The organism is Aquihabitans sp. McL0605 (genome assembly GCF_049993875.1).
Taxonomy (GTDB): Bacteria; Actinomycetota; Acidimicrobiia; order Acidimicrobiales; family Iamiaceae; genus Aquihabitans.
This window is the reverse complement of sequence record NZ_CP188252.1, coordinates 1137552-1252894: the sequence shown is the minus strand read 5'-3', so window position 1 is coordinate 1252894 and position 115343 is coordinate 1137552. Positions and strand designations below refer to the sequence as shown.

Annotated in this window: 82 protein-coding genes (1 of these 82 only partly in view); 46 read left to right on the top strand and 36 right to left on the bottom strand. The window is 72.1% G+C overall.

What is annotated here, in order from left to right; genetic code table 11:
• From ACPPVX_RS05640 to ACPPVX_RS05600, 9 genes are all read left to right on the top strand, one after another.
• On the top strand, window positions 1–204 hold the final stretch of the coding sequence (locus tag ACPPVX_RS05640) for a class I adenylate-forming enzyme family protein (protein WP_426573921.1). Its footprint begins 1401 nt before the window's first position; only the last 204 of its 1605 coding nucleotides appear in the window; its start codon lies off the left edge, out of view; its stop codon occupies window positions 202–204.
• Window positions 205–345: 141 nt separating this feature from the next.
• Window positions 346–1524 carry an amidohydrolase family protein gene (locus ACPPVX_RS05635; RefSeq protein WP_426573920.1) on the top strand — a complete coding sequence of 393 codons (1179 nt, stop codon included), beginning with the start codon at window positions 346–348 and terminating at the stop codon, window positions 1522–1524.
• Between the two features lie 366 nt (window positions 1525–1890).
• A complete protein-coding gene (locus ACPPVX_RS05630; protein WP_426573919.1) occupies window positions 1891–2985 on the top strand; it encodes an ABC transporter substrate-binding protein in 1095 nt (364 codons plus the stop codon).
• A 126-nt stretch (window positions 2986–3111) separates the two neighbouring features.
• The gene (locus ACPPVX_RS05625) at window positions 3112–3891 is read left to right on the top strand and encodes an SDR family NAD(P)-dependent oxidoreductase (RefSeq protein WP_426573918.1); all 780 of its coding nucleotides are present in this window, start codon (window positions 3112–3114) and stop codon (window positions 3889–3891) included.
• A 24-nt stretch (window positions 3892–3915) separates the two neighbouring features.
• Entirely contained in the window at window positions 3916–4686 is a 771-nt protein-coding gene (locus tag ACPPVX_RS05620) for an SDR family NAD(P)-dependent oxidoreductase (RefSeq protein WP_426573917.1), read from the top strand.
• A gap of 50 nt (window positions 4687–4736) precedes the next feature.
• The gene (locus ACPPVX_RS05615; protein WP_426573916.1) at window positions 4737–6368 is read left to right on the top strand and encodes a sulfatase-like hydrolase/transferase; all 1632 of its coding nucleotides are present in this window, start codon (window positions 4737–4739) and stop codon (window positions 6366–6368) included.
• A 112-nt stretch (window positions 6369–6480) separates the two neighbouring features.
• Window positions 6481–7587, top strand: a complete 1107-nt coding sequence (locus ACPPVX_RS05610; protein WP_426573915.1) for a hypothetical protein — start codon at window positions 6481–6483, stop codon at window positions 7585–7587.
• Window positions 7588–7640: 53 nt separating this feature from the next.
• A complete protein-coding gene (locus ACPPVX_RS05605) occupies window positions 7641–8237 on the top strand; it encodes a TetR/AcrR family transcriptional regulator (protein ID WP_426573914.1) in 597 nt (198 codons plus the stop codon).
• A gap of 52 nt (window positions 8238–8289) precedes the next feature.
• On the top strand, window positions 8290–8937 hold the full coding sequence (locus ACPPVX_RS05600) for an exopolysaccharide biosynthesis protein (protein WP_426573913.1): 648 nt from the start codon (window positions 8290–8292) through the stop codon (window positions 8935–8937).
• Window positions 8938–9345: 408 nt separating this feature from the next.
• Here the strand turns inward: ACPPVX_RS05600 and ACPPVX_RS05595 are convergent, their stop codons facing one another.
• Together ACPPVX_RS05595 and ACPPVX_RS05590 are read right to left on the bottom strand one after the other, a co-directional pair.
• Complete coding sequence (locus ACPPVX_RS05595; RefSeq protein WP_426573912.1) at window positions 9346–10224, bottom strand: SCO6745 family protein; 879 nt, start codon at window positions 10222–10224, stop codon at window positions 9346–9348.
• Window positions 10225–10274: 50 nt separating this feature from the next.
• Entirely contained in the window at window positions 10275–10766 is a 492-nt protein-coding gene (locus tag ACPPVX_RS05590) for a hypothetical protein (protein ID WP_426573911.1), read from the bottom strand.
• Window positions 10767–11063: 297 nt separating this feature from the next.
• Between ACPPVX_RS05590 and ACPPVX_RS05585 the strand changes: the two genes are divergently transcribed.
• From ACPPVX_RS05585 to ACPPVX_RS05575, 3 genes are all read left to right on the top strand, one after another.
• On the top strand, window positions 11064–11990 hold the full coding sequence (locus ACPPVX_RS05585; RefSeq protein ID WP_426574993.1) for an HAD family hydrolase: 927 nt from the start codon (window positions 11064–11066) through the stop codon (window positions 11988–11990).
• Window positions 11991–12066: 76 nt separating this feature from the next.
• The gene (locus tag ACPPVX_RS05580) at window positions 12067–13608 is read left to right on the top strand and encodes an arylsulfatase (protein ID WP_426573910.1); all 1542 of its coding nucleotides are present in this window, start codon (window positions 12067–12069) and stop codon (window positions 13606–13608) included.
• A gap of 55 nt (window positions 13609–13663) precedes the next feature.
• Complete coding sequence (locus ACPPVX_RS05575; RefSeq protein ID WP_426574992.1) at window positions 13664–14545, top strand: formylglycine-generating enzyme family protein; 882 nt, start codon at window positions 13664–13666, stop codon at window positions 14543–14545.
• Between the two features lie 43 nt (window positions 14546–14588).
• Here ACPPVX_RS05575 and ACPPVX_RS05570 read toward each other — a convergent pair whose 3' ends face one another.
• From ACPPVX_RS05570 to ACPPVX_RS05560, 3 genes are all read right to left on the bottom strand, one after another.
• Window positions 14589–15869, bottom strand: coding sequence for an MFS transporter (locus ACPPVX_RS05570; RefSeq protein WP_426573909.1), 1281 nt, complete (start codon window positions 15867–15869; stop codon window positions 14589–14591).
• Window positions 15870–15970: 101 nt separating this feature from the next.
• Window positions 15971–17257 carry a cytochrome P450 gene (locus tag ACPPVX_RS05565; protein ID WP_426573908.1) on the bottom strand — a complete coding sequence of 429 codons (1287 nt, stop codon included), beginning with the start codon at window positions 17255–17257 and terminating at the stop codon, window positions 15971–15973.
• A gap of 302 nt (window positions 17258–17559) precedes the next feature.
• Window positions 17560–18828: a hypothetical protein gene (locus ACPPVX_RS05560; protein ID WP_426573907.1), complete on the bottom strand. Its 1269-nt coding sequence runs from the start codon at window positions 18826–18828 to the stop codon at window positions 17560–17562.
• A gap of 333 nt (window positions 18829–19161) precedes the next feature.
• Between ACPPVX_RS05560 and ACPPVX_RS05555 the strand changes: the two genes are divergently transcribed.
• Complete coding sequence (locus tag ACPPVX_RS05555; protein WP_426573906.1) at window positions 19162–24987, top strand: RHS repeat-associated core domain-containing protein; 5826 nt, start codon at window positions 19162–19164, stop codon at window positions 24985–24987.
• A gap of 804 nt (window positions 24988–25791) precedes the next feature.
• Window positions 25792–26856, top strand: coding sequence for an RHS repeat-associated core domain-containing protein (locus ACPPVX_RS05550; RefSeq protein ID WP_426573905.1), 1065 nt, complete (start codon window positions 25792–25794; stop codon window positions 26854–26856).
• Window positions 26857–27108: 252 nt separating this feature from the next.
• Here ACPPVX_RS05550 and ACPPVX_RS05545 read toward each other — a convergent pair whose 3' ends face one another.
• Window positions 27109–29292 carry a DUF4214 domain-containing protein gene (locus tag ACPPVX_RS05545; protein ID WP_426573904.1) on the bottom strand — a complete coding sequence of 728 codons (2184 nt, stop codon included), beginning with the start codon at window positions 29290–29292 and terminating at the stop codon, window positions 27109–27111.
• A gap of 273 nt (window positions 29293–29565) precedes the next feature.
• Here ACPPVX_RS05545 and ACPPVX_RS05540 point away from each other — a divergent pair, with 273 nt between their 5' ends.
• A complete protein-coding gene (locus ACPPVX_RS05540; protein ID WP_426573903.1) occupies window positions 29566–30351 on the top strand; it encodes a hypothetical protein in 786 nt (261 codons plus the stop codon).
• A 65-nt stretch (window positions 30352–30416) separates the two neighbouring features.
• On the opposite strand, the gene ACPPVX_RS05535 is transcribed toward ACPPVX_RS05540, so the two are convergent.
• Genes ACPPVX_RS05535 through ACPPVX_RS05470 form a run of 14 tightly spaced genes read right to left on the bottom strand, consistent with a single transcriptional unit; the run spans window position 30417 to window position 50102 of the window.
• Window positions 30417–31937 (bottom strand): phosphotransferase, encoded by a 1521-nt coding sequence (locus tag ACPPVX_RS05535; RefSeq protein ID WP_426573902.1) that lies wholly within the window; start codon window positions 31935–31937, stop codon window positions 30417–30419.
• Window positions 31934–34669, bottom strand: a complete 2736-nt coding sequence (locus ACPPVX_RS05530; protein ID WP_426573901.1) for a PKD domain-containing protein — start codon at window positions 34667–34669, stop codon at window positions 31934–31936. The genes ACPPVX_RS05535 and ACPPVX_RS05530 overlap by 4 nt, the downstream gene beginning before the upstream one ends.
• Window positions 34635–36263: an O-antigen ligase family protein gene (locus ACPPVX_RS05525; protein WP_426573900.1), complete on the bottom strand. Its 1629-nt coding sequence runs from the start codon at window positions 36261–36263 to the stop codon at window positions 34635–34637. The genes ACPPVX_RS05530 and ACPPVX_RS05525 overlap by 35 nt, the downstream gene beginning before the upstream one ends.
• A complete protein-coding gene (locus tag ACPPVX_RS05520) occupies window positions 36260–37525 on the bottom strand; it encodes a glycosyltransferase (protein WP_426573899.1) in 1266 nt (421 codons plus the stop codon). Before ACPPVX_RS05520 ends, ACPPVX_RS05525 begins: the two co-directional genes overlap by 4 nt.
• The gene (locus ACPPVX_RS05515) at window positions 37525–38847 is read right to left on the bottom strand and encodes a glycosyltransferase (RefSeq protein WP_426573898.1); all 1323 of its coding nucleotides are present in this window, start codon (window positions 38845–38847) and stop codon (window positions 37525–37527) included. Before ACPPVX_RS05515 ends, ACPPVX_RS05520 begins: the two co-directional genes overlap by 1 nt.
• A gap of 26 nt (window positions 38848–38873) precedes the next feature.
• Window positions 38874–40325: a YveK family protein gene (locus ACPPVX_RS05510; RefSeq protein WP_426573897.1), complete on the bottom strand. Its 1452-nt coding sequence runs from the start codon at window positions 40323–40325 to the stop codon at window positions 38874–38876.
• The gene (locus ACPPVX_RS05505) at window positions 40316–41392 is read right to left on the bottom strand and encodes a polysaccharide deacetylase family protein (protein WP_426573896.1); all 1077 of its coding nucleotides are present in this window, start codon (window positions 41390–41392) and stop codon (window positions 40316–40318) included. Before ACPPVX_RS05505 ends, ACPPVX_RS05510 begins: the two co-directional genes overlap by 10 nt.
• A complete protein-coding gene (locus ACPPVX_RS05500) occupies window positions 41385–42599 on the bottom strand; it encodes an ATP-grasp domain-containing protein (protein ID WP_426573895.1) in 1215 nt (404 codons plus the stop codon). Before ACPPVX_RS05500 ends, ACPPVX_RS05505 begins: the two co-directional genes overlap by 8 nt.
• On the bottom strand, window positions 42596–43291 hold the full coding sequence (locus ACPPVX_RS05495) for a hypothetical protein (protein WP_426573894.1): 696 nt from the start codon (window positions 43289–43291) through the stop codon (window positions 42596–42598). Before ACPPVX_RS05495 ends, ACPPVX_RS05500 begins: the two co-directional genes overlap by 4 nt.
• Complete coding sequence (locus tag ACPPVX_RS05490) at window positions 43285–44508, bottom strand: glycosyltransferase (RefSeq protein WP_426573893.1); 1224 nt, start codon at window positions 44506–44508, stop codon at window positions 43285–43287. The genes ACPPVX_RS05495 and ACPPVX_RS05490 overlap by 7 nt, the downstream gene beginning before the upstream one ends.
• A complete protein-coding gene (locus ACPPVX_RS05485; protein ID WP_426573892.1) occupies window positions 44505–46001 on the bottom strand; it encodes a phosphotransferase in 1497 nt (498 codons plus the stop codon). Before ACPPVX_RS05485 ends, ACPPVX_RS05490 begins: the two co-directional genes overlap by 4 nt.
• Window positions 45998–47155 carry a hypothetical protein gene (locus tag ACPPVX_RS05480; RefSeq protein ID WP_426573891.1) on the bottom strand — a complete coding sequence of 386 codons (1158 nt, stop codon included), beginning with the start codon at window positions 47153–47155 and terminating at the stop codon, window positions 45998–46000. Before ACPPVX_RS05480 ends, ACPPVX_RS05485 begins: the two co-directional genes overlap by 4 nt.
• Window positions 47152–48750, bottom strand: a complete 1599-nt coding sequence (locus tag ACPPVX_RS05475) for a flippase (protein ID WP_426573890.1) — start codon at window positions 48748–48750, stop codon at window positions 47152–47154. The genes ACPPVX_RS05480 and ACPPVX_RS05475 overlap by 4 nt, the downstream gene beginning before the upstream one ends.
• Complete coding sequence (locus tag ACPPVX_RS05470) at window positions 48747–50102, bottom strand: hypothetical protein (protein ID WP_426573889.1); 1356 nt, start codon at window positions 50100–50102, stop codon at window positions 48747–48749. The genes ACPPVX_RS05475 and ACPPVX_RS05470 overlap by 4 nt, the downstream gene beginning before the upstream one ends.
• Before the next feature lie 134 nt (window positions 50103–50236).
• Between ACPPVX_RS05470 and ACPPVX_RS05465 the strand changes: the two genes are divergently transcribed.
• The 6 genes from ACPPVX_RS05465 (at window position 50237) to ACPPVX_RS05440 (ending at window position 56503) form a co-directional block, all read left to right on the top strand.
• Complete coding sequence (locus ACPPVX_RS05465) at window positions 50237–51337, top strand: alginate lyase family protein (RefSeq protein ID WP_426573888.1); 1101 nt, start codon at window positions 50237–50239, stop codon at window positions 51335–51337.
• Window positions 51338–51482: 145 nt separating this feature from the next.
• Complete coding sequence (locus ACPPVX_RS05460) at window positions 51483–52436, top strand: NAD-dependent epimerase/dehydratase family protein (protein WP_426573887.1); 954 nt, start codon at window positions 51483–51485, stop codon at window positions 52434–52436.
• Window positions 52433–53179, top strand: a complete 747-nt coding sequence (locus tag ACPPVX_RS05455; RefSeq protein ID WP_426573886.1) for a hypothetical protein — start codon at window positions 52433–52435, stop codon at window positions 53177–53179. The genes ACPPVX_RS05460 and ACPPVX_RS05455 overlap by 4 nt, the downstream gene beginning before the upstream one ends.
• A gap of 3 nt (window positions 53180–53182) precedes the next feature.
• Window positions 53183–53785, top strand: a complete 603-nt coding sequence (locus ACPPVX_RS05450) for a sugar transferase (protein ID WP_426573885.1) — start codon at window positions 53183–53185, stop codon at window positions 53783–53785.
• The gene (locus tag ACPPVX_RS05445; protein ID WP_426573884.1) at window positions 53782–55728 is read left to right on the top strand and encodes a hypothetical protein; all 1947 of its coding nucleotides are present in this window, start codon (window positions 53782–53784) and stop codon (window positions 55726–55728) included. Before ACPPVX_RS05450 ends, ACPPVX_RS05445 begins: the two co-directional genes overlap by 4 nt.
• 154 nt (window positions 55729–55882) lie before the next feature.
• A complete protein-coding gene (locus ACPPVX_RS05440; RefSeq protein WP_426573883.1) occupies window positions 55883–56503 on the top strand; it encodes a sensor histidine kinase in 621 nt (206 codons plus the stop codon).
• Here the strand turns inward: ACPPVX_RS05440 and ACPPVX_RS05435 are convergent.
• Complete coding sequence (locus tag ACPPVX_RS05435; protein WP_426573882.1) at window positions 56469–57161, bottom strand: LuxR C-terminal-related transcriptional regulator; 693 nt, start codon at window positions 57159–57161, stop codon at window positions 56469–56471. The genes ACPPVX_RS05440 and ACPPVX_RS05435 overlap by 35 nt on opposite strands.
• A gap of 205 nt (window positions 57162–57366) precedes the next feature.
• Between ACPPVX_RS05435 and ACPPVX_RS05430 the strand changes: the two genes are divergently transcribed.
• Together ACPPVX_RS05430 and ACPPVX_RS05425 are read left to right on the top strand one after the other, a co-directional pair.
• The gene (locus tag ACPPVX_RS05430) at window positions 57367–57969 is read left to right on the top strand and encodes a LuxR C-terminal-related transcriptional regulator (protein WP_426573881.1); all 603 of its coding nucleotides are present in this window, start codon (window positions 57367–57369) and stop codon (window positions 57967–57969) included.
• Window positions 57970–58033: 64 nt separating this feature from the next.
• Entirely contained in the window at window positions 58034–58294 is a 261-nt protein-coding gene (locus ACPPVX_RS05425; RefSeq protein WP_426573880.1) for a hypothetical protein, read from the top strand.
• Between the two features lie 37 nt (window positions 58295–58331).
• Here ACPPVX_RS05425 and ACPPVX_RS05420 read toward each other — a convergent pair whose 3' ends face one another.
• The 3 genes from ACPPVX_RS05420 to ACPPVX_RS05410 form a co-directional block, all read right to left on the bottom strand.
• Window positions 58332–59294, bottom strand: a complete 963-nt coding sequence (locus ACPPVX_RS05420) for a hypothetical protein (RefSeq protein WP_426573879.1) — start codon at window positions 59292–59294, stop codon at window positions 58332–58334.
• 384 nt (window positions 59295–59678) lie between these two features.
• Complete coding sequence (locus ACPPVX_RS05415; RefSeq protein ID WP_426573878.1) at window positions 59679–60848, bottom strand: ScyD/ScyE family protein; 1170 nt, start codon at window positions 60846–60848, stop codon at window positions 59679–59681.
• Window positions 60849–60963: 115 nt separating this feature from the next.
• Window positions 60964–61599, bottom strand: coding sequence for a response regulator transcription factor (locus tag ACPPVX_RS05410; RefSeq protein ID WP_426573877.1), 636 nt, complete (start codon window positions 61597–61599; stop codon window positions 60964–60966).
• Window positions 61600–61887: 288 nt separating this feature from the next.
• Here ACPPVX_RS05410 and ACPPVX_RS05405 point away from each other — a divergent pair, with 288 nt between their 5' ends.
• Together ACPPVX_RS05405 and ACPPVX_RS05400 are read left to right on the top strand one after the other, a co-directional pair.
• Window positions 61888–62658 carry an ANTAR domain-containing protein gene (locus ACPPVX_RS05405; protein WP_426573876.1) on the top strand — a complete coding sequence of 257 codons (771 nt, stop codon included), beginning with the start codon at window positions 61888–61890 and terminating at the stop codon, window positions 62656–62658.
• 111 nt (window positions 62659–62769) lie between these two features.
• Window positions 62770–63645 (top strand): sigma-70 family RNA polymerase sigma factor, encoded by an 876-nt coding sequence (locus ACPPVX_RS05400; protein ID WP_426573875.1) that lies wholly within the window; start codon window positions 62770–62772, stop codon window positions 63643–63645.
• A gap of 103 nt (window positions 63646–63748) precedes the next feature.
• On the opposite strand, the gene ACPPVX_RS05395 is transcribed toward ACPPVX_RS05400, so the two are convergent.
• Both ACPPVX_RS05395 and ACPPVX_RS05390 read right to left on the bottom strand, forming a co-directional pair.
• The gene (locus ACPPVX_RS05395) at window positions 63749–64129 is read right to left on the bottom strand and encodes a hypothetical protein (RefSeq protein ID WP_426573874.1); all 381 of its coding nucleotides are present in this window, start codon (window positions 64127–64129) and stop codon (window positions 63749–63751) included.
• Window positions 64130–64301: 172 nt separating this feature from the next.
• Complete coding sequence (locus ACPPVX_RS05390) at window positions 64302–65732, bottom strand: diguanylate cyclase domain-containing protein (RefSeq protein ID WP_426573873.1); 1431 nt, start codon at window positions 65730–65732, stop codon at window positions 64302–64304.
• Between the two features lie 293 nt (window positions 65733–66025).
• Between ACPPVX_RS05390 and ahpC the strand changes: the two genes are divergently transcribed.
• The 8 genes from ahpC (at window position 66026) to ACPPVX_RS05350 (ending at window position 73386) form a co-directional block, all read left to right on the top strand.
• A complete protein-coding gene (ahpC, locus tag ACPPVX_RS05385) occupies window positions 66026–66589 on the top strand; it encodes an alkyl hydroperoxide reductase subunit C (protein WP_426573872.1) in 564 nt (187 codons plus the stop codon).
• Between the two features lie 133 nt (window positions 66590–66722).
• Window positions 66723–68327, top strand: a complete 1605-nt coding sequence (gene ahpF / locus ACPPVX_RS05380; RefSeq protein ID WP_426573871.1) for an alkyl hydroperoxide reductase subunit F — start codon at window positions 66723–66725, stop codon at window positions 68325–68327.
• 85 nt (window positions 68328–68412) lie between these two features.
• Window positions 68413–69324 (top strand): LysR substrate-binding domain-containing protein, encoded by a 912-nt coding sequence (locus tag ACPPVX_RS05375; protein WP_426573870.1) that lies wholly within the window; start codon window positions 68413–68415, stop codon window positions 69322–69324.
• Window positions 69325–69448: 124 nt separating this feature from the next.
• Complete coding sequence (locus ACPPVX_RS05370; RefSeq protein ID WP_426573869.1) at window positions 69449–70327, top strand: transporter substrate-binding domain-containing protein; 879 nt, start codon at window positions 69449–69451, stop codon at window positions 70325–70327.
• A 6-nt stretch (window positions 70328–70333) separates the two neighbouring features.
• On the top strand, window positions 70334–71230 hold the full coding sequence (locus ACPPVX_RS05365) for an amino acid ABC transporter permease (RefSeq protein WP_426573868.1): 897 nt from the start codon (window positions 70334–70336) through the stop codon (window positions 71228–71230).
• Window positions 71227–71985 carry an amino acid ABC transporter ATP-binding protein gene (locus ACPPVX_RS05360; RefSeq protein ID WP_426573867.1) on the top strand — a complete coding sequence of 253 codons (759 nt, stop codon included), beginning with the start codon at window positions 71227–71229 and terminating at the stop codon, window positions 71983–71985. Before ACPPVX_RS05365 ends, ACPPVX_RS05360 begins: the two co-directional genes overlap by 4 nt.
• A 20-nt stretch (window positions 71986–72005) precedes the next feature.
• A complete protein-coding gene (locus ACPPVX_RS05355) occupies window positions 72006–72638 on the top strand; it encodes a GNAT family N-acetyltransferase (RefSeq protein WP_426573866.1) in 633 nt (210 codons plus the stop codon).
• Window positions 72639–72654: 16 nt separating this feature from the next.
• Window positions 72655–73386: a hypothetical protein gene (locus ACPPVX_RS05350; protein ID WP_426573865.1), complete on the top strand. Its 732-nt coding sequence runs from the start codon at window positions 72655–72657 to the stop codon at window positions 73384–73386.
• Between the two features lie 13 nt (window positions 73387–73399).
• Here ACPPVX_RS05350 and ACPPVX_RS05345 read toward each other — a convergent pair whose 3' ends face one another.
• Both ACPPVX_RS05345 and ACPPVX_RS05340 read right to left on the bottom strand, forming a co-directional pair.
• Window positions 73400–74158 (bottom strand): GNAT family N-acetyltransferase, encoded by a 759-nt coding sequence (locus tag ACPPVX_RS05345; protein ID WP_426573864.1) that lies wholly within the window; start codon window positions 74156–74158, stop codon window positions 73400–73402.
• Window positions 74155–77337 (bottom strand): ATP-binding protein, encoded by a 3183-nt coding sequence (locus tag ACPPVX_RS05340; RefSeq protein ID WP_426574991.1) that lies wholly within the window; start codon window positions 77335–77337, stop codon window positions 74155–74157. The genes ACPPVX_RS05345 and ACPPVX_RS05340 overlap by 4 nt, the downstream gene beginning before the upstream one ends.
• A gap of 106 nt (window positions 77338–77443) precedes the next feature.
• On the opposite strand from ACPPVX_RS05340, the gene ACPPVX_RS05335 reads away from it, so the two are divergent.
• Entirely contained in the window at window positions 77444–77731 is a 288-nt protein-coding gene (locus ACPPVX_RS05335; RefSeq protein ID WP_426573863.1) for a hypothetical protein, read from the top strand.
• A gap of 100 nt (window positions 77732–77831) precedes the next feature.
• Here ACPPVX_RS05335 and ACPPVX_RS05330 read toward each other — a convergent pair whose 3' ends face one another.
• Entirely contained in the window at window positions 77832–79898 is a 2067-nt protein-coding gene (locus ACPPVX_RS05330; RefSeq protein WP_426573862.1) for an SPFH domain-containing protein, read from the bottom strand.
• 104 nt (window positions 79899–80002) lie between these two features.
• On the opposite strand from ACPPVX_RS05330, the gene ACPPVX_RS05325 reads away from it, so the two are divergent.
• Window positions 80003–80491: a hypothetical protein gene (locus ACPPVX_RS05325; protein WP_426573861.1), complete on the top strand. Its 489-nt coding sequence runs from the start codon at window positions 80003–80005 to the stop codon at window positions 80489–80491.
• A gap of 23 nt (window positions 80492–80514) precedes the next feature.
• Here the strand turns inward: ACPPVX_RS05325 and ACPPVX_RS05320 are convergent, their stop codons facing one another.
• Entirely contained in the window at window positions 80515–81045 is a 531-nt protein-coding gene (locus ACPPVX_RS05320; RefSeq protein ID WP_426573860.1) for a DUF1697 domain-containing protein, read from the bottom strand.
• A gap of 161 nt (window positions 81046–81206) precedes the next feature.
• Here ACPPVX_RS05320 and ACPPVX_RS05315 point away from each other — a divergent pair, with 161 nt between their 5' ends.
• The gene (locus tag ACPPVX_RS05315; protein WP_426573859.1) at window positions 81207–82655 is read left to right on the top strand and encodes a multicopper oxidase domain-containing protein; all 1449 of its coding nucleotides are present in this window, start codon (window positions 81207–81209) and stop codon (window positions 82653–82655) included.
• A gap of 78 nt (window positions 82656–82733) precedes the next feature.
• A complete protein-coding gene (locus tag ACPPVX_RS05310) occupies window positions 82734–83573 on the top strand; it encodes a phosphatase PAP2 family protein (RefSeq protein ID WP_426573858.1) in 840 nt (279 codons plus the stop codon).
• Here ACPPVX_RS05310 and ACPPVX_RS05305 read toward each other — a convergent pair.
• From ACPPVX_RS05305 to ACPPVX_RS05285, 5 genes are all read right to left on the bottom strand, one after another.
• The gene (locus ACPPVX_RS05305; RefSeq protein ID WP_426573857.1) at window positions 83503–83784 is read right to left on the bottom strand and encodes a hypothetical protein; all 282 of its coding nucleotides are present in this window, start codon (window positions 83782–83784) and stop codon (window positions 83503–83505) included. The genes ACPPVX_RS05310 and ACPPVX_RS05305 overlap by 71 nt on opposite strands.
• A 20-nt stretch (window positions 83785–83804) precedes the next feature.
• Window positions 83805–95738, bottom strand: coding sequence for an Ig-like domain repeat protein (locus ACPPVX_RS05300; protein WP_426573856.1), 11934 nt, complete (start codon window positions 95736–95738; stop codon window positions 83805–83807).
• Window positions 95739–95838: 100 nt separating this feature from the next.
• The gene (locus tag ACPPVX_RS05295) at window positions 95839–99399 is read right to left on the bottom strand and encodes a BTAD domain-containing putative transcriptional regulator (protein WP_426573855.1); all 3561 of its coding nucleotides are present in this window, start codon (window positions 99397–99399) and stop codon (window positions 95839–95841) included.
• A 4-nt stretch (window positions 99400–99403) separates the two neighbouring features.
• The gene (locus ACPPVX_RS05290; RefSeq protein WP_426573854.1) at window positions 99404–102961 is read right to left on the bottom strand and encodes a BTAD domain-containing putative transcriptional regulator; all 3558 of its coding nucleotides are present in this window, start codon (window positions 102959–102961) and stop codon (window positions 99404–99406) included.
• A gap of 153 nt (window positions 102962–103114) precedes the next feature.
• Entirely contained in the window at window positions 103115–104188 is a 1074-nt protein-coding gene (locus ACPPVX_RS05285) for a pirin family protein (RefSeq protein ID WP_426573853.1), read from the bottom strand.
• 205 nt (window positions 104189–104393) lie between these two features.
• Here ACPPVX_RS05285 and ACPPVX_RS05280 point away from each other — a divergent pair, with 205 nt between their 5' ends.
• From ACPPVX_RS05280 to ACPPVX_RS05240, 9 genes are all read left to right on the top strand, one after another.
• The gene (locus ACPPVX_RS05280) at window positions 104394–105071 is read left to right on the top strand and encodes a GntR family transcriptional regulator (protein ID WP_426573852.1); all 678 of its coding nucleotides are present in this window, start codon (window positions 104394–104396) and stop codon (window positions 105069–105071) included.
• Entirely contained in the window at window positions 105068–106678 is a 1611-nt protein-coding gene (locus ACPPVX_RS05275; RefSeq protein WP_426573851.1) for an ABC transporter ATP-binding protein, read from the top strand. Before ACPPVX_RS05280 ends, ACPPVX_RS05275 begins: the two co-directional genes overlap by 4 nt.
• Window positions 106675–107790 (top strand): ABC transporter permease, encoded by a 1116-nt coding sequence (locus ACPPVX_RS05270; protein ID WP_426573850.1) that lies wholly within the window; start codon window positions 106675–106677, stop codon window positions 107788–107790. Before ACPPVX_RS05275 ends, ACPPVX_RS05270 begins: the two co-directional genes overlap by 4 nt.
• Window positions 107790–108689: an ABC transporter permease gene (locus tag ACPPVX_RS05265; protein WP_426573849.1), complete on the top strand. Its 900-nt coding sequence runs from the start codon at window positions 107790–107792 to the stop codon at window positions 108687–108689. Before ACPPVX_RS05270 ends, ACPPVX_RS05265 begins: the two co-directional genes overlap by 1 nt.
• A 76-nt stretch (window positions 108690–108765) precedes the next feature.
• The gene (locus ACPPVX_RS05260; protein WP_426573848.1) at window positions 108766–109896 is read left to right on the top strand and encodes a BMP family ABC transporter substrate-binding protein; all 1131 of its coding nucleotides are present in this window, start codon (window positions 108766–108768) and stop codon (window positions 109894–109896) included.
• Between the two features lie 54 nt (window positions 109897–109950).
• Window positions 109951–110661 carry an alpha/beta fold hydrolase gene (locus ACPPVX_RS05255; RefSeq protein ID WP_426573847.1) on the top strand — a complete coding sequence of 237 codons (711 nt, stop codon included), beginning with the start codon at window positions 109951–109953 and terminating at the stop codon, window positions 110659–110661.
• Window positions 110658–111227, top strand: coding sequence for a cysteine hydrolase family protein (locus tag ACPPVX_RS05250; RefSeq protein WP_426573846.1), 570 nt, complete (start codon window positions 110658–110660; stop codon window positions 111225–111227). The genes ACPPVX_RS05255 and ACPPVX_RS05250 overlap by 4 nt, the downstream gene beginning before the upstream one ends.
• A 2-nt stretch (window positions 111228–111229) precedes the next feature.
• On the top strand, window positions 111230–111937 hold the full coding sequence (locus tag ACPPVX_RS05245) for a cysteine hydrolase family protein (protein WP_426573845.1): 708 nt from the start codon (window positions 111230–111232) through the stop codon (window positions 111935–111937).
• Entirely contained in the window at window positions 111927–113606 is a 1680-nt protein-coding gene (locus ACPPVX_RS05240) for an amidase family protein (protein ID WP_426573844.1), read from the top strand. Before ACPPVX_RS05245 ends, ACPPVX_RS05240 begins: the two co-directional genes overlap by 11 nt.
• A 286-nt stretch (window positions 113607–113892) precedes the next feature.
• On the opposite strand, the gene ACPPVX_RS05235 is transcribed toward ACPPVX_RS05240, so the two are convergent.
• Window positions 113893–114924 (bottom strand): IS110 family transposase, encoded by a 1032-nt coding sequence (locus ACPPVX_RS05235; RefSeq protein WP_426573843.1) that lies wholly within the window; start codon window positions 114922–114924, stop codon window positions 113893–113895.
• Window positions 114925–115343 lie beyond the last annotated feature (419 nt).

Here is a 115343-nt window from a genome sequence, read left to right as displayed (position 1 = left end):
GGCCAGCTGGTGGCGGCCGTGGTGCGCGTCCCGCGAACCCGGGAGGCCCCAGCGGAGGACGAGCTGCACACCGCCCTGCGCACGCGCCTGTCCGCCTACAAGGTCCCCAAGCGCTACCTCTTCCTCGCCGACGAGCAGGTGCCGATGCTGTCGAGCGGCAAGCTCGATTCCCGGGCGCTGAGGCAGCTCCTCGCTGACGGCTGACCGGGCCCGCAGGAGCGGTCGACCGGGGCCGGGGAGACCGTCGGCAAGGAGCGCCGGGGCTGGTCGTGCGCGGTGGAAAGCGTTACTCTCCAAATGTTGAAAGCGCCGCTACCGGCGCCACCCTGCAGGGGAAGAACCGCCATGGTCGTCACCACCCAGCCCATCGACGCCGACAACCACTACTACGAGGCGCTCGACGCGTTCACCCGGCACCTCGATCCGAAGTTCCGCGAGCGGGGCGTGCGACCGGTGCAGGAGGGCAAGCGGGTCGCCCTGCTGATGGGCGGCAAGGTCAACCGGTTCATCCCGAACCCCACGTTCGACCCGATCATCGTGCCCGGCTGCCTCGATCCGCTGTTCCGCGGCCAGATCCCCGAGGGCGTCGACCCCCGCACGCTCATGCAGGTCGAGCCCCTGCGCGCCGAGTACCAGGACCGTGACGAGCGCGTCCGGGTCATGGACGAGCAGGGCCTCGGCGCCGCCCTGCTGTTCCCGACCCTGGGGTGCGGCGTCGAGGAGGCGCTGCGCAACGACATCCCCGCCACCATGGCGAGCCTCTCCGCGTTCAACCGCTGGCTGGAGGACGACTGGGGCTTCGACTACCAGGGCCGGCTCGTGGCCGCGCCGATGATCTCGCTGGCCGATCCCGACGCCGCGGTGGCCGAGGTCGAGTCGCTGCTCGAGCGCGGCGTCCGCATCGTCCACATGCGCCCGGCACCGGTGCCCGGCCCGAACGGCACCGGTCGCTCGCTCGGCGACAAGCGCCACGACCCCGTCTGGGCCCGCCTCGCCGAGGCCGGCGTCCCGGTGGCGTTCCACCTGGGTGACAGCGGCTACGACGCCAGCTTCTCGGTGAAGTGGGGGGCCAGCGGCGAGTTCGGGTTCGGCAAGTCCGACCCCCTCGGCCACGTGATGACCTCCGACCGGGCCATCCAGGACACGGTGGCCTCGCTCGTGGTGCACCGCGTCTTCACCCGCCATCCCCGTCTGCGCGTCGCCAGCGTCGAGAACGGCTCCGACTGGATCCAGGTCCTGGCCAAGCACCTGCGCAAGCAGGCCAACCAGACGCCGTGGGTGTTCGACGAGGATCCGCTCGAGACCCTCCGCCGCCACGTCTGGGTCACGCCGTACCTGGAGGAGGACCTCTCCGCGCTGGCCGCGCTGATCGGCACCGATCGGATCCTGTTCGGCTCCGACTGGCCGCACGGCGAGGGGGTCGCGCAACCGCTCGACTTCGCCAAGGAGCTCGGCGCGTTCGACGAGCAGGCGACCCAGCGCATCATGCGCGACAACTGCCTCGAGCTCCTCGGCCTCGTCTGAGCGGAAGCCGTGGGGCGGGTGATCGGGCTCTAGGTTTTCCTAGAAACCTCTAGAGGTTTCGGGTAAGGTGGCCGATGCCGCCCGTCAGGGCGTGCGGCAGCTCACGCCGGGCGAGGCAGCCCGTCACGACCCAGGGGAACCCACTTGCGGCACGCACGGAACACTCAGCGGGGAACCCGTCCTCCGGGCTCGGCCCGGAAGCTCGCGGCGGGCTCCCTCGCGCTCGGGTTGCTCTTCTCGGCAGCAGCCTGTGGCTCCAGCGACACGGGCTCCTCCGGATCCGACGGTGGAGGCGGGGCCAAGAGCGAGAACACCCGCAGCGACGCCGTCGTCCTGGGGGCCAAGGACGTCGCGAAGGGAGACCCGGTGAATGTCGGGTTCGTCAGCGACGGCGCCGGCCCCGCAGCCGACAACACGTACCAGGTGGCCGCGGCCGAAGCCACGGTGAAGTACATCAACACCTACAAGGGCGGCATCGCCGGCCGGCCGATCGCGCTGGAGGAGTGCGAGACCGCGTTCGATCCGGGCAAGGCCACCGATTGCGCCAACGAGCTGGTCCAGAAGGACGTCGTGGCGGTCATGATGCCCGAGTCGTCGGCGGCGCTCTCGGTGTACAACGTGCTCAAGGAGAACAAGATCCCGATCTTCGCCTACGGCGTGGGTGACTCGGCGCTCCTGACCGACAGCACCGTGATGTCGGCGCTGGTCGATCCGCTGAGCGGCTTGGCCGACGCCCCGATCGCCGTCGCCAAGGCGAACGACCTGAAGAAGGTGACGGTGGTCATCGTCGACGTCCCGGCCGCGACCGCGTTCTACTCGAGCCTCGCCCCCGCCACCTTCAAGGAGGCAGGGGTCGAGCTGAAGGTCGTGCCGATCCCGCTGGACCAGGCCGACGTCACGCCGCAGATGACGGCGATCGCCACCGGCGACCCCACCGAGGTCCACATCGTGGGGCAGGACACCTTCTGCATCTCCACCATGCAGGGCTTGGCCTCGGCCGGCTTCAACGGGCCGATCTCGACGCTCTCCAGCTGCGTCACCGACGCCACCAAGACGGCGTTGGGCGCCAAGCTCGAGGGCGTGTACATCAGCTCCGCCACGGCCAACGGCGACATCGCCGAGAAGGGCATCGAGCTCTGGAACGCCGTCGCCGACCAGAACAAGATCCCCACTGGGGATGTGAACAAGAGCCTGCCCACCTACATCACGGTCCTGTCGTTCCGAGATGCGCTCGAGGGCATGACCGGTGAGGTGACCCCCGAGACCGTCCGGGCCGAGGTCGTGGCCATGCCGTCCACCCGGCTGCCCGGCGGTGCCGGCCTGGACTACCGCTGCAACGGCAAGGCCCGACCGGTCCTGCCGGCCGTCTGCGGCAACGGCAACCTCACCTCGAAGCTCGACGAGAACGGCGATCCCACCCTGCCCTGGACGATCGTGGGCAACGCCCCGATCCCTGGCTGATCCCCCGCACCGGACCGGACCTGGCGGGCTCACCGCCAGGTCCGGTCCCGTCCACCGGGCCTCGCAGCGCCCGGCCGATTGCCCTACGTTCCGGGGCAGCCGGTCCACCACAAGGGGAGAAGCGCGATGACGATCGATCTCGAGCTCGACGGCAAGCGGGCCCTCGTCACGGGCGCCGGCCAAGGCGTGGGCGAAGGGATCGCCCACCTGCTGGCGGCGGCAGGCGTCCACGTGCTGGTGAACGACCTGGTCGCCGAGCGGGCCGAGGCGGTGGCCGCGGCGATCGTGGCGGGAGGCGGGAGGGCCCAGGCCGCTCCGTTCGACGTGACCGACCACGACGGCGTCCACGCGGTCGTGGCCGCCGCCGGGCCGGTCGACATCCTGGTCAACAACGCCGGCAACGCCGGAGGCGAGGGCTGGCCCGGCTCGCCCCCGTTCCTCGAGACCGGGCCGGCCGACTGGGCCCGCTTCATCGACGTCAACCTCGTCGGCGTCATGAGCTGCGTCCACGCCGCCCTGCCCGGGATGATCGACGCCGGCTGGGGGCGCATCGTCACGATCGTGTCCGATGCCGGCCGCACGGGCGACGCCAACATGGCCGCCTACGGCGCCGCCAAGGCGGGGGCCGCCGGCTTCAGCCGGGGCATCGCCCACGAGGTGGCCCGCCACGGCATCACCGTGAACAACGTGGCCCTGGGCACCATGCGCACCCCGCTCAGCGAGGCGTTCTGGGCCGACCCGGACCGGTCCGCCCAGCACAAGGCGATGCTCGGCACCTACCTCGTCCGCCGCCCCGGCGAGCCCAACGACGCCGCCTGGGCCGTGATCTCGCTCGTCACCCCGCTCGCCTCCTGGGTCACCGGCCAGACCATCCCCGTCAACGGCGGCTACTCCTTCGCCCTCTGACCCCGGACGTGGCAGGGTTCGGCGATGACCGCTGCTACGCCGCTGAGCTCGTTCGACATCGACGGGAGGGTGGCGATCGTGACCGGCGGGAGCCGGGGGATCGGTCGGGCGATCGCCACGGGCTTCGCGTCGCTCGGGGCCCACGTGGTGGTGGCCAGCCGCAAGGCCGACGCGTGCGACGACGCCGTCGCCGAGATCACTGAGGCCGGCGGCTCGGCGCTGGCGGTGCCCACGCACGTCGGCGACGTCGACCAGATCGAGGCGCTGGTGGCGGCCACCGTCGAGCGCTTCGGCGGCGTCGACATCGTGGTCAACAACGCGGCCAACCCGCTGGCCCTGCCGATCGGGTCGATCACCCCGGAGGCGCTGGCCAAGTCGTACGAGGCCAACCTCCGCGGGCCGCTGTTCCTGGTGCAGTCGGCGCTGCCCCACCTGCGCGCCAGCGACCACGCGTCGGTGGTCAACATCATCACTGCCGGGGTGTTCACCACCGGCGCCTACGTCTCGATGTACGTGGCGGCCAAGTCGGCCCTGCTGTCCATGACCCGCTCGATGGCCGCCGAGCTGGTGGCCGACGGCATCCGGGTCAACGCCATCGCGCCGGGCACGGTGCGCACCGCGATGGTGGAGTCGGCGTCGGAGGCGTTCCAGGAGTTCGCGGTGGGCTCGCAGCTGATCAAGCGCATGGCCGAGCCCGACGAGATGGTGCCGGGCGCGCTGTTCCTGGCCAGCGACGCGTCGTCGTTCATGACCGGGCAGGCCCTGGTGATCGACGGTGGCATGACCGTCCACTGAGGCGCCGCCCCAGACCCACGGAGGGCGACGAAACCCCCTACGGTCCCCGCATGTCCGCACCCAACGTCCTGCTGATCATGACCGACGAGGAGCGGTACCCGCCGCCGTACGAGTCGGCTGCCGTGGGCGAGTTCCGGCGCTCCCAGCTCACGGCGCGGGAACGGATCCGCCAGGGCGGGGTGGAGCTCCACCGCCACTACGCGGGGTCGACGGCGTGCGTGCCGAGCCGCGCCACGCTGCACACCGGCCAGTACCCGTCGCTGCACGGCGTGTCGCAGACCTCGGGCATCGCCAAGCAGAGCTGGGACGCCGGCATGCGGTGGCTCGATCCCGATGGCGTGCCGACCCTGGGCGACTGGTTCCGCGCCGGCGGCTACCAGACCCACTACCGGGGGAAGTGGCACGTGAGCCACGCTGACCTCATGATCCCCGGCACGCACGAGGGGCTGATGGCGTCGGACGGCGACGGCCGGGCCGTGCCCGAGATCGTCGAGGCGTACCGCAAGGCCGACCGGCTCGGCCCGTTCGGCTACTCCGGGTGGATCGGCCGCGAGCCGCACGGCGCCGCCAAGGCCGACAGCGGGACCGTCCGCGACGGCGTGTTCTCCGAGCAGGTGGTCGACCTGTTCGGCGACCTGGCCCGGGCCACGGCCGACGGCCCGTGGCTGGCGGTGGCCTCGTTCGTGAACCCGCACGACATCGCGTTCGCCGGCGGCCTCTACGAGCTGCTGCTCGGCGCCGACGGGTTCGACGCCACGGTGCCCGAGATCGACGAGCCGCCGTCGCAGGCCGACTCGTTCGCCGGCCGGCCCGCCTGCCAGGAGCTGTTCACGAAGGTGTGGCCGCAGATGGTGGCGGCGGCCCCGACCGACGGGGCCTACCGCCGCCTCTACTACTACCTGCACAAGCTGGTGGATCAGGCGATCGGCCGCATCCTCGATGCCCTCGAAGCCTCCGGCCTGGCCGACGACACCATCGTGGTGTTCACCTCCGACCACGGCGACCTGCTCGGTGCCCACGGTGGGATGGTCCAGAAGTGGTGCAACGCGTACGACGAGGCCATCCGCGTGCCGATGCTGGTCAAGGGCCCGGGCATCGAGCCGTCGGCCTCCGGCATCGCCACGCCCACCAGCCACGTCGACCTCATCCCCACGCTGCTGGGCCTGGCGGGGATCGATGTCCAGCGGGCGGCCGCGGGCGTGGCCGAGCACCACACCGAGGTCCACGACCTGCCCGGCCGCGACCTGAGCGCGGTGCTCACCGGCTCGGCCTCGGAGGCGTCGGTGGCGGCGCCCGTGTACTTCCTCACCGAGGACGACATGACCCGGGGCGCCACCCAGACCAACCTCCTCACCGGGGCCTCGTTCGATGCTGTCCCCCAGCCGTCGAACATCGAGGCCGTGATCACCGCGCTGCCCACCGGCCCGGGCGGCGCCGACGAGCTCTGGAAGCTGAACCACTACTACGAGCGCCTCGACGAGTGGAACGCCGATCACGGCATCGCTGCCAACCCGTTCGCAGCACCGGCGGCCGAGCCCGTGGTGGAGGTGCACAACCTGACCACCGATCCCGAGGAGCGCACCAACCACGCCGACGACGCCGCCATCGTGAGCCGGCTCACCGTCGTCCTCGACGCCCAGCGGGATCAGAAGCGCCTGCTGCCGAGGCTCCGCAACCCGTAGACGCCGACTAGCCGATCGGCTACTTTGGGGACCGCGATCGTCAGGGGCACGTCGAGGGGGCGGGTCCGTCGGTCGATCCAGCACGCGTCCTCGAACCAGACGGAGTTGCGCCATGTCCGACCAGTCCCTCGACCGGGACCTCCAGGACTTCCTCGAGATCCGCCAGCCCGGCGCCGACTACGAGGAGCTCAAGCGGGACGACTTCGCCATCCAGCTCGGCGTCGACCTCGAGAACTACAAGAAGTTCCCGCGGGTCGATGACGCGGTCACCTATCCCAAGGTCCGCTACGACACCCGCGCCGACATCGACGTCGAGCACAGCCAGGACCTCTCCGACTACAGCGGTCCGTTCCAGCAGGACCTGCGCTTCTCCGACTTCTCGCGCGAGGCGCTGGTGCGGATGCTGGGCATGAGCCACGAGTACTACGTGCTGCTCGTCGAGGCCTGGGCCGGGGAGATCGCCGCCCGCCAGGGCGAGGAGAAGATGCAGGAGATCCAGACCGCGGTCTGGACCAACGGCGTCGGTCCCCACCTCGACCGCATCACCCAGGAGTGGGGTGCGCTGCCCGACGTCGACGTGATGCCCGAACTGGGCTCGGGCGTGGTGACCTTCAGCCTGTTCGCCCCCGATGCCCGCTACGAGGAGCTCGACAAGGAGCAGCTGGTCAACCTGGCGCTCGGCAGCCACGAGCTCCTCCTCCTGGTCATCGAGTGCTGGGCCGCCGAGATCGTGGTGCGCGACGGGCTCGACGAGATGTTCGACATCCAGTGGGTGTTCTGGAGCGAGAAGGTGCTCCCCGAGGTGCGCAACCTCAAGGGCCGCTGGATGAACATCACCACCAACGACGTGGCCGCGTTCATGAAGGACATCCAGATCGATGCCACCTCGTTCCCCGGCAAGGCGTTCGACCTGATCTTCGAGATGCCCGAAGAAGACGTCGGCATCATGACGTTCAACAAGTGCTGCGCCCCCGATCAGTGGGAGGCGCTGGGCCGGCCCGACATCCTGGAGAAGAACTGCCACTCCACCTGCCCGGCCTCGCTGATCGAGACGGCCAAGATGTACAACCCGAACATGAAGGTCGACATCTTGGCCATCCCCCCGCGGGTGTCCGACGGCGATGTGTGCTGCAAGTGGAAGCTGAGCATGCGAGACGAGTCGGACCCCGAGTTCGTGCCCATCGAGCTCGGGCCCACCCACCGGTCCGCGGCCTCGTAGCCGCCTCGCGACCGGTGGCGGGCGGCGCCGGCCGCCCCCGGTACCGTGCAGCCATGCCGCCGTCCGACCTGCCGCCCGCGCGGCTGGGGTCGGTGACGCGGTCCGCCGCGCAGTCCCGGATCATCACTGCCGCGCTCGAGCTCTTCGCCGAGCAGGGGGTGAGCGGCACGTCGCTGCAGATGATCGCCGACCGGATCGGGGTCACGAAGGCGGCGGTGTACCACCAGTTCCACACCAAGGACGAGATCGTCATCGCGACGGCCGAGCAGGAGCTGGCGCGCCTCGAGGCGGTGCTCGACGTCGCCGAGGCGGCCGAGGCCGCCGGCTCCCGCGACCAGGCCCTCGAGGTCCTGCTCGATGCGGTCATCGACCTGGCCGTCGAGCGCCGCCACATGGTCAGCGTGCTCCAGAGCGACCCGGTCATGGTGCGGTTCCTGGCCGAGCACGAGCCGTTCCAGGAGGTGATGGCGCGGATGTACCGCGTGGTCATCGGGGCCGACGCCGACGTCGAGGCGCGCGTCCCGGCGGCGATGCTGGCCGCCGCCATCGGGGGTGCGGTGGTGCACCCGCTGGTCATCGACCTCGATGACGACACCCTGCGCCGCGAGCTGCTCCGCCTCACCCGGCGGCTGTTCGGCCTGCCCGATTGATCCCCCGGACGGGGGAGCGGTCCGGCTCCGCGCTCCGTACGATGGCGGACCCATGAGGTGGGCATCCGAAGGCGAACCAGAGGTCCCGGCGGTCCCGGTGGATCGGCCGGCGCCGTTCAGCGTCCTCCTCCAGGAGTGGATCGACAGCGACCACGACAAGACCGTGGGCGACCTGGGCGACGTGTTCGCCGGCAAGAGCTTCGCCGTGACGATCCTCATGCTCATGCTCTTCCCGGCGCTCCCGCTCCCCACCGCGGGGCTCTCGCACGTGCTGGAGGCGGTCACCGTCGTGGTCGCCGCGCAGATGGTGCTGGGCCGCAGCGTCCTGTGGCTGCCGGATCGGTGGCGCACCCGGGAGCTGGGACCGTCGCTCGAGGACAAGGCGGTGCCGTGGGTGGCGCGCAAGATCAGTTGGGCCGAGCGCCACAGCCACCCGCGCGGCGTCCACATCTTCCGGGACCGGCTGCCCCGCCGCTTCCTCGGGCTGCTGATCGCGGCGCTGGCCACCGCGGCCGCCGTGTCGCCGCCGTTCTCGGGCCTCGACACCATCCCCTCGATGGGGGCGGTCATCATCGCCCTGTCCATGATCCTCGAGGACATCGTGATCCTCGCGGTGGGCATCGTGGTCGGCGCGCTCGGCGTGGCGATCAGCGTCGCCATCGGCGCCGCCGCCGTGCGCTTCCTCTCCGGCCTGTTCTGACCGGCGGTGGCCCGCTCGCCGAGCGGGCGGGCGGGGGCGACGGACCCGCACCCCGGTGCCGAACGCGGGGACGGCGTCGACCTCGTCCGGCGTGGTCAGGTAACCTGACATTAGTGTCATTTACGGCCCTCGACCGGTACGCTGCCGACCGTGGGAGATGCGACCTTCGCGGAAGTGGGGATGGTGGTGATCGCACTGGTTGCGGCGTTGGCGTGGGGGCGCTCCGCGAGGAGCGCCCGCCAGCGGGCGAGCAGGGCGATGGCGGCCCAGGAGATGACGCCGGAGCGCCCACCGCAGTAGGGGGCCAGGCGCGGAGCCCGGGCCGCGGCCCGAGGTGTTCACCGCCATGGAGCTGGCTACGTTCGAGACGTTCCTGCTTCCAGGCCGGGAGGCGCGCCTCGCGACGGTTCAGGCGCCGGGGCGGAGGCGGGAGGCCGGCTGGTAGTTGGGGCCCGCCGTGACGTCGACCCGGGCCAGCAGCTGCTCGCACGGCGGCTCGAACGCCTCGGCGAACCAGCGCGACCGCTCGTCGCCCAGCAGCTCCCAGGGCAGGGTGGTGAGGCGATCGGTGTCGTCCTCGATCTGCTGGCGCAGCGCCACCCCATCGGGGAGCACGGTGCGGTCGGCGGCCAGGCGCTTGCGCTGGAGCGCGGCCCAGCCCGCTTCGAGCTCCTCGGGTGCGGTGCCGCGGGAGGTGGCGAGCCAGTCGGGCTCGTAGCCGAGCCATGCGTTGTGGAGGATCGAGGCCTCGGCCTGCCCGAGCCCGGCGGCCACGGTGATCGCCCAGTGCGTGTCGCCGCGCCACTCGCGGATGCAGTTGACGGCGTGCCAGCCCGACAGGAGCGGATCGTCGGGACGGGGGAGCGCGAGGTGGGCGCCGTAGAGCACCCGGCCCATGGCCGGCAGCTGGTCGACGACCGGCCAGAGCACCGTTCCCAGCTCGCTGAGGGGCTCGACGATCGACGGTGCGTGCTCGCGCAGTCCGGCCGCGATCGCCTCGTCGCGGGCGGCGCGGAACGCTTCGAACCGCTGGGCGTCGCCGACGAGGTCGAACGTGGCCCGGATGCCGAGCGCGCTGATGGATCCGAACGCGGCGATGACCGCGTCGGGCCCGGCCCCGGCCAGCGGGGCGCCGCGCGAGGCGATGTAGCCGAGCGGTTCGGCGAAGGCCTCCGGCAGCCCGAGCGCCACGTAGCGCTCGACCGCGCCCGGGTCCCAGAAGACCCACCCGATGGTGGTCTGCACCGATCGGGCGTTGCGGCGGGTGGTGGCGATCCAGTCGGTCACGGCGGCGAGTCTCGCACCCGCCGCCGCAGGCGATCGGCCCGAGCAGCGGCTCAGACGGTGACCGGGGCGAGCAGCAGGTCGCGCATGTCGTCGCTGAAGGTGGCGTAGTCGCGGGCGCCGTTGCTGATGTCGTAGTCGCGGGTCTCGCCGTCGGCGAACGCCACGTGGATCAGCTGGGCGTACTTGCCCTTGGCCTCGGCGGTCACGCGGATCTCGGAGCGGTTCCACACGTCGGGCGGACCGGTCACGGCGAAGGCCTCGCCGCGCTTGGGGAACTCGAACAGGTGGACGCGGTGCGCGGTGACGGCGACCAGGTCGTTGCGGGCGGCGTCGACGCGGGCGCTCACCTGCTGCTTGCGGAACAGCCGACCGGCGATCGGCGAGAGGGTCCGGAGGGCGCCGGCCGCGGCGTAGTCCTTGGTGAGCCCGGCGGCGTACCCCGCGGAGGCGAGGAAGCCGACGGCCAGGATGGGCTCGTCGATGTGCGGCTGCAGCTGGGCCAGGTAGGTCTGGCGCTGCTCGGCGGCGCTGGGGATCTTCATGGGTGCTCCTCGGTGTGGGGCGCCGACGGAGCGTCGGCGCTGAGGATCAGTAGACGCCGATCCGGTGCTCCGCACATGAGCAGCGGCTACTCATCCTCGGGGCCGATCACGGCCGTCGGATGAACAGGGATGGAAGGTTCCGCAGGTCCGGACACATTTCCCGCCCGGTCGTGGTAGACCCGAAGCTGATCATCTTCGGCACCTCCAGCTGCCCGTGAGGGGCAGGCCTGGCGCCCGTGCCGGGGTGAGCACCACCCCACCCCGAGCGAGGACGGTCCGAACGTGGTCGCGGAAGAGATGCTGGCCTCGTGGTCCGAGTCCCCGTCCCGGGCGGCCATCGTGGCGTTCGTGCAGGCGGTCACCGATCCCGACGGCGAGCGCTACGTGCCCGAGCCCGAGCGGGTGGCCGTGTTCGACAACGACGGCACGCTCTGGACCGAGAAGCCCATCCCGATCCAGCTCGACTTCACCCTGTTCCGCATGGCCGAGCTGGCCGCGGCCGACCCGAGCCTGGCTGAGGTGCAGCCCTACAAGGCCGCCGCGGAGAAGGACTACCACTGGCTCGGCGCCGCGATGGTCAAGCACTACCACGGCGACGACGCCGACATGGGGCTGCTGATGGCGGCCGTCGAGAACGCCTTCGAGGGGCTCACGGTCGAGGCGTTCGCCGCCGAGGTGTCGTCCTGGCTGGAGACCGCCCGCCACCCCACGCTCGACCGGCCGTACCTGTCGTGCGGGTTCGTGCCCATGATCGAGCTGCTGCGCTACTTCGAGGCCAACGGCTTCACCAACTACATCGCCTCGGGCGGCGACCGAGACTTCATGCGGCCCTTCGCCGAGGGGCTCTACGGCATCCCGCCCGAACGGATCATCGGCAGCGCGCTCGGGCTCACGTTCGATGAGGGCTCCGACGTCACCGGCCTGATGTACAAGTCGAAGATGGAGGTCTTCGACGACGGCCCCGAGAAGCCGGTCCGCATCTGGGGGCGCCTCGGCCGCCGCCCGGTGATCGCGGTCGGCAACTCCAACGGCGATGTCCAGATGCTCCGCTTCGCCCGCACCGACGATCGCCCCGGCCTGCGCCTCCTCGTGCTCCACGACGACGCCGACCGCGAGTTCGACTACACGCAGGGCGCCGAGGACGCGCTCGCCCGCGCCGCCGACCACGACTGGACCGTCGTGTCGGTGGCCGACGACTGGACCACGGTCTTCCCCGCCCTCTGAGGCGTGCCGAGACCCCACCGACCCACCCACCCCACCGGCGGTCCCTGCGACCGTCCGAGCAAGGAGCACCGAGCAGATGGCAGATGACCAGAAGAAGCCCAACATCGTCGTGATCTGGGGCGACGACATCGGCATCACCAACCTGAGCTGCTACAGCGACGGGCTGATGGGGTACCGCACGCCCAACATCGACCGCCTCGCCGACGAGGGGATGCGCTTCACCGACTCGTACGGCGAGCAGAGCTGCACCGCCGGCCGGGCCGCGTTCATCACCGGCCAGAGCGTGTACCGGACCGGGATGAGCAAGGTCGGGTTCGCCGGCCAGAGCATCGGCCTCGACCCGGCCGACCCGTCCATCGCGGCGCTGCTCAAGGGCCAGGGCTATGCCACCGGGCAGTTCGGCAAGAACCACCTCGGGGATCTCAACAAGTTCCTGCCCACCAACAACGGCTTCGACGAGTTCTTCGGCAACCTGTACCACCTGAACGCCGAGGAGGAGCCGGAGCTGCCCGACTTCCCCAGCATCGACCACCCGAAGCTCCGCAGCCTGATCATGCCGCGGGGCGTGCTCCGCACGTTTGCGACCGACGAGGACGCCGGCGAGGTCGACGAGCGCTACGGCCCGCACCTCAAGCAGACCATCGAGGACACCGGCCCGCTCACGAAGAAGCGGATGGAGACGATCGACGACGAGATCGCGGATGGCGCCATCGACTACATGCAGCGCAAGGTCGCCGAGGACGTGCCGTTCTTCCTGTGGATCAACTTCACCCACATGCACCTGCGCACCCACACCAAGCCCGAGAGCGTCGGCCAGGCCGGCGAGTGGCAGTCGCCGTACCACGACACCATGATCGACCACGACAAGAACGTGGGGCAGGTGCTCGACGCGCTCGACGAGCTCGGCATCACCGAGGACACGATCGTCGTCTACAGCACCGACAACGGTCCCCACGCCAACTCCTGGCCCGACGGCGCCACCACCCCGTTCCGCAGCGAGAAGGACACCAACTGGGAGGGCGCCTTCCGCGTCCCCGAGATCGTCCGCTGGCCCGGGCACATCGCCGCCGGGGTCGTGTCCAACGAGATCATCCAGCACCACGACTGGCTCCCCACCTTCCTGGCCGCCGCCGGCAACGACGACATCGTCGAGGAGCTCAAGACGGGCCACACCGTCGGTGACCGCACGTACAAGGTCCACATCGACGGCTACAACCTGCTGCCCTACCTCACCGGCGAGGTGGAGCAGAGCCCGCGCCAGTTCTTCTTCTACTTCTCCGACGACTGCGACGTGCTCGGGCTGCGGTTCAACAACTGGAAGATCGTGTTCATGGAGCAGCGGGCCGTCGGCACGTTGGGCATCTGGGCCGAGCCGTTCACCGCGCTCCGCCTGCCCAAGCTGTTCAACCTGCGCACCGATCCGTACGAACGGGCCGACCAGACGTCGAACACGTACTGGGACTGGTTCCTGGACCACGACTTCTTCGCGCTCTACGGCTCGATCATCGGCACGATGTTCCTCGAAACGTTCAAGGAGTTCCCGCCTCGGCAGGAGTCGGCGTCGTTCACCATCGACCACGCGGTCCAGAAGCTGCACGAAGTCCTTGCCGGCCGGTAGCGGCTCGCCGACGGCCGACCACCCTGAGGTGGAGATCCCCGAGGGCACGTTCCTCATGGGGTCCGACCGCCACTACGCCGAGGAGGCGCCGGCCCACCAGGTGCGGGTCGACGGCTTCTGGATCGACCGGGACCCGGTCACGAACGCGGCGTTCGCCGCGTTCGTGGCCGGGACCGGCTACCTCACGGTGGCCGAGCGGCCGCTCGACCCGGCCGACTACCCGGGCGCGCCCGCCGAGAACCTGGTCCCCGGTTCGCTGGTGTTCGTGGGCACGCCTGGGCCGGTCGACCTCCGCCATCTGTCGCAGTGGTGGGCGTGGGCGCCGGGTGCGTCGTGGCACCACCCCGAGGGGCCGGGCTCGGGCACCGACGGCCGGGCCGATCACCCCGTCGTCCACGTCGCCCACGAGGATGCCGTGGCGTACGCCACCTGGGCCGGCCGGGCGCTGCCCACCGAGGCCGAGTGGGAGCGGGCGGCACGCGGCGGCATCGAGGGCGCCGAGTTCGCGTGGGGCGACGACGCCCGACCCGGCGGGCGCCTCATGTGCAACACCTGGAACGGCGACTTCCCGTGGCGCAACGACCTCGCCGACGGGTACGCCCGCACCTCGCCGCCGGGCGCGTTCCCGTCCAACGGCTACGGGCTCCACGACATGACCGGCAACGTCTGGGAGTGGACCGACGACTGGTACACGTCCGAGCACCCGGCCGACGCCGACAAGCCCTGCTGCATCCCGACCAATCCCGCCGGCGGGTCGATCGAGGGCAGCTTGGATCCGCAGCAGCCGCAGTTCGCCATCCCCCGCAAGGTCATCAAGGGCGGCTCGCACCTGTGCGCCGACAGCTACTGCCTGCGCTACCGGCCGGCCGCCCGCCGCCCGCAGATGATCGACACCGGTACCAGCCACCTCGGCTTCCGCACCGTCCGCCGCCCGTAGCTCAGGTGCCGAAGTCAGCGCCCGTAGATCATGTGCCCGTGGGTCAGCGGCCGAGCTCGTCGTTCATCTCGTCGGTGAGCTCGAGGTCGAGCGCATCGGGGTCGCCGTGCTCGTGGAGGCGCCAGCCGGTGAACCGGGGCATGAGGCGGCCGATGGCGACTGCGCCCACCACGCAGGCCATCCCGCCCGAGACCACCGCGAACTGGGGTGAGGTGAGGCCGGCGACGGCACCGGACTCGAAGTCGCCGAGGCGGGGGCCGCCGGTGACCACGGCGATGTGGACCGACGACAGCCGGCCCCGCAGCCGGTCCGGGACGCTCAGCTGCATGATCGTGTTGCGGAACACGGCCGACACCACGTCGGCGGCGCCGGCGGCGGCGAGCAGCACCAGGCTGAGCGCCAGCACCTTGCTGAGGCCGAACGCGGCGATCGATGCACCCCACACGATGACGGCGATGACGGTGGCCCGGCCCTGCCGGTCGATGCGCGTGACCCAGCCCGAGGTGACGGCCCCGACGATGGCGCCGGCGCCGGGTGCGGCGTAGAGCAGGCCCACCGCGAACGCGCCGCCGAACGCGGTGCCGATCGCCGGGAACAGGGCCCGGGGCATGCCGAAGATCATGGCGTTGAGGTCGATGACGAACGAGCCCTGGAGGGCTTGGCGGCCCTTCAGGAACCGGAGCCCCTCGACGATCGAGCCGAGGCTCGCCTTGGTGCCGCCACCCTGGGGGAGCATCGGCTTCATGGCGACCAGCGCGGCGATGGCGATGCCGAAGCTGGCGAAGTCGATCCAGTAGGTGGAGGCCAGGCTCACCTTGGCGATGAGCAGCCCGCCGATGGCCGGGCCCACCACGGTGCCCACCTGCATGAGGAGCTGGTTGAGGGCGGCGGCGGCGGGAAGGTGCTCGGCCCCGACCAGCTTGGGGATCGCGGCGGAGCGGGTGGGGACGTCGAGCCCGGAGAACGCCTGCTGGAGCATGACCAGCCCGAAGATCAGCCAGACCTTGGGTGCCGACGACATGGCGTTGAGGGCCAGCCCGAGGCTGGTGGCGCCGATGAGGAACTGGGCCAGGAGCAGGAGCCGCCGCCGGTCGTACTGGTCGGCCAGGGCGCCGCCCACGAGGGATCCGACGATGAGGGGGACCACGACTGCCAGGCCGAGCAGGCCGACCATGAACGACGAGCCGGTGATCTTGTACACCTGGTACGGCGCCGTCACCGCCGTCATCTGGGTGCCGATGAACGAGACCACCTGCCCGCCGTAGAGCAGTCGGAACTCCCGCGACGCCTTGAGCGGCGTGATGTCGACGAGCAGCTTGGGCACCTGGAGAGGGTACGGACCCGGCGCCGAGTTCGGAAGGTCCTCCGCTCCTCAGAGGAGCGGGGCCGGCGGGGCCGGCGGCGGGCGGGCCCGCGGCAGACCGGTCAGCTCACCCCGACGCGGGCGGTGGGGGTGAAGCGCACGGGCAGGTGCTTGATGCCCCCGACGAGCGGCACGCCGAGGGCGTCGAGCAGGACGGGCTCGCCGGTCAGCTCGATGTCGGGCAGGCGGGTGAGGAGCTGGCGGAAGGCGACCGACAGCTCGCGGCGGGCCAGGTGGGCGCCGAGGCAGAAGTGGGGGCCGGGCCCGCCGAAGCCGACGTGCGGGTTCGGGTCTCGCCGGACGTCGAAGCGGTCGGGGTCGTCGAACACCAGCGGGTCGCGGTTGGCGGCACCGTAGAAGAGGATGAGCTTGTCGTCCTCCTTGAAGTCGTGGCCCGAGAGCGTGAGGTCTCGGGTGACGGTGCGGCGCATGAACGTGACGGGGGAGGCGACCCGCACGATCTCGTCGACCGCGGTGGCGGTGACGCCGTCGAGGTCGCCCTGCCAGATCGCCCGCTGGTCGGGGTTCTGCGAGAGCAGGTGCATCCCGTGGCTGAGCGCCGTGCGGGTGGTGTCGTTGCCGGCGACCGCCAGGAGGATGAAGAACGGCCCGATCTCCTCGGGGGTGAGCATGTCCTCGCCGAGGTCGTTGTGGACCAGGGCGGACGTGAGGTCGTCGGTGGGGTTCTTGCGGCGGAACTCGGCCAGCTCGTTCATGAGCCCGATGAGCTCCATGCCGGCACCGAAGAAGGCACCGATCAGCTCGTTCGGGTCGACGGTCTCGCCCGGGAGGCCCATCATCTCGGCGTCACCGCCGCCGAGGATCACGTTGGTGGCGCGCAGCACCGTGTCGAACTCGCTGCGGGGGATGCCCATCATGTCGCAGATGACCAGCAGCGGGAACGGCTGCGAGAGGGCCTGGACGAGGTCGACCTCGCCCTGCTCGCACATGTCGTCGATGACCTCGGTGCAGATCGTCTCGACCGAGTCGAGCACGCCCTGGAGCTTCCGAGGGGTGAACGAGCGGGCGACGATGCCGCGCTGGCGGGCGTGGCGGGGGTCGTCCATGGCGATGAACGAGCCGAAGAACTCGAGCGCCTCGGGCGGCATGTCCGAGATGTTGGTGCTGCCCTTGCCCGAGCAGTAGTCGAGCGGGTGGCGGCTGATCTCGACCAGCTCGGCGTAGGCGGTGACGGCGAAGAACTCGTCGACCTCGTCGGTCAGGAGGTTGGGGATCTCCGACCGGGTGAACGGCCCTTGGGCCCGCAGCGCGGCGAAGTCGTCCATGCGGTCCTGCAGCGGTCGCCGCCAGAACTCGGCGTCGGCGATGGTGAGGCCTTCGGTGCTCATCTGGGTTCCCCTCGTGGTGCCCCGCCCGGCCGCACGCCGAACGTCAGCTGGCACCGTACCGCCGTCGCCGCCCCCAAGTTGACCGATCGGTCAACTTCGCCCCTCGGGGACCGTGAGATCGGGCCGGCCGTGAGGCTGATGGGCGAATCGGCGCGCCCCGACGCGCGGGCGCGCCGACTCGCCCGCGGTGGTGCGGGCGAGTCGGCGGATCGCGTGGGTGGGGCGCTGCCGAGCGGTCGGTTGGTTGGATCCGCTCATGTCGGAGTTGGTTCGGGTCTCCGTCCCAGGGGGCCTGTCGATGCTCAGGCGGTGTGGTGGTAGCGGGGTGGGGGGATGGGGGTGTGGTTGGTTCTTCGGAACTCGAGGCCGGTGGGGCCTCGGGTGATGGGCCAGCCGTGGTGGGCGAGGCGGTGGTGGTGTTGGCAGAGCAGGACGAGGTTGTCGATGTTGGTTTCGCCGCCGTGGCGCCACCAGGTGAGGTGGTGGGCTTGGCAGCGGTGGTGGTTGGCGTGGCAGCCGGGGTGTTCGCAGGTGCCGCCGGAGCGGGCGAGCAGGGCGGTGAGCATCGCGGCGGTGATGAGGCGGCGGGTGCGGCCGACGTGGAGGGGTTCGCCGTCGTCGTCGGTGACGACGAACGCGATGTTGGCTCGTTCGAGGAGCTCGCGGAGGGTGTGGCGGCCGATGGAGCCGCCGCCGAGGATGCGGGCGGCCCAGCGGTCTCGTTCGGTGCCGGTGAGGTTGGCGTGGTCGAGCAGGGCGGCGAGGGTGGCGGTGATGACGACGAGGGGTCGGGGCTGGCCGCGCCGGCTGCTGGTGGAGCCGTCGGTGATGAGGTCGAGGAGGGCGGCGGCGACGAGTTGGGGGTGGGTGCGGTCGTCGCCGGTGAGTTGGCCGGTGCGCCGCCAGGTGTCGATGCGGGCGTCGAGGGCTTCGACGAGGGTGGCGAGCGATTCGGGGGTGAGGTCCATCGCCACGAGGCCGCGGCCTTGGAACCCGACGACGATGGTCATGGTGTCGTCGTCGGTCTGGGGGCCGGGATCGCGGTCGGGGTCGTTGCGGCCGAGCTCGGCGAGGGCTCCGTAGCGCCACTCGATGAGGCGGGCCGCCAACCGGTCCGCGGTGAGACCGGTGGCTTCGGTGACGAGGAGGGCTTCGTCGCGGTCGAACACCTCGGCCACCTCGGCCCGGCGGGCCCGGGTCAGCTGGTGCAGGTGCGACAGGGGCAGCGACCCCGCTGCGGCGGCGGCGGACACGTGGGGCATCGACGCCGCCAACAGGCCGGTGCGGCGCAGCGCCCCCGCCGTGGTGCGGCCCGCACCCGTGTGGTTGACCAGCCAGGTGACCGGGGTGGACGACCCGTCGCCGGTCCAGTCGCCTGACGCCTCCCACCCCGGCACCGCCGCCACCGCGGCCCCATCGGCCATCGCGCACAGCTCCGCACGCGCTTCCAGCAGCACCGACAGCTCGACGCCCGCAGCCCCGCGCACGTCGATCCCCAGCACCGCGTCGACCAGGGCGTGCGCCCGCACCAGGCGGGCAGCAGCAGCATCGGCCTCGGGTCCATCGAACATGTGTTCCATGCTACGCCGAGGGTCTGACACCCAAGCCCGTCAACCACCACCAATATCGGACATCCTCAAACATTTTCGATGTCCGATTTGGTGCCGCTCGGGTCGGAGCTGGCTCCCCACAACGGGTGCCGCCGGCGATGTCCGATTTGACCGCGGTGGGTGGTCGGATCGGTCATTGACAGTGATGGGCGTGGGGTTGATGATGCCCGAGCTGTCGCTACTGATGAGTAGCTGATTTGGGCGGACGGCACCTTCTTCAACCTGGGGGTTCCGACGGTGGATGGTCAGATGCTTCGCGCCCGTGCACGTGCGGGCGGATCGTGGCGGCGCGCGGTGTCGGCGCTGCTGGGGTCGTGCGTGCTGTCGGCGGGCCTGGCGCTGGTGGTGGGTGCGGGCCCGGTGGCTGCTGACGCGTCGGCCGACTACCAGGCGGCGGTGGCGGCGGATTCGCCGACCGGGTACTGGCGGTTCAACGATGTGGTGGCGGCGACGCCCGCTGGGTGCGCGGCGGATCCGCAGTACTGCTCGCAGTACTCGGCGGCGACGACGGGCTTGAGCGAGTCCGGGGATGCGCGCTGGTACGGACCGCCGTTCGCCACGGAGCCGCATGGGATCGCGGAGAGCCAGGCCGTGCACCTGAGCGGTGGACCGGAGTCGTGGGTGGATGTGGGCACCGAGGGGGAGTTGGGGTCCTACCCGGCCGCGTCCACCGAGCTCTACTTCCGGCCGACGGCGTGGCAGAGCGGCTCGGAGGTCCTGCTGGCGACGAAGTGGGGCTTCACGCTGGCGTTGGACCACGGGGCGCTGATCCTGAGCGACCGGCCCGACAACGGGCCGGCCTCGCGGATCCACGTCGACACGAGCGGTCTCGGGACGGTGAGCCTGGGCGATTGGCACCACCTCGTCGTCCTGTGGGACGCCGTGCACCACACGCTCGGGATCGTGGTGGACAAGCGGCTGTGGTTCGCGTTGCCGACCGGCGCGCACTGGGCTCCAGATCCGTCGAGCTGGGACGGGTGGACCGGGCTGGGGGTGGGTTCGTGGCCGGGCGGGAACTGGGGAAGCCACGACCTCGGTTTCATCGGTGATGTCGACGAGCTGGCGGTCTACCCGGGTCTGCTGTCGCAGCAGCAGATCGGGAGCCACATGGGTGCGGCAGGGCTGACCGTGCCGTCCGACGATCCGGCGATCACGCGGTACCCGAGCGCCGCGGAGCGGTACGGGTCGAACCCGGCGCTGCGCAACGAGCTGTGCGTGACGTGCCTGCGCGGCGATCCGGTCGACACGTTCACGGGCAACTTCCACGAGGACCTCCCGGGGCTGTCGCTGCCGAGCCGCGCGGGAGGGCTGGGAGTGGGGCTGGCGTACAACTCGCTGGCGGTGGACAGCTCGGCGGGCAAGGCGGGGTTCGGGTTCTCCACGTCGGCGATGGCATCGCTGCGCACGAACGACGCGGACGGTTCGAAGGACGTGGTGCAGGAGACGGGTGCGCTCGTGCCGTTCGCGAAGGACGGGTCGGGGTGGAAGGCGCCGGGGAGGTTCTCGGCCACCCTGGTGCACGAGACCGACGGCACCTGGACCTTCACGCGCAACCACACCGAGACGCTCACGTTCCGTTCGACCGGCGAGATCTCGCAGATCCGGGACCGGTTCGGCGACATCACCCGGTACCGCTATCCGGCGGGGTCGAGCCTGCCGGATCAGATCACGGATCAGCCGACCGACGCGCTGGCGGCGAGCACCGGCCACTTCCTGGCCCTCACCTGGACGAGCGGGCGGCTCACGAAGGTCACCGGCCCGACCATCAACGGCACCGAGGTATCGATGGTCCTCACCTACGACAGCGCCGGCGAGCTGACCGACTACCGGGATCCGTCAGGGGGCCACTGGGTGTTCGGCTACGACGGGTCTCACCGGGTGACATCGGTGCGCAAGCCCCGCCAGGCCACCAAGGCCGTGACCCTCGTGTACGACGCGGTGGGTCGGGTCGAGTCGCAGACGAACGAGCTGGGGGCCGAGACCACGTTCGCCTACGACCAGCCGGCGGTCGACTCGACCACCACCACGGTCAAGGGCGGTGGCACGGCACCCGACCGGGTGAGCGTCGACCGCTACGTGGACGGCCGACGGGTGGAGTCGATCGAGGGCTACGGGACCGCGGCGCAGTCCTCGACCCGGTTCTCCTACGACCCGGTCACCAACGCGCTCACTTCGGTGGTCCGCTCCGACGGCAACTCCGCCACCTCCGATGACCGGGTGTGGACCTATGGCGAAGACGCGGTCGGGAACAACACCTCGGAGACCGATCCCACCGGTCGCGTCACGCGCTGGGCGTACAACTCGTCCGATCAGGTGACGTCGGTCGCGACCGGGGAGACCGCCGCGCCGCTGTCGCCGTCGACCACCGCCGTGGTGACCACGAGCTACTCCTACAACGCGTCGAACGGCCGGCTCGACTCGGTGACCGCCGCTGTCGGGACCAGCGATGCGGCGACGACCGCCTACACCTACGGCGACTCGGCGCACCTGGGTGATGTGACCACGGTGACCGACGCCCGGTTGAAGGCGTGGCCAGAGGTGCACGACCCGGTGACGGGTCTGGTGGTGTCATCGAGCGACCCGCTCACCCACACCGCCACCACCACCTACAACGCGCTGGGGTGGCCGACGGTGTCGACGTCGCCGCGGGGCAACGCGACGGCCGCCGCGCACGACTTCGAGATCACCTACGAGTACGACTTGGCGGCTCGCACGACCACGGTGACGGGCCCGGCCGGCGATGTGACGGTGACGGTGCTCGACGCGGACGGCAACACCGCGTCGGTCAAGACCGGCACCGGGACCGGTGACACGACGAGCTACGACTACACCGACACGGATCAGCTCTCCGTGGTGCACCTCCCCGGCGGGGCGACCAAGAGCTACCTGTACTGGCCCGGTGGAGAGCAGAAGCGCTTCACCAACGAGAACGGCGACCACTGGGACTACACCTACGACCCGGCGGGCCACCTGCTCACGTCGGCGGATCCCAAGGACCGCACCGAGACCTACGGGTACGACGCCTACGGCAACCTCACCACCGTCACCCAGGCCGCCGCGGGGGCGACGTGCACGGCCGCCACCAAGGTCGGCTGCGTCACCTACGCCTACGACGCGGCGGGCCGGCCGACGGGCATCGACTACTCCGACACCGCGACACCAGATGTGACCGGCATCGGCTACGACGCGCTCGGCCGCCGCACCGCGGCGACGCGCGCGGCCACGGCCACCTCGACGGCGGCGACCGAGTCGTGGGGGTGGAACGCTGCGTCGGAGCTGACCTCGCACGTCGACGTCAACGGCCAGACCACCAGCTACCGCTGGGACCCGACCGGCAACCTCGATCGGATCCGGTACCCAGACCAGACCGTCGACGTCGTGCGCGGCTTCGACGACGCCGGGCGGCTCACGACGGTGAAGGACTGGGCGGGCCGGGTCTCGGGCTTCGACTACGACGAGGACTCGAACTGGACCACGTCCACCTTCCCCATGCCATCCGGCACCGCCAACACCGACGTGTACGGGTACGACGCGGCCGGTCGGATGACCTCCGCAACGTGGCGTCAAGGCCCGAGCACCGGCACGGTGCTCGGCTCGGAGACCTACACGAGGCCCACGTCGAAGAAGGGCATGGTCGACACCACCACGACGACGGGCACCGCCACCACGTCAGGAGCCAACCCGACCACGAACACCTACGACGGTCGGGACCGGCTGACCGCCGCCGGGTCCGAGAGCTTCGCGATCGATCCGGCGGGCAACCTCACCAAGGGCCCCAGCGGTCAGCTCCAGGTGGTCGATCCGGCGCAGCAGCTGTGCTGGACATCGCCGATCGCTACGACCGGGACGTGTGCCTCCCCGCCGTCGGATGCGACCACCTACTCCTACGACGAGCGCGGCAACCGCACCTCCCAGCAGCCCGTCGGTGGCGTCGGGTCGAAGTTCACCTACGACCAGGCCAACCGGCTCACCTCCGCAGACGTGCCGTCGGTCCAGGGCGGTGAGGGTCAGCTGGCCACGTTCTCGGCGGCGCGCCTCCTCGACACCCGCAGCAGCAGCACGATCGGGGCGTGTGACCCTTCGCCGTGTGCCCGCCTGGCGTCGGGGGTGTCGAAGACCGTGACGCTCGCGGGCCAGCCTCCGCTGCCGGCCTCGAACGTGGCGGCCGTGTGGGCGACGGTGACGGTGATCAGCCCGTCGGCGAGCGGCTACCTGAGGGTCAACGCCAACGGGACCGCAGCGTCGACGACCCTGAACTACGCGGCGTCGACGAACGCCAACATCACCGCGATCATCCCCTTGACCGATGGGAAGCTCACGCTGGTGGCGTCGACGGCCACCGATGTGGTGCTCGATGTGACCGGCTACTTCAAGACGGCGGGCTCGACGGCGGACACCTACCGGAGCTCGACGCCGTCGCGGCTGGTCGACACGCGCAACGGAACCGGAACCTGTGACGGGAACCCGTGCAGCACTCGCGCTGCGGGGCAGACCACCTCGGTCACCGCGGCGGGACAGGCGGGGCTGCCGGCGTCGGGTCTGCATGCGGCGGTGATCTCGCTCACCGTCATTGCGCCGGCATCGCCGGGGCAGGTCAAGGTCGACAACGGGTGGGGCGGTGGCGGCGCCGCGACCATCAACTACGTCGCGGGGCGGACGGTGAACGAGACGGTGGTCGTTCCGGTCGACAGCGGGGGTCGCTTCACCCTCTGGACGGGGACGGTGCTGGATGTCGTCATTGATGTGTCGGGCTACTTCACGGTGCCGTCGGTGTCGTCGCCGGGGATGGCGTTCCATGCGACCAGCGGCGCGAGTCGTCTGGTCACGGTGGCTTCGGGCGGATCTTCGGGTCCGTGCGTGGGCGGGTCGTGTGGGGCCCTGGTGGGGTCGGTGCGTCAGCGGATCCAGGTGGCGGGCCAAGACGGGGTCCCGTCGAGTGCGGTTGGGGTGGTTGGTTCGGTGACGTTCACCGATCCCGCCGTCGATGGGTACGTGCGGCTGAACCCCACGTTCTCCACGGGGATGGGCCTGGGCGCGGACGAGACCGTGAACGTGCTCAACGGCCAGGTGCGCAGCTCGGTGGTGCTCCTGCCGCTGAAGTCCGATGGGACCATCGAGATCGTGGCGACGGCGGCCATCGCGACGTGGAGCTTCGACATCGCCGGCTACTTCACCCAGCCGACCGGCACCTTCACCTACGGCTACGACACCACCGGCACGCGTGCCACGAAGACCGATCCCGATGCGGTCACCACCGAGTTCACCTACTCCGCCGGCGCCGGCCTGCCGCTGCTGTTGCGACAGAAGACCGGCAGCGCGTCGACGTGGATCATCTACGGCCCCGGCGATCAGCCCATCGAGCAGATCGACAACGCCGGCACCGCCACGTGGCTCCATCACGACCAGCTCGGCTCGGTCCGCCTGTCGACCTCGAGCACCGATGGCACCGAAGCCTCCCGGCGCACCTTCAACGCCTACGGCACCACCAAAGCCCAGTCCGGCACCCAACCGCTGTTGGGCTACGCCGGCCAGTACACCGACGGAGAGACCGGCTTCCAATACCTCCGAGCCCGCTACTACGACCCCACCACCGGCCAGTTCCTCAGCGTGGATCCGCTGGTTTCGATTACCGCTGCACCGCTCGCCTACGCTGACCAAAATCCAGTGCATTCTGGGGACCCAAGCGGGCTATGCACGCACGGGTTTGACTGTTCTGGCGACTATCTTGGCGGTGTCGAGTCAAATGGGGGAATGACATATACTGGAAGCCCAGTTCTCGTAACGCCCAACTGTGATCAGGGGATCAATGTTGACGGACGGAACCAAGATATGGACGCCGACGGCAACCTTCAACAGCGACGCACTGGAGGCCAGCTTGGTGGAAATGATGGATTCCGCATTGACTTCGATCGTATCGCGAGCGAGTTGCGTGATCTTGCGAGTCCAAGCAATGTTGGATCGTGCATAGCCGGAGGAGCGACCGACGCGGTGAGCGGCGGCATAGTCGGATCCGCCATCCCTGGCATGGGAACGTTCTGGGGCACTATTCTTGGAGGCGCAATAGGGTGCGTTAGTTCGGCCATGAACGGCGGAGCGCCGCCCGGGGCCCCGGGTCCCTAGCCGTGGTACGTCACAATCCCGGAAAGGCAGAAGCTACAGAACATGTATCAGAGATACATTGAGTGGTCCCTGCGGCAGTCAGTGAGGGTTCAGGCGGTTGTAGGCGGATTCATCTTCGGTTTGATACTTGGAGTGCCGGTGGCATTTGGCGGTGGAGTCGCCGCCTTTCTCGCAACGGTCGCGTTCTGCACTTGCGTCATGGCTGTGGTTGGCGAAGTTAGATGGCGACGTGATCGACAAGGAGGATAAGTAGCATGGCCTGTTCAGTTTCATGATTGAAATGATCGTCTTATCTATCGTTGGGGTTGGTGCTGTGGTTTGCGGCGTTGGTCACTTGTATTGGCCGGAGTCATGGAACGTGCCATACGTTCCTGAGGACTCAAGCCACGCTCAGGTTGGTAGAAAAATGCTCGCTCTGGCGTGTATTGCGATAATCATTCTTGCGATCCGAGGCATGTTCTGAATGGGTTCGCTCGACGGCATGGTCTGCAAACGCATCTCATGATCGTTGGTTCGAGGAGTTCGGATCTTTGGCTGCGCTTGACGGGCGCGACACTATTTATCATAAAGCACAAAGGATCCCTCGTTGGATCAGCGGTATCTAGGTTCAGTTGATGGGCATATGGCGTCGGGATAAATCTCGGGTGTTGGAGCGGGACAGCCGGGAGTCACTCGCCGGTGCGCGCGACGCCTCTCGACGAGGTAGCTGCCCTGCTGCACAACGTGCGCCAGGAGACCCGTTGATCCGATTTGAGGATGATGTGAACCAGAACAATGGGCCCGGCGGCCAGTGGGTACCTGTCGGTGACGACCAGCACGTCGGTGGACTTCGTGATCGACGTGTCGGGCTACTTCGCCAACCCCACCTCAACCAGCGTCGGCCTTGCCTATGAGCCGTTGGCGGCGTCGGTCCGTCTGGTCGACAGCCGGACCCCGGCTGGGAGCTGCGTGCCGACAGCATGCGCGCCGCTGGCCGCGGCGGTGCGCCAGCGGGTGCAGGTGGCAGGTCAAGGTGCCATCCCGTCGACGGCTACCGCGGTGGTCGCCGACCTCACGATCCTCAACCCGGGTGCGGATGAGACCGTGCAGATCAACCCCGACGGGTCGGCCGGGATGGGGACCCTGGCGGATGGGAAGGTGGTGTTCGACAGCACCGCGACGAACCGCAACAGCCTGGTGATGGTTCCCCTCAAGGCCGACGGCACCATCGAGATCGTTGCCAACCACTCCGCTGATTGGCTCCTCGACGTCACCGGCTACCTCGCTCAGCCCACCAGCACCTACGCGTACCGCTACGACACCACCGGCACCCGGGCATCGAAGACCGATCCGACCGGAGCCACCACCGAGTTCACGTACTCGGCCGGCGCCGGCCTGCCGCTGCTGTTGCGACAGAAGACCGGCAGCGCGTCGACGTGGGTCATCTACGGGCCCGGCGGCCAGCCGATCGAGCAGATCGACAGTGCCGGCACGGCCACGTGGCTCCACCACGACCAGCTCGGCTCGGTTCGCCTGTCCACATCGAGCACCGACGGCACCGAGGTCTCCCGGCGCACCTTCAACGCCTACGGCACCGTCAAAGCCCAAAGCGGCACCCAACCCCTCCTCGGCTACGCCGGCCAGTACACCGACGGAGAGACCGGCTTCCAGTACCTCCGAGCCCGCTACTACGACCCTGTCACCGGGCAGTTCATCAGTGTGGACCCGTTGATCGGTGCGACTCGGAGCCCTGTCGATTACGCCGCATCCAACCCAAGCGTGTATTCGGACATGTCGGGCAAATGGCCCGGAAGTGGGTTCGTAAAGAAACATTGGCGCGACCTTGCCTCTCGCTCGAGTGTGGACCATCGTCGCCATGGAAGCGTGTGATTTGATGCTTCAGCGATACAACGCGTGGGCGAGGCGTCAGAACGTCTTCGTGCAGACGGTGTGCGGGTTCGCGCTGCTCGACGTGATCTAAGTGACCGGTTGGACCGCAGGCCCCAGGACGCGGCGGGGCCACCCGACCGTTGGGATCGGGTGGCGCCGTGGAAGGAGTGGAGGGTCGCCCCTCCCACGGCACCGGGCTGCGTCGGTCGATCGCCCCCTCCTGCTCTGCGATCGACCGACGGACCTGGTGCCTCAGGGGATGATGCGCCCCTTGTACTCGGCTGAGCCGAGGATGTCGGAGATCTCGACGTTGATCGAGGCCTTCGCCAGCTCGGTGGTCAGCTGGGCCGCCGTGGGCAGCCGCTGGAGCATGTGGCGGTACACGATGACCGTCTGCACCTTGCGGAGGCTCTTGTTGCGGTACTCCGAGCCCTCGCTGAACTGGGTCATCATCGTTCCCCGGGGGAAGCCGCCGTCGAGCTTGTTCACCCAGAAGGTCTTGCCGCCGGCATCGGGGGCCCGTCCGAACAGGTTGCCGTAGACCAGGTTCACGAAGTCGGAGTTCGAGAGCGGTCCGTAGGTCCGGACGAACTCCGACGACAGCGCGAACTCCTTCGAGATCCGCTCCAGCGACTTGCCCCCCGTCAGCTGACCGAGCCAGTAGTCGTACCCCGACCGGTCTGGCGACCGGAGGAAGTAGGCGAAGTACAGGCGGGAGATGCGGGCCTGGGGGCCGGTCCCGTCGGGGCGGGCCACCGAGTTCGCCCCGTAGAAGAGGCTGCCCATGATCACGTCGGGAGCGGTCTTGCCCCCGCCCACCAGAGACGAGTGCACCGACGACTTCTCCGCCGCCGTGGCGCTGCGGCCCAGGAAGTCCTTGGCCTGCTGCTCGGTGAACGTGTCCGTCGAGAGGAAGGGCACGTAGGCGCCCGGGGTCACCGGCTCGCTGTCGGCGGCCGGTCCCGTGGTGCCGGCGGCGACCGCCTGCACGTGGAACACCCGGCTGACGTCGTTGGGTGCGGTGATCGTCTGGAAGGTGCCCGTCGCCGATGCCGGGAAGTCCGGGATCGTCGGCAGCGCCGGCGTGGCCGTCACCCGGTAGTGATCGATGGCGGCGGAGCCGGCCGTGGCCGCCCCCCACTTGAGCATCACCTTGCCGGCGCCCGCCTGGACGGTGACGCCGTTGGGGGCCGACGGGGCGGTCAGGGTGAGCCCCTGGCTGAAGTGCCAGTAGTGGAGCGTCACCTGGTCGGCGGCGATCACGGTGACGCCGGTGGCGTCGGTGATCGGAGCCTTCGACCCGCTGGTGTCGTTGATCCGGCCGGTGCCGGGCCGGCTCATGACCTTCTCACCGAGGCCGGCGCCGAACGCCAGCGTGGAGAGCGGGGCCGTCTTGCGGTAGATCGCCCCGCCGTTCTCGCCCTTGCCGCCGGCCACCTCGGGACCGGTCACGAACAGCTGGGCCGTCTGGTGGGTGGCGTCGAGCTCGAGGACCGGGCGGGTGGTGTTGGTCGAACCGACGTAGGCCGTGGTCCGGGTCCAGTTGCCGGTGCTCGACCGGTGCATCACCTCGATCAGCGGCTTGGAGCCGCTGTCCATGCGGGTCTTCACGGCGGCGTACACGTCGCCGTTGAGGGCCTTCAGGTTGACGTGGTCATCGCCCACGCCGATGCCGGTGTACGCCGCCTCGGCGGCCGCCCAGGTGACGGGGCCGGAGCCGGCCGCCGTGGTGGCGAACCAGAACCCGTCGTGGCCGACGGCCTGATCGCTCCACATGATGCCCACCTGGGTGCCGAAGGCGACCAGGGAGGCCACGTCATCGCTGCTGGTGGTGGCCTGCGCATCGGTGAGGGCCGCGGGCGCCGACCAGGTGTTGCCACCGTCGGTCGAGCGCTGCCAGTACACCTTGTTGGCCATGGCCCACGACGACCAGATGGCGCCGGTGCTGTCGACGTCGATCGTGAGCGACTCCATCTCGTAGTCGTTCATGTTCTTCGGGAAGCCGACGACCTTCGTGTAGGTCTTGGTGCCGGCGTCGTAGGTGAACTTGGTGATCTTCGTCTTGTTCGAGTCGGTGGTCTCCGCCACGCCCGTGGCGGTGCCGATGAACTTGTGCGACGCCACGTACAGGTTGTTGCCCGAGACGACGACGTCGAGCTTGGTGGTGCCCCGGTTGTCGAGCAGCGTGGCGGTGGGGACCCAGGTCCCGCCCGTCAGCTTGTAGATGTAGAAGTCGGCGTTCGCTCGGCCGGTGGACGACGGGGTGCCAGTCTTCAGCATGGCGGCGTACCAGGCGCCGTCCTGGAACCAGACCTTGCTCTGCGGCTTCGACACGGTCGGGTTGGTCGCCTCGACGTACGGCGCATCCTCGGTGCCGATGTCACCGACGGCGGCCTGGGCCTGCTGCCCCGCGAAGGGCAGCAGGGCCAGGACCACCGCGGCCCCGACGATGAGGGTCGCAGCTCGTCGTCGGGGCCGGGTGTGGTGGATCTCCGGGGTCGCACGGCCGCGCCCCCATCGGGTGCGTCCTTCTTCGGTGCGCGCTCGTGCTGATGTCATGGGACCCTCCAGTCGCCCGCGCCTTGTTCGGCGCTGAGGCCAGTGTCAGCTCGCCCGGTCGTCGGGACGACCGCTCGGAGGGTGAGGAGTCGTACGCCTTCTGTCTGAACCTGGCCCCACCAGGTCGTCGTACCGTGCGCGCATGGACACGTGGGCGATGAGCTGATGGGGCGCGAGACGCTGGTCCTCCTGTGCTTCGCGGGGCTCGTGATGCTCGCCGCCGTCCGCATGGTGCAAGACAGCCGGCTGCACGGCGCACCCAGCCCGGCCCGCCAGGTGGGGTTCGGCCTGTGCTGCGGGATCCTGGGCGCGGTGGCCGCCGCGGTGCCCTACGCCGACGTGGTGCCCGACCGCCTCGAGGTGCCGCTGCTGGTCTTCGTCCCGCTGGCGTTGGCCGGTGCGGTCGCACTGCACCTCACCCGGGCCCGGACGATCCGGCTGGGCGCCCGCGACCTGCGGCCCGGCGCCACCCCGATCCCGGCGCTCACCCGCCTCCACCCCTCGATCCCGTCCACCCCTGCCGTCGTGGTGCCGGTCGGGCCCGACGCGCCGGCGGCCCTGTCCGCCCCGCTGACGCTGCTCCCGCCTCCGCCCGACGCCGAGCCCGACGAGCCCGACGAGCCTGATGAGCCGCCGACCGACGACTCGCTCGCGGCTGACGCCGCCGCAGCCGGCGATGACGCCGATGCCGATGCCGATGCCGACGCCGTCGCCGAGCTGGCGACCGAGCTGGCGACCGAGCTGGCGACCGAGGGGGACCCGGCGCCGGTGGCCTCGGTGAGCGCCCGACCCAAGCCGGGCCCCGTCGGCGAAGGCTCCGACCGCACCCGCCGCCCCGCCCGAAACCTGCCCCGGCGCCCGCCGCGACCCCGCCGCACCCCAGCCGCGGCGCCGGAGATCGCGGCGGTCGACGGGGCCCAGTCCGTCGAGGGCTGACCGCCTGATCCCCAGGCGGCATCGGGCGGCGGCCGGCGCCAGCGGGCGGGCCCGAAGGGCGGTGGTCAGCCCCCGACGAGGCGGCGGAGGCCGGGGGCGTTGCGGTGCTCGACCATGCGGACGCACAGGGGGCCGTAGTGGCCGGTGTCGCCTTCGGGCAGGCGGCTCTGCTCCTTGACCGCCCGGTGCATCCAGCAGGTGTGCAGCAGCGGCTCGACGAGGTGCGGCTCGATCCCGAGGCGGGCCCGGTACTGCTCGACCCACTGGGCGGCCTGGTGGTTGATGGTCGACGAGCCGAGCAGGTGCCGGCCGATCGCCCGGTTGCGGTCGAGGCCGCGCCGGCGGCCGGCCCTGACCGCGAACGAGCGGGTGAAGTAGAAGAGGTCCCACAGCGGCGGACCGGGCAGCTCGGCGGACTCCCAGTCGAGGATCCGGACCCGCTCGTGCTCGTCGACCATCAGGTTCCAGGTGCCCAGGTCGCCGTGGAACAGCACCCCCGCCATCGGCTCGTCGGCGAGGAGGGCCACCTGGTCGGCCAGGAACGCTGCGGTGGCGACCGACGGGTGCTGGCGCTCGACGAAGCGCCGGTGCAGGTCGTGCAGGGCGTGGTCGCCGTTGACGGGCGGCAGGACGCGCACGGTGGCGGCCCCCAGCTCGGTGATGGCGGCGACGGCGTCGGCCGCCAGGGGGCAGTCGACGCGCAGGGTCGAGCGGTGGAGGAACGGATGGCCGGCGATGGCCTCGTGCACCGACGCCGTGAGCCCCGCCACCTCCATGGTCGCCACCACCTGCGGGATGCGCTCGGCCACCACGCCGCCACGGTGCTCGATCGAGTCGAGGGCACCGGCCTCGTTCTGGAGCCGGGCGTTGAAGCGGGGATGGCGGGTCAGCTTCACGATCAGGTCGCGCGGCTCGGGCTCGGCCAGGTGGACGCGGGCGATCGCCTTCTGTGACGGGTACGCGGACGGCACGTGGAGCGACCACGTGGCCGCCGGGGCGACGGCGGGGAGGTCGACCGGCCGACCGGCGGGGTCGAGGGCCGGCTCGCCGCGGGTGGCAGCGGCTCGGGCGATGGCGCCGGCCACCACCGCGTCGAGCCAGCCCGGTGCGGTGCGGTCTGGCGCGGCCGTGCGGGTGGCGACGTGGGGGCGGCGGGCGTGGGCCCGCCGGCGTCCGGCCGGCTGCTCCGGCCCGACGGCCCGGATGGTCCCGAGGTCGGCTTGGGCCAGGGCATCGACCCACGCGCCCTCGGGTCGACGGGCCAGCACCACCGCACCGGTGCGGCCGAGCCACGCCGTCTCGTGCAGCGGCCCGCTCGCCGCGCTGCTCGCCTCGTGGCCGAGCACGAGGAGCTCCGCCGGTGGGGGCAGCTCCGGCGCGGCGCGGCCGCCGACGTCGGCGGCCTGGACCACCTCGACGACGGCCCCCTGCTCGCGGAACCACTCGGCGATCCCGGGTGCGGGGGAGCCCACGAACAGCACCGACGCCGGCGCCGGGTCGTCGAGGTGGAACAGCCACGGCGGGCACGCGGGCGCGCCGGGACGGTTGTCGACCTTGGGCCCGCCCGCGAGGCGCAGGAGGGTCACGGTCCCGCCACCGGGGTGATCACCAGCTGCGGGCCGGTGGCGGTCTCGCGGCTGGTCCAGATGGCGCTGTCGGTGCCGGTGCCGACGAGCGAGAACGCGATCGGACCGGCGCCGGTCACCGCGCTGGTCACGTCGTACTCCACCCAGACCCCCTGGGCCTCGACGCCGAGGTTGAGCAACGTGGCCGTGGGCGCGGGCGCGGTGCTCCAGGTGATGGTGGTCTCGCCCCAGCCGGTGCTGGTCTTGAACAGGGTGCCGGCGGCCTTGCTGCCGTCGGTCACGAACAGCCGCAGCACGGCCTTCGCCGGCGTGCCGGTGAACCCGGTGGGGTTGAACTGGATGTAGCTCGAGTAGGCGGGGTCGCCGGCGCGGGTGCGCAGGTCGGTGGTGGTCCCGTAGTTCTTGGTGGGGCTGGCGCTCTTGACCTGGGCGTCGGCGGTCGCCTGGAAGGTGACCGGAGTGGTCCCAGGGGGCGCGGTGCCCACGCTGATCAGGTTGGTCTTGGTGACCGGGGCGCCGCCGGCGGAGTTCGACGCCTGGAGCGTCACGCTGTACGTGCCCGGGGTCGTGTACGTGTGCACCGGGCTCTGCTCCGTGGACGTGCCGCCGTCACCGAACTGCCACGACCACGTGGTGGGGCCGTTCGAGGACGTGTCGGTGAAGGTCACGGCCAGCGGTGCGTTGCCGGTGGTGGGCGTGCTGTCGAACGACGACACCGGTGCGGTCGGCGGGCCGCCCGTGGGCGTGATCACCAGCTGGGGGCCGGTGGCGGTCTCCCGGCTCGACCAGATCTGGCTGTCGGTGCCGGTGCCCGTGAACTTGAAGGCGACCGGTCCGGTCCCCGTGACCAGGCTCGTCACGTCGTACTCGACCCAGGTCCCGAGCGTGGTCGCGCCGAGCGTCGTCGGCGTGCTGGTCGCGGCCGGCGCGTTGCCCCAGTTGATGGCGCTCTCACCCCAGCCGGCGCTGGTCTTCGCCAGGGTGCCGGGGGCCTTGCTCGCATCGGTGACGAACATCCGCAGCACGGCCTTGGCGGGGGCGCCGCTGAACCCGGTCGGGTTGAACTGCACGTAGCTCGAGTAGGCAGGATCGCCGGTGCGGGTGCGCAGGTCGGTGCTCGTCCCGTAGTTCTTGGCGGGATCCGAGCTCTTCACCGGGGCGTCGGCAGTGGCCGGGAAGGTGACCGGGGTGGTCGTCGGCGGCGCGGTGCCCACGTTGATCAGGTTGGTCTTCACGACCGAGTTGCCGCCGGCGCTGTTGGTCGCCTGCAGGCTCACGGTGTACGTGCCCGGCGTGGTGTACGTGTGCACGGGGTTGCGCTCGGTCGACGTGCCCCCGTCTCCGAACTGCCACGCCCACGACGTGGGGTTGTTGGACGACGTGTCGGTGAAGGTCACGTCGAGCGGCGCGTCGCCCGTCGTCGGCGTGGAGTTGAACGCCGCCACCGGTGCCGTGGCGGCCGGCGGGCCGCCCAGAGGGTCGTAGTGCGTCCAGTACCGCCGGGTGCTGTCGTTGGTCGCCAGCACCACCAGGCCGGTGGTCCCGTCGACCGCCTGCTTGGTGGACGTGGAGTTGTTGATGTCGTCGTTGTCGGCATCGGTCAGCACCGGGGTGCCCTTGCCCGGCGCGAAGTTGATGTTCGACAGCGGCGCCGTCTTGCGGTAGATCGACCCGCCCGACTGGCCGCTCGTGGCGAACATCTGCACCTCTTGGTGCTGCTGGTCGATCAGCACGATCGGCCGGGTGTGGTTGTCGGACCCCAGGCCGAACACGTGGCTCGTCCAGACGCCGGCCGGGCTCCGGTCGAGGAGGTGGATGAGCGGCGAGCTGCCGGTCAGCGACGTCTTCACGGCTGCGAGGATCCGCCCGTTCTGGTCGGCCACGTTCTTCAGGTTGATGTGGTCGTCGGAGAAGAGCGGGCCCCGGTACGCCACCTCGGGCGTGCCCCAGGTGCCCTGCGGGTCGGTGTCGAGGTGCTTGCTGAAGTACATGGTGCCGTCGGTCTCGTTGCTCCACATGATGCCGATGCTGTTGCCGCTGAACGCGGTGACCGACGAGATGTCGTCGGTGGTCAGCGTCGTGCCGGTGACGGGCAGGAGGAACGGCGCGCCCCACGACACGCCGCCCGGGGTCGACACGGCGGCCATCACCCGCTGGTTCTGCGTCCACGTCGCCCAGATGCGGCCCACGCTGTCCTCGTCGATCACGAGGGTCTCGGACTTGGCGTTGTTGATCTGCACCGGGAACCCCGCGTCGAGCGTGTACGTGCCGGTGGCCTGCTGGTAGCTGAAGCGCTGGAGGTAGGCCGGAGCGGCGGCGGTGCTGCTGGATCCTTCGGCGAAGGCGTGCGACGCCACGTACAGGTGCGAGCCGTCCCACAAGGTGTCCGCGCGGGCGTTGGACCGGTCGTCGAGCCGCGTGGCCGTCTTCACCCACTGGTGGGTGGCCAGGTCGAGCTTGTGGACGTAGAAGTCGGCCGTGGTGGTGTCCCACATGTCGGCCCACCACGAGCCGTCGTTGAACCAGAGCTTGCTCTCCGGCTTGGAGCCGCTCGGCGAGCCCGATGCCCCGTCGAACGATTGGCCCTCCCAGCCGATGTCCCCTGGGGAGGCGGCCGGTGCGGCGGCCACCGCAGCCCTGGCGGGTGCGGCGGGTGCGGCCGAGGCGGCCGGTGCGGCGCCGGCCGGGATGACGGGTTCAAGCGCGGCCAGCGCCAGGAGCGCGCCGATCACCCCCAGCACGAGGGTGGCGATCCGGGTCGGCGACCGGTGATGGGTTCTCGCTGTGCACGTCATGGCTTCTCCCCTTCGGAGGGTGCGGGTGCAGTACGGCAGGTGTCCCGGCGTCGTTGACCATCCCCATGGCGGCGGCAAGGCCAGCGAGGAGCCAGAAGTAGCGGATGTAGGCGAAGTGCAGGAAGAGGCCGGTCGTGAGGTAGGTCACGATGGCCAGGCCGAAGCCGGTGGCGAGCGCGGCGGCATCGGGGTCGGTGGTGAGGTACCGCCTGCGGACCTTGCCGAGCGCGGTCAGCAGCGATCCGGCGAAGCAGGCGAACGTGACCAGCCCGAGCAGGCCGGTCTCGGCCGCCAGCCCCAGGTACAGGCTGTGCGCCTCCCGGTCGACGCCGACGATCCGGTCGGCGCCCTGGGCGCGCGCCTGGTCCTGGAAGTAGGTGGGGAACAAGCCGGTGCCCACCCCGACCACCGGGTGGTGGAGGAACACCGCGATGGCGGCGGTGGCCTCGGTGGACCGGTTGGCGAACGAGCCGTCCTGCGCGGTGGCGCCGCCCGTCGTCGACCGCACCGACGAGCTCGCGGTGACCACGGTGGTGGCGCGGTTCGCGAACGTGGGCGCGAAGACGAGCAGGGTCCCCACCGCCACCCCGGCCACGATCAGCGCGGTCCTCAGGCGGACCCACCGGACGATCACCGCGATCAGCACCATCAGCACCAGGCCCACCACCGAGCCGCGCGAGTACGTCAGCACGATGCCCACCACGATGCCGACCCCCGACACCTTCGCCAGCAGGCGCACCGCCCGCGAGCGGTCCTTCCAGCCCAGGGCCACGGCGATCGGCACGGTCACCGCCAGGCTCTGGGCCCACCGGTTCTGCTCGCCGATCGGACCGGCGTGGCGCGCCGATCCGCCGCCGCTGGCCCGGTTGATCACCGCGTTGCTCATCGTCGAGAAGCCGGCGAAGTCCTGGTGGTCGGCGCCGGTGACCTCCTGGAAGAGCGAGAGCGTCCCGAGGAAGCCGGCCACCACCACGAGGACGATCGCGGCGAGGCGGACGAGGCGCCACCCGCGCACGGCGTTGGTGAGCAGGAGGAAGAGCACGACGCCCTCGAGCAGGAACGTCTGGACGGTCGCCACGCTCGTCGCCGGGTCGCGCGCCAGGAGGGCGCCGACCATCTGGACGACGAGGAACGCCACCATCCACAGCGCGGCGCGGGGGATGAGGATCGGCTGGCGGTGGGCGAACACGTGGTAGCCGGCGGTCACCAGCAGCAAGATGGGGACGAGGAGCGCGACGGCGCCGGGGATGCCGTGGTCGTGCACGGCGATCACCGTGGCGTTGGAGAAGATCAACCCGACGGCCACCAGGGCCGCGGTCTCGGGCCGGGCCGCGATCAGGACCGCGACCAGCGCGGCCACCAGCCCGAGCACCGGCAGCAGGTTCCCGTGCGCCACCACCGCCGCCACGATCGCGGCCGTCACGACCGCGATGCGAGCGACCCATGGCCCCTGGTGGCCGCGCCCGGTCGGCCCGGCGGGACCGGTGGGGCGGGCCGAGCTCGCGGGGCCGGTGGTGGTGGCCGCGGTCATCGGGGGACCTCGGTGTCGGCGTCGGCGGCCGTGCCGGTGCCGGTGGCCGTCTCACTTCCGCCCTCGGCCCCGAGGGCGCGGTCGGTCAGGTCGATCGTCACGTCGCCATCGGTGCGCTCGGGCTCCCAGTGGACGATCCGGCGGCCCGACACGATGTTCCACGCGGCGACGAGGCCGGCGCCGTTCACCATGCAGAAGTACCCGGCCAGCCCGCCGAGGCGGCTGCGACCGATGCGCCCGCTCGGGTGGGCCAGCGCCAGCGCCCCCGGCACGTACACCGCGAGCTGGCCGGCGAGGGCCACCCGGTAGATCGGGCGGCGCCGGCTGCACGCCGCGCTCGCGGCCAAGGCGGTCAGCAGCGGGATCCCCATCAGCCGGCGCAGGACCTTGTGGTTGATCAGCTGGTAGGCGTAGAAGCCCTGCTCGCGCGGGTCGAGCAGCCGCCGCCGGTAGGCCACCGCAGCCAGGCCGCGGGTCATCACCCGCACCTTGCGCCGGAACTCGGCATCGGTGCTGGCGGCGACCGGTTCGAACACGGTGGCATCGCCGGCGAACACCAGCCGGTGGCCCTGCTCGATCACGCCCGTCGAGGTGGTGAAGTCGTCGGTGACGCCCTCGGGCACGGTGCCCACCAGCTCGCGCCGCACCGCGTAGAGGGCACCGGTGGCCCCGATGACGTTGCCTCCCGCGCTCTCGGCCTCCTTGAGGATCCGGTCGAAGTCCCAGTAGCGCCGCTCGCCGTCGACCGTCCCGCTGCCGGGCAGGCCCGAGGCGGCGGCGGCCGGAGGCTCGTAGCGCTGGTCGCCGGCCACGCCCCCCACCTCGGGGTCGGCCAGGGGGCGGACGATCTTGCGCAGGGCGTCGGGGGCGAAGCGGCTGTTGGCGTCGGTGAAGACGAGCACGTCCTGCCTCGACGCCGTGATGGCGGCGTTGAGCGCGGCGGCCTTGCCGACGCGCGGCAGCACCAGCACCCGGACGCGGGGATCGATCGCGGCAGCCTCGGGCGTGCCGTCGGCCGAGCCGTCGGAGGCCACGATCACCTCGACGAGGTCGACCGGGTAGTCGGCGTCGAGGACGCTGTGGAGCTTGGGGCCGATGCTGGTCGCCTCGTCGTGGGCGGCGATCACCACGGAGATCGACGGGGTGATGTCCCCGACGAGCACGTCCCGGCCGAACAGCCGGCCCCGGACGATCGTCACCAGCGGGAACGCGACGTAGGTCTGGACCAGCACCGCGACCGACACCCAGAACAGCTCCTCCATCAGGCCGTCCTTCCCGTGAACAGCTGGGCGAGGCGGAGCCCCGACCGGTCGGCGTCGAACTCGGTGGCGACCAGGACGTGGGCTCGAGCGGTGAGCGCGTCGACCAGGCCGGGGTCGTGGTCGACGCGGAGCAGGGCGGCGGTGAGCCCGTCGCGGTCACCCGGGTCGACGAGCAGGCCGGTGTCGCCGTCGCGCACGATCTCGGGGATGCCCGAGAGACGGCTGGCCACCACCGGCACCCCCACCGCCATGGCCTCGACGATCACCACGGGGAGGCCCTCTCGCCGGCCGTCGGCGCTGGGGACGCTGGGGGTCACCAGCACGTCGGAGGCGTTCATGAGGTCCCGCACCCTCGGCTGGGGGACCGCACCCGTGAACGAGACCACCTCGCTCAGGCCGGCTGCCTCGACCTGGGCGTGGAGGGCAGCGCGGTCGTCGCCTTCGCCCACCAGGGTGAGGCGGACGTCGACCCCGGCGCGCCGAGCCCGCCGGCACGCCTCGATCAGGTGGGCCTGGCCCTTCACCTCGTGCAGCGTCCCGACGCAGATCGCGCGCAGCGGGTCGCCGGGCGCACGAGGGCGGGGCGGCCGAGCGGGGAAGTCGCTCGGGTCGATGCCGCAGTGGACGACCACCACCCGGTCGGCGGGCACGCGCACGCCGGCCTCCCGGCAGGCGGCGAGCACCACCTCGCGGTTGCTCTCCGACACGGCCACCACGAACGCCGCGGCCGCCACCTTCTGGGCGAGCATGTGCTGGTCGCGGTGGATGTCGGACCCGTGGGCCGTGAAGCTGAACGGGATGCCGGTGAGCTGGTTGATCACGTAGGCCGCGGCCGCGGGGTGGGTGGCGAAGTGGGCGTGGACGTGCTCGATCTCCTCGTCCTCGAACTGCTCGCCCAGGCGGACGGAGACCGGGAACGCGGCCAGCGCGCCCTGCAGCAGCCGGCGGCTGCCGAGGTTGTGGCGGATCAACGACGCGAGCGTCCGCAGGTAGGTCCGGGGCTGGCGGCGCAGCGCCCGCCCGTTGGCGGCGAGCACCGCCGACGACAGCAGCGGCTGGTGGTGGACGCGGGCGGCGAGCGAGCTGGTGGTGGGCTGCTCGACGTGGGCCCGTTCCTCGTGCAGCGGGTAGAGGTGGACATCGATGCCGGCGCGCAGCACCGCTTCCATCTCTCCGGCCACGAACGTCTCGGTCAGGCGCGGGTAGCGCGACACGAGGTACGCCACCCGCGGCCAGGCCGTGGGCGGAGCGTCGTCGGGGGACGAGTCTCCAGGGGCCGAGTCGTCAGGTGGCGGCTCGTCGGGGGCGGGTCGGTCGAGCACCGAGGAGGGACGCAACGGTGGCGGGATCACCGTTGCGCCCCCGACCTGGTGGTGGCGGGCCCGGCTCGGCGACGGGCGACCGTCGCGCTGCCGGAGCCGCCGCGAGCACGCTCCTCGGTCGCCGAGGCGCCGATGAGCTCGCCGTCAGCGGGATCGGGTTCGGGACGGACGTCGACCGGCTCGTCGGCGCCGGCGGGCTGCAGGACCGGTTCGTCGACCCCTCCATCGAGATCGGCCGCTCCGGCGTCGTCCGGGTCCGCGGCGTGGCGCTCGCTCGTCGGGGTGCGGCGACCGTTGGCCCGGCCGCTGCGCTTGGACGGGGCGGACCGCTCGTGGAGGACGCTCATGGCCAGGTTGGCATCGACGGCCTGGAGGTTGACCACGGCCTCGGAGATCGCGGACCGCCGGGCCTGGAACCGGCGCACGCCCAGGACCGTCACGTCGGACACCCGGGCCCACACCAACGTGGCGGCGCTCACGGTGGCCGGCTGGCCGTGGACCACGAGGAGGCCGCCGTCGGCGGCCAGCCAGTCCCGCAGGGCGATGGCCTCGTCGGGGGTGACCGACTCGGGGTCCATCGCAGGGTCCGCCGCCTGGCGGACCACGGTGCCCCGGCTGTCCCCCGAGAGCATGATCACCTCGCCCGTCGAGCTGTCGAGCGCCGCGACCGACGGACGGCGGTGCGACCAGACCTCGGCGAGGCGCCGGGCGAGCCCATCGGTCCCGTCATCGGCCGTGACGCCGGTGATCAGGACGCACCTCACCTCCGGCGCGGCCAGGTCCACGTGGGTGGCGATCATGCGGTACGGCTCGAGGTCGCGCTGCCGATCGCCGTCGCCCCGGCCCCGGTGGCGCTTGAGGGCGAGCGTCGGCACGCCGGTGAGGGCATCGACCTTCTCCTCCGACTCCGCCGTGTCGCCTACGAACTCGAACAGGAGGACCAGGGTGAGCGATCCGAGGAGGCCGGCGAGGGCCGCCAGGGGGACGATGAGGTCGAGCCGGGGGCTGATCGGCTTGCTCGGCGCGTTGGCCGGATCGATCACCCGCAGCTGACCCTCGGGCCGGGTCGGATCCTGCTTGCCCAGCGACAGCAGCTGCAGCGCCACCGCGTTGGCGATGTCGGCCGCACCCTTGGCGCTGTGGGCCCGGGCCCGGACCACCAAGAAGCGGGTGGTGCTGTTGGCGGTGGCGCGGACCCCGGTCTTGATCTCGCCGCGCGACACGCCCAGCTCCTTGGCGGCACCCGCGAGCACCGTGTCGCTCGTGGCGAGCTGGGCGTACGTCTGGGCCAGGTCGCCCGACGCCCGCATGGTGTCGCTGTCGGTGCTCAGCGGGCCGACGAGGACCTCGGCCTTCGCCTCGTAGGTCTTGTCGGCAGACGCGCCGAGCAGCAGGCCGACGGCGGTCGCCATCGCCGTGGCGACGAGGATCACCGCGAGCCAGCGGCGGATGATGGGAAAGAGACCGTTCAGTTCCACAAGGCCCTCCGGGGCGCTGGTTGGTGGTCCTTGCCCGGACGGCTCCGGGTGGAGGGAGCCGTCCGGGCAAGATCGTGGACCCGATGGGGTTCGGGTCGGAGCTGCACGCGCACCAGCGGCGCTGAGGCGCGCCGGCCCACGTTGATGCGGGGGAGCTGCAGCCAGTCCGGTGCCTGGTCGCCGGCCGCGACCCCGCGCGAGGTGGTGAAGCCCACGCGGATGCCGGCGCGGGCGGTGGCGGCCAGCGTGGCGTCGTCCACGTGGCCCCCGGGATAGGCGATGGCGGGCCGGGCGGCCGGGCCGAGCTGCTGGAACAGGTCTGACAGCGAACCGGCGATCTCGCAGTCGAGGCGCTCCGGGTCGAGCCGGTCGAGGAACGGGTGGTGGCGCGAGTGGCTGCCGATCGCCAGCCCCTCCGACGCCATCGTGCGCAGCCCGGCCCACGACGACGTGGCGGGCTCGGCCGGCGGGCAGCCGGTCACCTCGCACACCTCGTCCACGAGTGCCATCGCGTCGCGGTGCGGGCGCTGGCCCACCAGCGCCTTGAGATCGTCGCGGGCCCGGGCCCGCTGCTCGGCCGTGCCGGTCTGCCAGGTGCGGCCGTCGACGCAGAGCTTCCAGCCGGAGTGGTTGGTCACGGCCTGGTGCAGCCGGTCCCACCAGAACGTGCGGCCCTGATCGGGGTAGCGGGTCGGGACGTAGAGGCTGGCCGGCACCCCGAGGTCACGGAGGACCGGCCAGGCGTGCTCCTCGATGCAGCTGTAGGCGTCGTCGAAGGTGACGTGGACGGCCCGGGGCGGCAGCGCCGGGCCCCCGTCGGCCGCGGCCAGGAGGTCGTCGAGCGACACCGGCTCGGCGTGGAGGGCGAACATCTGCACCTGCTCCGCGAAGTGCTCCGGGGTCACGGCCAGGCCGGGCAGCAGATCGGGCCGCTCGTCCGCCGGCGCGACGCGGTGGTAGGTCACCACCGCCACGGCGGGGTGGCGGCGGGACCTGCGCTCCGCCACCCACGCCAGGGCGGTGAGGAGACCGTCGCGGGCCAGCTCCTTGGGATTGCGCTCAGCCATGGGACCACGCCTTGTGTGCTGCGTGCCCGAAGGCACGGCGGACGCCGGTGAGCACCGGTCGCCGATCGTCCGGGGCGGCGAGATCGTCGCCCTGGTTGCTGCGGAGGAGGTCGACGGCGGCGAGCACCCCTTCGCGCCGCTCGAACGACACGAGGTTCGACGCCTTCCGGCCCTTCGCCAGGACCGAGCCGATCCACAGGAGCTCGAGGTCGAGGTTCCGGGACACGACGTCCGTGCGGTACGAGGTGTCGAGCGGGGCTGCGCACGCCTCGGGCTCGCCGAGGTGCACGTCGACCATGCGGGAGGGGATGTCGCAGCCGGCCAGGACCGCGAGGGGCAGCGAGCCCCAGAGCCGGCCGTTGATCTCCATGAAGGCGGGGCCGTCGGCCCCTACCTTGAACTCGACCATGGCGGCGCCGGTCCACCCGAGCTCGCCGAGGATGGCACAGGCCGATGCGAGCAGATCGGGGTCGGGGGCCACGGTCACCCGCCGGGCGCTGGCCCCGCCCGTCACCGGCACCTCGTGGAGGCGGCGGTGCTGCACGGCGAGCAGCGGCCGGCCGTCCGCCAGGACCATCCCGATCCCGTGGCCGACGCCCTGGTGGTACGCCTGGATGACCACCTCCTGCCCGGCGGCCTCCACCGCCCGCCGCGCCTCGTCGTCGGTCCAGGCGTAGGCCACCGAGCCCCGCTGGAGCCGGCCGTCCGGGCCGATGATCCGCGAGCGGTCGGGCTTCACCACCACGGGGGCGCCGAGGCGGTCGATGATGCCCTCGGTGTCGGCGGCCCGGTGGACGATCTCGTGGCGGGGCACCCCGATGCCGAGCGACCGGGCGAGGCGGGTCGAGCCCACCTTGCTGCCGGCGGCGTGGAGCAGGTCGTGGTCCGGCATCGCCAGGGTGCAGCCATCGGGCAGGAGGTTCCGGTGCTCGTCGAGCGGCACGATCACGTCGTCCGTCACGGGGACGATCACGTCGATCCGGTGGCGGCGGGCCAGCCCCGCCAGTGCCGCCGCGGTCGCACCGGCGCCGGCCACGAAGGGGGAGGGGTAGCTCGCGAGCTCGGTGGCGTAGCGCGAGCGGGCACCCGTGGGGTTCGACGCGGAGTCGGCGGCCACGACCGTGTGGCCGGCCCGGCCGAGCGAGCGGATGACGGCGAGCGAGCTGGTCCGGCCGGCGTCGGTCACGAGCACGCGGCGCGGGGTCATCGGACCGCCCCCACGTGATCGCGGCGCTCGCTCCCGAGCGCACCGTGGACCGCAGCGAGCACATCGGCCGCGACGTCATCGAGCGGCTGGGCCGCATCGACCACCACCGAGCGCGGCACCGACCGGGCGTAGCGGAGGTACTCGTCGCGCCGGGCCGCCAGCTCGGACAGGGTGCCCTCGCCCTTGCGGGCGAACAGCACCTCGGGCTCGGCGTCGAGGACGATCACCAGATCGGGCGGGGCCATGGCCCGGCGGAGGAAGGCGCCGTGCACCCGGCGGCTGCGGCGCAGCCCGGGGCGGGCGGCCAGGTCGTGGTCGAACTGGTCGGCCAGCGGGTGCCGGTCGCACACGACCAGCCGGCCGCGGGCGTGGTGCCAGCCGATGACCGCCTGCTGGTACGCCTCCTCGGCCATCTGGTTGCCCACCCGGGCCGCGGCGCGGGTGGCCGAGCGCACGCCGCCCTGCGCCGGCGCGTCGCGGTCGAGCGACGGGGGCCCGCCGGCCCGACCGGGCCCGCCGCTCCGGGACCGGGCCCAGCGCACGGCGCGGGTGGTGGGGAGGGGGTGGGTCCGGGCCTCGGGGTTGGCGCCCAGGTACATGCGCCGCGCCGGTACGTCGACCTCGGCGAGGAGGCGGTCGGTCACGGTGGACTTCCCGGCGCCGTCGGCCCCGACGAGCACGATCGTCAGCACGACGCCTGCTCCCGCTGCCGGAGCTCGTCGACGAGCTCGCCCAGCGCGACGCCGCTGCGCTCCCAGCTGAACCGCTCCGCCACCCAGATCCGCGCCGTGTGGTGCGGACGGTGGTTGCGGGCCTCCACCAGGTCGAGCTGGCGCAGGATCGCGTCGGCGTGGCCGGCCGCGTCGTCGGCGATGTCGAGCGGGGGCTGGCCGCCGTGGCGCTGGAGCCCGGCGGCGGCCACGCTCGTCGTGACGACCGGCAGCTCCATCGCCAGCGCCTCGAGGAGCTTGTTCTGGATGCCCGAGGCGATGCGCAGCGGCGCGGAGAACACGCCCGCCAGCTCCAGGTGGGGCCGGACGTCGGGCACCGAGCCGGTGGCCTTGACCCGGGGCTGGCGCAGGGTGCGGGCCAGCGCCGGCGAGGCGCCGGTCCCGATGATCAGCACCTCGGTCTCGGGCCGCCGGGCCCAGACGCGGGGCATGATCTCGCTCACGAGGCGCCGGGCGGCGTCGGCGTTCGGCCCGTAGCCGAGGTTGCCGCAGAACGCGACGGCCGAGCCGAGCGTCCGCGTGGACCGCTCCCAGTAGCGCAGGTCGATCCCGTTCGGGATGACCGTGGCGTCGAGCACGCGGGCGGGTGCGCCCTCGTCGTGCAGGACGCTGCGGTCGCGCTCGGAGGCGGTGATCAGCTGGTCGGCGGTCGCGATCAGGTGGCGCTCGATCTTGCGCATCCCCCGGCGGCGGACCACGAGGCCCGCCCGGCGCACCGGCTGGGCGTGGCTGATCTCCTGGCTGATGCGGTGCGAGGTCGCGTCGCAGAGGTCGACGACCAGCGGCACCCGGCCGGCGACCGCGTCGGCGGCTGCCGCCGTCTCCTTGCCGCTGAGCACCACGACGTCGACCGCGCCGCGACCGACCTCGTCGTCCACGGCCCGCGCGAGCGCCAGCCCGGCGGCGTCGGGACGCTGGGGGTCGAGCAGCTGAGCGGCCCGCTGGATGCGCCCGGCATGGGCCGGCTTCGGGAACGTCGACACCCGGTCGACGAAGCCGGTGACCCCCGAGGCGTGCTCGGCGGAGAACGTCGGGCCGGTCAGCGACATCAGGTGGATGTGGTGGTCGCAGGCCAGCTCGCGCAGCAGGTGGTAGTGGCGCAGGTACCCCGACGAGAGGGGGAACGGGAACGCCGCCGTCAGGTACAGCAGCCGGATGCGGTCGGTGCACCTGCTCATCGGTGCTCCTCGGCGGCGGCCAGCGAGGCGCGCCAGAGGGTCTCGTAGCGGTGCGGGTCGCTCGAGCCGAGCACCCGCTCCGGCGGCAGGGTGGCCAGGCGCCGGGTCCAGCACGACAAGACGAGCTGGGGGAGCAGGTTGCCGTCGATCCCGAGGGCGGCGAGGTGGTGGTCGACCGCGGTGCGCGCCCACCCGCCGGGGCCGAGCGCCTGGCGGTGGGCCTCGACCAGGCGGGCCGGGGTGCGAGGGCGCTCGACGCTCTCGGCCAGGTAGCCCACGTAGAAGACGAGGTCGTGCAGGGGCAGCCCCGCCGGCTGGGCCAGCTCCCAGTCGATGGCGATGAGCGTCCCGTCGGGCTGGCGGAACAGGTTGGGGTGGCTGAAGTCGCCGTGCTCGAACGGGGCGGGGAGCGTGGCATCGGCCAGCGGCTGCAGCGCTTCGGTGGCGCGCTCCACCAGCTCGTCGCGTTCGGCCGGGTCCTGCCACGCCGCCGCCCCGATCGCCTGCAGCGGCGCGGCGATCAGCGCGGCCGCCCGGCCGTCGTAGCGCACCTCCGTCGGGGAGGACACCGGCACCTTCCCCATCCAGGCGATGCCGGCGAGCAGGGCACCGTCGCGGTCGTGGCGGACGGCGCGCCGGTCGAGCGGCTCGCCGGGTGCGGCGTCCTCCACCAGGACCATCCGTCCGCCGGTGGCGGTGAGGTGGTGGTGGAGCGGGACGGCGGCATCGGGGCCGACGGTGGCCGTGAAGCGGTCGAGGAGGTCGGCCTCGTTGGCGAGCAGGCCGTCGTCGGCCCGGTTGCGGGCCACCTTGGCCACCCGCGCCAGCCGGTCGCCGGCGCGGGCGGTCGCCACGCCGATGACGGCGCGGGAAGCGGCGTAGCGAGGGGTCACCAGGGCGGCGATCCGATCGCCACCGGGACTGGCGATGGCGTGCTTCGACCACACCTCGGGCCGCACCGCGAGGATGCTCACGTCGTCGGCCCAGCGGGCGACGCGGCCGTGGCGGGCGAGCAGCACCTCGAAGGGGGTGCGCCGGCCCCGGCCGGCCACCTTCTGCAGCACGGTGGCGGCCGAGTCGGGCCGGTCGAGGGCCACCAGGCAGCGGGTGTCGCTGATGGAGGGCCGGTGCCACCAGGTGGAGGTGTCGAACCCGGCTTCGGTGAGGACCTTGCGCACCCCGCGGCGCCGCCGGCGGGCGGAGTGCTCGATGTGGATGGCGCCGCCGGGGGCGAGCCCGTCGATCGCCCGGCGCAGGATCACGGCCGTGGGGTCGATCAGGACGGCCACGTCGTGCGGCGTCAGGTCGGGATCGCCGAGCTTGCCGACGATGTCGGCGTGCGACGCGAGGGCCACCCGGTCCCGGCGGTCCACCGGGCCGTGGAGGGCCACCCGTCCGAGGTCCTCGTCGGCGAGGAGGAACCGCCAGTCGATCCGCAGGTCGTGCGGCGTCGGCTCGTCGACCGGTGGCAGCGGTGGCGGGGCGAGGCTCATCGGTGGTCCTCTCGGGAGAGGGCGATGGTGTCGGCCAGCTGGTGGAGATCGACGGGGTAGGGGTGGAGCACCTCGGCGGCGGGGATGCCGGCGAGCAGCGAGCGCAGCCGCTCCCGCTCGATCTCGGGCACCGCGTCGAAGGCGTCGACCGACGCCTTGGGGAAGGCGAACCGGTAGGCCGCCACCGCCTCGGCGAGCGGGCCGCGCTCGAAGGCCAGCGATGCCGCCATGCGGTCGGCGACCTCGCGGCTGGAGAGGGGCCGGGACCACGTCAGCGGCCGGTCGGTCGCCGTCATGAGCAGCACCTGGCCCAGGGGGACCGGCCGGCTCGGGATCGGTCGGCCGGCGACCGTCTCGGGGACCACGTCGACGAAGCGGTTGCGGGCGATGGCGGTGGTGATGCGGGGGGTGGCCCGGACGGTGCGGGCGGTCCGCTCGGCCAGCCGCAGCGCGGCCAGCCGGGTGCGCTCCCCGCGGGTCAGCCGCTCGCGCAGCCAGGGCAGCTGCTCGAGCTGCCAGTCCCACGCCCGCACCGGCTCCCACGTGCCCGACACCGTGCGGTCGGGGCGGATGTGGGTCCACTCGTCGGAGACGTAGGTGGCGCCGCTGTCGCACGCGGCGAGCAGCGCTTCGGTCTTGCCGCCCTTGGACCAGCCGGTGGCCATGGTGGCGGTGCCGTCGCGCTCGAAGGCCGACGCGTGCAGCGCCACGCCGCCCCGGTTCAGCACGGCCAGGTTGACCAGGGCCACGAGGTGCGGGACCCGGCCCACGCCGTGCTCGCACCGCAGCTCGCAGGGGCCGCCCAGGTCGGCGCCGGGGAACACGACCCGCACCGGTCGGCGGAAGCGGCCGCGCAGGATGACGAAGCCGTCCTCGGTGAAGCCCGAGGCACCGGGGCCGAGGTAGCGCAGCACCTGGTCGCGCCCGCCGACGTCGTCGCAGTAGCGGATCGTGACGTCGGCCGGGCCGCTCCCGATCGCTCGGCCGGTGCCGTACTGCCGTTCCACCGCGGAACGGTCCCCGGGGCGCACGCCGAGCAGGCGGAGGGTGACGAGCCCGGCCACGCGGATGTCGACGTCGATGGCCTCGTCCGGCGCCGGCGCGGTGGCGGCGTGCCGGTCGCGGGGAGGGCGGCGCACCTCGGGGGCGGTCACTGCGACACCGTCCCGGACCCGATCAACCGACCAACCAGCGGGATCCGGTTGAGCTCGGGGAACATCTCGCCCATCATCAGGACCTTGCGGCCGACGAGCAGGACGATGGCGACGATCGCGGCCACCAGGACCACCCGCACCACCACCGCGGCGCCCGACAGGTCGAGCAGGAGCAGGCCTACGGTACCGGCGATGATCGTCAGGTAGAGGCGCAGGTACCGGGGGTCGAACAGCTGGAGGCCTGAGCCCTCGCGCAGCGCCCACTGCTTGAGCAGGTTGTAGAAGACGATCGAGGCGGCGGTGCCGCAGGCGGCGCCCATCGGCCCGTACATCGGGATGAGGATCAGGTTGATCGCCAGGTTGAACACCAGCGCCACGCCGGCGGTGCCCGCCGACAGCCAGACCCGCCCGATCATCTTCACGGTGACCCCGTTGAAGCCGAGGACGGCGTTGAAGTAGTAGGCGATCGACAGGATCCGGAGGTAGGCGGCGGCATCGGCGTAGCGGGAGCCGAACAGGGCCACGGTCACGGGCTGGGCCAGGCCGAGCGTCACGGCGAAGATCGGGAACGTCAGCACCGTCACCCACGCCGCCGTCTGCCAGTAGGCCTCCTTCAGCGCCCGCCGGTCGCCGCGGGCCCAGAGCCGGGCCATCAGCGGGGCGAACAGCAGCGAGAAGCTGTTCATCACCACCTGGTTCAGCCGGGCCAGCGGGAGCACCGAGCGGTACGACGCCACGGCGGCGGCGCCGGCGCTGTGGCCGAGGATCACGACGTCCGAGGTGTTGAGCACCACGAACATGGCGTCCGACATCAGCAGCGGCAGGGTGAAGGCGGTGACCTCGCGGATCGGCATGTCGATCCCGATGCGGCCGCCGTCGACGCGGTCGAGCAGGCCTCGCTGCCGGAGCGTCTGCATCATCAGCTTCCCGTAGACCACGAGGCCGAAGACGCCGGCCAGCACGTACCCGGTCCCCAGCACGTAGAGGTTGCCGTCAGTGGCGAGCAGCATGAGCACGATGCCGAGCCGCAGGAGCGGGGCCACGATGTACCGGCGCAGGAAGATCGCCTTCGACCGGCCGAAGGCGGCGAAGATCGTGGCGGCCATGTTGTCGAGGGCCTGGAGCGGGGCCAGGATCACCATCACCGCGAGCAGCACGCCGAGGCGGTCGTCGTGGACGAGGTTGTCGCCGATCCACCCGTGCGCCACCACCACCAGCGCGGTGGCCGCCAGCCCGATGCCGATGATGCTGATCAGCTGGAGCACGAGGGTGCCCCACACCTTCGGCTTCTTCCCCTCCTCGTCGTACATGGCGATGAAGCGGGCCAGGCCCCGGTCGAGGCCCAGGGTGCACAGCGTGGCGATCATCGTCACGATGGACAGGGCGTAGGCGAAGATGCCGTAGTCGGTCTTCGAGAGGCTGCGGACGAGCAGCACCTGGATGACCAGGTTGGCGGCGAGCGACAGGATCCGCCCGAAGACGAGCAGGCTCGAGCCCCGGATCTGGTTGGTGACCTCGTCGACGGGCGCCGGCGCGCCGTCGGCGTCGCCATCGCCGGCGGTGGCGCCCGGCTCCAGGGTGGCGGGGGTGCTCATGCCGCTGATCCCGTGGTGGTGAGGTGGTCGGTCCCGAGGCGGCGCACCGGGCGGCGGGCCACCACGCGCTCCCAGACCAGGCCGACCGTGCGGTCGCGGACGACGTCGGCCGGCGCCGCCGCGTCCACCACCTCGGAGCCGGTCGTGTGGGCGGCGAGGTCGAGGTGGCGCTGGCGGTCGGCTTCGAGGTGGGCCACGTCGTGCTCGGGCCGGCGCTCGTGGAGGAGCGCGGCGGGGGCATCGAGGGCGATGAGCAGGTCGGGCATCGGCAGCAGCACCGACAGCGCCCGGCGGCGCAGCCGGGCCTTGGGCGAGAGGTCCTCGTCGGGCCCCGGCCGGGCCTCGACCGGGTGGCGGTCGAGCACGACGAGCCGGCCGCGCGAGCGGTGCCAGGCCACCTGCGCGCGGGTGGAGAGGAGACGGCCGGCCACCGCGGCCGTGGCCATCCCGGGGACCCGGGACTCCGTGGTGCCGCTGCGGTAGGTGCCGCCGTAGAGCGTCCGGCTGGGCACGGCGAGCGAGGCCGCCATCGAGCCGGCGAGCGTCGACTTGCCGGTGCCGTCGGGCCCGACCAGGGCGACGAGCCACCCCCGTCCGGCCACGGCGGTGAGGACCTTCACGAGGCGCTGCCCGGCCCGGTTGGTGGCCGACCGGAACGCCACCTCCGACCGTCGGTCCGACACGATCCGCTGGCTGATGGGCGGGCCCATCGCCTCGAGCGCCGCCCACTCCTCGGACGAGATCGCCCGGACGATGTCGCTCCACTCCGGCCAGCCGCCGCCCTCGGGTGCGGCCCAGGTGGCCAGCTCGGTCGGCGCTCCGGCGAGCGGCGCCAGGTGGGCGAGGCGCTCGCGGCCCTTGGCGCCGAGGCCCTTGCCGTCGAGGAGGCTGTGGAGCAGCTGGCCGATCAGCTCGTCGGCGGGAGTGAGGCGGTCCGGCGTGGGCCGGCGCTGGGCCAGGCAGGCGGCGGCGGCCTGGGCCGGGATCTCGTGCCAGCGGCCGAAGCAGAGGTCGGTCACCAGATCGATCTTGAGCCAGTCGATCGACCCGGCCGGACCGGCGACCTCGACGTCGCCGGCGCTCCCCGCGCCGGCGACGCCGATGACCGGTCGGAGGTGGAAGCGGTGCGGCCGACGGCCCCACGCCGGGCGGCGGGCGAACCCGTGCCGGGCGAGGAGGGCCTCGACCGCGGCCCGGGCCCGGGGCTCGACCAGCAGGTCGGCCTCGAGCTGCCCGCGGCCGTCGCGTGACGGCGGCCGGACCAAGGCGTGCTGCAGCCCGCGTCGCGTGAGGTCGTCCAGCACCTCTCCGAGCACCACGTCTGCCGTGGTCGGCTCCCGCAAGGTCAACACGACGCCCTCCCTCTCTCCAGCGCTTGCAGGAACACGCTGTCGTCCGGGCCGCCTGACCACGTCGTGAAGCAGGGTGATCTGCCCTACCGCGCATTGAGGCACAGGGCTGTGGCCTGGGGAGGGATCGTCAGAACGTGCCTCGGGACCACTGCTCGCGCCTGCGCCTCGCCGGGGGGACGATCGTCCTCGCCGCGGTGCTGCTCAGCGCCTGCACGGCGGTCAGCCACGATGCCGGCCCACCGTCCACCACCACCTCCTCTGCGCCCCAGGTCCCGGCCCCCACGGTCCGGGCGCCGGGGGCGCTGCGGGGCCTGGCGGGGCTGGAGCGGTCCCCGGCCCCCGAGGAGCGGCAGCGCCTGGTGGCCGCGGCGGACGGCCTGCTCGGCCACCAGGCCCGCCCGGAGCGGACGCTCGAGGTCGACACCACCGACGGTCCGTTCGTGGTCGACGCCCAGGCGGCGTGGACGCTGGCGCTGGCGGGCCACGTCACGGGCGACGAGCGCTACCGCACGGCGGCCGCCGCGATCGTCGACGCCTGGGTGTCGGAGGCGAAGGACACGGCGAAGGCGTGCCCGAACTCTGGGGCGTGCTCCACCTCGCTGATGGTCAGCCGGTCGGCGCCGGGCATGGTCTTCGCCGTCGACGCGCTGACGCTCGACGGCAGCTACGGGGAGGCCGAGCTCGCCGCGTTCCACGCGTGGCTCCGCCACGTCATCCTCCCGGTGGCGTCGAACCGCGACAACAACTGGGGTGATGCCGGCACCTACCTGAAGGCGGTGGTGGGCGCCGAGCTCGGCGACGGCCGCATCCTGGCGTCGGCGGCCAAGCGGTGGAAGCAGCGCATCGACCTCATCGAGCCCGACGGCCGCATCCCCGAGGAGATCCGGCGCGGCGACGCCAGCCTCATGTACAGCCAGGAGGCGCTCGACTACAAGGTCGCCACGGCCGATGTGCTCCACCGCACCGGCACCGACGTGTGGAACGACAAGGGCGCCAAGGGCGGCACGCTCGAGGCCGCCCTCGCCCTGGTCGCGTCCGGGCTCGACCAGCCCAAGGGCTGGCCCGGCGGCAAGGGCGACCTGCGCGTGCCGGAGCCGGCCGGGCTGTGGCTCATGGTCGTGGAGCGCTGGGGGCAGGGCGACTTCGCCCGCCTCGCGGCCGACGCAGCGCAGGGCGACGGCAAGGGCCATTCGGCGGTCCTCTGGACCGGCATCACCCACCCGCTCGAGCGATGAGGGTGACCATCGGCACCTGGGCCGACCAGGCGGCGCACCCAGATGGAGAAGAGGGCGTAGACGCCATCACCCCTGGGGACGAGTCCGGCGCCGCGCACGGCGGCCAGGGTTTGGACCAGAGCCCGAACCATCGGAGGAGACACCCATGATCGCCATCGTCACCGGCGCAGCCGGCTTCATCGGATCCTCGTTGAGCCGACGCCTCCTCGACGAGGGCCACGACGTGGTCGGCATCGACTGCCTGACGCACGCCTACGACGTCGAGCTGAAGATGCGCAACATCGGCGGTCTCGTCGACCACCCGAACTTCCAGCTCCTCTACTCCGATCTGGCCGAGCACGTGCCCACGTCGAGCATCCACGGCGCCGATGTGGTGTTCCACCTCGCCGGGCAGGCGAGCGTCACCACCTCGTGGGGCGACGGGTTCTCCAGCTACGCCCACAACAACGTCGAGGGCACGCAGCGGCTCCTCGAGGGCTGCGTCGGGGCCGGGCTGCACCGCTTCGTGTACGGCTCGAGCTCGTCGGTCTACGGCAACGCCCTGGCGCTGCCGACCCCGGAGACGGCGCTGCCGCAGCCGGTGTCGCCCTACGGCGTCTCGAAGCTGGCCGGCGAGCACCTCGCCACCGCCTACCACGAGTCCTGGGGGCTCCCGGTCACGGCGCTGCGGTTCTTCACCGTGTACGGCCCGGCGCAGCGGCCCGACATGGCGTTCCACAAGCTCTTCCGGGCGGCCCTCCGCGGCGACCCGTTCCGGGTGTGGGGCGACGGCACCGCCACCCGCGACTTCACCTTCATCGACGACATCGTGACGGGCCTGATGCTCGCCGGGCAGTCCGACTGGAACGGCGTCGCCAACCTCGGCGGCGGGCACCGGACGTCGGTGCGGCACCTGATCTCGCTGGTCGAGGAGCTCACCGGACCGATCGACGTGCGCTACGAGGCTCCGGCCGCCGGCGACGTCCAGGACACCTCGGCCGACGTCCGGTTGGCGGAGGCGGCGCTCGGCTACCGGCCGGCGACCGTGCTGCGAGATGGGCTGGCGGCCATGTACGAGTGGGCGACCACCATCATGGAGATGGAGCCGACGAGGGTATGACTGCCGCCGCGGCCGGTCGCCCCGGTCCCCCCATCGACGACCTCCGGTCGCGCGAGGTGCTGCGCGCCGTGCCCGGGATGAAGCCGGGCCAGCTCGCTGCCTGCTCGGTGTCGCTCGTCGTCGCCGGCCTGCTGCTGACCCGCGGCTTCATCGGGTTCAACCCGGGACGGCCCCTGTTCGTGGTGCTCGGCGTCGTCCTCGCGGCCAGCGCCACCGTGGGGCTGGCCATCGACCACGTGTCGGTCCGCTCGACGCACGAGCGCCCAGTCGACCTGCTCGTGTCGGAGATGAACCGGAGCCGTCGCTACGGCCACGCCCTCTGCCTGGTGTCGGTGGACTGCGACGACGCCACGGCCGATCGGATGATCACGCTCCTGCGGGGGAGCGACCGGGCGTGGCACCAGCACCACCACGAGCTCCACCTGGTGCTGCCCGAGACCGACCGCCTCGGTGTGCTCGGCTTCGTCGCCCGGGTCGATCGGATCCTCGGTCCGCAGGACATGCGCGCCGCGGTCTTCCCGTTCGATGCGCTCACGGTCGAGGGGCTCGAGGACGCGCTGACGCCCGTCGACGCCTCGGGTCCGATCGGGCGGGCCGCGGCGCCGCCGGCGGTGACCGCACCCGCCAAGCCGACGGCCGTGCCCGACCTCCCCGAGGACGGCCCGCACGGCTACGTGGCCGAGGAGGCGCAGGAGCACCTGACCCAGCCGCCTCGGGACGACCTGGCGGTCGGGGAGGGCTGACCGGTGCGACCGATCTACCGGAGGGCGAAGCGGGGGATCGACCTCGGCCTGTGCCTGCTGGCCATGCCCCTGGTGGTGCCGCTGCTGCTGCTCACGGCGCTGGCCGTGCGGCTCGACTCGCCGGGCCCGATCCTGTTCGTGCAGGAGCGGACCGGCCGCCACGGCCGCCGGTTCAAGATGTACAAGTTCCGCACGATGGTGCAGAACGCCGAGGAGCTCAAGGCGTCGCTGCAGCACCTGAGCATCGTCCCGGCCCCCGACTTCAAGGTGATCGACGACCCGCGCATCACGCGGGTGGGCAAGGTCCTGCGCGCCACCAGCCTCGATGAGCTGCCGCAGCTGCTGAACGTGGTCCGCGGCCAGATGTCGCTGGTCGGCCCGCGGCCCACGTCGTTCGCGCCGTCCACCTATGCGCTGTGGCACACCTGCCGGCTCGAGGTCCGTCCCGGCCTGACGGGCCTGTGGCAGATCGAGGGCCGCAACGAGGCCGACTTCAACCAGCGGCTGCGGCTCGACATCCGCTACATCGAGCACAGCTGCCTCGCGCTCGACCTGTCGATCCTGCTGCGGACCGCGGCCAGCGTGGTGCGTCGGCGAGGAGCATGAGCGCGACCGGCTCCCGGACGGTGCAGCGGCTGGGAGCGGTGGTCCTGGCTCCCGTCGCGCTGCTGGGAGCGCTCTGGATGGGCCAGCGCGCGGCCCGGGCCGTGCGGCCCGAGGCATCGTCGGCCGCGGTGTCCTCGGCGGTGGTGCGCCCCACCGCTGCGTCCCGGCTGTCGACGCCGACGCCCACGACCGGCACCGGGTTCGCCGGACCGGACCGGGCGGCCGACGCCCCCGAGCCCGACGTGCACGAGACGAGGACGTGGTACGCCGCCGGGCGCTGGTGGGCCGTGCTCAACCGGGCGGGCGACGGCGCCCTGACCATCTGGGGCCTGCGGACCACCACCGGGCCGTGGGTCGACACGGGCGTGCTGGTCGACGACCGGCCCTTCGCCCGCCCGGTCGTCGTGTGGACGGGCACGGAGCTGGTGGTCGCGTCGTCGGGCACCCGCGACTACGCCGGGCACGCGCTGCGCACGAACCGGCTCACCTGGGACGCGGGCTCGTCGACGTGGGTGCAGGAGGCCGACTTCCCGGTCACCGCGTCGGGCAACCCTGCTCCGGGCGTGCAGCTGGGCGTCGAGCCCGACGGCACCGAGTGGCTGGCGCGCCAGGACGCCGATCGGGTGGTCGTCGCCAAGAGCGGTCCCTCGGGCCTCGAGCACACGCGGTTCGCGCCGCTCCCAGGTGGGATCGCCGGGTCCGACGTCGGGGGCTTCGACCTGCTCGTGTCGGGCACCACCGTGCGGATCGCGTGGCGATCGAAGTCGAGCGACTCCGTGCACGTGACCACGTGGGACGGCACGCAGTGGACCACCATCGAGCGCCACGTGTACGGCGTCGGTGGCATCGGCCCGGTCACCGCGGCCCTGGCCGGTCCGGCCGCGCCCTCCACGCTGCTCGTCCTGCTCCCCACCACGCTCCCGTCGCGCGGCACCAACGACCGCGACCCCGCGCTGCTCCTCCTCGCCCTCGACGGTGACCGGGTGGAGACCTCGGTCGTGAGCCGGGGCGAGGACGGCCTGGCCGGTGCCGGCCTGGTGGTCGACACCGACCAGGCCACGGTGCACGTGATCGCGGTGGCGCGCCCCGCACCGCGAGATGCCGGCGCGCCGCGCCACCCCTCGCCGGTGGTCGACAAGACGGCCGATCTCTCCGACCTGGCGTTCGCGCCGGGGCCGGGCGCCGTCGTCCTCTACGGCGACGTGGGGACCCGCCTGGCGGCCCCGGTCGTCCCCGGCACCGCGGTGGGGCCCACGCGGGGCCTCCTGGTCATGGTGGCGGGCCGTGACCTGTCGGGCTGGCGCACGACGCTCGTGGGCGGCGCCGGCGTCGATGCCGGCACCCTGGCGCAGCGCACCGGGACGGTGGACGTCGTGCACGACACGTTCAACGGGCTCCAGCCCGACGATCCGAGGCCGGCCGCCTGGCACGCCGGCACCTCCGCCGCGCTCGAGGCCGATGTCGTCGACGCCGGCGACACGGGTCGGGCCCTGCTGGTCAGCAACACCGATGGCGGCCCCGCGTCGGTCGCGTGCCGGGCCATCCCCGCGAGCCGCGCGCCCGTGGTGGTGCGGGCCGACGTCGTGGCGAAGGGCACCGCGGGCACCGATGCCAAGCTGCTCACCCTCAAGGGCCCCGACGGCTCCCTCGCGTCGGCGCGCCTCGGCCGCAAGGGCCAGGCCGGCTGGAGCGGGCCCCACGGCCGCGTGATCGGGGGGTCGGTGGCGATGGGGACCCCGCTGCGGGTCACGATCCGGGTCGATCCGACGGCGCGCACGGCGACGGTCCGCATCGAGACGGGGAGCGGTGTCGTCGCCGAGGGCGCGGACATCCCGCTGCTCGCCAGCGGGAAGGCCGGCCCCGACGAGGTGTGCGTCGGACCGGGATCGAACGACCCCTCCGCCTCGCTGCTGCTGACCGACCTGCTCGTCCAGGAGAGCTGACCCGTGACCCGACCGCGACCGGGGGCCGGTGACGAATGCACGCGAGGTCGGTAGGATCCTTCGGGTGCGTTGACCCGTTCACCGGAGGGGGGTCCTCGTGCTGGGAGAGCCGGCTACCTCGGCCGGCAGCCAGGGAGCGGAACGGGCGGCTGCCATGAACGATGTACAGGAAGGCGATGCGGCACTCGCGGCGCGGCAGCTCGCGCACGACCTGCTGCAGTCGCTGACCATCATCCGCGCCACCATCGCCACGTACCGCCTCGGCCACCTCGGTCCCTCGATCGAGCCGGTGCTCGGCGTGATCGAGCGCGAGGTCGGGGTGATGGCGGGCCTCTGCGAGGAGGAGGTCCACGGCACGCCGCTCGCCGCACCGATCGATCCCCGGGTGATCGCCACCAGCGTGGTCGAGCGCATGCGCACGGCGTACAGCGGGGAGCTGCGCCTCGACCTCGACGGCATCGTCGACGCCCCGTCGCTCCGCGGTTCGGTCACCGAGTGGGAGCGCAGCCTCCTCAACCTGGTCGAGAACGGGTGCCGCGCCGCCGGCCCCGACGGCAAGGTCCTCGTGCGCTGCTCGAGCACCAACGAATCGCTGACCATCGCCGTGGCCGACTCCGGCCCGGGCTTCGGCGAGGCGCCGGCCGGCCGGTCCTCGCTGGGGATGGTGGCGGTGATGCGCCTCGTCGAGCACCACGGCGGGCACCTCGAGCTCCGCCGGAGCGACCTCGGGGGTGCTCAGCTCACCGTGGTGCTCCCATTGCATCCCAACCCGTAGGCGCCTCGCCGTCGGGTGGCTGCATGCCGGCCCGGAGCGCCACGCTGACGGCCTCGACGGTGGAGTGGGCGCCCAGCTTGGCGAGCACGTTCTTCACGTGCGTCCGCACGGTGTTGAACGAGATCATGAGCTCGTCGGCGATCTGGCGCCGGTCGAGGCCGGCGACCATCAGCTGCAGGACGTCGTGCTCCCGGTCCGACAGCGAGGCCACCAGCTCGGCCCACACGGTGGGGGGCGGTGGGTTCAGGGCCGCGTCGATCACATCGCCGATCAGCGGCACCGGCAGCCAGGTGTGGCCGGCCGACGCCGCGTCGAAGGCGGCGAGGATCTCATCGGGCTGCGCGCTCTTCGGGATGAACGCCGAGGCGCCCCCGGCGATGCACTCCAGGGCGCGGGCCCCGGCGACGTCGCCGGTCAGGACGACCACGGTGAGGTGGGGCTGGTCCTCGAGGAGCTCGCCGATCAGGGTCAGGCCCGCCTCCTCACCCAGCGTGAGGTCGACGCTGACCAGGTCAGGGCGCAGGCGCTGGGCCAGGGCCCGGCCTTCGCTGCTGGTGTGGGCGATGTCGACCGGGTCCCAGCCGGCCGCGGAGGCGAGCTGCGCAAGGGCCTCGGCCAACCAGGGATGATCGTCGACGATCAGGAGTGATCTGGACATTTGTGCACATTCCACTCGGAGGAGGTGGGTTGACGCCGTTGCACAGGGGGTGAGACCGGATACCGCGATTTGGGGATTCCGCACGCTGCGTAGCGGAGCCTAGATGTACTGGTCGTGTATCGCACCTGGCTGGGGGGTCCGGATCTGGTGAACGACAGCTGAACAAGATGTGTTTGGCGAAGCAACCGGAGGGAAGGGTTGGGCCATGCGGATGATCCTCTGTGATGACCAGGAGCTGGTGGTCCTCTCACTGACACGGCTGTTCGAAGGCCATGGGCACGACGTCGTCGCCGTCGCCCATCGGCCGGCGGAGCTGGCGGAGCTGGTGGAGGAGTACCGACCCGACGTGTGCGTGCTCGAGGTGGTCACGCGCGGTGATGAGCCGATCGGCGACGCCATGTCGTCGATCGCGGCGATCGCCGGGCAGACCGACGTGGTGGTGGTGACGTGCTCGACGCACAGCCCCGTCAGCGTCGCGGCCCTGGCCTCGGGCGCCCGCGCCGTGGTGATGAAGTCGACGACCAGCGACGAGCTGGTCGCCCAGGTGGAGCGCCGGGTCAGCCGGCCGCCCACCATCGGCAAGCAGCAGAAGGGCCCGGGCCGGTACTTCCTCACCGAGCGCGAGGTGCAGGTCCTCGAGAGCCTCGCCGACGGCGACTCCACGGAGCGGATCGGCGCCCGGCTCAACCTGAGCCACGCCACGGTCCGCTCGCACGTCCAGAGCCTGCTCTGCAAGCTCGGCGTGCACAGCCGGGCGGGCGCCGTCGCGGTGGCCGTCCGATCGGGCCTCATCACCAGGTGTGCGTGATGCAGGCTTGCGGGAGCCTCGGCGGGCAGACCACGGAGAGCGCAGCGACCGGGTGGTCGGTGACGTGAGCGAGCCGACGTACGTCGAAGGCTCGTGGACGCGTCGCGACGAGCTCGACGCGGTGGCCGAGTTCCTCCGGCCCCGCCGGAGCGGTGCCACCGTGCTGGAGATCACCAGGGGCACCAAGCTGAGCGCGGTGGTCGTGGTGCCGGCGCTCAACCAGCTCATGGCCGACGGGGTCGTCCGCCGGCGCATGTTCGACTCGGGCGGGTCGCAGCCCCGCTCGGCCTTCGTGCTCACGTCGTCGGGCCGCCGCAACCGATAGGTCGCGACGGCCCGGCGAACGGAGACCACGCCTGGGGTCAGGCGGCGGTCCAGGCGGCCCAGGCGATGTTCTTGGCGGGGGACGGCGTCGCGGCCTTGGCGAACGAGCCGGCGCCGTACTTGGCGAGCAGCCACGGCGTGTTGCCGTCGTCGCTCGCGGCCGGGTTGCCGTTGGTGGTGGCGAGCCACTGCTCGGCCCGCTGGAGGGCGTGGTCGCCGGCCTCGAAGGGGAGGGCCCCGGCCCGGTCGAGGATGACCGAGGCCACGACGGCGCCCTGCAGGGCCTCGTGGGGGTAGCTGCCCTTGGGTGCGGGCCACGTGTACTCACCGGTGCGGCGCTGGTCCTCGGGGAGCACGCCGTCGAGGGTGTGGCCGTCGCGCTGGCTGCCCCGGACGTTGATGCCGGCGGCCTTGCCGGCGTGCCAGTTGGTGCTGCTGTACTTCAGGGTGTTGGGGGCGGTGCCGCCGAGCCACGCCTCCTGGGTGTCGGCGATCTTGGCCAGGCCGGCCTTGTCGCCGAGGTACACGTCGACCGCGGCCATGGCGGCCCGGCTCATCGTGCCCCAGTTGTTGGGGGACAGGTAGGCGGTGGACGCCAGGTCGTCGCCACCGGAGTGGCCGGCCATCTTGTGGTGGACCGCTTCTCGGAGGAACGACTCGAACGAGGCGCGCTGGCTGGCGTTGAGGCCCACCACGTCGGCGGCGATGATGTACGACGGCAGCTGGCGGGCGAGCCCGAGCACCCGCTCGTAGGGGTGGTTCGAGGCCAGCGCCATGAGGTGGTTGCGCACCTTCGTCTTCATGGCCTCGTCGCCGCTGCGGGCGCTGACGAGCGCCCCGGCGAGGGTGTCGGTGTCGTCGCTCGAGTTCTGGTCGGCGATCGTGGGCGTGCCCCACGACTTGGCGGCGGCGGCGCGCATGGACGTCCACGCCGCCCCCGATGCCGGCAGGGCGGCGATCTCCTTCGCGTTGATCCACACGCCAGCACTCGGCGTGGTCACGGCGGCTCCTCCGGCATCACCGGCGTTCGGAGCCGGCTGGCAGGCGGAGAGCAGGATGGCTGCCGCCACAGCGGCAGCGGTCACGATCGATTTCACGGGAACGGGTTCCTTCGGTTGACGAAGCGGCGGAGTGTTCCACCCCCTCGGCTGTTCCGCCGTGAGTCTTGACCGATTCCAAGGAACCGGGGGAGGTCACCTCACCCTCGGGTCCGCTTGGCCGACACGTCTGTCACCTGCCCCTCCGCGCGGGACCCGCACGTCACGCAATCGTAACAATTGGACCCTGGTGTAACAAAGGTCACACGCGACCGCTCCCGGTCACCGGGCGATGGTGGCAACCGGGAGCGGGCGGTCTTTTGGGTGATCCGGGAGCGCCCCCAGTGGTCAGAAGCGCACCCGCCAGATCTGGCCGGAGCTGTTCGGCGCACCGAAGGCACCCGTCGAGGGAGCGATGCTCCAGGCGGCCACGAACACGTTCCGTGACGGATCGACGGCGATCCCCGCGGGGAACGGGACGTCGAAGTTGGTGACCGTGGGGTGCTTGGTCCACGAGATCCGGGTGATCTCGCCAGGCGTCTGCTCGGTGCCACCCGAGAACAGCTGCGACACGTACAGCTGGCCGCTCCGGTAGGCCACGCCCGTGATGGTGGTCAGGCCGCCGGGCACGTCGGCGATGGTGCCGCCCTTGCCGATGAACCCGAGGTACCGGCCCGAGCTGCTCAGCACGTCGACCCGACCCTCACCGGGCTCCTCGTGGGCCAGCTCGCCCACGAGGATCGTCCCGTCGGGGCCGTTGGCCAGCGACGTCGGGGTGGGCTGCCGGTCGGTCGTCTTGGGGTCGCCGTGCTGGGGGAGCACCGCGAACACCCGCGGCTTGTGGCCGGGCCGGACCTCGATGATGTCGTTGCCGGCCGCGTCGGCCACCAGCTGGCGACCTTCGAGCGCCAGGACGGCGTACGGGTTGGAGTCGAGCTCGGGCTTCCCGGTGGTCGGGTCGACGTACCCGTCGGGGTTGGGCGTCGTGAACTCCACCGAGGAGACGTCGGCGACGATCTTCGGGGTGTGGAACGACGTCGCCCGCAGCAGCTTGCCGCTCTGCTCCGACGGGAGCGGGGCCGGGATCTGGTCCGGCGGGGCCCACGTGATCTGGACGTAGATCTTGCCGTTGCGGGTGCTCACCCCGTCGGCCCCGGTGGCGAAGCTGCCGTCGGGGCCGGCGCCCGAGATGAGGCCGGTGACCACGCGCTCGAAGGAGCCGTTGACCGTCGTCCCTGGGTAGTGGATCCGGGCGACCGATCCGGTGGCGCCGATGCACTGCTCGTCCTGGCCGGTGCCCGAGCAGAGGGTGCCGCCCTTGCCCGCCTCCGCCACGAACAGCTTGCCCGAGCGGTCCCGCCACACCTGGCGGGGGTTGTTGAGGCCGCTCACCACGACGCGCGCCGTCGGTGTGTGCACCGCCGGTCTGGCGGCCGCCGGGACGGCCGCTCCGAGGAGCAGGGCGCCAGCGCCCGCGAGGGCGAAGCCGAGGGTCGTGAGGGAACGTCCGCGAGCCATTGGGGACCTCCAGTTGTGCCGGCGGGGCCGCTCCCCGCGCCAGGTCCACTCTCCGCCTGCTGCTCGTGGAGGTTCCATACCGCGATGGGGTGACGCGGCGTGCGCCTCCTGCAGGTCAGGCCACCTCTGCGGGCCTCACCCCGGCGCGCAGGGCCACGCTCACCGCCTCGAGGCTGGAGTGGACCCCGAGCTTGGCGAGGATGTTCTTCGTGTGGGTCCGCGCCGTGTTGAGCGAGATGTTCAGCTGCCGGGCGATCGACGGCCGGTCGTAGCCCGCCACCATCAGGTCGAGCACCTCGTGCTCGCGCGGCGTCAGCCCGTCGACCAGGGTCTGCCACTCGGTCGGTGGTGCCGGCTCGAGCAGTGCGGTGAGCACCCCGCCCAGGAGGTGGTGCGGCATCCACCCGCCGCCGGTCGCCACCGCCGCCACCGCGTCGAGCAGGTCCTGCGGGCTGGCACCCTTCGGGACGAACGCCCGGGCGCCGGCGCGCACGCTGGCGATCGCGTTCTCCATGGTGCTCAGCGCGGTCAGGACCACCATCGCCGGGGGGTCGCGCAGCCCGCGGAACCGGTGGAGCAGCTGCACCCCGTCGTCCCGACCGAGCCGCAGGTCCACGATCGCCACGTCGGGCCGCATCCGCTCCACCGCCGCGATGCCCTCAGCCGCGGACGCCGCGGTCGTGATCGGGCCCCACCCGGCGCTGCTCAACAGCTCCGCCACGGCCTCGACCAACCCGGACTGATCGTCCACGATCACCACTTGTCGCCCCATGCTGTCGAGATTGACGGCGCCTCGGCGCCCTGCACACCGCAACAGTGGTGAGGGCGCCTCATCCTCCCGGCGAGGCTCGATCCCTGCGGTCGGCGGACGCGGCGCCCGGGTGGCGCCGATCCTCCCGCCCGCAGGCGCTCCGACGTGCGACGATGGTTTGCGCACCCACCCCGCCGGGTATCCGAGAACGAAGCCAAGATCGCCTGTCCACCCCCCACGCGGCGGCCCGACCCCAGGGGGGTCGCGCCCAGCAGAGCAGACCATCTCATGAGCGACTTCGATCCCCCCACCGAGCCACTCGCCGTTCCGCGCGATCCCGCGTCCGCGCCCCTCGACTTCGGCCAGGTGGCTCGGACGCTCATGGAGCCGAAGGATGTGGCGGGCGTGCTCCAGCGCATCGCGGTCGTCGCCCGGGCGGTGCTCACCGGGAGCGACCACTGCGGCGTCACCGTGGCCCAGCGCGGGAAGATGTGGACGGCCGGCGCATCCGACGATCTGCCCGCCCGGCTCGATGCCCTCCAGCACGAGGTCGGCGAGGGGCCGAGCGTGGAGGCCATCCGCGTCCACGACGTGTGCGACGCCCCAGACCTCGCCACCGATGGTCGGTGGCCGGCGTTCGCCGAGCGGGCCGTGGCCGAGACCCCGGTGCGCAGCGTCCTCTCCTACCGGCTCTACCTCGACGACCGGACCCTGGGTGCACTGACCGCCTACGCCGATCGACCCCACGCCTTCGATGCGGCGACGCACGAGGTGGGCTCGTTGCTGGCCGCGCAGGCGGCGATCGCCCTCGCCAGCGCCGAGGACGTCCACCACCTCCGGATCGCCCTCCAGAGCCGCGATCTGATCTCCACCGCCAAGGGCATCTTGATGGCGCGCGAAGGGATGAGCGAGACCGAGGCGTTCGATGTCCTCCGCCGAGCGTCGCGGCGCAGCAACATCAGCCTCCGGGAGCTGGCCGAGCGCGTGGTGTCGGGTGCTGCGTCCGCCGCCGAGCTGAACGGCCAGCCCCACGACGGGAAACCCACCGAAACCCGTTGAATGCTGGACGGATGTCCGATATGTTCTCCGCCCACCCCCCGATGAGTCTCGAGAAGCAGGACTCCCGGTTCACGCCCCGCCACGCGAGGTCGGACCTTGAACCCTGTTCCTGTGCGCACCGGCACTGCCCGCACCCGCTCGCTTCGGCTCCGTCCGGGCCCCCGCGGGGTCGCCCTGGCCGTCTCGGAGATCGACCTCCGTCGCGCCGGGCGCACGATCCCACGAGGGCGCAGCGCCGCCGACGCCGACCAGACCCCGGGCGTGAAGCCGAGCCTCTGGCTCGAGCACGTGCAGTACGCCGCCCACCACGATGACCGGGTCCTGGCCCGCCTCGTCGAGGAGTACGACGACTACGCCATCTCGATGGCCCGGCGCTTCTACCGGGACTGGGCCTCGAACGACGACCTCGACCAGATCGCGCGCGAAGCGCTGATCCGGGCGCTGCGCCGCTTCGACCCCGATCGGGGCCTGCCGTTCGCGGCGCTGGCCACGCCGACGGTGGTCGGCGCGCTGCGCCGCCACGTGCGGGATCACGGCTGGCTCATCCGGGTGCCCCGCCACGTCCACGAGTTCGCCGTGGTCCAGCGGGCCACGTCGGACCGCCTCGCCTCGGAGCTCGGCCGCTTCCCCACGCGCCGGGAGCTCGCCGCCGAGCTCGACATGGCCGACGAGGACGTGCTCGGTGCGCTCGAGGCCATCCACGCCCGCAACCTCATCTCCATCGAGTCGGAGGGGGGCGATGGGCGGCCGGTGAAGGACCACCTCGATGCCGAGGACCGCAGCTTCCTCCTGGCCGAGGACCAGATGGTGGTGGCGGCGGCCCTCTCCACCCTCGACGAGCCGGGCCGCGACCTGGTGCGCCTCTACTTCTACGACGAGTGGTCGCAGTCGCAGATCGCCCGGCACCTCGGGGTCAGCCAGATGCAGGTCTCCCGGCTCCTGTCCGCCGTGCTCCGCCACCTCCGCAACCGCTTCGACGCCTCCTGACCACCGGCGGTCCCGCCGAGGGGCCGGGGGCCGACCCGGGGCCGGACGCGACGGCGCCCCCGCGGTCGTCGACCACGGGGGCGCTCGATCGGGTGATCGCGGGTCAGCCGGGGATCAGTGCGTCGGTCGACTTCTTGGTGCAGTCGCCGACGGCCTTGGCGTCATCGGCGGACAGGCCCGAGGTGCTGAGGGCCACGGCCTTCTTGCTCAGATCCTGGCCCTCGGTTGCCAGCGTCGATGCCTTCGCCGGGTCGTTCATGGCGGCCTTGGCCTTCTTCACGTACTCGTCGACGGCCTTGCAGTAGGCGGCGACGGCCTTGTTGCCGCTGGCCACCTCGCCCGAGCCGCCCGAATCCGAGCCGGAGTCGGCGGTGGTGACCGTCGACCCGCCGGACGGCTTCGAGTCGCTGCCGCCGCTGGTGCCGCAGGCCGCAGCGCCCATCAGCAGGCCGGCGATCAGGATGGATCCAAGTGCTCGTCGCATTGCGTCGTTCCTCCACAGTGTCCGGCGACCTCGGCCGCCGCAGGCACCGTCGTGGTGCGCTGGGGTGAAGGTAGGACGGCTCCTCGTTCCTGGCATGAGTACCCGCTACTCATCTTCGGGGCGGTCGGCCGGGTCGCGCCGGCGCGGCGGATCGCAGGTCAGACCCGTCGGATCAGGCGGGCGACCCGCTGCGCCACCGGCCACGGCCCTCGACCTTGGCGGCCAGGAGGGCGACGTCGGCCGCGTCGAGCACGAGCTCGGGCGACTGGCCCTCGACGCCGATCGCCAGGCCGATGGAGCACCCCACCGACGCCGTGGTGTCGCCCACCACGATGGGGCCGGCGACGGCGTCGATGATGTCCTCGGCCACGCCGGCGGCCTCGGCCTCGGTGGTGCCGATGGGGCAGAGCACCCCGAACTCGTCGCCGCCGAGGCGGGCCACGACGGCCCCGTCGGCCACCACCTCGGTGATGCGCACGGCGGTGACGGTGAGCACCAGGTCGCCGGCGGCGTGACCGAGGCTGTCGTTGACCGCCTTGAACCCGTCGAGGTCGATGTAGAGCAGCGCGTGGCGGGCGTTCGGCGCCGACTGCGCGCCCACCTGCTGGACCAGCTCCAGGAACCGGGCCCGCGACGTGAGGCCCGTCAGCTGGTCGACGCGGGCGGCGCGCTCGAGCCCCCGCACCTGCGCGCGCTGCTGGAGCACCAGGGCGAAGGCCCGGCGCATGTTGCTCATCGCGTAGCGGTGGCCCGAGGTGGTGGGGCCGTCGGCCGAGGTCCAGATGGCGATGCAGGCGCCGCCGGGGTGGTCGGGGTGGTCGGGGTCGGGGACCGGCGCGGCGAGGCAGCCCGAGAACCCGGCGGCGAGCGCGGCGGCCACCAGCTCGGGCCCGGCGATCTCGCTGTCGGCGGCCACGGCGGCGAGGTCGTCGATGACCACCTCGGTGCCCGCGGCCATGGCGACGTCCCACGGCGTGCGCCCGTCGAGCGCGGCCGACCCGTGGAGCGCGGCCGGGAGGTCGGAGGTGATGGCCCGCGGCTCGCCGTGCTCGCCCCGGTAGAGGATGGCGTAGCCCTCGCAGGGGTGGCGCCAGCGCCCCATCTCCATGACCATCTCCACCTGGAGCTCGAAGGGCACGTTGCCCGACACCGCCTCGAGCAGCCGGTCGGTCAGCACGAGGTCGCCGCCGGACCGGGCGACGATCAGCAGCGAGCCGTCGGGCCCCGACGAGGCGTTGACCTCGAGGTCGACCCACTGCCCTTCGCTGGTGGCGGTGCGGTAGAGCGCCGGCGTGATCGGGGTCTCGTCGAACGCTCCGGCCACGGTCAGCGCCATGACCTCGCCGGCCCGTCCCAGATCGTCGGGGTGCACGAACTCGGCGAAGGATCGGCCGATCACCGCGTCGGGGTCGTAGCCCAGGAGGGTCCGGACGGCGCCGTTGCACCACAGGATGGTGGCACCCGCGTCGATCACCAGGACCAGGTCGGAAGACTGGGTGAGCGCCTCCTGCAACCAGGCGGCGGGGATCGACCCCGACGCGCGGGGCGCCGCGGCGGGGGTGCGGTCGTGGCCGCTCGCGCCCGTGCCCTCCAACTCCACCACCCCACCCTCCTCCGGCACCTCGTGCCGCCGCGGGTCCCACGCTATGCCAACGGGCCCGATCTCGCAGGTCGTGACCGATCGCGCGCTGAGGGTGAAGCCGGGCTCACCCGGCACCCTGCCGCCGCCCGACCCGCTCTGGCCCTGGTCAGCGGGGATGTCCGGTCGACGGTGACCGATCGACCCTGGCTATCGGTGGCATTGGCACAATCAATAGGCAAATGCAATGAGTTCACCCCAATTGCATATAGAGTGCCTATCACCAACCCCATCTAGACCAAGAGGTTCCAACCCGCATGTCTCTCGTCAACACCGAGATCAAGCCGTTCTCCACCACCGCCTTCCACAACGGCGCGTTCGTCGACGTGAGCGACGCCGACCTCAAGGGCAAGTGGTCCGTCGTGTTCTTCTACCCGGCCGACTTCACGTTCGTCTGCCCCACCGAGCTGGGCGACCTCGCCGACAACTACGCCGAGTTCCAGCGCCTGGGCGTCGAGGTCTACTCGGTCTCCACCGACACGCACTTCACCCACAAGGCCTGGCACGGCAGCTCCGACACCATCGGCAAGATCCAGTACCCGATGCTGGGCGACCCCACCCTCGAGATCTCCCGCAACTTCGAGATCCTGCGCGAGGGCCAGGGCCTGGCCGACCGCGGCACCTTCCTGGTCGACCCCGAGGGCGTCATCCAGTTCCTCGAGGTCACCGCTGAGGGCATCGGCCGCAACGCCGTGGAGCTCCTCCGCAAGGTGAAGGCTGCGCAGTACGTGGCCTCGCACCCGGGCGAGGTCTGCCCCGCCAAGTGGGAAGAGGGCGACGACACCCTCACCCCGTCCCTGGATCTCGTCGGCAAGATCTGATCCCACCCGTGCGGCGCGCCGGGCCTCCGGGCCCGGCGCCGCCGCCTCGGCGCCCCCGCACCACCTCCGTGCTGCGGCCGCGCCACCCAGCCGCCCGCCTCCCCTCGCCGCTCGCCCTGATGGAGCCCCTGCCATGCTCGACGCCGCCCTCGCCGCCCAACTGAAGACCCACCTCGAGAAGCTCACCCAGCCCATCGAGCTGGTCACGTCGCTCGACGACGGCGCCAAGTCCGCCGAGCTGCTCGGGCTCCTCGACCAGATCGCCGCGCTGTCCGAGCGCGTCTCGGTGGTCCCCGCCGACGACGACGAGCGCCGGCCGTCGTTCCTCGTCCGCCGCGCCGGCACCGACGTGGCCGTGCGCTTCGCCGGCATCCCCCTCGGCCACGAGCTCACCTCGCTCGTCCTCGCCCTGCTCCAGGTCGGCGGCCACCCGTCCACCGCCTCCCCTGAGCTCATCGCCCAGATCCAGGCGCTCGAGGGCGACCTCCGCTTCGAGACCTACTTCTCGCTCACCTGCCAGAACTGCCCCGACGTGGTCCAGGCGCTCAACCTCATGAGCATCCTCAACCCGAGCATCCACCACGTCGCCATCGACGGCGCCCTGTTCCAGGACGAGGTCGACGAGCGCAAGGTGCTGGCGGTCCCGTCCGTGTTCCTGAACGGCGAGCCGTTCGACCAGGGCCGCATGAGCCTCGAGCAGATCGTCGCCAAGCTCGACACCGGCGCCGCCGAGCGCACCGCCTCGGAGCTCGCCGCCAAGGACCCGTTCGACGTGCTCGTCGTCGGTGGCGGTCCCGCCGGCGCCGCCTCGGCCATCTACGCCGCCCGCAAGGGCATCCGCACCGGCGTCGCCGCCGAGCGGTTCGGCGGCCAGGTGCTCGACACCATGGCCATCGAGAACTTCGTGTCCGTCTCCTACACCGAGGGCCCCAAGCTGGCCTCGGCGCTCGAGCAGCACGTCCACCAGTACGACGTCGACATCATGGACCTGCAGCGGGCCACCAAGCTCGTGGCGCCCACCGAGCCCCACGGCCTCGTCACCGTCGAGCTCCAGGGCGGCGCCACGCTCTCGTCGCGCACCGTCGTGCTGTCCACCGGCGCCCGCTGGCGGGCCATGAACGTTCCCGGCGAGGACGAGTACCGCAACAAGGGCGTCACCTACTGCCCCCACTGCGACGGGCCGCTGTTCAAGGGCAAGCGCGTCGCCGTGATCGGCGGCGGCAACTCCGGTGCCGAGGCCGCCATCGACCTGGCGGGCGTGGTCCGCCACGTCACCCTCATCGAGTTCGACGACGCCCTGCGCGCCGACGAGGTCCTGCAGGCCAAGCTCCGCAGCCTCCCCAACGTCGACATCATCCTCGGCGCCCTCACCACCGAGGTGCTGGGCGACGGCGCGCAGGTCACCGGCCTCACCTACACCGACCGCGCCACCGACTCGTCCCACACGGTCGACCTCGACGGCATCTTCGTGCAGATCGGGCTGCTCCCCAACACCGAGTGGCTCGAAGGCACCATCGAGCTGTCGCCCCGAGGCGAGATCGTGATCGACGACCGCGGCCAGACCTCCATCCCCGGCGTGTTCGCCGCCGGCGACTGCACCACGGTCCCGTACAAGCAGATCGTGATCGCCATGGGCGCCGGGGCCACCGCCGCCCTCAGCGCCTTCGACCACCTCATCCGCACGCCTGCCCCCGTCCCGGCCGACGGCACCGTCGACCGCGAGCCCGCGGTCGTCTGACGCCCCACCGGGCGGCGCCGGCCCCCGGCGCCGCCTCGCACCCTGGGGCAGACTCCCCAGGGCCACTCGGACCGGGAGGTCACCCGTGAACCTGCGCGATCTCGAGTACCTGGTCGCCGTGGGCGAGCACCGCCACTTCGGCAAGGCCGCCGAGGCGTGCATGGTGAGCCAGCCGACGCTGTCCACCCAGCTGAAGAAGCTCGAGCAGGAGCTCGGCGTCGACCTCATCGAGCGCAACCCGCGCCACGTGATGCTCACCGCCACGGGCGAGCGGGTGGCCGAGCGGGCCCGGCTCATCCTGGGCGAGGTCGACACCATCCGGGCCTTCGCCCGCCAGGCCACCGACCCCGAGGGCGGCACCCTCCGCATGGGCCTGTTCCCCACGCTGGCGCCGTACCTCCTGCCCCACATCGTCCCGGCCGTGCACGAGCGGTACCCCAACATCGAGCTGCTCCTCACCGAGGAGAAGACCGAGGTGGTGCTCGACCTGCTGCGCGCCGGGCGCCTCGACGTCGGCATCTTGGCCCTGCCCGTCCACGACCCGTCCCTGGAGCAGCAGCTGCTGTTCACCGAGGACTTCGTGCTCGCCGTGCCCGCCGGCCACCCCCTCGCCGCCGACGGCGGCCCGGTCGACCCGTCGGTCCTGGCCGGCGAGCAGGTCCTGCTGCTCGAGGAGGGCCACTGCCTGCGCGACCAGGCGCTCTCGGTGTGCCGCCTCACCGGTGCGTCCGAGCGGCGCGGGTTCCGCGCCACCAGCCTCGAGACGCTGCGCCAGATGGTCGCGGCCGGCGTCGGGATCACCCTGCTGCCCGAGCTCGCCGTCGCCCCGCCGGTGCCGGCGTCGACCGACATCGTGCTGCTGCGCTTCACCGAGCCGGTCCCGCAGCGCGAGATCGCCATGGTGTGGCGCCCCACCAGCGTCTACCGCCAGCTGCTCCCCGACCTCGGCCACCTCATCGGCGACCTCGCCACCGCCGTCGTCCGCCCCACCCCCTGACGCACCCACCCCTGACGCGACCGGCCACCCGCTCGGGTGAATCCCGACCAAGTAGGTCGGCTATCGTCTCAGCACCGCCTGGGCAACGGTGCCCGGGTCCCTGGACCTCCCGAGGAGCCATCCCATGTCTCGACGCACCCCCGCCGCGCTCGCCGCGCTGTTCGCCCTCTCGCTCCTCGCCGTCGGCTGCGGGAGCAGCAGCGATGGTGCGTCGGGCACCACCACCACGAAGGCCGCCGGCTCGGCCGAGAGCTGCAAGACCGCCGACCTGCCCCTGAAGACCGCCGGCGCCCTCAAGGTGGCCACCGGTGAGCCGGCCTTCGAGCCGTGGGTGGTCGACGACAAGCCCGAGAACGGCAAGGGCTTCGAGAGCGCGGTGGTCTACGCCGTCGCCGACCAGCTCGGGCTGAAGAAGTCGGACGTGTCGTGGACCCGGACCGGCTTCGACGAGGCGGTGGCCCCGGGCAAGAAGGACTACGACTTCAACGTCCAGCAGTACTCCATCACCCCGGAGCGCGACAAGGTCGTCGACTTCTCCGACGGGTACTACACGGTGGAGCAGGCCGTGATCGCCAGCCCCAAGGCCGACATCGCCAAGGCCACGTCGCTGGCCGACCTCAAGGACGCCCAGCTCGGCGCCGCCATCGGCACCACGAGCCTCGACTACATCGAGAACTACATCAAGCCCTCCAAGCAGCCGCTGGTGTTCGACGACAACGCCGCGGCCAAGGCGGCGTTCGACGCCGGCCAGGTCGATGGGATCGTCTTCGACCTGCCCACCGCGTACTACATCACCTCCGCCGAGATCACCGATTCGTCCATCGTCGGGATCCTCCCGCAGCAGGGGAAGGCCGAGCAGCTCGGGTTCCTGTTCGAGGAGGGCAGCCCGCTCGTCTCGTGCGTGAACCAGGCGCTCAAGGCGATCAAGGACGACGGCACGCTCGCCGGCCTCCAGAAGCAGTGGCTCAGCCAGGGCGGCGACATCCCCACCCTCACCAAGTAGACCGCGATGACGGGGCCCGACCCGGCTGGTCCGGTCGAGGTGGTGGGGCCCGGGCCCGGGTTCTTCGGGGCCCGCCCGGGTCGGCGGCCGCGCTCGGGCGGCTCCCGTGAGGAAGGGGCGCGCACCGCCCTGATCGCCACCATCAGCACCCTCGTGTTCCTCGTCGTCGTCGGCGTGCTGGTGGTCCGCAGCCCGAACTGGCCGAAGGTGCGCGAGCAGTTCTTCGATCCGCAGCAGTTCCGCGACGCGTGGCCGGCGGTGCTCCACGGCTTCTGGACCGACATCAAGATGTTCGTGATGGCCATCATCGCCATCCCGATCCTGGCGGTGCTGCTGGCGGTGGCCCGCAGCTTCCGGGGCCCGGCGTTCTTCCCGATCAAGGCGCTCGCCATCGCGTTCATCGACATCATGCGCGGCATCCCGATGATCTTGTTGATCCTCCTGCTGGGGTTCGGCGTGCCCGCGCTCCAGATCCCGGGCTTGCCGTCGGGCGCCATGTTCTGGGGGGTCACCGCCCTCACGCTCTCGTACGCGGCGTACACCGCCGAGATCATCCGCTCGGGCATCGACGCCGTGCCCGAGAGCCAGCGCTCGTCGGCCCGGGCCATCGGCCTCACCCAGGGGCAGGCGCTGCGCTACGCGATCCTCCCGCAGGCCGTCCGCAACGTGATCCCGGCGCTGATGAACACGGTGGTGAGCCTCCAGAAGGACGTCGCCCTCGTCAGCGTGCTGGGGGTCCGGGAGGCCGTCCGCGAGGCGCAGATCATCACCTCTCGCACGTTCAACTACACGGCGTACGTGACCGCCACCGTGCTGTTCCTGCTCGTGTCGATCCCCATGGTGCGCATCGTGGACCACCTCACCAAGCGCGACCGCGCCCGCCGATCGCAGGTGGCGGTGTGAACGAGCAGACCGAGCCCAAGCTGCACGTCGACGGCATCACCAAGCACTACGGCGATCGCCTGGTGCTCGATGCCATCGACCTGCGCGTCGACGAGCACGAGGTGGTCTGCCTCATCGGGCCGAGCGGGTCGGGCAAGTCCACGCTGCTGCGCTGCATCGATCTGCTGGAGCCCATCGACAGCGGCCGGGTGCTGCTCGACGGCGAAGACATCACCGCTCGGGGTGCCAACGCCAACGCCGTCCGCCGCCGCATCGGCATCGTGTTCCAGTCGTTCAACCTGTTCCCGCACATGAACGTGCTCGACAACGTCACGCTCGGGCCGCGCAAGGTCCAGCGCACGCCGAGGGCCGATGCCGAGGCCCGGGCGCGCGAGGTGCTCGACCGCCTGGCGGTGGGGGAGCACGCCGCCAAGTACCCCGAGCAGCTGTCGGGAGGCCAGCAGCAGCGGGTGGCGCTGGCCCGCTGCCTGGTGAGCGATCCCGAGGTCTTGCTGCTCGACGAGATCACCTCCGCCCTCGACCCCGAGCTGGTGGGCGAGGTCCTGTCCGCCATCCGGGACCTGGCCGCCGTGGGGATGACCATGGTGCTCGCCACCCACGAGATGGGCTTCGCTCGCGAGGTGGCCGACCGGGTCTGCTTCCTGCACGAGGGCCGGGTGCTCGAGTCCGGGCCTCCCGCCCAGGTGCTGAAGGAACCGACGGAGGAGCGCACCCGCCAGTTCCTCCGCCGCGTCATCGAAGCCGGCCGGCTGTAGCCGTCGCTACGGTCGCGCCCGTGCCCGACGCCCTCCGCCAGCTCCTGCTCGACGCGGCCGACGACCGGTTCCCGCCGTCCGATGGCGGCGTGACCATCGTCCCGCCCGACGCCACCACCGGGCTCCACGCCGCCCTGAGCTTCACCGCCCACGCCGTCGTGGCCACCGATCGGACGGCCGACGACGTGGCGGCCTGCGGGGTCAACGGGATCGAGGGCATCCACGCGGCCGACACCCTCCGGGCGCTCGCCGGCCCCGGCGGCTGGATCGGCGTGCTCGACGTGGTGCTGGTGGCCCGGGGCCGGGGCACAGGCGGCACGTCGCTCGCCCCCACCGACCGCTTCGACGACCACCACCGGGTGGCCTATGCCCGCGACCTGCGCACCGACGTGCTCGTGCTCGCCGACGAGCGAGGCCTGGTCACCCTGGGCCGCGGGCTGGGAGGGCGCACCGAACTGGGCTTCGAGCTGATCGACGACCGCCACGGCCAGGGCCACGGCCGGGGCCTGCTGGCCGACACGCTGGCCGAGACCCCGGAAGGGGAGGTGGTGTTCGCCTCGTGCGCGCCCGGCAACGCGCGCAGCCTGCGCGCCCTGCTCGCCGTCGGCTTCCGGGTCATCGGCGGCGAGGTCCTCCTCCGCCCCGTCCGCTGAGCGGTACGGTCCGGCCATGACGTACTGCCTGGCCATGCGCCTCGACGAAGGCCTGATCTTCCTGTCCGACACCCGCACCAACGCGGGGATCGACAACATCGGGACCTACCGCAAGATGCACGTGGTGCACGCCGCCGACGACCGCGTGTTCGTGCTGGAGAGCGCCGGCAACCTGGCCACCACCCACGAGGTGCTCGACCTGATCGAGCGAGACCTCAACACCCCCGGCGAGCACACCAGCCTCGCCACCGTGAACCACCTGTTCGAGGCGGCGCTCTACATCGGCGAGCTCAGCCGGTCGGTGGTGAAGCGCCACCGCGAGGGCCTCGCCACCGTCAACGCCGACGCCACGTCGACGTTCATCCTCGGCGGCCAGATCGCCGGCGACCGGCCCGACCTCTTCCTCGTCTACCCCGAGGGCAACTACATCCGGGTCTCCGACACCCGCCCGTTCTTCCAGATCGGCGAGACGAAGTACGGCAAGTTCATGCTGGAGCTCGCCGTCCACGCCAAGGTCGGCCTCGACGACGCGGTGAAGATCGCCCTCAGCTCCATGCTCAGCACCGCCCGCGCCAACCTCTCGGTGGGCCCGCCCTACGACCTCGGGACCTACCGCAACGGTTCGCTGCACCTGGTCGAGCACCGCATCGAGGAGGACTCCGAGACCCTCGCCCGCCTCCACGACGCGTGGCTCCAGCTCCTCACCGACGCCATCGACCAGCTCCCGCCCGTCCACGTCGAAGGCTGACCCGACCCTCCCTTCAGACGGGGCGGTGCCAGAAGGTCCAGCGGGAGACGGCGATGAAGCCGAGGCGCTCGTACACCCCGCGGCCCAGGTCGCTCGCGATCAGCGCGGCAGGCAGGTCGGGATCGGCGGTCATGGCCGACGCGGTCAGGGCCGCGCCGTAGCCGCGGCCGCGCACCGCAGGATCGGTGGTCACCATCTCCACCAGGTTCACCCCTTCGGCCACGTGCGAGCTGGCGGTGGCCACGGCCCGGCCCGCCACCCGGCCGATGAGGAACTGGGTCGGACCGCCCAGCACCCGGCCGTCGTGGAGGGAGCCCCAGCGGTACGGGAGCAGGCCCGGCTCGGGGAAGTGCTGGGCGAGCGCCTGCTCGAACTCACCGAGCGACCGGTCGCCGTAGACCCCTTCGATGGTCAGCTCCGAGGGGACCTCAGGCCCCGCCCCGCCGGGCGGGCGGACCATCAGCGGTGGGTGGCCCACCAGCACCCAACCTCGACTGGTGAGGTCGGGCACGGCCGTGGCGGCGACCAGCGAGACCGGACGGTCGGCCGGCACCACCTGGTCGACGCGGCCGAGCACCTCCTCCCACGAGTCGGGCTCGGCCAGGACCAGCGCCATGTTGGTGAACACGCCGCGCTCGGCCTGCCAGGCCACGGCGAGGTCGGGGTCGGCGACGTGGGGGCGGCCCATGCGGCGGGCGGCGTGGACGACGCGGTCGGCGCTGGCGGCGAGGGCTCGGTCGGTCAGGGTTCGGTCATCGGTGAGGGTGCTCATGCCCCATGGGCGCCAGATCTCACGTGGCAGTGCCAGACGGTGGTCCGCTCGGGGCGGTAGCTGCACGAGGTGCCGGTGCTGACCGAGTTGGCCAGGTGCCGCCCGAGCTGCGGGTGGACCGCCTCGATCCGGCGGATGGCGTCCCGGATCCGCGCCGACACCGCCTTGCGCATCCGCTCGATGGGCTCGGGCCCCGCCGCTCGGGACCGCCCGTGGAGGCCGACCGACGCACTGAGCTCATCGACCAGCAGGTCGTGCTCGACCCGCGCCCGCTCGGCCCGGCCGATGTCGTGGGCGGCGTCGGCATCGTCGATCTCCTCAGCGAGCTCGGTGAGCCGCCCGCGGTAGGCCTCGATCGCCCGCCGGTCGAGGGCCTCGCCGCCGCGGCTGCGCGCCAGCTCGGTGGGCACGCCTTCGAGCTCGGTCACGCTGACGTCGGTGCCGGGCCGGGCCAGGAGGACCGCGAGGTCGGCCAGGCCCTTGCTGTGCTTGAGGATCACCGACCGCCCTGCATAGCTGAGGTGCCACACCTCGCCGTCGCGCTCGAGCTCGTTCGGTGGCTCGCCGGCCGGTGGGCCGGACTGGGGCAGCGCGAGCGCCGCGGCGGGGGAGAGGACCAGGTGGTGGGCGCCGCAGGCGGCGAAGCGCTCGTCGGCGTCGCGGTCGAAGGCCGCGACCTCCGCCGGGTCGGCGCCCGCTCCCTCCGAGCAGCGCGCCAGCGTGCGCAGCGCCGCGGCGCTGACCATCCCGCCGAACGGTGCGGCCAGCTCCACCGCAGCGAGCGCGTGGGCGACCGCCTCGTCGGGACGGCCGAGCGCGGCGCACCCGGTGGCGACCGCGATGCCGACGGGGCCGTACAGCCCCGCGCCGATCCCCTCGAACGCCATGAGGTGGGCGAACGGCTCGAGCGCCCCGACGGCCAGCGGCAGCAGTGGGTGGTCGAGCGCGGCAGCCGTGCGCACCACGTTGAACAGGTTGGCCAGCCACTCGGCATCGACGGCCACCTCTTCCAGGCCCACGGCGTGGAGGCGATCGAGCAGGGCGGCGGCCTCGGCGACCTGGCCGGCGTTCAGCCGGGCCCAGGCCATCGACCCGATCGCCGAGAGGTAGTCGGTGAGCTCGGGCGCATCGGTCCCGAGCGACTCGACCATGGCGATGACGCCGGCGTGGTCGCCGCGCTCGTCGGCGATCATCAGGCGCGCCACCGCCGCCAGCATGGGCCCGTTGGTGCTCCCCGCCGCCCGGCCCAGCGCCTCGACTTCATCGATCTGGGCCTCGGCCTGGTCCAGGTCGCCCACGATGAGCGCGTGCTGCGCGCCCCACAGCGGCACGTACCAGGAGTACAGGGGGTTGGCCAGGACCGCGGCGCGGCGGGCGAACGCGCCGGCCTCGTCGTCGACCGCGGCCCGGTCACCGGCTTCGAGCGCGGCCACGAACCGGAGGCGCCGGCCCAGCAGCTCGAGGGGGCCATCGCCCGCCGCCACCGCGACGTCGACGATCTCGGACGACTCGGCTCGCCGCAGCGCGACGTGGGCCGGTCCGGCGATGGCGTCGCAGTGCGCAGCCAGGGCCCGGGCCAGGACGACAGGGTCGTGGTGGCGCCGGGCCAGGGCGACGGCCTGGTCGGCGAGGACGAGGCGCCGGTCGGTGTCGGCGGCCAGCGACAGCGCGACGGACAGACGGGCCAGCACCATCGCTCGCACGATGTCCTCGTCGGTGGCCTCGAGCACCCGGGCCGACTCCTCGAGCAGGTCGATCTGGTGCTGGTCGAAGAGGCGCACCTCGAACCCGGCCACGTCCGCGCTGAAGCCCAGGGCGGCATGGGCGAGGAGCGTCGGGGAGTCGGCGCGGCGCGCCAGCGCGGCCAGCTCGTCGAACGCCCGGCTGGCGCCCTGGGGGTCGCCGGCCAGCAGCCGGGCGCGGCCCAGCCCGCTCAGGGCGTCGGCGCGGACGTCGGTGTCGGTCGTGGCGCGCGATGCGCTCAACGCCCGCTCGAAGTGCATCGCCGCCTCCTCCCAGGCGATGGCACCGAGGGCCCGGTCGCCCGCGAGCACGGACCAGACGGCCGCCTCCAGCTCGTGGCCCGGACCGGCGGCCAGCAGGTGGGCCGCGATGCCCGCTGGCTCGTCGCCGGCCTCCTCCCCGGCCCGTGCTGCCTCGGCGTGGAGCGCCTCGACCGTGCTCGAGGCCGCCAGCTCCAGCGCCGCCTGCCGGAACAGGTCGTGCACGAACGCCCAGCTGCCGGTGGGGGCGGAGCGGTCGAGGATGCGCAGCGACCGGGCCCGCTCCAGGTGGGCGGCGGTGGCGTCCTCGTCGGCGCGGAGCAGCCGGGCCACCCCCGAACCGGTGAACTCGGCGCCCAGGACGGCGCCGGCCACCAGGGCCTCCTGCTCGGCGGGGGTGAGGGCCTGGAGCCGTTGGCCGAGCAGGTCGCGGGCGCCGTCGGGGAGCACACCGGAGGCGCCGGGCCCCAACTCGTCGGTGAGGAGCCGGCCCATCTGGACGATCAGGAACGGGTTGCCGGCGGTCAGCCGCACCACCTCCGGTGCCAGGGTGCTGCCGCGGCCCGACCCCAGGTGCTCGTCGAGGAGCTCGCCCACGGCCCCGGTGGAGAGCCCGCGCACCGGGATCCGATCGGCCCGGCCTCCCAGCCCGTCGAGGGCGAGGCGCGGCTCCGCCTCGGTGTCGCGGTACGTGCCCACGAGGAGGACGGGGAGCCCGGGGAGGTCGGCCGCAACCGTGCCGAGGAGGCTCAGCGTCCCCGGATCGGCCCAGTGGAGGTCGTCGAGCACGAGCAGGGCCGGCCGCTCGGCGGTGGCGCCCTCCAGGGCGGCGACCACTGCGCCGTAGGCGGCCGCTCGAGCGGCGGTGGCGGCGGTGGCATCGCCGGCATCGGTGCCGAGCAGCAGGTCGATGGCATCGCGGCCCGGTGCCCCGAGCCCCGACAACAGGCGCAGCCAAGGGGCGTGAGCGGACGCAGCCCCGCCCGCCGGGCAGCCCGCCCACCGCACCGTCATCGCCTGCTCCCGAGCGGTGGTCGCCAGCTGCTGGGCGAGGGTGGTCTTGCCGATGCCGGCCTCGCCGTGGAGGAGGATCAGCCGGCCGTTGCCGGCGGCGGCGGCATCGAGCCCGGCACGGAGGTCTGCCATCGCTCGAACTCGCCCAGGATCCTCCCGCACGGCCACGCGCGTGACGTTACCCAGCGTCTGGCGATACCAGGGCTGATCTGGCGCCTACGGGGTGACGGTCGCACACGGCGGCCGATCCGAGACAAGGAGCTCCACCATGCACCTCGCCACCTACGACTTCGACGGCGATCCCTACGCACTGCAGGCCGGCTACGAGCGCCTCGTCGCCGCCTTCGACGACGAGGTCATCCTCAACCTGTGCGTGAGCCGGCCCGACGGGATCACCGTCTACGACGCCTGCCCGACCCTTGCTGACTTCGAGGCCTTCTCCACCAGCGACGCCTTCGCGCAGGCGCTCGCCGCGGCCGGCCTCCCCGAGCCTCGCACCACCTCCCTCGGCACCGTCACCGCCGTCCACGGGACCATGGTGTCGGTCTCCGCCTGACGCGACGCGGCGCGCCACTGCCCACCCCCGGAACTACGCACGGCTCGAGCGCCTGAGGCGACTCGAGCCGTGCGAGGTTCGTTTGGGAGGGGAGTGGGGGCTACTCGGCCGGCGGTTCGGCGGAGCCCAGGGGCTCCATCGTGGACTCCACCTCCTGGGCCGTCTCGGCCAGGGCCTCGCCGACCTCGGTGCGCCGGCGACCGTCGCCGTTGCCCGAGCCGTTGGTGAGGGTGCCGTTGCGCAGCGCCTGCATCAGGGTGGCGGCGAGACCTTCGAAGCTTCCGCCACCGCCGGTCACGAGGACCTCCGGCATGATGTCGATGCCGCCTTCGCCGATGGCGCCGGCGACGGCCACGAGGGCCGTCGACATCTCGCCGATGGCTTCGCGCTGGGCGTCGTAGCCGGTGGCCTTGGCCACGCCGAGGGCCTCGGTGGCCTTGGCCTCGGCCAGACCGATCGCCCGCAGCTTGTCGGCCTCGGCCTCACCGGTGAGGCGCACGTAGGCGGCTTCACCGCTGGCCTGCGCCTCTCGGGCCTGGGCCTCGTTGCGGTTGATGTCGACCGACACGGCCGACCGGGCGAGCGACGACTGCATGTCGGCGGTGCCCTTGGCCTTCTCGGTCTCGATGCGGGCCGTCTCCGCCTTCTGCTGCTCGACGAACGTGGCCCGCTCCTGGTTGGCGATCTCTCGCCGGGTCAGGACCTCGACCAGCTCCTCGGGGAACACCACGTCTTGGATGTAGACGCCGCGGGTCTCGACCTCGTAGGCCGACAGGTACTGCGTGACCGCCTCGAGGGCGGCGCGCTGCACGGCCTGGCGGGTCTCGATGAACTGCACGGCCTCGAGCGCCTGGAGGGTGTTGCGGAAGTGGTTGCCCACCGCCGACTGGAGGACCTCGTTGACCAGGTTGACCATGGTGCCGACCATCGAGATCACCTTCGGCGCCCGGGTGTCGGACACGTGGATCTGCACCTGCAGGTCGATGGTGAACACGAAGCCCTCACGGCTCTTGCCGATGATGGGCTCGAGCCGGGAGTCGAGGTCGTGCGCCTGGGAGTTCGACGTGCTCCAGTTGAGCGTCAGGATGAACGTCGGCACGATCTCCGCCGCGTAGACGCGGGGGTTGATCGGGTACTTGCCGGTGCGCAGGGGCTCCTGCCAGATGCCCCGGTGGCCGGGGCGGACGATGGAGCCGAACTTGAACTCGGAGCCCGACGTGTCGAGCGTGGGGAGGCCGACGAAGCCCTTGATGACGGCCACCTCGCCCTGGTTGACCACGAGCATCGGCACCATGTCGACGCGGACGAGGAACGGGTTGAGCAGGTAGGCGCCGTACTGGAGCGGGTCGTGCTGGAGGCCGATGCGCCCGCCGGCGTCGAGGAACTTCTGGAAGTCCTGGTAGTTGTTGTGCTCGTCGTTCTTCGAGCCGAGGAGCGTGTCGATCAGCTCGGCGTCGGTGGCGTCGGGCTGCTGCTCCATGGTCTCGATGTCCTGGAACCCGCCCAGGCGGCTGGCGATGTCGCCCGACTCGAGGGGCTGGCCCTCCAGCGTGGTGACGATGCCGACGACGTCCTGACCGCCGCTGGGGGCGATGACCACCACCTGGAGCTGCCGCGGGTCGAGCCCGAACGACTCGGGGGTGAGGCCCTCGCCCTTGTTGAGGCGCACCAGCTCGGGGGACACGGGGAGGCCGAAGACCTGGCGGCTGCCGATCACCATGAAGGCGACGGGGTGCAGCGGCACGAGGGTGCCGGGAGGCAGCACCGGGCGCTGCACGCCCTTCTGGCCGCCGCCGTTCACGAACCCCGACAGGTCGGAGAAGTTGCCGAAGGCGGCGTCGTACTCGGCGCTCTTGGCGCCGATCGGGACGGGCCCGCCGACCTGGGCGATGACCACGCCGATCTCACCGGCGGGGATCTGCACCCACGGGAACTTGGTGACCGCGAAGATGGGCCACACCCGGACGCGGAGCCCAGGCATGAGGAGCGTGGCCTGGTAGCCCGCCTCCCCCTTGAACGCGACCGGGTTGTCGTTGCGCAGCTTGCGAACGCTGACCCGCTTGTTGACCAACCCCACTTCCGCCGGACCGATCTTGTGCACCGACTTGAGCAGCACGTAGGCGATCAGCGCCACCACGGCGAGGATCACGATGCTCGATATCGACATCTGAGCTCTCTTTCTTCCGGCGCCGCACGATGCGTCGCCATCGGGGTGAGCGTAACAAGACGTCTGAATGAGCGAAAGAGGATCTTTGGGGTACTGTCAGCGGCGTGGGTTCCAGCGCCGCCCGTCGCGTCGGGCACATCCGGTCCTTGGGTGACCACTGGTACGCCTGGACCGACGGCGTCCCTGCCTCCGGCGAGCTGCGGGTGCACGCGGCGGTCCAGCACGACGGGCGCTACCACCTCGACGCCATCGGCTACGAGGGCCCGGTGTCGGCCTCGCTGCTGCGCACCATCCCCGTGGGCCGGATCGAGGCGGCGGTCAACGCCCTGGCCCGCCACGGCAACGAGTCGTCGAAGGGCCGGGCCGAGGCGCGGGTGCCGGCCAAGCTCCGCGAGCACGCCGTGCCCGGCTACCCCGATGAGTTCTACGAGGTGGTCGCCCGGGCCTACCGCCTGCTCGCCGCCGACAGCTCCCGCCCCGTCGTCGACATCGCCGAGGCCAACGACGTCCCCGTCACCACCGCCCAGCGGTGGGTGAAGGAGGCTCGCCGCCGCGAGCTCCTGCCGCCGGGCCGCCGGGGCAAGGCCGGCTGAGGCGGCCGGGGCCGCTCGCTCGCTCAGCCCGAGATCCGGTCGGCGAGCTTGCGCAGCATGGTCATGTTGCGGCCGGTGTTGAGGGCGGCGCCGGCGGCCTTCCAGTCCTTGGGCTTGAGGAGGGTGTCGAGCGACTTGCCCTCGATGTGCCAGTGGACCTCGGCGCCGATGACCTTCAGCTCGTCCTTCTCACCTGACATCGCCTCGATGGCCTTGGCCTCCGCCGCGCTCGGGGCCGTGCGGAGGAAGACGGCCAGGTGGGTGGTGCCCGAGTCGATCGAGCCGAACGGGGTGCGCCCGGCGATCTCGACCACCTGATCGGCGGGGCGGATGAACGCCTCGGCCAGGAAGCCGAAGGCCTCCTCGATGGCGGCCTCGACGAGGGGCTCCAGGGTGGTGGACCGCTTGGCCGAACTGAAGATGGCGTTGCCGGACGCGATGTAGGTGGACACGTCGTCGAGCCCGGCGGCTTCGAGGACCCGGCGCAGCTCCGCCATCTCCATGCGGCGCTTGCCGACGTTGACGGCTCGGAGGAAGGCGACGTGGCGAGGCACGGCGCGGACCCTAGCGAGCGCTCGCCGCTCACGGGGCCGGCACCTCGCCGTCGGCACCAGGGACCTTCGACCCTGTTCCGGGGGGCCATGGGCCTCTGTCGGCCGATCCGCCCGGTCCGGAGGATGGAGCCGTCAACTCCCCACGCCCTCGGAGGCATCTCGTGAGCTCCGCCAACCAGACCCTGCTGGCCCGATTCGCCGTCGCCACCTCGATCTTCGCCCTCCTGCTGGTGGGCGTCGTCGCCGTGCACGGCACCAGCCAGTCCACCGACGCCGGCGCGGCGGCCAGCGCACCCGTTGCCGTGGGGTTGAGCGAGTTCGCCATCGCCCCCCAGACCATCGTCGTGCCGCTCGGCGGCTCCATCGCCGTGACGAACAGCGGGACGATGGACCACAACCTCACCGTCCTCGACACCGCCATCAAGACCACGCTCCTGAAGGCCGGGGCCACCGAGGCGCTCGACGTGTCCAGCCTCGAGCCCGGTGAGTACGAGGTGTTCTGCTCCGTGCCCGGGCACAAGGACTCGGGCATGACGGCCAAGCTCACCGTCACCGACGGCAGCGCCGGGAGCGCCACCGCCGCGGCCGAGACCGCCTCGTCGGAGCACGCCGACCACGCTGCCGCCGACCTCGGCTCGCTCGAGTCGACCGACCCGGTGGCCAAGCGCTTCGACAAGCAGATGCAACAAGGCATGGACGAGGGTGTGGCCGCGTTCCTGGCCAACGCCGACAAGTACGCGGCCGGCACGATCCCCACGGGCAACCAGGTGCTGAAGCCCACGATCCTCCCCGATGGCACCAAGCAGTTCCACCTCACCGCCGCGGTCACCGACTGGGAGGTCAGCCCCGGCAAGGTGGTCAAGGCGTGGACCTACAACGGCATGGTCCCCGGCCCGTGGATCAAGGTGGACCCCAACGACGACGTCGAGATCGTGCTGACCAACAACCTCCCCATCAGCACCGACATCCACTTCCACGGCGTCGACGTCCCCAACGACCAGGACGGCGTGGCCGGCATCACCCAGGACTACATCAAGCCCAACACCACCTACACGTACAAGTTCAACGTCGGGCCCAACAACCAGCAGGCGATGTACCACGCCCACTACCACGGCCAGGAAGCCGTCCTGAACGGGCTGTTCTCGATCTTCCAGGTGGGTGAGGTGCCCATGCCCAAGGCCGGCACGTACGGCCAGGTCCAGGTCCCCGAGAACGTCAAGCCGGCCCAGGAGATCCCGATGGTGCTCAACGACGCCGGGGTGATCGGGCTGTCGCTCAACGGCAAGGCCTTCCCCGAGACGGCACCGATCGCCGCCAAGAAGGGCGACTACATCCTCCTGCACTTCTACAACGAGGGCCTGGTCGGCCACCCGATGCACCTCCACCGCCAGCAGCAGCTCGTGATCGCCAAGGACGGGTTCGCCCTCAACTCGCCCTATCAGGTCGACACCCTGTGGGTGGCGCCCGGTGAGCGCTACAGCGTCTTGATCCACGCCGACGAGGTCGGCACGTGGGCCTTCCACTGCCACATCCTCAACCACGCCGAGAGCGACACGGGCCTGATGGGGATGGTCACCGCGATGGTGGTGACCGACCCCAAGGCCTCCTGATCTGGAGGGGCCGCCCCCGGAGCTCGCTCCGGGGGCGGGTTGCCATGCGCGGCGCGGCTTGCCAGGCTGCCCCCACCTATGCCGTGGCCATCGTGGAACCAAGCAGCGGTCGCCGCCCTGGTGCTCGCCGTGGTCGCCCTGGTGGCGCGCCGGTTCGACCACCCGAAGGCGAAGACCACCGCCGCCGTCGCCCAAGAGGTGGCGCTGGTGTCGTTCCTCTACATGCTGTGGCGGTTGGCACGGCAGCTGCCCCTCACCCACGAGCAGGGCGCCGAGGAGCGGGGCCGCTGGATCTACCGGTTCCAGCGGTCGGTCCACCTGCCGTCCGAGCTGAGCATGGAGCACTGGCTCAAGGCCCACCACTGGGCGGCCACGCTCACCGTCGACTACTACGCCACCGTCCACGTGCCGGCGCTGATCTGCTTCCTCGTGTGGATGTGGGTCCGCCACCCCGACGACTACCCGCGCTGGCGCAACGTCCTGGCGATCACCACCGGGTTCTGCCTGTTCATCCGCTTCATCCGGGTGGCACCGCCCCGGCTCCTGCCCGACCTGGGCTTCTACGACATCGCCGCCCAGATGGGCCACGACATCTACGGCCCGGCCGGCACCGGCGCATCGGACCAGTTCGCCGCCATGCCCAGCATCCACATCGCGTGGGCGGCCATCGTCGGCTTCGGCGTGTGGACGGTCACCAAGAGCAGGTTCCGCATCGTCGGGCCGCTCCACCTGGTGCTCACGTTCTGGGCGGTCATGGCCACCGCCAACCACTGGTGGCTCGACGGGCTGGTGGCGATGGCGCTCGTCGGCATCGCCCTGCTGATCGACTCTGGCGTCCGCACCCTCGTCAGCCGGCGACGACGCCCCACAGCGTCAGCACCAGCACCACCGACCCCAGAGCTCGTCGCCACGGGTTGACGCCCCGGACGATCTCGTCGATCGCCCACCACCCGATGGCCGCGGTGGCCACCACCGTCACGAGCGTCCCGAGGTCGCCGCCGGGGTGCGAGAGCCGCCGGATCACCACGGCCACCAGGAACGTGGCGAGCGCCAGGTTGGGCGCCTGGGCGATCGTGATCCGGCCGGTCTCGCGGTTGCGGAACGCCCAGTCGAGCGCGCGGCGGATCATGTCCGCAGTCCTAGTCCCCCCTACACCCGGGCGTCGTAGCCGGGCTGGGCGAGGATCCAGGCGAGCAGGTCCGTGCGAGGGGCGCCGGCCTTGAGCTTGGCCTCCCACTCGGTGCGCTCGGCCGTGGTCGGGACCCGGACGAGCATCGAGCGGATCGACTCCACCAGGTCGGTGGTGGCGGCGGTCTTGCGCTTGTACTCGCTGCTCTCGGAGAAGGTCGTCATGACCTCGCCCCGGGCCGCACCCTTGTCGAGCTTGGCCGTCCAGTAGTCGACGCCGGTGGCGTCGGGCGTGCGCTGGAGCACGTTCTTGTAGATGAGCAGCACGAAGTCCCGGTTGGTGAGCGCCCCGTACTTGTTCTTGAACTCGCTCGAGGCGGCGAACGTGGCCGAGATGGTGCTGAGCTTGGTGCCGCTGCGGTACTTCCCGGTCCAGTAGTCCAGGCCCCTCAGGTCCGGGAGCCGGCCGAAGTAGGCGTTGAACAGGCGGGTGATCGGGGTGATCCCGGCGGCGTGCTTGAAGTCCATGCCCAGGTTCACCAGGCTCTGCGGGGTCGCCGAGCCGTTGGCCAGCTTGGTGCGCCAGTCCGTCAGCTCCGCGGCGGTCGGGACCCGGTTGGCGAAGTCCTCGTACTGCTGGGTGGTGAAGGCGTCGACGCTCTTGAACGGCGGCAGGGCGGTGGCCGACAGGGCCGACTCCGCACCGATGCCGGTGGCGTTGCGGGCCGCCACGCTGAACCGGTAGAGGTGACCAGGCGTGAGCCCGGTGACCGCGGCGGTCCGGTTGGCGTCGGCCGTCTCGAAGGTGGCGACCACCGTGCCGGCCGCGTCGGCCTTGACGGTCACCCGGTAGGCCGTGACGGCGCTGCCGCCCGGGTTGGTCGGCGCCGTCCAGGAGAGCGAGGCCGCCGTGCCCGTGGCCGAGGTGACCGTGGGGGTGCCGGGGGCCGAGGGGGCGGCCCCCGCCGTCACCGTCACCTTCAGCGCCGCCGAGGTCGACGGGGCGTGCGTGGGCGAGCCCAGGTAGGCGGCGGTGACCGTGTGGTCGCCGGGCGCCAGCGAGGGCAGGGGGGTGGTGGCCGTGGGGCCCACCAGGTCGACCGGCGATCCGGCCGTGCCGTCGATGGTGAACCGGACCTGGCCGGTGGCGGTGCCCGAGGCGGGCGCCACCGTGGCGATCAGGTTGTTCCCGGTGCGCACCAGGGCGGTGGTGGTGGCGATGCCGGTGGTCCCGCTGGGGGTGGTGACCACCTGGGCGAGCGCCGCGGAGGTCGACGGGGCCAGGGTGTCGCTGCCCTCGTAGCGGGCCGTCACCTGGTGGGTGCCCAGCAGCAGGGGCTTCGTGGTGCGGGCCGTGCCGTCGGGGCCGAGGGGGGCGGTGCCGAGCACCTCGGTGCCGTCGAGGAACGTCACCGTGCCGGTGGGCGTGCCCGTCCCGGCGGTGCGGCCCACGGTGGCGGTGAAGGCGATGCCGGCATCGGTCGTGGCCGGGTTGAGGCTGCTGGCCACCGTGGTGGTGGTGGCCGTCCGGCCGAACACGATGGGTGCGGAGCCGGTCGCTCCGGCCGAGGTGGCCGAGCCGGCATAGGCCGCCGTGACCGTGTAGGTGCCGCCGGGGAGCCCGGCGGGCCGGGCGAGGGTGGCGGTGCCGGCCACGAGGTCGGCCGAGCCGAGCGAGACGGCCTCGCGGACCGGGTTGGTGCCCGTGGCGGTGAAGGCGACGGTCCCGGTGGGGGTCGACGCACCGGTCACGGGCGTGACCTTGGCCTTGAACGAGACGGCGGTCGAGCTGGAGGGGCTCGCCGGGTCGGTGCTCACCGCCACGGTCGGGGCCGGGGCCTTGCCGTCGCCGGTCACCAGCACGGTGGCGACCGGTGACGTGGCGGCGGTGGTGTCGCTGTCGCCGGCCCAGGTCGCCGTGAGGTCGTGGCGGCCGAGAGCGAGCGGGGTGGAGAGGTTGGCCGTGACCTGGCCGTCGGTGACCGAGAAGGTCTGGACGGGGGTGGTGCCCTCCTTGATGGAGACGGCTCCGGTCAGGGCCAGGCTGCCGGTGCTGGGAGCCACCGTGACCTTGAGCTTCGTCGTCGTGCCCGTCTTGGTGGGCGTGTCGAGCGCCTCGAGCGTGACGGCGGTGGCGGCCTTCGCCACGGTGACCGCGACGTTGGCCGATGCCGCGGCCCGGTAGTGGCTGTCGCCCCGGAAGGAGGCGGTCAGGGTGCGGGTGCCGGCCCGGGCGAAGCGGGCGCCGATGGTCGCCTTGCCGGTGCCGTCGAGCGTGGCGGATCCGGCGCGGACGCCGTTGTCGGTGAGCTCGACCACGCCGGTGGCGGTGCCGGCCGATCCGGCGACGGTCACCGTGGCGTTCACGGTCTCGCCGGCGACCGCCGTGGCCTTGGCGGGGGCCAGGGTGACGGTCGGGGTCGGGGTGGGCGTGCCGCTGCGCCGAGCGGACTCGACGGTGGCGTCGGCGTCGTCGGCCTCGCCGGCGGCACCGTCATCGGCGCCGCCGGTGCCCGGCGTGAAGGCGATGGCCTGCGCGGCCGGGCGGGCGGAGTAGTCCGCCACGTCGGTGCCGGGGCCGCCGATGAGGCGGTCGCCGCCGTCGACGGCGGTGCCCTGGTCCAGGCGGTCGTCGCCCTCGCCGCCCTGCTCGGTGTCGGCTGCGCCGGCGCCGGTGAGCAGGTCGCTGCCCTTGCCGCCGTCGAGCGTGTCGACCTCGGGGCTGCCCACGAGGGTGTCGTCGCCGTCGCCGCCCTCGAGGGAGGCGCCGTCGGTGCTGGTCAGGGTGTCGCGCCCGGCCAGGCCCTCGAGGCGGGCGACCTCGGTGGACGAGAGGCTGCCGATGGCGAGCGTGTCGTCGAACGGTGTGCCGATGAGGTGGTCGATGGAGCCGGCGACGCTGTCGCGCTTGCCGGGGACCGTCGCCGAGTCGTCGGTGGCGTTGCCGTCGTCGTAGGCGGCGCTGCCGCCCTGGGTGACCCACACCGGGCTGGTGCGGTCGGCGTAGCTCACGGTGTCGTGGCCGGCCCCGCCTTCGAGCCGGTCGGCGCCGGCGCCGCCCACCAGGATGTTGGTGCCGTCGCTGCCGCTGACCCAGTCGTCGCCGTCACCGCCCTTGACGGTGTCGTCGCCGCCCTCGCCGAAGACCTGGTCGTCGCCGCCGCGGCCGTCGAGGGTGTCGTTGCCCTCGCCGCCCTGCAGCTTCTGGGCGCTGTCGTTGCCGGTGATCATGTCGTTGCCGGCGTCGCCGCCGACCGCGTCGAGGCTGACGCTGGAGCCGCTGATGGTGATGGTGTCATCGCCGCCGTCGCCGTTGATGTACTGCCTCGGGTCGACGATGGCCGCCCCGTCGCTGCCGCCGTCGACGATGGTGTCGTTGCCGTCACCGCCGCTGATGGTGTCGGTGCCGGTGCCGGTGGTCAGCACATCGGTGCCGGGTCCGCCCTGCAGGCCGCCGGGCCCGTCCCGGTCGGTGAGGGCGTCGTCGCCACCGCCGCCGAACAGCTTGTCGGCGCCGGGCCCGCCGTCGACCACGTCACGACCGGGCTGGTCGTTGCCGCCGTCGAACTCGTCGTTGCCCGGGCCCATGTCGGCTCGGGTGGCGTAGGCGCCGGCGTTCAGGGCGACGACGTCGTCGCCTTCGCCCATGTCGATGTCCTTCTTGCCGAGGTACGAGGCGAGGTGGTCGTTGCCGGGGCCGCCGATGACGGTGTGGTCGCCCTTGTCGGTGTCGAAGGTGTCGTTGCCCGGGCCCATGTCCAGGAACACCTTGCCGGTGCCGCTGAGCTGTCCGGTGTCGTCGCCCTCGCCGGCCTCGATGTGCTCATCGCCGCCAGAGCCGTGGACCACGTCGTCGCCCTTGCCGAGCAGGTAGGTGTCGCCCTTGCCGGCCGGGTCGGGCCTGCTCTGGGCGGCGTCGCCGTCGGTGGCGTCGTCCTTGCCGTCGCCGCCGACGAAGGTGTCGATGCCGGCGTAGCCGATGAGGACGTTGGTGCCGGCGCCGCCGACCAGCGTCTGATCGCCGTTGTCGCCGCCGATCGTGTCGTTGCCGGAGCCGCCCACGATCTTCTCGTTGTCGGGCTTGACCTCGTCGCACGTGCTGCCGGAGCAGTCGGGGCCGGTGAAGTGGCTCACGTCGCCCTCGCCGTCGACCGCGCCGTTGGTCAGGTAGATGGTCAGGTTGCCGGTGCGGCTCGAGTAGTCGGCGGTGTCGAAGTCGGCGCCGCCGCTCATCGAGTCGGCGCCGAGGCCGCCGTCGAGCAGGTCCCTGCCGGTCCCGCCCTCCAGCTTGTCGTTGCCCTTGTTGCCGCGGAGCTCGTCGTCGGCGTCGCCGCCGTAGAGCTCGTCGTCACCTGGCGAGCCGCGCAGGAGGTCGGTGCCGGCCTCGCCGTAGAGCTTGCCGGGACCGTCGACGGTGTCGTCGCCGTCGCGGCCGTGGAGCTCGGCGGGGGGCACGCCGGCGGCCAGCTGGTCGTTCCCGGTGGTGCCCAGCACGATCTCGGCGTCGGCCACGTCGTCCTTGTGGTCCTGGTCGGCCCGGCCGTCGTCGGCCTGGCCGTTGATGGTGATGGTCACCGGGCCGGGCTCGGCGGAGAAGTCGGCGGTGTCGGTGCCTTCGCTGCCCCGGTAGAGGTCGCCGCCCTCGTTGCCGACCAGGCGGTCGTCGCCGAAGGAGCCGGCGAGGAGGTCGTCGCCGGCCGCACCGAACAGGGTGTCGTTCCCGCTGCCACCGATGAGCACGTCGATGCCGGCGTCGCCCTGGAGGGTGTCGTTGCCGGAGCCACCGTCGAGGACGGCGCCCACCGGGGGAGCGAGCAGGGTGTCGTTGCGGGGGCCGCCGACGCCGGTCTCGATGCCGGTGAAGGTATCCTTCTCGGCGGTGCCGGTGGCGCCGCTCGTCTTGGCGTCGCGCAGGTCGACGGTCATGTCGGTGTCGACGTCGGCGTAGCTGACGGCGTCGGTGTTGGCGCCGCCGTCGACCGTGTCGTCGCCGGTGCCGGGGAGGATCGTGTCGTCGCCGTTGCCGGCCTGGAGCTTGTCGGCCCCGGCGCCGCCCACGATGTCGTCGCCGCCGTCGCCACCCACGATGAGGTCGGCGTCGGGGCCACCGTGCAGCGAGTCCGGCGAGCCGGGCCCGGCGGTGCAGGGGAGGGACTTGGTGACGCCGTTCTCGACGGTGGTGGTGCCCTGGCCGGCATCGCCGTACAGGGTGGCCGGGCCGGAGTCGGCGGCAATGCGGTCGCGTCCGGCGCCGCCGCACACCCAGGCGCTGATGGCGGAAGCCCGCGGCGTGTCCGCCGTGATGGTGACCTGGTCGTCGCCGGCCGCGGCGTCGACGAACACCTTCTTGATGCCGGTGAACGTCTCGACGACGCCCTTGCTGGACACGTCGACCGTGCCGGCGGTGCTGCGCTGGGTCACCAGGATGTGATCGGACTGCGCCGTGGTGAACACCTCGAGGGTGCCGTCGGTGTACTGCTTGCCGGTCAGCTTCTCCTGGGTGTCGGTCTGCTGGGTGTTGCAGAAGTCGGTGAGGTCGGGCTCGTCGAGGACCACGCTGTCGGCGATCGGGAACGTGACGTCCTTGACCGGGTTGGAGACCACGACCCGGACGAAGGCGTCGATGTGCGCCTTGGCGTCGAACACGCACACGGGGTTCGGGTTCTTGCGCAGCTGCTTGATGAGCGCCTCGGGACGGAGCTTGCCGTCGGTGGTCTTGAGGTCGATCGAGGCATCGCCGTGGACGCCGCCCTCGGCGAACACGCCGAAGCCGGGGATGCCGATGCCGGCGCCGACGGTGACCTCGGCCTGGGCCCGCAGCTCGGGGACGTCTTCGCCCTTGGCGTTGTTGTCGTCGAGGTAGAAGCCGCCGAGCAGGCCGGTGGCGGCCTGGCCGAAGCTGTCGTTGGTCGGGTCGTCGTCGGTGAGCATCGAGTACGCCTGGCGGATGCCGTAGGTGTCGAAGCCGGCGGAGAAGTGGCCGCCCACGTCGAGGGCGCCGCCGAAGTACAGGGTGGCCGGGCCCACGGGGAACGAGTACGGGCCGATCGGCACGTGGAGGAACGAGCCGCCCGCCTCGAAGCGGACGAGCGGGACGTCCTTGCCGAGCAGCAGCTCGAAGAGCATCTGCGGCTTCTCGAACGCCGGGAACGTCAGCGACTGGTACTGCGCCTCGCGCTGGACCTTGCTCGCCACCTCGATGGGGATGCCCGCGCCCTGGAGGCGGGAGATGACCGACGTGCCGCCGTCGGCGTAGGTCTCGTCGGTGAGCAGGCTGTCGATGTCGGTGGCGCCGCTCGGGGACTGGGCCTTGGCCGTGTCGAGCTTGAAGCTGCCCAGCGAGATGTCCTGGGCGTTGCCGACGCCGGGGGCGAGCTGGCGGGCCAGGTCGCTCACGAGCATGACCTTCTTGATCATGGCCAGCTGGTCCGCCTCGCCGGCGCCCTTGCGGACCTCGTTCACGGCGTTCATGAGGTCCCACCAGGTGGGCTGGGGGGCGCCCACGGCGCGGGCGGCCTCCTTCACGCCGGGGATCGGCTGGCGCAGGGCGTCGATGGTGGGCTCGAGCGGACCGGTGTACTTCCGGACGGCCTCGGCGGCGGGGCCGACGAAGTCGTTGATCACCGAGCCGGCGTTGACCCGCACGTTGTCGAACCCGATGCCGATGCCGCCGCTGTTGGCGGGGGCGCCCGTCACGCCGCCGGCGAGGCAGTTGTAGCCACCGTTGAGCGAGAGGTCGGCCTTGATGGCCGGGAACCTCTTCGAGGCCCCGGTCTCGAGGCCGAGGCGCACGTCGGCGCAGGCCTGGACGCTCGGCGTGATCTGGGCGCTGCCCAGCTGGCCGAGGGTGATCTTGTCGTCGCTGCCGCCGGAGGCGAGGTCGACGCCGAGCACGGCGGCCACGTCCGGCACGCCCGGGTCCTTGTCCGCGATCTTCACGGGGATGAAGGCGAGCTGGGCGTCGACGTTGGCGGGGAGCGAGGCGGTGGCCTGGACCCGGAGCTCGGGCTGGGTGCCGAACGCCTTGGTCGGGATGTAGAAGCCGTTGGTCCGGTCGATGCCGAAGGCCAGGTCCATCTCGAAGCCGACGCCGGCCGAGAAGCCCTCGTCGGACTTCAGGCGCAGGCCGGGGAACCCGGAGTCGAGCGGCTTCGAGGTGACGGTGGCGGTCTTGGCCAGCGGCACCTTCAGCTGGAGGTCCTCGATCTTCAGGGGCGAGTCGTTGTCGGCGCAGGCCTTGACGACGCCGTCGATCTTGCAGCTGAGGTCGACGACCACGTCGGCCTTGGTGATGTCGGTGCCGGTGTCGGGACCGTCGCGCAGGAGCTTGAGGGCGGAGTCCGGGCCGATCTTGGCGAAGACGAAGTCTTGGATGTTGGCCCGCACGACGCTGGCCCTGTTGGCGGCGTTGATCGTGTTGACCAGGTCCTGGGCGGGCTCGACGAACCCCTTGCGGAAGTCCTCGAGCACGTCGGCGCCGGCCGTCGGGTTCACGCCGAGGAGCGGGATGGTCTTGTCGGCGGGCATGGACCGGAGGCTGGCCTCCAGGCGCTCGACGAACGACTCGATGCCGCCGATCAAGATGGCGTACTGGATGTTCTCGTTGTGCAGGTTGTCGAGGACCTGCTGGCCGTCGACCGACCAGCCCGACGGGCTCAGGAGGTCGGGCGCCCGGAAGGTGATGTCGCCCACGTAGGTGTTGTTGATGGTGATGGGCAGCACGGCGCAGGCGTCGGCTGCGGGGGTGCAGGTGCTCTTGGTGGCCGTGGTGTCGTGGACGTTGCCGCCCTTCGACGGGTCGGGCACCAGGGTGGTGACCCACGCCGGGATGGCGGTGTCGTAGATCCGCTGGGGGGAGGCGGCGTTCGCCGTCGAGGACTTCAGCGAGTAGCGGGCGGCCAGGCTGGCCGACGCCGCCTTCGTGCCGTTGCCGATCTTGACCTCGACCGGGCCGAGGACGCCGGCGAACTGGCCGGTGACGTTCGCACCGATGCCGAGGTCCAGCGACGACGTGTCGGCCACGAAGATCCGCGGCACGGTGGTCGGGAAGACCGGGACGCCGGCCGCCGACACCGTGACCTTCGGCAGCTCGATGCCCACGGTCAGCTTGAGCCGGGCGTCGTAGCTGATCGTGACCTTGCCGTCGGAGGTGACGGCGGCCATGGAGTCCGCGCTCTGACCGAGGGCCAGGTTGAGCGGGTACGGGCCGAGCTCGGAGACCTTGGAGCAGCCCGGCAGGGCCTTGCGGTCGTTGGAGCAGAAGCCGATGTTGAGGTCGGCGAGCAGGGCGGCACCCTTGTCGCCCTGCTTCTCGTAGCGGAACGACAGCAGGCCGGGCCACTGGTCGTTGGCGACGCCCAGGGCGGTGCCGAGCTCCTTCTCGATGCGGGCCTCGAGCTGGTCGAGGGTCAGGGTCTCGTCGATCTCGATGAGGGTCGCCAGGCGGTCTTCGAGCTTGGCGAGCATCGGGTCGAGCTCGCCGGCGGACTTGCCGATGAGCGGCAGGGTGCGGATGAGCTGCGGGTTCGTGGCGAGGGCGGCCCGGAGCTTCGCCACGCCGGTGTGGGTGGCGTTGAGGATGCCGGTGAGCGTGGCCCGCGGGTTGCTCGGGTCGTAGGCGAAGGGGAGCAGCAGGTTCTGGAAGTTGCCGTCCATGGCGACGCTCAGCTGCGCCGGGTCGCTGATGTCGGGCCAGCCGATCGTGACCTTGCCGGTGGCGAACGGGCTGCCGGCGAGCTTGGCGCTGGCGTTGAGGCCGAAGGTCGGTACCTTGCCGTTGAGCGTCACCTTGATGGGGCTCTTGGCGCCGGTGGTCGGGGTGGTCAGCTCGTTGAGCGTGAGCCGGTTGTCGTCGGGCGTGCCGTCGACGGTCCCCTTGATGTCGATCGACAGCAGCGGCTTGGCCGGGTCCTTGCGGTCGAGGAGCGTGACGGCACCGGCCGCGTTGTCGTCGGCGAGGTCCACGTCGAGGAGGGCGATCCCCGCGGTGAGCTGGGCGTCGGCGGTCACCTTGGCGTCGGCGGTGATCTCGGCGCCGTCGGCGAGCTGCAGGAAGAAGCGGTCGCCCAGGGCCAGGTCGGGGCGGAGGTCGATGCCCAGGCCGAGCTTGATGGTGAGCGCCGGGTCGATGGTCGCCTTGGCGGTGCCGGTGATCTCGGTGAGGCCGGTCTTCGAGAGCTGGTCGCCGAAGTCGAGCGAGCCGGCACCGGTCTTGGCGGCGGGGTCGATCGTGGTGGAGAGGTCGAGCAGGAGGCGCCGGTCGACCACCCGGGGGTTGAGCGTGTCGAGGGGCACGCCGAGCGCGGTGGCCAGCTTGGGCAGGAGCTCGTCGATCGTGTCGAGGTCGGGCCGCTGCTTGGGGTCGAACGTGATGGTGGCCATCGGGTTGGTCGGGTCGGTGAGGCCGTTGTCGGTGAAGAACCTCACCAGCTTCTCGTTGGCCGAGATCACGCCGGAGAGCCCTTCCTTCACGAAGGGGATGTCGACGTCGTTGCCGGTCTGGATGCCCTTGAGGGCGGTGGTGAGCTGGGCCAGGCCGTTGACGAAGTCGATCATCGTCACGCCCTGGAACTCGCCCAGCTCCGCCAGGTCGACCTTGGGCAGGTCGACGCCGTCGCAGAGGTTGGGGTCGTCGAGCGTGATGCGGCCGAGGGCCGAGGTGAAGCCCACGAGGCTGGCGCTGGCCTTGAGGTCGACCTTGGCGGCGCCCGAGGCGCAGCGGGCCTGGACCCACGACAGCGGGTTGCCGATCTCCGTGGCGTCGATGCGCCCGTCGCCGTTGGGGTCCTTGATGGAGTAGCCGAGGTCGACGTTGGCGCTGGCCTGGCCCACGGCCTTGAGCCCGAGCCCACCGGAGGTGAACGAGATGGCCGGCTGGTCGGGGCCGTTGGCAGGCCCGTCGGCGCCGCCGAAGTCACCGGCGAGGTTGATCTTGATGCTCCCGTTCAGCCCGTCCTGCGGGATGGTCAGGTAGAACTGCTCGGTCTTCTTCTTGGTGAAGTCGATGTGGAGCTTGACCGTCTGCGAGAAGGCCGCGGTGCCCTTCGTCTTCTGCCCGCTGAGGCCCACCTGGCCGGCCTTGAGCGCGATGTCGGGGTCGACGGCCAGGTCGCCCTTGATCGTGAAGGTGATGTCGTAGGTCTTCGACGGCAGCTTCGGCTCGATGTCGCCGGTCACGTCGAGGTTGATGTTGGCCAGGCCGAACGTGTCGACGCCCGGCTTGCCGTCGCCGTCGAGGTCGTCGAGGCGCTCGGACAGCTCGGTGACGCTCGTGATGCCGTCGGTGGCGGCCTGCTGGATCTTGGGGAGGAACTTCCCGAAGAACTCGTCGCGCAGGAACGTCTGGACCTGGTCGCGGGCTCCGAACGGCAGGGCGTTGGTGAGGGCGTCGAGCCCGCCGGTGCGGTCGAGCGTGGCGATCCACGAGTTGAGGGCATCGCCGAGCTGGCCGGCGGTGTCGAACTCGAGCGGGGCCTTGGTGCCCTCGATGCCGAGCGCGGGAGCGACGGCGTCCTCGATCTTGTTCGCGTAGGCGTAGAGGTGGCCCTCGGCGTTGGGGTGGAAGGCGCCGTCGATGCCCCGCTGGTAGAGGAGCGACTCGGCGAGCGTGCGGATGTAGCGGTCCTGGGCGCAGTAGCCGTGCTTGGCGAAGACCGACTTGATGCCGCCGACGAACTGGATCTGGGCGCCGCCGTTGGCGTTGGCGGTGGCGATGCCCTTGTTCACGCGCTGGTTGAGGCCGTCCTCGACGTAGGTGTCGGCCCACTTCATCTCCTCGGCGTTGAGGCCGTCGGTGTTGGACGTCCCGCCCGCGGCGGCGCCGGCGTCCTTCTCCTTCTGGGTCTTGCCGGTGCAGTAGCTGCCGTCGTCGTCCTTGGTGACGTCCATGTACTCGGTGACGAAGACCTTGCCCTTGAGCTTCACGTCGCCGGCCTGCTGCTTGGCCATCTTGTCCAGGCGGGCGTCGAGCAGGGCGTAGTTCTTCTCGATCAGCGGGGCCTTCTCGTCGAAGAGCTGCACACCGTTCTTCTGGCCCGTCCCGTTGGGGAGGTGGCAGTTGGTCTGCACGAGGCAGGCCTTCACGACGGCGGAGAACTCGGCGTCGTTGGCGCCGATGGAGACGGTCATGGCATCGACGGCTCGCGGGCCGACGAGCTCGGCGAGCTGGTCGAGCTGCGGCTTGAGCATGGTGCCCTTCGAGGGGTCCTGGCCGGCGTAGTCGCCGAGGAGGCCCTGGGTGATGGAGGCGCCGGAGCAGGCGAGGTGGATGAACGTGACCGACGAGTGCGGGTCGCGGCGCTCCATGCGCAGGGCGGCCTGGGCGGGCCCGGCGAGGCTGGTGCGGTGGCACTGCTCGTTCTCCCACTTCGGGGTCCAGTTGGTGCCGGAGACGACCGTGTCGGGGTTGCCCTCGCCCGAGGCCACCGAGTCGCCGACCGAGACGAGCAGGTCGTCCTTGGGAGCGATGGTCTCGGTGCGGCTGTCGACCGTGACGGGCCCGACCTTGATCTCGACCTTGGCGGTGAACGTCCCCAGCTTGGTCACGGGCACGGTCTGCTTGCAGCTGGTGCCGTCGACCGTCTTGGCCTCCGCGCCCGTGAGGGTGACCGTGAAGCCGGTGATGACCGACGTCCGGTCGGTCACGGCCGGCGACGCGCAGCTGTCGAAGGTCAGCTGGTACGTCGGCGTCTGGATGAACGCCTTGTCCTTCGCCAGGTCGGTGATGCCGTCGTGGTCGTCGACGATGCCGTCGCTGTCGGCATCGAGGCCGTAGCGGTCACCGATCGACCACGTGTACCGCAGCGTCCCGTCGGGGGGACCGACGGCGAGCGCGGCGGTGGCCGCGCCACCGATGGCGATGAGGACGATGCCCGCGATGAGGGCGGTGATCGTGATGCGGCGCCGACGGGTCGAGCCGGGGCTCGAGGCGTCGGTGGGGATGGCGGTCGTCTCCATGCCAACACGATCCGATGGCGCGCTTGGAGCCCGCTTGAGACCGGCATGGAGCCCGGATCATGCCCCTGACCTGCGGATCCCTGCCCCGCTTGGAACCTGTTCAATCGGCGGGGAGCTCGAGCACCACGCCGAGGTCGGCGGCGAGGGCTTCGGCTTCGGCCGCGCAGCGGTCGGCTTCGGCCTGATCGCCGGTGTGGCCGCGGCGACGCAGGACCACGGCGCGCTCGGCCAGCGCGTGGGCGCGCGCCACGTCGAAGCCGGCGGCGGCGGCGGACGCGACGGCCACGTCGAGGAGGCCGTCGGCCGCGTCGAGGTCGCCGGCCACCGCCAGCACCAGGCCGTGGTGGCGCACGAGGTGGCCCACCGACGCGGCGGCCAGCCCGGCCACGCCGACGCGGTGCGAGATGGGGGCCAGCTCCACGAGCAGGTGCTCGGCCAGCAGCGGGTCGCCGGTGAGCCAGCAGACCTCGGCGGCGAGCGCGGCCACGAGGTAGCGCAGCACGGAGCGCGGGTGCACGGTCAGGCCGCCATCGCCGAGGTACCGGTGGGCCATCTCGATGGCGCGCTCGGGCTCGCCGGAGGCCACCAGGGACCGGGCGAGCCCGATGCCCCACACCGGCACCAGCGGCTGGTCGTCGACGAGCCCGGCCAGCTCGTCGATGAGGGCCGGCAGCTGGCCGCGCTCGAGGGCGATGAGGAACTGCTGGCCCGCCCAGGCGGTGGCGGCGTTCTCGCCGTGGGCATCGGTGCCGATGGTGAGGGCGTGGGTGGAGCGCTCATCGGCGCGAGCGAGGTCGCCCCGCAGGAGCGCCCACATGGCGTCGAAGAAGGCGACGAAGGTGTCGAGCGCCGGCCGGTGGATGGGCTCGACGAACGCACGCAGCTCCTCGAGGGCTGCATCGGCCTGGGCGACCCGGTCGGCTTCGAGGAGGTCGACGACGGCCAGGGCGCGCGCCAGGACCTCGAGCTCGCTCCACCCGCGTGCGGCGGTGCGCAGCGGCGCGAGCAGCGAGAGCCGCTCGTCGAGCCCGGCCGGACCGCCGACCGCCATGTGCCGGGCGAACAGGGTCAGCGCCTGGATGTGGGCGTTCCCGGGGACCTCGGCGGCGGCCTCGAGGGCTTCGATCGACAGGCGGTCCTGCCCGTCGCGATCGTCGCCGGGGTTGAGCGCGAGGGACGACCAGGCCAGGAGAGCCGCCCGCTCGGCGTGGTCGTCGGGGCCGATCGCGCTGCGGGCCTCGTCGATCAGGGCGATGAGCTCGTCGTCGAGGCCGCCGAACGAGAAGCCGATGGCCCCCGACGCCAGCGCCCACTGCTGGGCGGCGCGGGCCAGCACCGCCGCGTCGTGCTGGCGCCTCGCCAGGTCCATCACGCTCGTCAGCGCGCTGCGGGCGTCGTCGAGCTGGCCGAGGAGGCGCTGGGTCTCGCCGAGGAGCAGCAGGGCCTCGGCCCGGGCGCGCTGCCAGGTGGGCGTGCTCTTGTCGGTGGCGGCGAGGGCATCGACGGCGCGGCGCGACCAGATCAGCGCCTCCTCGTCGGCGACCACCTCGAGGGCTCGGCGGCCGGCGGCGACCGCGGCGGCCGACGCCCGCTCGGCGGGGCAGGCCCGGCCCGCCGCGAACAGGTGCTGGGCGACGGTGGTGGCGTGGTCGGGCGCGCTCGGGCGGGCCTCGAGCGCGTCGGCCACGGTGACGTGGAGGCGGGCCTCGCGGTTGCGCGTGGTGCGGGCGATGAGCGACTGGCGGACGAGTGCGTGCGGGAACGTGACCCACCCGATGTCCTCGTCCTCGGCCAGCAGACCGGCATCGATGGCCTCGTCGAGCACGTCGAGGAGGCTGGCCTGGTCGAGGTCGGTCACGGCGCCGAGCAGCTCGATGTCGACCCGCTGGCCGATCACCGCGGCCGCCACGGTCACCGCCGCGGTGCGGTCGTCGACCGCCCGGTAGCGCTGGTCGAACAGGTCCCGCACCGTGGCGGGCAGCTCGCGTGCGTCGGTGAGCGACGCCGTGTCGGTCGGGTCGGCGAGCGCCTCGATGAACAGCGGGTTCCCGGCGGTGCGGTCGAGGATCGCGTCGAGCTCGGCGCCGGCCATGGCGACGCCGCGCTCGTGGAGCAGCTCCGACGCCGCGCCCCGGTCGAGGCCCTCGAGGTCGATCGAGGTGAAGCGCTGGGCCCGGCGGGCCTCGGCCAGGAACCGGTCGACCTCGGGGGTGGGCCGGCCGGCGGGCCGGCGCATGGTGGCCACGATGAGCACCCGCCCGCCCCGGGGGTTGGCCAGGACCTGGTCGAGCAGGGTGAGCGTGGACGGGTCGGCCCACTGGAGGTCGTCGATCACCAGGAGCATGGGGGTGGCGAGGGTGACCTCGGCGAGGAGGTCGGCGAGGGCCTCGTAGAGCTCGAAGCGGCCGGTGCGGGCGGGGAGGTCGACGCCCTCGGCCAGCTCGGGCAGCAGCAGGCCGAGCGGAGGGCGGGGCTCCACGAGCTCGCGCACCCGCTCGACGGGCAGCGAGCGCAGGGCGGTCCGCAGCGACTCGACGATGGGTTGGTAGGCGATGAGGTGCTCGGGCGTGCACCGGCCCCACAGCACGTAGGCACCCCGGGCGTGCAGCCCTCGGGCGGTCTCCTGGGTCAGGCGGGTCTTGCCCACCCCGGCTTCGCCGGACACCACCAGGAGGTGGCGCTCGCCCGCCATGGCCGCCTCCCACGCGCGGTCGAGCACGGTGCGCTCGGCGGTGCGGCCCACGAAGGCGCTGCGCGTGCGCCGCTCGGCGACGGCCGGCGGCAAGGGGAGCGGGCTCTCGGCGGACTCCTCGGCCTCGTCGGTGTCGGCGTCGTCCGTGGCCGCCGCCCCGGCGTCGGCGGAGGGCGGAGGGGTGGACGGCTCGGCGGGGGTGGGAGCGGCGAGCGCCGGGTCCTGGGCGAGGACCTGGTCGGCGAGGCGGGCCAGCTCGGGGCCGGGGGCCAGGCCGAGCTCGTCGGCCAGCGTGGCCCGCATCCGCTCGAACGCGCGCAGGGCCTCGGCCTGGCGGCCGCCGCGGTACAGGGCGAGCACCAGCTGGGCGGCGAACGCCTCGTGGAGCGGGTGCTCGGCCAGGGCCGCCTCGATCTCGCCGGCCGCGAGGGCGTGGCGACCGAGGTCGAGGAGGAGGGCGAAGCGGTCGTGCTGGGCGGCCAGCCGGTGCTGCTCGAGGCGGACCACGTCGCCGCGCGCCCACGGCTCGTCGGCGAAGTCGGCGATGGCGCGGCCCTGCCAGAGGGCGAGCGCTTCGTCGAGGAGCGCGAGCCGCTCCTGGTCGTCGTCGGCGTCGGCCGCGAGGTCGAGCAGCGCGGCGAACCGGTCGGTGTCGAGCGCGCCCTGTGGGAGCTGGAGGCGGTAGGCGTCACCGATCCGTTCGATCGGCTGCAGGTCGGCGCCGAGCGCCTTGCGCAGGTTCGACAGGTAGCTCTGGAGCGAGCTGATGGCGCTGGGCGGCGGCTCGCCGGACCAGAGGTCGTCGACCAGCCGGTCGACCGCCACCGGGTCGCCGCCCGAGAGCGCGAGGCGGACGAGGACCGCTCGCTGGCGCCGACCGCCGAGCGCGGCGGGCTCGCCGTCGCGCCAGGCCCGCACGGGGCCCAGCAGCGACACCACCAGCGTGGGAGGCGTGGCGCGGTCGCTCATCTCGTCAGGCCGTCCCGGGGTACTCGACGGGGCCGAGGGCCAGCCGGACGCCGAGGCCCCGTGCGATCCGGTGGGCCCGGACGCGGTCGAGCGCGGCCCGCTCGGCGTCGTGGGGGCCGCTGCGCCGGTCGAGCAGGAGAGCGCGCTCGGCCAGCGCCCGGGCCAGCCACAGGGTGATGTCCTGCGCCTCGCAGACCGAGATGGCCCGACCGAGCGCCTCGATGGCCTCGTCCGGGCGGCCGGCCCCGTCGAGGGCGAGGGCGCGGTGGCGATCGAGCGGGCCGAGGCACACGGCGCCCATGCCGGTGATCGCCATGTGGTCGGCGACGGGCTCGAGCCGGTCGGCCAGGTCCGCGCACCAGGCCGGCTCGCCGATCATCCAGCACACCTCGGCCAGCTGGGCGACGCTGGTGGACCAGGTGGAGTCGATGGCCTCGAGCCCGTCGTGGGCGATCAGCTGCTCGACCGCGGCGCGCGCCGCGTCGAGGTCGCCCGCGGCGGCGCAGGCAGTGGCGTGGGCGGTGAGCCACACCGCGAGGGTGGGGTACTCGGCGACCATGGCGGCGGTGAGCGGGACGAGCTCGCCAACGGTGCCCAGGTCCCGCGCCAGCATGAACAGCTGGCCGGCCCGGGCGTGGCGGGCGTTGTCGGCGTGGGAGGTCTCGCCGAGCTCGTTGGCCCGCGCCGAGAGCCGCTCGGCCTCGGCGTGGCGGCCGTCCATCTGCGTGACCGCCGCCGAGAGGAAGAGGTGGTAGGCGTCGTAGCCGGGCTGGCGGAACGGGACGATGAAGCTCTCGAGGTCGTCGATGCGCGCCCGGGCGGCGTGGGCATCGGCGTGCTCGAGCAGGTCGACGACGTCGAGGACCATGCTCACGACCGTGAGCTCGGCCCAGCCCGCGTCGGCGGCGGCGGCGCCCATCTCCGGCCCGATCTCGAGGCGGCGCTCGAGCCCGTCGGGCGTGGCGTGGGCCAGGCGCTCGGCGAGCAGGGCGAGGGCGAGCAGGCCCGGCCGGTCGGGGAGCGACCGGGCATCGGTGAGCGCCCGATCGGCCAGCTCGCGCTGGCGGGGCTTCTCGGTGGTGCTGTTGCGGGCGATCGACGACCACGCGAGCACGCTGGTGCGGTCGGCGGTCACCTCGTCGCCGGGGGCGAGGGCCAGGGCGTCGTCGAGCAGCGCCAGCAGCTCGAGGTCGACGGTCCCGAAGGCGAAGCCCACGCCGGCGATGTCGAGGCACCGCTCCTGGGCGGCGCGGGCGAGGACGGCGCCGTCGTCGCGCGACCGGGCCTCGCCGATGACCGCGTCGAGCGCGGCCTCGGCGGCCTGCAGCTCCCCGAGGCGCCGGCTGGCCTCGGCCACCAGGAGGTGCGCGTCGGCGGTGATGGCCCAGGCGTCGTCGTGCTCGGTGCCGCTCACCGAGGCCAGCGCCCGCTCCCCCCAGGTGCGGGCCTCGTCGTCGGCGTGGGTGGCGAGCGCGGCGCGGCCGGCGTCGACCGCGGCCCGCCCGGCGCGGGTCGGGGGGCAGAGCCGACCGGCGCTCGCCAGGTGCTGGGCGACGGCGATGGCCTGGTCGGATCCGGGGTGGGCGGCGAGGGCGTCGGCCACCTGGAGGTGGAGCTGCGCTTCGCGGTTGCGGGTGGTGCGGGCGATGAGCGCCTGGCGGACGAGGGCGTGCGGGAACGTCACCCACCCCAGGTCCTCGTCCTCGGCGAGCAGCCCTGCTTCCACGACCGCATCGACCTGGTCGAGCAGGGCGTCGGGGCCGAGGCCGGCGACCTCGCCGAGCAGGTCGAGGTCGATGCGCATCCCGATCACCGCCGCGGTGGTGAGCACCCGGGCCGTGTCGGTGGGGAGGGCGTCGACCCGCAGGTCGATCAGGTCGCGCACGCTGGTGGGCAGGTCGCGCCCGTCGAGCGGGGGGAGGTCGTCGCCGTGCTCGGCCAGCGACTCCAGGAAGAAGGGGTTGCCGCCGGTGCGGTGGCGCAGGGCCTCGGCCACCTGGTGGGCCTCGGTGACGCCCCGGGCGGCGAGGAGGTCGGCGACGTCGCCGGTGGTCATGCCGCCCACGCCCACCTCGTCGAGGCGCCGGTCCCGGCGGAGGTCGGCGAGGAGCCGGTCGAGGTCGACGGTGGGGCGCCCCGCGGGGCGGCGGACCGTGGCCACGACCAGGAGCCGACCTGACTGCACGTGGCGGACCAGGTGCTCGACGAGGCCGAGCGTGGAGCGATCGGCCCACTGCACGTCGTCGATCACGTAGACGACGGGTCCCGAGGCGGCCACGGCGCCGACCACCTCGGCCAGGGCTTCGTAGAGCTCGTAGCGGCCGGCGTCGGTGGTGGCCTCGACCGGTGCGGCCAGGTCGTCGGAGGGGAGCAGCAGGCGAAGGGCCGGGCGGGGCTCGACGATGGCGCGCACCCGTTCGGGGCTCACCACCCGCAGCGCCGTCCGCAGCGCCTCGGCCGCCGGCTGGTAGGCGACGAGGTTCTCGGCGGTGCACCGGCCCCAGAGCACGTGGCCGCCGGCATCGTGCACCCGCTGGGCGAACACCTGGGCGAGGCGGGTCTTGCCCATCCCGGGCTCGCCGGTGAGCACCACCATGCGGCGGTCGCCGGCCGCCACGGCCTGCCACGCCCGGTCGAGCTCGGCCAGCTCCGCTTCGCGCCCCACGAACGCGCCGCGGATCCGCCGTTCGGTGACCGCCGGCGGGAGGTCGAGCGGACCGGCGGGAGGCCCCACGTCGGGGGCGGTGGGGTGCTCCCAACCCAACGCCCGAGCGCCAGGCGTGGCGGCAGTGGCGGCGGCGTCGAGGACCGGCTCGGGCGCATCGAGGGCCGGATCCCGTTCGGCGACGGCGGCGGCGAGCCGGACCAGGTCGGGGCTCGGGTCGAGCCCGAGCTCCTCGGCGAGGTGCTCGCGGGTCTGCTCGTACGCCCGGAGGGCCTCGGGCTGGCGGCCGCAGCGGTAGAGGGCGAGCACCAGCTGCTGAGCCAGGCGCTCGCGGAGCGGGTGGGTCTCCACTGCGGCCGCGAGCTCGGCCACCGCGGTGGCGTGGTGGCCCTCGTCGAGCAGGAGCTGGAAGCGCTCCTCGGCGGCGGCGAGGCGCAGCTCGTCGAGGCGGAGGGCCTCGCCCTTGGCCCAGGCCTCGTCGGCCAGGTCGCCCAGCGCCGGGCCGTCCCACAGGCCGAGCGCGGCATCGAGCCGGTCGACCCGCTCGGATGGCGGGCCGACCGCTCCGCGCAGGGCGTCGTCGACGAGCTGCTCGAACCGGTCGGTGGCGAGCTCGGCCACCTCGGTGCTGATCCGGTAGCCGTCGCCCACGCGCTCGATGGCCGGGGCCGAGCCGCCGAGCGCCCGCCGCAGGTTGGAGACGTAGCTCTGCAGCGTGTTGGCGGCCGACGCGGGCGGCTCGCCCGCCCACAGGTCGTCGATCACCCGGTCGGTGGGCACCACGTGGCCGCCGGCCACGGCCAGGCGGGCGAGCACGCCCCGCTGGCGCTTGCCGCCGAGCACGATCGAGGTGCCGTCGCGACGGGCGCGCACAGGCCCGAGGACGGAGATCGTCAAGCGGGGATGGGGTGGAGCGTCGGTCTGGGACACGGTCCTGCGGGGTGACTACCGGTCGGCGCAGGGTCCGACCGCCGGTCGAGAAAAGCTAGCGGTCGCAGCGGGAGCTGCGGACGGCCGGTGCGCGGCCCGCGCTCGGAGACCACCCCCAGGTCAGCGCTCCTCCATGCGCCCATCGGCGTGCAGGGCGAAACGGCCGCGGTCGGCACCGTGGTCGGGAGCGTCGTCGGTCCACGGCCAGCCCCCGAACCCGGTGCGCTGGTAGTCGGAGAAGGCCTGACGGATCTCGTCTTCGGTGTTCATCACGAAGGGGCCGTAGCGGGCGACGGGCTCGCCGATGGGCCGCCCTTGGAGGATCAGGAGCTCGACCCGCTCGGGGCCGGCCACCAGCGTGGTGGGGGCATCGCAGCGCACGACCGCGCCGACCTCGTTGTCGAGGTGGTGGCCGCCGACCTCGACGCCCGCCCCTTCGAACACGTAGAGGGTGCGGATGGTGTCGGGACCAGCCGCGGCGGGCAGCTCCCACTCGGCGCCCGGCTCGAGCTCGAGGTGCCAGATGGCGAGATCGGCTTCGGGGTGCGCCGCCCACGAGTTGGGCGGAGGGGCGAGCGGCTGCACGTCGCCGAGGGCGCCGGCGATGACGGTGACGACGGCCTTGCGGCCCTGGGCATCGGTGGCCTCGACCGTGGGCGTCTCCTCGGCCCACAGCATCGTGAAGTACGGGTCGACGAGCTTGTCGGCGGCGGGGAGGTTGAGCCAGATCTGGAAGAGGTGGAGCGGGTTGGGCCCCTCCGCGTCGACGAGGGGGAACATCTCCGAGTGGACGACGCCGGCACCCGCGGTGAGCCACTGGGTGTCGCCGCGGCCGAAGCGGGCGGTGGCGCCGAGCGAGTCGCTGTGGTCGATCAGGCCCTCGCGGACGACGGTGACCGTCTCGAACCCGCGGTGGGGGTGCTGGGGGAACCCGGGCACGTGGGACCCGTGGTACATGTTCCAGCCGTCGACGCCCGCGAAGTCCTGGCCCATCTCGCGACCCTCGAACGTGGCCGCCGGGCCCAGCTCGCCGTCGCCCTCGGGGTACTGGTCGAGGTGGTGGGCGCAGAACAAGAAGGGGTCGATGGTGGGCCACTGGGTGCCGAGCTCCACCTCTTGGAGCACCACGTCGTCGGAGGGGGTGGCGGAGGTGGTGTCGGGGGCCGTGGCATCGGGGTCGGTCGTCGCGCTCATGGCCACCACGCTACGGGGGCGTCGCAACCTCCACTCCGGACAGACGTCCGGAGCCGGCCGCGAACCCGCAGGTCGGCCGGCTCCGACGAGGGTGAGCTGTCAGTAACCCGTCAGCGGACAGACCTGATCTGGTCATGGACGAGACACGGGGCGTACACGGCTGATCTCTACGTTGACCTGCGTGTATACAGACCCGGATACAAGCATGAGCCGCAGGGAGCTGGCGTACCACTCCCTTCGGCAGCGGTTGTTGAACGGTGACTTCGCGCCCGGGAGCCGCCTCGGGGAGGAGCGCCTGGCCGCCGAGCTGAGCGTCTCGCGCACCCCCATCCGGGAGGCGCTGTCGCGGCTGCACTCCGAGGGCCTGGTGGAGCGCCTGCCCGACGGCGGGTTCGGCCCGACGCTCATCAACCTCCACGTCATCTCGGAGCTGTACGAGATCCGGTTCGCGCTCGAGCGGTTCGCCCTGCGCCGGACCGTCGGGTCCGAGCCGGCCCACGACGAGGCCCTCGTCCGGGCCCTCCAGTCCGACTGGGCCGACATGGACTCGCCCGCCGACGATGACGACGTCGACGGCGACTTCGTGCTGCTGGACGAGGACTTCCACGAGCGCCTCGCCGCCGCTGCCGGCAACCAGTCGCTCGTGGACCAGCTCCACAAGGTGAACGAGCGCATCCGCATCGTGCGGATGCAGGACTTCCTCACCGCCGAGCGCGTCGAGCTGACCATCGGTCAGCACCTCGGCGTGCTCGATGCCCTGCTCGACGGCGACATGGAACGGTCCGAGGAGCGGCTCATCGGCCACTTCGCCGAGTCGTTCTCCGTCGTCGAGGAGCGCGCCGCCCTCGTGATCGCCCGCATGCTCGACCGGAGTGCCCGATGACCGACACCACCCCATCTGAACCGACGCCCATCGACGCCACCCTGACGGGCTCGCCGCCCGCGGTCGAGGCGCACCTGGCCGACGCGGCCGTCTTGACGGCCACGCCGATCCTCGACGCCCGCCAGATCACCCAGCGGTTCGGGCCGCTCGTGGCGAACGATGCCGTGGACTTCTCGATCCATGCCGGCGAGGTGCACGCCCTCCTCGGGGAGAACGGTGCCGGCAAGAGCACCCTGATGAAGGTGCTCTACGGCGTGAACACGCCGCAGGTGGGCGAGGTGCTCGTGCACGGCGAGCCGATCGAGCTGGGCTCCACCGCCGCCGCTCGCGCCGCGGGCATCGGCATGGTGTTCCAGGACCTCCGCCTGGTGCCGGCGCTCACCGTCGCCGAGAACGTCGACCTGGCGTGCGGCTCGGGTCGCTACAAGCGGTCGGTCGCCCGGAGCCGGGTGGCCGACGGGGCCGAGAAGTACGGCCTGGCCGTCAACCCCGATGCGGTCGTGCGCGACCTGTCGATCGCCGAGCGCCAGCTCGTCGAGATCCTCCGGGTGCTCCTGATGGACGCCAAGGTCGTCATCCTCGACGAGCCCACCAGCGCCCTGGCCCCCCAGGAGGTCGATGCCCTGCTCGCGGTCATCGACCGCCTCCGCTCCGACGGTCTGGGCATCGCGCTCATCACCCACAAGCTGGCCGAGACCCGGGCGGTGGCCGACCGCGCCACGGTGCTCCGGGGCGGGGCCATGGTCCTGTCGGGTGCCAACCCCCGGGAGCTCTCCGACGACGAGCTGATCGAGGCGATGGTCGGCAGCGTGCCGCCGCCGCTCCCGGCCCACCGGGAGCCGCCCCAGAAGGGCGACCCGGCGCTGGTGGTCAACGGCGTCAGCGCCAAGAGCCCCGACGGCCACCACCGCATCACCGACGTCACCTTCATGGTCCAGCCGGGCGAGCTGGTCGGTGTGGCCGGCGTGTCGGGCAACGGCCAGCGCGAGCTGCTCGACGCGGTGCTCGGCGTCCTGCCGCTCGAGGCCGGGGAGATCCACATCGGCGGCACCGACATCGGGCGGGCCGGCAAGCCGAAGAAGGCGTTGAACGCCGGGGCGGTGATCGTCCCCGAAGACCCCGTGAACGATGCCGTGGTCGGCGGCCTGGCGATCCTCCAGCACCTCGCCCTCAACGGCCGCCCGCTGCCCACCTCCGGGCCCCGGATCGACTGGAGGACCGTCCGCCGCATGGTGGGGGAGACCGACATCGCCGAGAAGCTGCACCTCGCACCGCTCGATCGGGACGTGTCGACGCTCTCCGGCGGCAACATCCAGCGGGTGGTGCTGACCCGCACCTTCCTCGTCGACGAGCCCAAGCTCGTCGTGGTCGCCTACCCGAGCCGGGGCCTCGACATCGCTTCGGTGCGGGCGACCCAGCAGCTGCTGCTCGACCGCCGGGCGGCGGGGGCCGGGATCCTCATGGTGTCCGAGGACCTCGACGAGCTGCTCTTGATGGCGGACCGCATCGTCGTCCTGCACGACGGCCACGTCGCCGGCGTGGTCGATCCATCCACGACCGACCGACAAGCCATCGGCCGGCTGATGCTCCAGGGGGCAGCCGCATGACCGCGCTCGACGCACCTCCCATCACCGAACCCGTCCCCGAGGGCGAAGGTCCGCCCCCGGTCGACCACGGCGCCGACGCGCCCACCCTCATCGAGCGCCTTCCGATGCTGGTCCTGCGCTGGGTCGTCCTGATCGTGTGCACGCTGGTCATCTTCTCGGCGTTCCTCATCGCCAAGGGCGCGGATCCCGTGTCGGTCCTGCGGTCCATGTGGAACACGTCGCTCGGCTCTCCCGACAGCGTGGGCGAGACGCTCATCGCCGCGACACCGATCCTGCTGGCCGCGCTGGCCGCAGCCGTGCCCGCCCGGGCCGGGCTGTTCAACCTGGGCGGTGAGGGCCAGCTGCTCATGGGCGCCATCGGGGCCATCGTCATGGCCGACAAGCTCGGGGGCGCAGCTCCCAGCGTCGTGACCTTGACGCTCATGGGCGTGTGCGGCGCCGCCTTCGGTGCGGCCTGGGCGGCGCTCCCCGCCGTCCTCAAGGTGGTGACCCGCACCAACGAGGCCATCTCCAGCCTGCTGCTCAACTACATCGCCGCGATCATCGTCACCTGGCTCTGCTTCGAGCCCTGGAAGGACCCGCAGAGCCTCGGTCAGGCCTACTCCCGTGAGCTCACCGGTCCCGAGCGCTTCCCGATCATCTGGGGCGAGCGGGTGCACCCTGGCATCTTCGTGGCGCTGGCGGCGGCCGTGATCCTCTGGGCCATCCTCAAGTACACGACCTGGGGCTTCAAGCTGAAGGTCATCGGCGGCAACCCGTCGGCGGCCCGGCGGGCCGGGCTGGCGGTGGGTGGGCTGTCCATCGCCGCCATGGCGGTCGGCGGGTCCATGGCGGGCCTCGGCGGGATGATCGAGGTGGCCGGGACCGAGGGCCGCCTCCGGCCCGAGCTGCTCGCCGGCATCGGCTTCGTGGGCTTCCTCGCCTCGTGGCTGGCCAAGCACGATCCCCTCAAGTGCATCTTGTCGGCGGTCATCTTGGGCGCCATCGCCGTGGGCGGCAGTGGCCTGAAGATCACCGCCGGGCTGTCCGGTGGGGCCGTGAACATCCTCATGGCCCTCGTCCTGTTCGCCGTCCTCGGCTGGGGCTCGCGCCCGGCCCGTCAGGAGTCCTGATGATCGAGCAAGTCCTCACGGGTGCCGTCGCCGGCGGCACGTGCATCGTCTTCGCCGGCCTGGGCGAGGTGGTCGCCGAGCGGTCGGGCGTCATCAACCTCGGTACGGAGGGGTCGATGCTCTGCGGCGCCCTCGCCGCCTACGCCGTCGGCATCGAGACCGGCAACCCGTGGATCGGGGTGCTGGCCGGCATCGTCGGCGGCGCCGCCCTGGCCGCCGTGTTCGCCGCCATGGTGCTGGTGCGCAAGGCCAACCAGATCGCGATGGGCCTCGTCGTCAGCTTCCTCGGCATCGGCATCACCGCCCTGTTCGGCCAGGACTACGTGGGCAAGGGCGTCGTCCCCTTGAAGACGTGGAACATCCCGGGGCTCTCCAAGCTCCCGTTCTTCGGGCCGATCCTCTTCCAGCACGACCCCCTGACGTACCTCTCGTTCCTCGCCGTGCCCCTGGTGACGTGGGGCCTGTGGCGGACCCGTGCCGGCCTGATCCTGCGGGCCGCCGGCGAAGGCCCCGAGGTGCTCGAGATCTACGGCACCTCGGCCACCGCGGTGCGGTGGGCGGCGGTCCTGTTCGGCGGGGCGATGTCGGGCATCGGCGGCGCCCAGCTGTCGACGGCGTCCACCCTCAACTGGTCCGAGCAGATGACCGTGGGCCGGGGCTACGTCGCGGTGGCGCTCGTCATCTTCGCCGGCTGGGTGCCCTACAAGCTCCAGCTGGGCGCCTACCTCTTCAGCGGCGCCATCGCCCTCAACCTGTACCTGCAGGCCGAGGGGTCGGACATCTCCCGCTACCTCCTCCAGTCCCTGCCGTACGTGCTCGTGCTGTTCGTGCTCGCCCTGCTCAGCCGGCGGCGGATCCACGGCGGACCGGCGGCGCTCGAGCAGGTCTTCGAGGCCTGACGGCTTCCCGGCCGCCTCGTCCACCTTCACCACCCCACCCCAAACCACCCCGCAAGACCCTGACCAAGGAGACCCCATGTCCCGATCCATCCGCGCCCTTGCCTTGTTGCTCGGGTTGTCCCTGGCGGTCGTCGCGTCCGCCTGCGGCTCCAGCGACTCGACCTCGAGCTCGAGCTCGACGAAGGACGGCCCGTTGACGGTCGGCTTCATCTACGTCGGCCCCAAGGACGACTACGGCTACAACCAGGCCGCCTACGAGGGCAGCATCGCCATGGAGAAGGCCACCGGTGCGAAGGTGCTCCAAGCGGAGAACGTGCCGGAGACGGCCGACGCCGAGCAGGTCATGCAGAACATGATCGACAAGGGCGCCAAGCTCATCTTCGCCACCAGCTACGGGCACTTTGAGTTCGCCAAGAACCTGGCCGAGAAGAACCCGGACGTGGTGTTCGTCCACCAGGGCGGCCTGAAGGGCGACGCCAAGCTCGACAACCTCGGCACCTACTTCGGCACCGTGTACGAGCCCGTGTACCTGGCCGGCATCGCCGCTGGGAAGGCCACCAAGACCAACAAGCTCGGCTACATCTACGCCTTCCCGATCCCGCAGACCCTGGCCAACATCAACGCCTTCACGCTGGGCGCCCAGTCGGTCAACCCCAAGGCGACCACCACCACCATCGCCACGGGCAGCTGGTGCGATCCGTCGGTCCAGGCCCAGGCCGTCAAGAGCCTGCTCGACAAGGACGTCGACGTGATCAGCCAGCACCAGGACTGCACGAAGACGATCATCGAGGCCACCGAAGCCGCCGGCGCCATGTCGGTGGGCTACCACCACGATGCGTCCTCGCTCGCTCCCAAGGGCTGGGTCACCGGCTCCGAGTGGAACTGGGGCCCGCTCTACACCGACATCGTGAAGACGGTGCAGGCCGGAAAGTTCAAGGGATCCAAGTACGACGGTGACTTCCGGGTCGGCCTCCAGACCGGCAACAACCCGTTCGTCCAGTCGCCGTACGGCTCGATGGTCGACGCCGACACCAAGGCCACCATCGAGAAGGCCAAGCAGAGCTTCGTCGACGGCGGTTCGCCCTTCAAGGGACCGGTGAAGGACCAGGACGGCAAGATCGTGGTGAAGGCGGGCGAGCAGCCCACCTATGCCCAGATCGAGACCATGGACTACTTCGTCCAGGGCGTCGTCGGAAAGATCGGCTGACCGATCGCCATGCCCACCGCTGCCCCACTGGATCGTGGCCATGGTCCCGTCGTCGTGCTGCTGCACGGCGTCGGGGTCGGGCCGGAGTCCTTCGCCGCCATGGCGGAGCTCCTCGAGGACCGTCACCGCGTGGTGGCCCTCGAGCGCCCGGTGGGGCCCGGTGGGACGGCGCTCCCGCTCCCGCTCCAGGCCGATCTCCTCGCCACCCTCCTCGCTGAGGTCGGTGCGCTGGGTGCCCGGCTGGTGGGCGTGAGCGGTGGCGCCACCCTGGGCCTGTGCCTCGGCATCCGCCACCCGCAGACGGTGAGCGCGCTGGCCCTCCACGAACCGCTCGTCGGGGCGCTCGCCCCCGAGCTCCACTCGCAGTTCCAGCGGTCTGCCGCCATCGCCTCGGCTGGGGAGCCCGAGGCGATGGAGGTGGTCCGGGCGGTGATGGGCGATGCCACCTGGGCTTCGCTCGGCCCTGAGGGCCAGGCCGCATCCAGCTCCCACGCCGTCCGCTGGCGAGGTGAGATCGCTCAGTTCGCCGCCTTCGACCCCAGCGTCGCCGACCTCACCGCCCTTCGTCCCCTGCCGCTCCTCGTCACGGTCGGTTCCCGCAGCGGGCCCGAGCGCTGGGCCGCCGCCGAGCAGCTCCGCCGCTGGGCCGCCGCCGACCTCGTCGAGGTGCCCGGTGCCGGAAACGCCGCCCAGATCGATGCCCCGCAGGCGTTCACCGAGATCGTGACCGCCTGGCAGACCGTCCCCTCCGGAGGATCCGCATGACCATCCACGTCGAGGGCACCGACCCCTACGCCTGGCCCTACGACGGCCGGCTCGCCGGCGGCCACCTCGCCCTGGTGCTGGCCGGCTGGGACGCCGGTTGGACCTCGCGCTGCGTCTCGATCGACGAGCCCGACCGGTGCGCTCGGGACCTGGCGGTCGCCGTCGACGCGCTGGGCGGCCTGGTCGTCCGGCTGGCCCACACCGGCGCCGCCCCGCAGGCCCTGCCCGTCGACGCGATCACCATCGCGGTCCCCGGCATCGACGGCTTCTACGCCAGCGCCCTCGACGACCTGCTGCGCACCCAGGGCCGCACCCACCTGCTCGTCGCCGGCCACGGCCTCGAGGCGGCCGTCCACTCCACCCTGCGGTCGGCCAACGACCGGGGGTACGAGTGCCTGCTCGTCACCGACGCCAGCGCCCCGCTCACCACCGACCTCGAGGCCGCCTCGGCCTCCACCGTCACCATGTCCGGCGGCATCTTCGGCGCCATCGGCACCACCCCCGCCGTGCTCCGCGCCCTGCAACCCGTTCCCACCCTCGTTCCGTCAACGCCCCAGGAGGCCTGACCATGACCACCCATGGACCTGTCGATGCCCAGCCGTACGCGTGGCCGTACGACGCCGCGTTCGAGCCGGAGCACACCGCGCTCATCAACATCGACTGGCAGACCGACTTCTGCGGCCCCGGCGGGTACGTCGACGCCATGGGCTACGACCTGAACCTCACGCGCGCCGGGCTGGCGCCGACGGTCGAGGTGCTCGCCGCCTGCCGGGCGGTGGGGATGCTGGTGATCCACACCCGCGAGGGGCACCTGCCCGACCTGTCGGACTGCCCGCCCAACAAGCTGTGGCGCTCGCAGCAGATCGGCGCCGGCATCGGCGATTCCGGTCCGTGCGGCCGCATCCTCGTGAAGGGCGAGCCCGGCTGGGACATCGTCCCCGAGGTGTACCCGATCGAGGGCGAGGTCATCATCGACAAGCCGGGCAAGGGCGCCTTCTACGCCACCGAGCTCGACCTGGTCCTGCGCACGCGCAACATCACCCACATCATCCTCACCGGCATCACCACCGACGTCTGCGTCCACACCACCATGCGCGAGGCCAACGACCGCGGGTACGAGTGCCTGCTCCTGGAAGACTGCACCGGTGCGACCGATGTCGGGAACTACGAGGCGGCGCTGAAGATGGTCACGATGCAGGGCGGCGTCTTCGGTGCGGTCGCGCACTCGTCGGCGCTCCTGTCGGCGCTCGGGGCGCGCCAGGCTGTTGAGGTCTGACGCTCCGGGCCACCCGCTCGACAGCGGCATCAGCGGTCTCCGCACGGCGTACCAGGCAGGGCTCGACCCGGTCGCGGTCGTCGACGAGGTCCTGGCGCGCATCGACGGGTGCGACGACCCCGCGATCTGGATCGACGTCGAGCCCGCCGACGCGCTGCGCGCCGCGGCCAAGGGCCTCGTCGACGTGCCGATGGACGGCCGGCCGCTCTGGGGCGTGCCGTTTGCGGTGAAGGACAACATCGACGTGGCCGGCCGGGTCACCTCCACTGGGCTGCCCGGCACCGACACCGTGCCGGACAGGTCGGCCACCGTGATCGACCGCCTCCTCGCGGCCGGCGCGCTGTACGTGGGCAAGACCAACCTCGACCAGTTCGCCACCGGGCTCGTGGGCACGCGCTCGCCCTTCGGGGTGCCGGTCAACCCGCTCGATCCCACCCTGATCCCCGGCGGGTCGTCGTCCGGATCCGCAGTGGCCGTGGCGCTCGGGCACGTGCCGTTCGCCCTGGGCACCGACACCGCCGGATCGGGCCGGGTGCCCGCGGCCATGTGCGGCATCGTCGGCCTGAAGGGTGCGCCTGGCACCCGGCCGATCGACGGGATCGTGCCCGCCAGCCCGACCATCGACTGCGTCTCGACCTTCGCCACCTCGGTGGCCGACGGCCTGGCCGTCGAGTCGGTGATGGCGTCCGGCGCGTGGCCGGTGGCGGAGGGGCCGTTCACGGTCGCCGTCGCCGGGGGAGCCGATGCGGTGGCCGCCGACCTGGCCGCCGCCGGCATGCGCATGGTCGACGTCGATCTGGCCCCGTTCCACGAGGCGGGCGATCTGCTCTACGGCGGTCCCTGGCTGGCCGACCGCACCGCTGCGCTGGCCCACATCCTGGACGGGGCTCCGAACGGACTCGTCGACGTGGTGCGGACGGTCGTGGCCGGCGGCGAGGCGTACCGCGGCACCGAGGTGTTCGACGCCATCCGCCGGCTGGGCGAGCTGCGTGACGAGCTGGCGCCCTGGTGGGACCGCACCGACGTCCTCGTGGTCCCCACCGTCTCGTTCCTGCCCACGCTCGACGAGGTGGCCGACGACCCGATCGGCGTCAACGCCCGCCTCGGCCGCCACACCACCTTCGCCAACCTGCTCGGCCTCGCGGCCATCGCCGTGCCCGCGCCGGAGGGCCCTGGGGGCGTCACCGTGCTCGGCCCCGCCGGCCACGCGGCGTCGGTGGCCGCGGTGGCTGCCATCCTGCACCGCGAGGAGCTCACGGCCGGCGCCGAGGCCGCCGGGGGTCGCATCCACCTGGCGGTGGTCGGCGCCCACCTCCGCGGCGAGCCGCTCAACCACCAGCTCACCGACCAGGGCGCCGAGCTGGTGGCGGCCACGCGCACCTCACTCGACTATCGGCTCTACCGGCTGCAGGGGGGACCGCCCGTGCGGCCCGGCCTCGAGCGCGTGGGTGCCGGTGGCCGGGCCATCGAGGTGGAGGTCTGGGCCATCGACGCCGCCGGCCTGGGCCGGGTGGTCGCGGCCGTGGCCCCGCCGCTGGGGATCGGCTCGGTCGAGCTGGCCGATGGCCGCTGGGTCAAGGGGTTCATCTGCGAGACCCGCGGCCTCGCCGACGCCACCGACATCACCGCTCACGGCGGCTGGCGGGCCTACCTCCGCAGCAAGCGCTGACCCTGGCCGACGACGAAGGCCTATGCCCCGAGAGGATCTCGCGGCGAACCAATCGTGTTGGCGTCGAGTGCGAGAACCACCCGCGAGATGCATCCCCTAACGAATCCTCTCTGGGTCAAGAGGGTCTTCTGAGCCGTGTTGGGGCGCGTCGAGGAGACGGCGTGGCGTCGTGGTTCTAGCGTTGGGTCGGGTCCGGGAGTGACCTCGCCGAAGAGCCGGTCGTCAGGGATGTAGGGCCGGTCACGCTGGCGTTCGAGTCGTTCCCGTTTGTCCTCCCGGGCCCGTTTCAGCCGCGGGTGTTGGCGGCGTCGGCGACGAGGTGGCGGTAGGCGGTGTTGCTGAGCTGGCGCTTGAGGGCGCGCAGGGCTTCTTTCTTGGTCTTGCCGCCGGCGACGCGCCGGTCGAAGTAGGCGCGGCCTTCGCAGTGGGGTTGGCGGAGCTGGCAGATGGCGGCCAGGTGCAGCGCGTTGTTGACGTTGCGGTTGCCGCGTGTCGACAGCCGGTGGACGGTGCGCCCGCCGGAGGAGAACTCGACGGGTGCGGTGCCGTTGTAGGCGGCGTAGCGATCGCGGTTGGCGAACCGGCTGATGTCGCCGCTGAACCCGATGAGCATCGCGGCGATGATCGGGCCGATCCCGAAGACGTCGGTGAGCGTCGTGCCTGATGCGGCGACGGCGGTGCGGATCCGTTTGTGCGATGCCTTGAGCTGCTCGTCGAGGCAGCGGATGTCGGCGAGGAGCTCGACGGCCAGGTCGTAGCGGACCTGTTCGGCCGGCGTCGCCGGCGAGATCTCGGCGAGGAAGCGGTCCACGTCAGAGGCGTTGATCTCCTTGGCGATCCCGCCCGGATCGAGCTCGATCAGAAGGGCGTGCATCCTCGACACGACTCGGCAGCGGTGGCTGCCGATGTCGCGGTTGCGTTTGGCCAGCAGCCGCAGCACCTCGCTGTGACCGACCGGCCGGACGGGGTGCAGCCCGGCGGTGCGCAGGGCGGTGACGGCGACGGACAGGGCGTCGTTCGGGTCGTTCTTGTTGGTGTGGCCGGTGCCCAGCAGTCGGGTCCGCGACGCGAGCGTGGCGGGCACGTTGACGACGTGCTCACCGGTAGCGACGAGCTGCTGCGCCAGCAGGTAGCCCATGCCATCGGCGCCCTCGATCGCCCAGGTCCGGGCGGGGAACGGTTCCGCCCACGTCAGCAGGTGGTCGACTTGGGTTCGTGCCGCCCGGACCTTCTTGTGGTCGAGCTCCTGCTCGTTCGTGTCGATCGCGACTGCGGTGTGCGTGGCCTTGTGGGGGTCGACCCCGATGATCACTTGCATCCAACGTCCTCCGTGGCTCGTTCGGGTCGGGAACCGCGCCGGGCACTCCTGCTTCGGATCGGGTGCTGTTCCTCTCTCGAGCCACGACACGGCGAAGCCCCGACCGAGTCGCTCTTCGTTTAGAAGCCAGACTCGCGAACGAGCCGGCAGGCACTTAGCGAGCTACCTCGGCTGGGACCTCTCGAACGCTACGAACCATCCGCAACGCCCGCCTCAAGTCTCAAGCAGGCACATGGAGGGCACCTGGTCTGTCGAAGGAGCGACCCGCTTGGAGCCAGCGGGGCACCATCTCCGCGGCAGCTCCGTGTAGAACCTCCGGGATGGCCCGAGACGTGGATGGCGACGATCGCTGGACCGCAGTCCTCGCCCTCCGAGAGGGGGGTCACATTCACCTTGATGAGCTCGTGGACAATGCCCCT

Bases quoted from the DNA above. Each gene is read 5' to 3' on its own strand.
- ACPPVX_RS05635 (WP_426573920.1), top strand. From the start codon at position 346: ATGGTCGTCACCACCCAGCCCATCGACGCCGACAACCACTACTACGAG.
- ACPPVX_RS05625 (WP_426573918.1), top strand. From the start codon at position 3,112: ATGACGATCGATCTCGAGCTCGACGGCAAGCGGGCCCTCGTCACGGGC.
- ACPPVX_RS05620 (WP_426573917.1), top strand. From the start codon at position 3,916: ATGACCGCTGCTACGCCGCTGAGCTCGTTCGACATCGACGGGAGGGTG.
- ACPPVX_RS05615 (WP_426573916.1), top strand. From the start codon at position 4,737: ATGTCCGCACCCAACGTCCTGCTGATCATGACCGACGAGGAGCGGTAC.
- ACPPVX_RS05610 (WP_426573915.1), top strand. From the start codon at position 6,481: ATGTCCGACCAGTCCCTCGACCGGGACCTCCAGGACTTCCTCGAGATC.
- ACPPVX_RS05605 (WP_426573914.1), top strand. From the start codon at position 7,641: ATGCCGCCGTCCGACCTGCCGCCCGCGCGGCTGGGGTCGGTGACGCGG.
- ACPPVX_RS05600 (WP_426573913.1), top strand. From the start codon at position 8,290: ATGAGGTGGGCATCCGAAGGCGAACCAGAGGTCCCGGCGGTCCCGGTG.
- ACPPVX_RS05590 (WP_426573911.1), bottom strand. From the start codon at position 10,766: ATGAAGATCCCCAGCGCCGCCGAGCAGCGCCAGACCTACCTGGCCCAG.
- ACPPVX_RS05585 (WP_426574993.1), top strand. From the start codon at position 11,064: ATGCTGGCCTCGTGGTCCGAGTCCCCGTCCCGGGCGGCCATCGTGGCG.
- ACPPVX_RS05580 (WP_426573910.1), top strand. From the start codon at position 12,067: ATGGCAGATGACCAGAAGAAGCCCAACATCGTCGTGATCTGGGGCGAC.
- ACPPVX_RS05575 (WP_426574992.1), top strand. From the start codon at position 13,664: ATGGGGTCCGACCGCCACTACGCCGAGGAGGCGCCGGCCCACCAGGTG.
- ACPPVX_RS05565 (WP_426573908.1), bottom strand. From the start codon at position 17,257: ATGAGCACCGAAGGCCTCACCATCGCCGACGCCGAGTTCTGGCGGCGA.
- ACPPVX_RS05560 (WP_426573907.1), bottom strand. From the start codon at position 18,828: ATGTTCGATGGACCCGAGGCCGATGCTGCTGCTGCCCGCCTGGTGCGG.
- ACPPVX_RS05525 (WP_426573900.1), bottom strand. From the start codon at position 36,263: ATGACCGCGGCCACCACCACCGGCCCCGCGAGCTCGGCCCGCCCCACC.
- ACPPVX_RS05520 (WP_426573899.1), bottom strand. From the start codon at position 37,525: ATGGAGGAGCTGTTCTGGGTGTCGGTCGCGGTGCTGGTCCAGACCTAC.
- ACPPVX_RS05505 (WP_426573896.1), bottom strand. From the start codon at position 41,392: ATGGCTGAGCGCAATCCCAAGGAGCTGGCCCGCGACGGTCTCCTCACC.
- ACPPVX_RS05500 (WP_426573895.1), bottom strand. From the start codon at position 42,599: ATGACCCCGCGCCGCGTGCTCGTGACCGACGCCGGCCGGACCAGCTCG.
- ACPPVX_RS05490 (WP_426573893.1), bottom strand. From the start codon at position 44,508: ATGAGCAGGTGCACCGACCGCATCCGGCTGCTGTACCTGACGGCGGCG.
- ACPPVX_RS05485 (WP_426573892.1), bottom strand. From the start codon at position 46,001: ATGAGCCTCGCCCCGCCACCGCTGCCACCGGTCGACGAGCCGACGCCG.
- ACPPVX_RS05475 (WP_426573890.1), bottom strand. From the start codon at position 48,750: ATGAGCACCCCCGCCACCCTGGAGCCGGGCGCCACCGCCGGCGATGGC.
- ACPPVX_RS05460 (WP_426573887.1), top strand. From the start codon at position 51,483: ATGATCGCCATCGTCACCGGCGCAGCCGGCTTCATCGGATCCTCGTTG.
- ACPPVX_RS05455 (WP_426573886.1), top strand. From the start codon at position 52,433: ATGACTGCCGCCGCGGCCGGTCGCCCCGGTCCCCCCATCGACGACCTC.
- ACPPVX_RS05445 (WP_426573884.1), top strand. From the start codon at position 53,782: ATGAGCGCGACCGGCTCCCGGACGGTGCAGCGGCTGGGAGCGGTGGTC.
- ACPPVX_RS05440 (WP_426573883.1), top strand. From the start codon at position 55,883: ATGAACGATGTACAGGAAGGCGATGCGGCACTCGCGGCGCGGCAGCTC.
- ACPPVX_RS05435 (WP_426573882.1), bottom strand. From the start codon at position 57,161: ATGTCCAGATCACTCCTGATCGTCGACGATCATCCCTGGTTGGCCGAG.
- ACPPVX_RS05430 (WP_426573881.1), top strand. From the start codon at position 57,367: ATGCGGATGATCCTCTGTGATGACCAGGAGCTGGTGGTCCTCTCACTG.
- ACPPVX_RS05415 (WP_426573878.1), bottom strand. From the start codon at position 60,848: ATGGCTCGCGGACGTTCCCTCACGACCCTCGGCTTCGCCCTCGCGGGC.
- ACPPVX_RS05405 (WP_426573876.1), top strand. From the start codon at position 61,888: ATGAGCGACTTCGATCCCCCCACCGAGCCACTCGCCGTTCCGCGCGAT.
- ACPPVX_RS05395 (WP_426573874.1), bottom strand. From the start codon at position 64,129: ATGCGACGAGCACTTGGATCCATCCTGATCGCCGGCCTGCTGATGGGC.
- ahpC (WP_426573872.1), top strand. From the start codon at position 66,026: ATGTCTCTCGTCAACACCGAGATCAAGCCGTTCTCCACCACCGCCTTC.
- ahpF (WP_426573871.1), top strand. From the start codon at position 66,723: ATGCTCGACGCCGCCCTCGCCGCCCAACTGAAGACCCACCTCGAGAAG.
- ACPPVX_RS05370 (WP_426573869.1), top strand. From the start codon at position 69,449: ATGTCTCGACGCACCCCCGCCGCGCTCGCCGCGCTGTTCGCCCTCTCG.
- ACPPVX_RS05365 (WP_426573868.1), top strand. From the start codon at position 70,334: ATGACGGGGCCCGACCCGGCTGGTCCGGTCGAGGTGGTGGGGCCCGGG.
- ACPPVX_RS05350 (WP_426573865.1), top strand. From the start codon at position 72,655: ATGACGTACTGCCTGGCCATGCGCCTCGACGAAGGCCTGATCTTCCTG.
- ACPPVX_RS05345 (WP_426573864.1), bottom strand. From the start codon at position 74,158: ATGAGCACCCTCACCGATGACCGAACCCTGACCGACCGAGCCCTCGCC.
- ACPPVX_RS05335 (WP_426573863.1), top strand. From the start codon at position 77,444: ATGCACCTCGCCACCTACGACTTCGACGGCGATCCCTACGCACTGCAG.
- ACPPVX_RS05330 (WP_426573862.1), bottom strand. From the start codon at position 79,898: ATGTCGATATCGAGCATCGTGATCCTCGCCGTGGTGGCGCTGATCGCC.
- ACPPVX_RS05310 (WP_426573858.1), top strand. From the start codon at position 82,734: ATGCCGTGGCCATCGTGGAACCAAGCAGCGGTCGCCGCCCTGGTGCTC.
- ACPPVX_RS05305 (WP_426573857.1), bottom strand. From the start codon at position 83,784: ATGATCCGCCGCGCGCTCGACTGGGCGTTCCGCAACCGCGAGACCGGC.
- ACPPVX_RS05300 (WP_426573856.1), bottom strand. From the start codon at position 95,738: ATGGAGACGACCGCCATCCCCACCGACGCCTCGAGCCCCGGCTCGACC.
- ACPPVX_RS05295 (WP_426573855.1), bottom strand. From the start codon at position 99,399: ATGAGCGACCGCGCCACGCCTCCCACGCTGGTGGTGTCGCTGCTGGGC.
- ACPPVX_RS05285 (WP_426573853.1), bottom strand. From the start codon at position 104,188: ATGAGCGCGACGACCGACCCCGATGCCACGGCCCCCGACACCACCTCC.
- ACPPVX_RS05280 (WP_426573852.1), top strand. From the start codon at position 104,394: ATGAGCCGCAGGGAGCTGGCGTACCACTCCCTTCGGCAGCGGTTGTTG.
- ACPPVX_RS05275 (WP_426573851.1), top strand. From the start codon at position 105,068: ATGACCGACACCACCCCATCTGAACCGACGCCCATCGACGCCACCCTG.
- ACPPVX_RS05270 (WP_426573850.1), top strand. From the start codon at position 106,675: ATGACCGCGCTCGACGCACCTCCCATCACCGAACCCGTCCCCGAGGGC.
- ACPPVX_RS05265 (WP_426573849.1), top strand. From the start codon at position 107,790: ATGATCGAGCAAGTCCTCACGGGTGCCGTCGCCGGCGGCACGTGCATC.
- ACPPVX_RS05260 (WP_426573848.1), top strand. From the start codon at position 108,766: ATGTCCCGATCCATCCGCGCCCTTGCCTTGTTGCTCGGGTTGTCCCTG.
- ACPPVX_RS05250 (WP_426573846.1), top strand. From the start codon at position 110,658: ATGACCATCCACGTCGAGGGCACCGACCCCTACGCCTGGCCCTACGAC.
- ACPPVX_RS05245 (WP_426573845.1), top strand. From the start codon at position 111,230: ATGACCACCCATGGACCTGTCGATGCCCAGCCGTACGCGTGGCCGTAC.
- ACPPVX_RS05235 (WP_426573843.1), bottom strand. From the start codon at position 114,924: ATGCAAGTGATCATCGGGGTCGACCCCCACAAGGCCACGCACACCGCA.